Annotated in this window: 93 protein-coding genes and 3 pseudogenes (1 of these 96 only partly in view); 51 read left to right on the top strand and 45 right to left on the bottom strand. The window is 52.8% G+C overall.

Annotated features, from left to right (window positions below; translation table 11 throughout):
* The 11 genes from Dvar_RS00545 to Dvar_RS00595 form a co-directional block, all read left to right on the top strand.
* Positions 1–1,911 carry the 3' portion of a TIGR03960 family B12-binding radical SAM protein gene (locus tag Dvar_RS00545; RefSeq protein ID WP_419659779.1) on the top strand. The gene continues 609 nt to the left of window position 1, outside the view, so the window shows 1,911 of its 2,520 coding nt (coding positions 610–2,520); the start codon falls outside the window, past its left edge; the stop codon is at positions 1,909–1,911.
* Entirely contained in the window at positions 1,904–3,469 is a 1,566-nt protein-coding gene (locus tag Dvar_RS00550) for an Rne/Rng family ribonuclease (protein WP_419659780.1), read from the top strand. Before Dvar_RS00545 ends, Dvar_RS00550 begins: the two co-directional genes overlap by 8 nt.
* Before the next feature lie 166 nt (positions 3,470–3,635).
* Positions 3,636–3,770, top strand: coding sequence for a 50S ribosomal protein L34 (gene rpmH / locus Dvar_RS00555; protein WP_419659781.1), 135 nt, complete (start codon positions 3,636–3,638; stop codon positions 3,768–3,770).
* Between the two features lie 54 nt (positions 3,771–3,824).
* Entirely contained in the window at positions 3,825–4,208 is a 384-nt protein-coding gene (gene rnpA / locus Dvar_RS00560; protein ID WP_419659782.1) for a ribonuclease P protein component, read from the top strand.
* Between the two features lie 7 nt (positions 4,209–4,215).
* On the top strand, positions 4,216–4,425 hold the full coding sequence (gene yidD, locus Dvar_RS00565) for a membrane protein insertion efficiency factor YidD (RefSeq protein ID WP_419659783.1): 210 nt from the start codon (positions 4,216–4,218) through the stop codon (positions 4,423–4,425).
* A gap of 141 nt (positions 4,426–4,566) precedes the next feature.
* Positions 4,567–6,225, top strand: coding sequence for a membrane protein insertase YidC (gene yidC, locus Dvar_RS00570; protein ID WP_419659784.1), 1,659 nt, complete (start codon positions 4,567–4,569; stop codon positions 6,223–6,225).
* Between the two features lie 15 nt (positions 6,226–6,240).
* The gene (gene jag / locus Dvar_RS00575; protein WP_419659785.1) at positions 6,241–7,047 is read left to right on the top strand and encodes an RNA-binding cell elongation regulator Jag/EloR; all 807 of its coding nucleotides are present in this window, start codon (positions 6,241–6,243) and stop codon (positions 7,045–7,047) included.
* Between the two features lie 32 nt (positions 7,048–7,079).
* Positions 7,080–8,489, top strand: a complete 1,410-nt coding sequence (gene mnmE / locus Dvar_RS00580) for a tRNA uridine-5-carboxymethylaminomethyl(34) synthesis GTPase MnmE (RefSeq protein WP_419659786.1) — start codon at positions 7,080–7,082, stop codon at positions 8,487–8,489.
* A gap of 38 nt (positions 8,490–8,527) precedes the next feature.
* Positions 8,528–9,202 (top strand): YkgJ family cysteine cluster protein, encoded by a 675-nt coding sequence (locus Dvar_RS00585; protein ID WP_419659787.1) that lies wholly within the window; start codon positions 8,528–8,530, stop codon positions 9,200–9,202.
* Positions 9,203–9,219: 17 nt separating this feature from the next.
* On the top strand, positions 9,220–9,564 hold the full coding sequence (locus Dvar_RS00590) for a hypothetical protein (RefSeq protein ID WP_419659788.1): 345 nt from the start codon (positions 9,220–9,222) through the stop codon (positions 9,562–9,564).
* A gap of 50 nt (positions 9,565–9,614) precedes the next feature.
* A complete protein-coding gene (locus tag Dvar_RS00595) occupies positions 9,615–10,421 on the top strand; it encodes a 50S ribosomal protein L11 methyltransferase (RefSeq protein ID WP_419659789.1) in 807 nt (268 codons plus the stop codon).
* A gap of 161 nt (positions 10,422–10,582) precedes the next feature.
* Here Dvar_RS00595 and Dvar_RS00600 read toward each other — a convergent pair whose 3' ends face one another.
* The 3 genes from Dvar_RS00600 to Dvar_RS00610 form a co-directional block, all read right to left on the bottom strand.
* The gene (locus Dvar_RS00600; protein WP_419659790.1) at positions 10,583–10,891 is read right to left on the bottom strand and encodes an antibiotic biosynthesis monooxygenase family protein; all 309 of its coding nucleotides are present in this window, start codon (positions 10,889–10,891) and stop codon (positions 10,583–10,585) included.
* Between the two features lie 381 nt (positions 10,892–11,272).
* Complete coding sequence (locus tag Dvar_RS00605) at positions 11,273–12,400, bottom strand: sodium ion-translocating decarboxylase subunit beta (protein WP_419659791.1); 1,128 nt, start codon at positions 12,398–12,400, stop codon at positions 11,273–11,275.
* Positions 12,401–12,418: 18 nt separating this feature from the next.
* The gene (locus tag Dvar_RS00610) at positions 12,419–12,832 is read right to left on the bottom strand and encodes an OadG family transporter subunit (RefSeq protein WP_419659792.1); all 414 of its coding nucleotides are present in this window, start codon (positions 12,830–12,832) and stop codon (positions 12,419–12,421) included.
* Positions 12,833–13,168: 336 nt separating this feature from the next.
* Between Dvar_RS00610 and Dvar_RS00615 the strand changes: the two genes are divergently transcribed.
* From Dvar_RS00615 to Dvar_RS00630, 4 genes are all read left to right on the top strand, one after another.
* Positions 13,169–14,467, top strand: a complete 1,299-nt coding sequence (locus Dvar_RS00615; RefSeq protein ID WP_419659793.1) for a BMP family ABC transporter substrate-binding protein — start codon at positions 13,169–13,171, stop codon at positions 14,465–14,467.
* An 87-nt stretch (positions 14,468–14,554) separates the two neighbouring features.
* Positions 14,555–16,102, top strand: a complete 1,548-nt coding sequence (locus Dvar_RS00620; protein WP_419659794.1) for an ABC transporter ATP-binding protein — start codon at positions 14,555–14,557, stop codon at positions 16,100–16,102.
* Positions 16,089–17,171 (top strand): ABC transporter permease, encoded by a 1,083-nt coding sequence (locus Dvar_RS00625; protein WP_419659795.1) that lies wholly within the window; start codon positions 16,089–16,091, stop codon positions 17,169–17,171. Before Dvar_RS00620 ends, Dvar_RS00625 begins: the two co-directional genes overlap by 14 nt.
* Before the next feature lie 3 nt (positions 17,172–17,174).
* Positions 17,175–18,095: an ABC transporter permease gene (locus Dvar_RS00630; RefSeq protein WP_419659796.1), complete on the top strand. Its 921-nt coding sequence runs from the start codon at positions 17,175–17,177 to the stop codon at positions 18,093–18,095.
* A gap of 10 nt (positions 18,096–18,105) precedes the next feature.
* On the opposite strand, the gene Dvar_RS00635 is transcribed toward Dvar_RS00630, so the two are convergent.
* Positions 18,106–19,470 (bottom strand): sigma-54-dependent transcriptional regulator, encoded by a 1,365-nt coding sequence (locus Dvar_RS00635; RefSeq protein WP_419659797.1) that lies wholly within the window; start codon positions 19,468–19,470, stop codon positions 18,106–18,108.
* A 400-nt stretch (positions 19,471–19,870) separates the two neighbouring features.
* On the opposite strand from Dvar_RS00635, the gene Dvar_RS00640 reads away from it, so the two are divergent.
* The 7 genes from Dvar_RS00640 (at position 19,871) to Dvar_RS00670 (ending at position 29,306) form a co-directional block, all read left to right on the top strand.
* Positions 19,871–20,737 (top strand): methylenetetrahydrofolate reductase, encoded by an 867-nt coding sequence (locus Dvar_RS00640; protein ID WP_419659798.1) that lies wholly within the window; start codon positions 19,871–19,873, stop codon positions 20,735–20,737.
* Between the two features lie 56 nt (positions 20,738–20,793).
* Positions 20,794–25,266, top strand: coding sequence for an FAD-dependent oxidoreductase (locus Dvar_RS00645; protein WP_419659799.1), 4,473 nt, complete (start codon positions 20,794–20,796; stop codon positions 25,264–25,266).
* Between the two features lie 94 nt (positions 25,267–25,360).
* Positions 25,361–25,774, top strand: a complete 414-nt coding sequence (locus Dvar_RS00650; RefSeq protein WP_419659800.1) for a hydrogenase iron-sulfur subunit — start codon at positions 25,361–25,363, stop codon at positions 25,772–25,774.
* A gap of 96 nt (positions 25,775–25,870) precedes the next feature.
* Entirely contained in the window at positions 25,871–26,497 is a 627-nt protein-coding gene (locus Dvar_RS00655) for a methylenetetrahydrofolate reductase C-terminal domain-containing protein (protein WP_419659801.1), read from the top strand.
* Positions 26,494–27,435 carry a methylenetetrahydrofolate reductase gene (locus Dvar_RS00660; RefSeq protein WP_419659802.1) on the top strand — a complete coding sequence of 314 codons (942 nt, stop codon included), beginning with the start codon at positions 26,494–26,496 and terminating at the stop codon, positions 27,433–27,435. Before Dvar_RS00655 ends, Dvar_RS00660 begins: the two co-directional genes overlap by 4 nt.
* A 104-nt stretch (positions 27,436–27,539) precedes the next feature.
* Entirely contained in the window at positions 27,540–27,929 is a 390-nt protein-coding gene (locus Dvar_RS00665) for a response regulator transcription factor (protein ID WP_419659803.1), read from the top strand.
* A 513-nt stretch (positions 27,930–28,442) separates the two neighbouring features.
* Entirely contained in the window at positions 28,443–29,306 is an 864-nt protein-coding gene (locus Dvar_RS00670) for a shikimate dehydrogenase family protein (protein ID WP_419659804.1), read from the top strand.
* A gap of 170 nt (positions 29,307–29,476) precedes the next feature.
* Here the strand turns inward: Dvar_RS00670 and Dvar_RS00675 are convergent, their stop codons facing one another.
* On the bottom strand, positions 29,477–30,364 hold the full coding sequence (locus tag Dvar_RS00675; protein WP_419659805.1) for a transposase: 888 nt from the start codon (positions 30,362–30,364) through the stop codon (positions 29,477–29,479).
* 197 nt (positions 30,365–30,561) lie between these two features.
* Here Dvar_RS00675 and Dvar_RS00680 point away from each other — a divergent pair, with 197 nt between their 5' ends.
* On the top strand, positions 30,562–30,885 hold the full coding sequence (locus Dvar_RS00680; protein WP_419659806.1) for a hypothetical protein: 324 nt from the start codon (positions 30,562–30,564) through the stop codon (positions 30,883–30,885).
* Positions 30,886–30,890: 5 nt separating this feature from the next.
* Positions 30,891–31,346, top strand: a complete 456-nt coding sequence (locus tag Dvar_RS00685; RefSeq protein WP_419659807.1) for a transposase — start codon at positions 30,891–30,893, stop codon at positions 31,344–31,346.
* A 49-nt stretch (positions 31,347–31,395) separates the two neighbouring features.
* On the opposite strand, the gene Dvar_RS00690 is transcribed toward Dvar_RS00685, so the two are convergent.
* The 13 genes and pseudogenes from Dvar_RS00690 to Dvar_RS00750 all read right to left on the bottom strand — a co-directional run.
* Positions 31,396–32,082: a hypothetical protein gene (locus Dvar_RS00690; RefSeq protein WP_419659808.1), complete on the bottom strand. Its 687-nt coding sequence runs from the start codon at positions 32,080–32,082 to the stop codon at positions 31,396–31,398.
* A gap of 198 nt (positions 32,083–32,280) precedes the next feature.
* A complete protein-coding gene (locus tag Dvar_RS00695; protein ID WP_419659809.1) occupies positions 32,281–33,489 on the bottom strand; it encodes a type II toxin-antitoxin system HipA family toxin in 1,209 nt (402 codons plus the stop codon).
* Complete coding sequence (locus Dvar_RS00700) at positions 33,486–33,791, bottom strand: helix-turn-helix domain-containing protein (protein WP_419659810.1); 306 nt, start codon at positions 33,789–33,791, stop codon at positions 33,486–33,488. Before Dvar_RS00700 ends, Dvar_RS00695 begins: the two co-directional genes overlap by 4 nt.
* A gap of 129 nt (positions 33,792–33,920) precedes the next feature.
* Entirely contained in the window at positions 33,921–36,068 is a 2,148-nt protein-coding gene (gene ldhH, locus Dvar_RS00705) for an L-lactate dehydrogenase (quinone) large subunit LdhH (protein ID WP_419659811.1), read from the bottom strand.
* Positions 36,068–36,232, bottom strand: coding sequence for an LUD domain-containing protein (locus Dvar_RS00710; protein WP_419659812.1), 165 nt, complete (start codon positions 36,230–36,232; stop codon positions 36,068–36,070). The genes ldhH and Dvar_RS00710 overlap by 1 nt, the downstream gene beginning before the upstream one ends.
* A gap of 57 nt (positions 36,233–36,289) precedes the next feature.
* Positions 36,290–37,582, bottom strand: coding sequence for a (Fe-S)-binding protein (locus Dvar_RS00715; protein ID WP_419659813.1), 1,293 nt, complete (start codon positions 37,580–37,582; stop codon positions 36,290–36,292).
* A gap of 4 nt (positions 37,583–37,586) precedes the next feature.
* Positions 37,587–38,720, bottom strand: coding sequence for an FAD-linked oxidase C-terminal domain-containing protein (locus Dvar_RS00720; protein ID WP_419659814.1), 1,134 nt, complete (start codon positions 38,718–38,720; stop codon positions 37,587–37,589).
* A 19-nt stretch (positions 38,721–38,739) separates the two neighbouring features.
* Positions 38,740–40,452, bottom strand: a complete 1,713-nt coding sequence (locus Dvar_RS00725) for an L-lactate permease (RefSeq protein ID WP_419659815.1) — start codon at positions 40,450–40,452, stop codon at positions 38,740–38,742.
* A gap of 269 nt (positions 40,453–40,721) precedes the next feature.
* Entirely contained in the window at positions 40,722–42,191 is a 1,470-nt protein-coding gene (locus tag Dvar_RS00730; protein ID WP_419659816.1) for a sigma-54-dependent transcriptional regulator, read from the bottom strand.
* Positions 42,184–43,665, bottom strand: a complete 1,482-nt coding sequence (locus tag Dvar_RS00735) for an ATP-binding protein (protein ID WP_419664051.1) — start codon at positions 43,663–43,665, stop codon at positions 42,184–42,186. The genes Dvar_RS00730 and Dvar_RS00735 overlap by 8 nt, the downstream gene beginning before the upstream one ends.
* Complete coding sequence (locus Dvar_RS00740; RefSeq protein WP_419659817.1) at positions 43,628–44,281, bottom strand: hypothetical protein; 654 nt, start codon at positions 44,279–44,281, stop codon at positions 43,628–43,630. The genes Dvar_RS00735 and Dvar_RS00740 overlap by 38 nt, the downstream gene beginning before the upstream one ends.
* Before the next feature lie 48 nt (positions 44,282–44,329).
* The gene (locus Dvar_RS00745; protein WP_419664252.1) at positions 44,330–44,662 is read right to left on the bottom strand and encodes a hypothetical protein; all 333 of its coding nucleotides are present in this window, start codon (positions 44,660–44,662) and stop codon (positions 44,330–44,332) included.
* Positions 44,663–44,808: 146 nt separating this feature from the next.
* Positions 44,809–45,186: pseudogene (locus tag Dvar_RS00750) on the bottom strand (radical SAM protein); the annotation flags it as partial.
* Positions 45,187–45,314: 128 nt separating this feature from the next.
* Here Dvar_RS00750 and Dvar_RS00755 point away from each other — a divergent pair.
* Positions 45,315–45,983: an MBL fold metallo-hydrolase gene (locus Dvar_RS00755; protein ID WP_419659818.1), complete on the top strand. Its 669-nt coding sequence runs from the start codon at positions 45,315–45,317 to the stop codon at positions 45,981–45,983.
* Here the strand turns inward: Dvar_RS00755 and Dvar_RS00760 are convergent.
* Entirely contained in the window at positions 45,970–46,491 is a 522-nt protein-coding gene (locus Dvar_RS00760) for a hypothetical protein (protein WP_419659819.1), read from the bottom strand. The genes Dvar_RS00755 and Dvar_RS00760 overlap by 14 nt on opposite strands.
* A 348-nt stretch (positions 46,492–46,839) precedes the next feature.
* Between Dvar_RS00760 and Dvar_RS00765 the strand changes: the two genes are divergently transcribed.
* Positions 46,840–48,762 (top strand): FAD-dependent oxidoreductase, encoded by a 1,923-nt coding sequence (locus Dvar_RS00765; protein WP_419659820.1) that lies wholly within the window; start codon positions 46,840–46,842, stop codon positions 48,760–48,762.
* Between the two features lie 90 nt (positions 48,763–48,852).
* On the opposite strand, the gene Dvar_RS00770 is transcribed toward Dvar_RS00765, so the two are convergent.
* From Dvar_RS00770 to Dvar_RS00790, 5 genes are all read right to left on the bottom strand, one after another.
* Entirely contained in the window at positions 48,853–49,149 is a 297-nt protein-coding gene (locus tag Dvar_RS00770; RefSeq protein ID WP_419659821.1) for a hypothetical protein, read from the bottom strand.
* Positions 49,146–49,448: a hypothetical protein gene (locus tag Dvar_RS00775; RefSeq protein WP_419659822.1), complete on the bottom strand. Its 303-nt coding sequence runs from the start codon at positions 49,446–49,448 to the stop codon at positions 49,146–49,148. Before Dvar_RS00775 ends, Dvar_RS00770 begins: the two co-directional genes overlap by 4 nt.
* A 104-nt stretch (positions 49,449–49,552) precedes the next feature.
* On the bottom strand, positions 49,553–52,027 hold the full coding sequence (locus Dvar_RS00780) for a response regulator (protein WP_419659823.1): 2,475 nt from the start codon (positions 52,025–52,027) through the stop codon (positions 49,553–49,555).
* 78 nt (positions 52,028–52,105) lie between these two features.
* Positions 52,106–56,461, bottom strand: a complete 4,356-nt coding sequence (locus tag Dvar_RS00785; RefSeq protein ID WP_419659824.1) for a PAS domain S-box protein — start codon at positions 56,459–56,461, stop codon at positions 52,106–52,108.
* A gap of 159 nt (positions 56,462–56,620) precedes the next feature.
* Entirely contained in the window at positions 56,621–57,757 is a 1,137-nt protein-coding gene (locus Dvar_RS00790; RefSeq protein WP_419659825.1) for an MFS transporter, read from the bottom strand.
* A 343-nt stretch (positions 57,758–58,100) separates the two neighbouring features.
* Here Dvar_RS00790 and Dvar_RS00795 point away from each other — a divergent pair, with 343 nt between their 5' ends.
* The 10 genes from Dvar_RS00795 to Dvar_RS00840 all read left to right on the top strand — a co-directional run bounded on the left by Dvar_RS00795 (position 58,101) and on the right by Dvar_RS00840 (position 66,543).
* The gene (locus Dvar_RS00795) at positions 58,101–58,442 is read left to right on the top strand and encodes a hypothetical protein (protein ID WP_419659826.1); all 342 of its coding nucleotides are present in this window, start codon (positions 58,101–58,103) and stop codon (positions 58,440–58,442) included.
* Positions 58,442–59,584, top strand: a complete 1,143-nt coding sequence (locus Dvar_RS00800; RefSeq protein WP_419659827.1) for a beta-ketoacyl-ACP synthase III — start codon at positions 58,442–58,444, stop codon at positions 59,582–59,584. Before Dvar_RS00795 ends, Dvar_RS00800 begins: the two co-directional genes overlap by 1 nt.
* Positions 59,585–59,609: 25 nt before the next feature.
* Positions 59,610–60,035: a hypothetical protein gene (locus Dvar_RS00805; RefSeq protein WP_419659828.1), complete on the top strand. Its 426-nt coding sequence runs from the start codon at positions 59,610–59,612 to the stop codon at positions 60,033–60,035.
* Positions 60,036–60,059: 24 nt separating this feature from the next.
* Positions 60,060–61,085 carry a BtrH N-terminal domain-containing protein gene (locus Dvar_RS00810; RefSeq protein ID WP_419659829.1) on the top strand — a complete coding sequence of 342 codons (1,026 nt, stop codon included), beginning with the start codon at positions 60,060–60,062 and terminating at the stop codon, positions 61,083–61,085.
* Positions 61,086–61,150: 65 nt separating this feature from the next.
* The gene (locus Dvar_RS00815; protein WP_419659830.1) at positions 61,151–61,405 is read left to right on the top strand and encodes a phosphopantetheine-binding protein; all 255 of its coding nucleotides are present in this window, start codon (positions 61,151–61,153) and stop codon (positions 61,403–61,405) included.
* Positions 61,406–61,408: 3 nt separating this feature from the next.
* A complete protein-coding gene (locus Dvar_RS00820) occupies positions 61,409–62,596 on the top strand; it encodes a beta-ketoacyl-[acyl-carrier-protein] synthase family protein (RefSeq protein ID WP_419659831.1) in 1,188 nt (395 codons plus the stop codon).
* A complete protein-coding gene (locus tag Dvar_RS00825) occupies positions 62,587–63,651 on the top strand; it encodes a beta-ketoacyl synthase N-terminal-like domain-containing protein (protein WP_419659832.1) in 1,065 nt (354 codons plus the stop codon). The genes Dvar_RS00820 and Dvar_RS00825 overlap by 10 nt, the downstream gene beginning before the upstream one ends.
* Positions 63,652–63,704: 53 nt before the next feature.
* Positions 63,705–64,466: an ABC transporter ATP-binding protein gene (locus Dvar_RS00830; RefSeq protein WP_419659833.1), complete on the top strand. Its 762-nt coding sequence runs from the start codon at positions 63,705–63,707 to the stop codon at positions 64,464–64,466.
* Positions 64,467–64,472: 6 nt separating this feature from the next.
* On the top strand, positions 64,473–65,822 hold the full coding sequence (locus Dvar_RS00835; RefSeq protein WP_419659834.1) for an ABC transporter permease: 1,350 nt from the start codon (positions 64,473–64,475) through the stop codon (positions 65,820–65,822).
* Positions 65,823–65,961: 139 nt separating this feature from the next.
* Positions 65,962–66,543: a hypothetical protein gene (locus Dvar_RS00840; protein WP_419659835.1), complete on the top strand. Its 582-nt coding sequence runs from the start codon at positions 65,962–65,964 to the stop codon at positions 66,541–66,543.
* Positions 66,544–66,701: 158 nt separating this feature from the next.
* Here Dvar_RS00840 and Dvar_RS00845 read toward each other — a convergent pair whose 3' ends face one another.
* The 9 genes from Dvar_RS00845 to Dvar_RS00885 form a co-directional block, all read right to left on the bottom strand.
* The gene (locus tag Dvar_RS00845) at positions 66,702–66,992 is read right to left on the bottom strand and encodes a PG0541 family transporter-associated protein (protein WP_419659836.1); all 291 of its coding nucleotides are present in this window, start codon (positions 66,990–66,992) and stop codon (positions 66,702–66,704) included.
* A gap of 14 nt (positions 66,993–67,006) precedes the next feature.
* The gene (locus Dvar_RS00850; RefSeq protein ID WP_419659837.1) at positions 67,007–70,120 is read right to left on the bottom strand and encodes an efflux RND transporter permease subunit; all 3,114 of its coding nucleotides are present in this window, start codon (positions 70,118–70,120) and stop codon (positions 67,007–67,009) included.
* A 13-nt stretch (positions 70,121–70,133) separates the two neighbouring features.
* Positions 70,134–71,318 (bottom strand): efflux RND transporter periplasmic adaptor subunit, encoded by a 1,185-nt coding sequence (locus Dvar_RS00855; protein WP_419659838.1) that lies wholly within the window; start codon positions 71,316–71,318, stop codon positions 70,134–70,136.
* Positions 71,319–71,373: 55 nt separating this feature from the next.
* Entirely contained in the window at positions 71,374–72,765 is a 1,392-nt protein-coding gene (locus Dvar_RS00860) for a TolC family protein (RefSeq protein WP_419659839.1), read from the bottom strand.
* A complete protein-coding gene (locus tag Dvar_RS00865) occupies positions 72,758–73,375 on the bottom strand; it encodes a TetR/AcrR family transcriptional regulator (protein ID WP_419659840.1) in 618 nt (205 codons plus the stop codon). The genes Dvar_RS00860 and Dvar_RS00865 overlap by 8 nt, the downstream gene beginning before the upstream one ends.
* 311 nt (positions 73,376–73,686) lie before the next feature.
* Complete coding sequence (locus tag Dvar_RS00870; protein WP_419659841.1) at positions 73,687–75,123, bottom strand: TolC family protein; 1,437 nt, start codon at positions 75,121–75,123, stop codon at positions 73,687–73,689.
* A 132-nt stretch (positions 75,124–75,255) separates the two neighbouring features.
* Entirely contained in the window at positions 75,256–78,495 is a 3,240-nt protein-coding gene (locus Dvar_RS00875) for an efflux RND transporter permease subunit (RefSeq protein ID WP_419659842.1), read from the bottom strand.
* Positions 78,492–79,880 carry an efflux RND transporter periplasmic adaptor subunit gene (locus tag Dvar_RS00880; RefSeq protein ID WP_419659843.1) on the bottom strand — a complete coding sequence of 463 codons (1,389 nt, stop codon included), beginning with the start codon at positions 79,878–79,880 and terminating at the stop codon, positions 78,492–78,494. Before Dvar_RS00880 ends, Dvar_RS00875 begins: the two co-directional genes overlap by 4 nt.
* A gap of 13 nt (positions 79,881–79,893) precedes the next feature.
* On the bottom strand, positions 79,894–80,373 hold the full coding sequence (locus Dvar_RS00885; RefSeq protein WP_419659844.1) for a MarR family winged helix-turn-helix transcriptional regulator: 480 nt from the start codon (positions 80,371–80,373) through the stop codon (positions 79,894–79,896).
* Positions 80,374–80,773: 400 nt separating this feature from the next.
* Here Dvar_RS00885 and Dvar_RS00890 point away from each other — a divergent pair, with 400 nt between their 5' ends.
* Genes Dvar_RS00890 through Dvar_RS00900 form a run of 3 tightly spaced genes read left to right on the top strand, consistent with a single transcriptional unit; the run spans position 80,774 to position 83,134 of the window.
* On the top strand, positions 80,774–81,532 hold the full coding sequence (locus tag Dvar_RS00890) for a MinD/ParA family protein (protein ID WP_419659845.1): 759 nt from the start codon (positions 80,774–80,776) through the stop codon (positions 81,530–81,532).
* Positions 81,532–82,464 carry a sensor histidine kinase gene (locus Dvar_RS00895; RefSeq protein ID WP_419659846.1) on the top strand — a complete coding sequence of 311 codons (933 nt, stop codon included), beginning with the start codon at positions 81,532–81,534 and terminating at the stop codon, positions 82,462–82,464. The genes Dvar_RS00890 and Dvar_RS00895 overlap by 1 nt, the downstream gene beginning before the upstream one ends.
* A gap of 1 nt (position 82,465) precedes the next feature.
* Positions 82,466–83,134, top strand: coding sequence for a response regulator (locus tag Dvar_RS00900; RefSeq protein ID WP_419659847.1), 669 nt, complete (start codon positions 82,466–82,468; stop codon positions 83,132–83,134).
* Here the strand turns inward: Dvar_RS00900 and Dvar_RS00905 are convergent.
* Both Dvar_RS00905 and Dvar_RS00910 read right to left on the bottom strand, forming a co-directional pair.
* Positions 83,131–83,640 carry a hypothetical protein gene (locus tag Dvar_RS00905; protein WP_419659848.1) on the bottom strand — a complete coding sequence of 170 codons (510 nt, stop codon included), beginning with the start codon at positions 83,638–83,640 and terminating at the stop codon, positions 83,131–83,133. The genes Dvar_RS00900 and Dvar_RS00905 overlap by 4 nt on opposite strands.
* A gap of 22 nt (positions 83,641–83,662) precedes the next feature.
* Positions 83,663–84,421 (bottom strand): YdcF family protein, encoded by a 759-nt coding sequence (locus tag Dvar_RS00910; protein ID WP_419659849.1) that lies wholly within the window; start codon positions 84,419–84,421, stop codon positions 83,663–83,665.
* Between the two features lie 304 nt (positions 84,422–84,725).
* Between Dvar_RS00910 and Dvar_RS00915 the strand changes: the two genes are divergently transcribed.
* On the top strand, positions 84,726–85,925 hold the full coding sequence (locus Dvar_RS00915) for an aminotransferase class I/II-fold pyridoxal phosphate-dependent enzyme (protein ID WP_419659850.1): 1,200 nt from the start codon (positions 84,726–84,728) through the stop codon (positions 85,923–85,925).
* A 116-nt stretch (positions 85,926–86,041) separates the two neighbouring features.
* On the opposite strand, the gene Dvar_RS00920 is transcribed toward Dvar_RS00915, so the two are convergent.
* The 4 genes from Dvar_RS00920 to fdhF all read right to left on the bottom strand — a co-directional run bounded on the left by Dvar_RS00920 (position 86,042) and on the right by fdhF (position 95,006).
* On the bottom strand, positions 86,042–88,240 hold the full coding sequence (locus Dvar_RS00920) for a hypothetical protein (protein ID WP_419659851.1): 2,199 nt from the start codon (positions 88,238–88,240) through the stop codon (positions 86,042–86,044).
* A 511-nt stretch (positions 88,241–88,751) separates the two neighbouring features.
* Positions 88,752–90,959 carry a molybdopterin-containing oxidoreductase family protein gene (locus Dvar_RS00925; RefSeq protein WP_419659852.1) on the bottom strand — a complete coding sequence of 736 codons (2,208 nt, stop codon included), beginning with the start codon at positions 90,957–90,959 and terminating at the stop codon, positions 88,752–88,754.
* Positions 90,960–91,068: 109 nt separating this feature from the next.
* Positions 91,069–92,013, bottom strand: coding sequence for a methyltransferase domain-containing protein (locus Dvar_RS00930; protein ID WP_419659853.1), 945 nt, complete (start codon positions 92,011–92,013; stop codon positions 91,069–91,071).
* 239 nt (positions 92,014–92,252) lie between these two features.
* Positions 92,253–95,006 (bottom strand): formate dehydrogenase subunit alpha, encoded by a 2,754-nt coding sequence (gene fdhF, locus Dvar_RS00935; RefSeq protein WP_419659854.1) that lies wholly within the window; start codon positions 95,004–95,006, stop codon positions 92,253–92,255.
* A gap of 714 nt (positions 95,007–95,720) precedes the next feature.
* On the opposite strand from fdhF, the gene Dvar_RS00940 reads away from it, so the two are divergent.
* Positions 95,721–96,059: a DUF6951 family protein gene (locus Dvar_RS00940; RefSeq protein WP_419659855.1), complete on the top strand. Its 339-nt coding sequence runs from the start codon at positions 95,721–95,723 to the stop codon at positions 96,057–96,059.
* Here Dvar_RS00940 and Dvar_RS00945 read toward each other — a convergent pair.
* Complete coding sequence (locus Dvar_RS00945) at positions 96,056–98,332, bottom strand: ATP-binding protein (protein WP_419659856.1); 2,277 nt, start codon at positions 98,330–98,332, stop codon at positions 96,056–96,058. The two genes, Dvar_RS00940 and Dvar_RS00945, sit on opposite strands and share 4 nt — an antisense overlap.
* A gap of 297 nt (positions 98,333–98,629) precedes the next feature.
* Between Dvar_RS00945 and Dvar_RS00950 the strand changes: the two genes are divergently transcribed.
* Complete coding sequence (locus tag Dvar_RS00950) at positions 98,630–101,125, top strand: M1 family metallopeptidase (protein WP_419659857.1); 2,496 nt, start codon at positions 98,630–98,632, stop codon at positions 101,123–101,125.
* Positions 101,126–101,228: 103 nt separating this feature from the next.
* Here the strand turns inward: Dvar_RS00950 and Dvar_RS00955 are convergent, their stop codons facing one another.
* From Dvar_RS00955 to Dvar_RS00965, 3 genes are all read right to left on the bottom strand, one after another.
* Positions 101,229–101,918 (bottom strand): arylesterase, encoded by a 690-nt coding sequence (locus Dvar_RS00955; RefSeq protein WP_419659858.1) that lies wholly within the window; start codon positions 101,916–101,918, stop codon positions 101,229–101,231.
* Positions 101,919–102,120: 202 nt separating this feature from the next.
* Positions 102,121–104,625 (bottom strand): ABC transporter permease, encoded by a 2,505-nt coding sequence (locus Dvar_RS00960; RefSeq protein ID WP_419659859.1) that lies wholly within the window; start codon positions 104,623–104,625, stop codon positions 102,121–102,123.
* Between the two features lie 6 nt (positions 104,626–104,631).
* Entirely contained in the window at positions 104,632–105,333 is a 702-nt protein-coding gene (locus Dvar_RS00965; protein WP_419659860.1) for an ABC transporter ATP-binding protein, read from the bottom strand.
* 855 nt (positions 105,334–106,188) lie between these two features.
* Between Dvar_RS00965 and Dvar_RS00970 the strand changes: the two genes are divergently transcribed.
* The 9 genes and pseudogenes from Dvar_RS00970 to Dvar_RS01010 all read left to right on the top strand — a co-directional run bounded on the left by Dvar_RS00970 (position 106,189) and on the right by Dvar_RS01010 (position 112,971).
* Entirely contained in the window at positions 106,189–106,626 is a 438-nt protein-coding gene (locus tag Dvar_RS00970) for a YqaA family protein (protein ID WP_419659861.1), read from the top strand.
* Between the two features lie 439 nt (positions 106,627–107,065).
* Entirely contained in the window at positions 107,066–107,617 is a 552-nt protein-coding gene (locus Dvar_RS00975) for an SUMF1/EgtB/PvdO family nonheme iron enzyme (RefSeq protein ID WP_419659862.1), read from the top strand.
* A 35-nt stretch (positions 107,618–107,652) separates the two neighbouring features.
* Positions 107,653–107,874: a type II toxin-antitoxin system Phd/YefM family antitoxin gene (locus Dvar_RS00980; protein ID WP_419659863.1), complete on the top strand. Its 222-nt coding sequence runs from the start codon at positions 107,653–107,655 to the stop codon at positions 107,872–107,874.
* Positions 107,865–108,260 carry a type II toxin-antitoxin system VapC family toxin gene (locus tag Dvar_RS00985; RefSeq protein ID WP_419659864.1) on the top strand — a complete coding sequence of 132 codons (396 nt, stop codon included), beginning with the start codon at positions 107,865–107,867 and terminating at the stop codon, positions 108,258–108,260. Before Dvar_RS00980 ends, Dvar_RS00985 begins: the two co-directional genes overlap by 10 nt.
* A gap of 142 nt (positions 108,261–108,402) precedes the next feature.
* Positions 108,403–108,885, top strand: a pseudogene (locus tag Dvar_RS00990) (N-6 DNA methylase); the annotation flags it as partial.
* 336 nt (positions 108,886–109,221) lie between these two features.
* Entirely contained in the window at positions 109,222–110,223 is a 1,002-nt protein-coding gene (locus Dvar_RS00995; RefSeq protein ID WP_419659865.1) for a hypothetical protein, read from the top strand.
* Positions 110,224–110,272: 49 nt separating this feature from the next.
* A pseudogene (locus Dvar_RS01000) lies at positions 110,273–110,851 on the top strand (transposase).
* 416 nt (positions 110,852–111,267) lie between these two features.
* Positions 111,268–112,566 carry a vWA domain-containing protein gene (locus Dvar_RS01005; RefSeq protein WP_419659866.1) on the top strand — a complete coding sequence of 433 codons (1,299 nt, stop codon included), beginning with the start codon at positions 111,268–111,270 and terminating at the stop codon, positions 112,564–112,566.
* Positions 112,567–112,725: 159 nt separating this feature from the next.
* Positions 112,726–112,971 carry a hypothetical protein gene (locus tag Dvar_RS01010; protein ID WP_419659867.1) on the top strand — a complete coding sequence of 82 codons (246 nt, stop codon included), beginning with the start codon at positions 112,726–112,728 and terminating at the stop codon, positions 112,969–112,971.
* 127 nt (positions 112,972–113,098) lie between these two features.
* Here Dvar_RS01010 and mads4 read toward each other — a convergent pair whose 3' ends face one another.
* Positions 113,099–113,740, bottom strand: coding sequence for a methylation-associated defense system protein MAD4 (mads4, locus tag Dvar_RS01015; RefSeq protein ID WP_419659868.1), 642 nt, complete (start codon positions 113,738–113,740; stop codon positions 113,099–113,101).
* Positions 113,737–114,996 (bottom strand): methylation-associated defense system AAA family ATPase MAD3, encoded by a 1,260-nt coding sequence (gene mads3, locus Dvar_RS01020; protein WP_419659869.1) that lies wholly within the window; start codon positions 114,994–114,996, stop codon positions 113,737–113,739. The genes mads4 and mads3 overlap by 4 nt, the downstream gene beginning before the upstream one ends.
* Positions 114,997–115,343 lie beyond the last annotated feature (347 nt).

The following is a 115,343-nucleotide window of genomic DNA, read 5'->3' on the forward strand; positions in this document are numbered from 1 at the left end:
ATTCCCTCCTTTTTTGAGGTGACCACCGATAGTGGGGGAAAACAGCGACTGATTGCCAGGCAATCCGATTACCAGTATGTCGACAGAGCGGTTGTCTCCAGCCTTGATGATCTACCGGTTCCCCCTTCGCCGATCATCCCATTCGGTAAACCCATCCATGATCGGTTGAGAATGGAAATTGCGAGAGGTTGCACCCGTGGATGTCGTTTTTGTCAGGCGGGCATGATTTATCGCCCTGTGCGCGAGCGTCATCCGCAACATATTGTATCAGCGGTTGAAAAAGCGCTCACGCAAACCGGGTATGAAGATCTGTCCCTGCTATCTTTAAGCACTGGTGACTATTCTTGTATCGCGCCACTGATGAAAGCCATCATGGCCTTTGGCGAACGGGATCATGTGGCCATCTCCCTGCCGTCACTGCGAGCCGGTTCACTGACGCCGGAATTGATGGAACTGATAAAAAAGGTGAGGAAAACGGGGTTCACCATTGCCCCTGAAGCCGGCAGTCAACGATTAAGAGATGTGATCAATAAAAACATCACCGAGCAAGACATCGTTGAAACCGTTGAGAATGCATTTTCCATGGGGTGGCAGGTGATCAAACTGTATTTCATGATTGGTTTGCCCACGGAAACGCAGGATGACATCCAAGCCATTGTGGACTTGGTCATACGCATCCAACGACTGGCCAAACAGAAAACCCGGCGCGGGAAAATCAATGTCAGCATTGCCACCTTTGTGCCCAAGCCCCATACACCGTTTCAATGGGAACCCCAAATCCCCCTTGAAGAAGCCATGCAGAAGCTCAATTGGTTGAAGGATCGTTTAAGTGCTTCGAATATCCACGTCAAATGGCAGGATCCACGGGTCAGTATTGTTGAAGGGGTGTGGGCGCGGGGTGACCGACGATTGAATCAGGTGCTTGTGGATGCATGGCAAAGTGGGTGTCGTTTCGATGGTTGGACTGAATTTTTTAACTATGAGCGGTGGATGTCCATTTTCAAAAGGGCCGCTATCGATCCACGCACCTATGCCGATGGTTTCTTGGATATTGGGGACAAACTGCCCTGGGACCATATTCGAATCGGTGTGGATCGACAATTTCTTGAACAGGAGCGTACAAACGCCCTCGATGAGGTGATTACCCTGGATTGCCGCCACGGAAAGTGCAGCGGTTGTGGGGTGTGTGATTTTAAGGTGCTAAAACCCATATCCTTTCACAACCTTGAAAATCCAATTGTTACCGATCAACCGATGGCCGAAGCAGCCCCCTTAGAAACGACCACTAAATACAGGGTCCGTTTCAGCAAAATGGGATTGGCTCGGTACATCGGGCATCTCGAGATGATAAAAATTTTTACGCGCAGCTTAAGGCGGGCGAAAATTCCGGTAAAATACTCACGCGGCTTTCATCCCATGCCAAAGATATCATTCATGGACACCCTGCCCACAGGCATGCAAAGTGAGGCGGAGCAAATGATCCTTTCCTTGACCACCGCCATGGACCCAGCCGACATTGTTCGTAAGCTAGGCCCACAAATGCCCGATGGAATCGATATTTATGGGTGTGAGCGTTATACGCGAAGAGACCAATCGGACTTGCGGGATCATGTTCATTACCGTGTGGAACTAAAAGATGGATTTTTTGCCCAAAACGATTTAGACTACTTTTTTACACAATCACCCGGAACTATCGAAAGATCCACGAAAAAGGGAAAAATCGTTCAGATTGATCTTAAAAAGGCAATTAAACACATTGATATTATCGATTCACAACACGCTCGGATGACGCTTGAAATGGTTGACAAGCGTGTCGTGAGACCCGCTCATATTATGCGTTTCATCTTCAGGTTAAACGATCCGCAAATCAATACCGCCATTATAACAAAAAGAAAAGCGGACTATGTATAAAAAAATAATCATTAATGTTTTCGACCACGAAACTCGCGTTGCACTCGTGGAAGATGAAACCATCGCGGAATTGTTCATTGAAAGGAAAGGAAGCAGGGATAGTACCGGAAATATCTACAAGGGCCGGGTTCAGCGGGTGCTTCCGGGAATGCAAGCGGCTTTTGTCGATATTGGACTCAATCAGGCGGCCTTCATTTATGTGGATGATGTAATACGAAATGATTACAAAGACATAGAAGAACACTTCAGTTGTAACGATATCGATGAAGAAAACAGCATCAATGAAGATCAGGAGGCCGCCGATGTATCCTTTTCCATCGACACCAAGAGCAATGACACCCAGCATGACAACATTGAGGATCTGATTACCGAGGGACAGGAAATCCTGGTTCAGGTCTCCAAATCACCGATTGGAACCAAGGGTGCCAGAATCACATCCAATATATCATTGCCTGGTCGATTTTTGGTGTTGATGCCCACCTCTTCACACATTGGTATTTCAAGGCGAATCGAGGATGAGGGCGAGCGCCAACGGCTTAAAGATATTGTTACCGAACTGGCGCAGAACAGTTCCATGGGCTATATTGTCAGAACGGCGGGAGAAGGTGTTCAGAAGGAAAAAATTGCCTACGAAATGGGGTTTTTAAAAAACCTGTGGGGCAACATTCAAAAAAAGTATCAGACCGCCGGCACGCCGTCTTTATTGCACCAGGAATTAAATCTCAGTCTCAGAGCGGTCAGGGATCTTCTAATTCAGGAGGCCGAAAAATTGGTCATTGATTCCCGAAAAGACTATGAATCCGTACTCAATTTTTTGGATACGTTCAACCCCTCCTTAAAAGAGTCTGTTGAGCTATATGATGGAAAAGAACCCATTTTTGATGCCTATAACCTAGAAGGGGATATTTCACGGGCACTGAAAAGAAAGGTGTGGCTTAAATCAGGCGGGTATATTGTTATTGAACACACCGAAGCCTTGGTGGCGATCGACGTGAATACAGGGCGTTATGTGGGAAAGCACAATCTTGAAGAAACCATATTAAAAACCAACTTGGAAGCGGTTAAAGAAATCGCCTACCAGATCCGATTAAGGGATATCGGAGGAATCATTATCATTGATTTCATCGATATGGAGAAAAAATCGAATCAGGAAAAAGTATTTTCGGCGCTTAATGAAGCGTTTACCAAAGACCGCAGTAAAACCCATATACTTCCCATTTCTGAAATGGGGCTGATTCAGATGACACGCAAACGAACTCGCAAGCCGCTTACCCGACTATTGTGTGATCCCTGCCCCTATTGTGATGGGGAAGGTTATATAATATCAATAAAAACAATATGTTATGGTATTTTTAGGGAGATATTGAGGTACGCGGCGGATATGGTGGGGTCAAAACTGACGGTTCGGGTCAATCCAGAAGTTGCTGAATTTCTTCATGGTGAAGAAAACAGACTGATACCCGGATTGGAAAAAACCATTACCAAACAGATCATCATCTATCCCGACAATCGGTACCATATGGAAGCGTTTGAAATTATTGAGTCATCAACAAATTGAAATTTTTAAATATTCATTTTTCGGACGGGCGGGCACATATCATCCATTGACCGAATGAATTGCACCTTGACACTTATAATATCATGTGGTTAAGATACTCGATTCAACCGATGATTATTTGCAAAGTATGGGAACACTATTTTTTGATGAGAAGGACAGATAAAAAATGAAACGAACCTTTCAACCCAGTAGAATTAAACGCGCCAGAACCCACGGTTTCAGAAAAAGAATGTCAACAAAGGCTGGAAGAAGAATTATCAACCGTCGCAGAGCCCGAGGAAGAAAAAGACTGGCATTATAAATGGTAAATCAATACAGACCCCTTCATATAAAATCTTTGAAAACAGCCAAATGAGTGCAGTGCTGTAACAAGGGGTCTGCATTGTTGAAACCTTTTTCGTTTACCAAGACGGAACGTATTAGAAAATCATCGGAATACAGAATTCTATCGAAATACGGGACTCGCTATTACAGCGATTATTTTATCATTATTTCCCGAAAAAACCAGTTTTCAAGCTCACGTCTTGGTATAACCGTCTCAAAAAAGGTCGGGAAGGCCGTAATAAGAAATAGGATCAAGCGAATCATTCGCGAATATTTTCGATTGAACAGAAGCATGTTGCCGGTCCATTTGGACATGAATGTAATCGTCAGGCAGCCGTCTGCAAAATTAGAGAATGCGCAACTTAGAGAAAAGTTTGGGTATTTAATAAAAAAAGTATCTCAACGTCACAACTAAGCGCACGATGACTCGACTGGCATTAATAACGATTCAATTTTACAGAATTTTTATATCGCCTCTATTGGGGCCGGCATGCCGATTTGTACCGACCTGTTCAGAATACGCGTATCAGGCGATCTCTACTTATGGTTTGATGAAGGGGAGCCTGCTTGCGATAAAAAGAATTTTACGGTGCCATCCATTCAATCCCGGTGGTTTTGACCCGGTTCCGTGATTTTTTTATTCCGTTCGAAAATAGATCCATATCGTTTTAAGCCCACCACGACCACCTGCAAAGAAATGCCTACATTGTTCAAGAGCAGACAATAACTATTCTTTTCATGATTTGGCCCAGTTTGGTGTCAAGGAGAACAAAATGGAACAAGCTAGATTGCTGCTAGCCATTGGTCTATCATTTTTGGTTTTATTTGTTTGGAGCATGTTTTTTACTGACCAACAGCCGGTAAACAATCAGGATCCGGAAAAGCCTCAAGCTCAGGTTGTTGAAACGCCGACGCCTGATCAACCCGCTCAGCAAGCCGCCACGACGATCAGTCAAAGTGATCTTGATGAAATCCAAAACGAGGCGGTCCCAGAAAACCCGGCCCGTGAAATTACCATTGAAACACCGTATTACGTTTCCCGTATTTCTGCCAAAGGCGCTGCATTTACCAGTTTCATCCTAAAAAAATATCGCGAAAGCGTAAACGTTGATTCTCCCAATAAAGAGCTCATTCAACCTGATTTTAAAAATGGAATCATCCGCACAACGCTATTGGATAAATCCGTCCATGGGTTGGAAAATGCGGTTTTCTCCATAGATCAGACCGGTGATAATCTGAGCGTCAGCGGTGAGAAAAAGGAGATTGCTTTTAAATGGGTTGCAGCAGATGGGACGATTATCATTAAAACATATACCTTTGATCCTGGTTCTTATCTAATCGGGCTCAAGGTCGCCATTCAAAACGCATCTCAAAACGCAATCAACGATCAGCTGGTATTGTCACTCAGAAAGCCAGTAGAGAAAGAAAAAGGTTACGGGTTTGTCGGGCCTAGTGCCTTGATCAACGATAGCCTCGAACAGATAAAACCCAAAAATATCGAAGATAAAGATCGATACGAAGGAAAAATCAAATGGATCGGTATCGAAGATCGCTATTTTATTTCCAGTATCATTCCCGCAGAGGAGTTTGAGGGGAGCATAAAATTAGGACTTAATGACAAGATTGTAAGCAATCAGTTGATTAATCCTACATTTGAACTTTCTCCAGGCAAACAGATTGAGTCCCAATTTTACATTTTTATGGGGCCAAAAAGCATGGAATTGTTGAATAGTCTTGGACACGATCTAGGCAAAGCGCTCAATTTCGGTTTTTTTGATATAATCGCAAAACCTTGCCTATGGTTCATGAATCAAATCCATAGTGTCATTCCCAATTATGGAATCGCCATTATCTTGCTCACCATTTTTACTAAAATTTTATTATGGCCACTGGGTAATAAAAGCTACAAATCCATGAGTGAGATGAAAAAACTTCAGCCGCTGATGGCTGAAATTCGTGAAAAACATAAAGATGACAAACAAAAAATGAACCAGGAATTAATGGCCTTGTATCGGACATACAAGGTCAATCCGGTTGGCGGATGTCTGCCAATGGTTCTGCAAATACCTGTTTTTTTTGCACTTTATCGAATGTTGTATCAGGCTATTGAACTGCGACACGCGCCCTTTTTTCTGTGGATCAATGATTTGTCCGCGCCTGATCGACTCTTTGATTTTGGTTTTTCCATACCATTTATGGAACCCCCTTATGGAATACCCGTCTTAACGATTATAATGGGTGCCACTATGCTGTTGCAGCAAAAGATGTCACCTCCCCCAGGCGATCCCACCCAAGCGAAGATGATGATGCTGATGCCCGTGGTTTTCACTTTCATATTTATCAATTTCTCCTCTGGACTGGTCCTTTACTGGCTTGTCAACAACATCTTATCCATTAGCCAGCAGTACTATGTCCAAAAGAAAACCATATAATATCCGGAGGCAATCATGTCCAAGTTCTTTGAATTTCAGGGAAAGAATGTAGAAAAAGCAATTGAAAGGGCCAGTGACGAACTCAACATTTCTGCAGATAAAATTAAGTATGAAGTGCTTACCTATGGATCAACCGGAATTTTTGGTCTCGTGGGGATTAAAAGAGCCAAAATAAAAGTATTTGTTGACGAAAAAAATAATTCTCAGCGTCCGTCCCAACCACCGGTTAAAAGTGCTCCGTCAAAAACCTCAAAAACTGCGAAAACAACGATCGATGAATTTCTGGAGCGTTTACCGGACAGCGATGAAGCCAAAGCGGAGAAAGAAACAAATGAAGAAATAATTGACTATGGTATTAAAGCGCTCCAGAAAATCTTAGATGGCATCAGTGACGGGGCAACGATTAAAACAAAAAACAGTAAAGAAAAGCTCTTTTTTGCGGTGACCGGGGGGGATAGCGGCGTTCTAATCGGAAAACGCGGCCAAACACTGGAGGCCATTCAATATCTTCTCGAAAAAATGATCAATAAACGAACCACCAAAAAATTGCGCGTGATGGTTGATGTTGAGGGGTATCTGGAAAAGCGTAAAAATAATCTTAAACAACTGGCCTCCAGAATGGCTGAAAAAGCCAAGAAAATAAGAAAACCCGTTACCATTGGGCAAATGAACGCCCATGACCGGAGAATCGTTCATATCCATTTAAAAGATGAAAGCGGTATTCGAACCCAGAGCATCGGTGATGGCTACTATCGGAAATTGATGATTTTTCCCAAAAAGCGAGGGGCATCAAAAGGGCGGAGTAGCCATTCAAAAATATAAATAACTAATCACTTGATCGAATAAAAAAATCCATGGACAACCGAACGATTGCCGCAATTTCAACTCCGCTGGGACCCGGCGGCATTGGTATTATACGGATTTCCGGTCCGGAAGCATTTGTTATTTTAAAAAAACTCTTCGTGTTCAAGAGAAAAAAATCAGCTCAAAAAAATGATAGTGACCGATCTTTTTCCTCTCACCGCGTTTATTATGGATACCTTCACGAAGCACACAGCGATACGGTTATCGATGAAGTGCTTGTTTTTTTCATGAAGGCCCCCAATAGTTACACCCGTGAAGATGTTGTCGAAATTCAGTCACACTCTGGGTATATTGTCCTTGAGAGAATCATGGGTGCCATCTTGGATGCCGGTGCCGACCTGGCCAAACCCGGTGAATTTACCCAAAGAGCTTTCTTAAATGGCAGAATTGATCTAACGCAGGCAGAAGCTGTGATTGATCTGATTAATGCGCCCTGCGAAATCGCAGCCAAAAATGCGGTAAAACAGGCTTCTGGCGGCATAAAGGACAAAATCGAAACACTGCTTCACCTGGTGAATGAATTATACGGTAAATGTGAAGCGGTCATTGAGTTTGCGGAAAGCGATAATTTATCGATTGAAGAGACTCTACTGGAAATACGCCAGGGCATTTTCGATACACTTTTAGTTCAAGTTCGTCATCTGATTCAAGCCCAAAAATCAAGTGCTATTTTTTACGATGGGGTATTAATGACCATTGCCGGGGTTCCGAATGTAGGCAAATCCAGCTTGTTAAACCAGTTGGTCGAAAAGGAAACCGCAATCGTCTCAGAGATGCCCGGTACGACCCGGGATGTGATCAGAGAATATCTATCGATCAAAGGGATACCCATTACGTTATGCGATACCGCTGGACTGCATGAAACACAGGATCCTGTCGAATGTATAGGCATTGACAAAGCGCGTGATCATATTGACCGAGCAGAACTATTGCTTTTCGTCGTTGAAGCCAACCGTGAGCTCAATGATTTTGAAAATCAATTTATAACGGACAATGCGGCCAAACGGATCATTGTTGTTGTAAATAAAGTCGACATCGCCGTTCCAGCGGCACTGGAGAAAATAAATAAACATATTGACGGTTTTATTTCTGCCGCGGTTTCTGCTAAAACTGGTTTGGGGATTGCTGACTTAAAAGAATTGATTTTCAATGGTTTGGTAAAAGATCAGATGCAACAACAATTACCGACGGCAACGCCAAATCTAAGGCAGCGCAAAATATTAGAGTGTATTGAGCAGATGATTTTTTCGGACATCGAAAATGCAAGAACCCAGTCTGAACCCGAGCTGATGGCAGATCTATTGGGTCGTATCCGCAAGGAACTGGAAAAAATTACCGGATCAACGAATGGGGAAGATCTTTACGATTTTATTTTTAGCCAATTTTGTGTTGGTAAATAATGTTTCACGTGAAACATGCTATTCAGGGAGTCTGATTTATGATGCAAGCGTTAGATGAAATTTTTGCTAAATATGAAGCATTGGTCAAACAGGTCGATGAAATTTTTGAAAATGTTCGAGAAAAATATCCAGATTGTGTAAAGTGCCAGCTGGAGTGTTCAGATTGTTGTCATGCGCTGTTTGATTTATCCTTGATTGAGGCTTTGTACATTAACCGCAAATTTATTGAAAATGGTCTTGAGCAGAAAAAAGCCCAGATTATCGAGGATGCGAACAAAATTGATAGAAAAATTCATCAAATAAAAAGGAAAGCGTTTAAAGCCGTTGAGTCGGGTGAAAAATCAGAGAAACAAGTCCTTTTTGAAATGGCCGCCGAACGGGTTCGATGTCCTTTGTTAAATAAGGATAATCAATGCGAGCTATACGATTTTCGTCCGATTACCTGCCGTCTTTACGGTATCCCTACCTCGATCGAAGGCAGGGGACATACCTGTGGATTGTCAGGATTTAAAGAGGGGGAGTCATATCCGACAGTAAATCTGGATGTCATTCATAATAAGCTATACGCGCTTTCCCAGGAAATTGTTGTGGCCTTAAAATCCAAGCATGTCAAAATGGGTGATGTTTTAATGCCGCTGTCAATGGCACTGATCACGGTATTTGATGAGACTTATTTGGGTATCGCCGATGAGCAGGCAGAGACGGAAAAATAAATCAAAAGAGGTGTGCAATGGCAGACAATATGACAGATGAAGAGAAAAAAAAGGCTGTTTTTGAGGCCATGTCGCCTCGCCGCCAAAAACATATACTTAAAAAAGTTGGCTATGAAAATTGGGATCCTTTTGAGAAGCCAAAGGACCCAATTGATATCCGTAAGGATCAAAGCAACCGCACATCACAAGCTTTGGTGCGGGAATTTTTACAATCCCGACCAATGGAAGGGTATTCCAACAGTTACGGCCGCGGGGTGCTGGAAATGGCCGTGGGGATTGTTAATGATGATGATCGCTTTATCGCAATGTATGAGTTCGCCCTGTGGTATAGAGCCTTATTGGAAAAAGAGCGTCTTGTATAGCGAGTAGCCGAAAAACCGGCTCCACAATAATCCGAAATTTGAAGGTGTTGATGAGTGATTTAGAATCAAAAATTATGCGCATCATAGACGAATCACCTTCAAAAGTAACTTTTCGGCTGATAAAAAACCGTCTTGATAACCCAACGATTTATGGTGTCAGAGCAATTAAAAAAGCTGTGGCCAATCTCGTTTCCTTGGGAACGCTGTGTTATACATTTCATTTTGGTCAATCTTTTATTGAGCGTTCCCTGGATAAGCCCGTCCAATTGTCCCCGCATGTTATTTTAAAGCCATTTAGATGTAAGCTGGATCGGTTCGATACTGGCGTGGTTATATCAATAGAAAAGGGGGTGTCGTTTGGATGTGGCGACCATCCCACAACACGTATGGCCGTCCAATTGATTGATCGTTGTTTACATCAGCCTTTATGGGTGAGAAGTAAAAAAGCGCTGAAAGCGATTGATATCGGAACCGGCTCAGGAATTTTGTCGATTGCAGCGGCTAAACTGGGTATTGGTTTTGTCAATGGCGTGGATACCGATCCCTGTTCTGTTTTCGAGGCAAAGGAAAATGTCAGAATTAACCAGCTAAACGATCGCATTCAAATCAGCAGTCAGTCACTCGACGATATTCACCAGCGGTTTGATTTCGTACTTGCCAATCTGAGGACACCGACGCTGATCAAACTGTGTGATCTGCTCAACACCAAACTAAATCAGAATAGCGTTTTGGTATTGTCTGGAATGAAAGCCGAAGAAACCCCATCTGTGAGTGAACCTTACAAAAAAATGGGATTTAGGGTGGTTGAAGTACGAGAAGAAAAAGGGTGGAGTGCCATATGCTTGTTGAGAGGCTGAATTTTAAATTGGGTTGTTGTACGCATGGCTTGGTATTGACTTGTGTGTGATCGTTTAAAAATCAGCCTCTCATGAATCCGCTTTTAACCCTTTGTTTTTTAGGGATTTTTGCAAAATTTTCATTCAAACAATAAAAATAGGGGAATTTGTAACCCATATTTTTATTGTTCTTGATGAAATGTTGTTCCCAATAAATATTCCTCATACTGAGTGGGTCTGGTTTGATAGATTTCTAACATCTCTTCATACTTTTTTCGTTCTTCACTGTTTTTCCACGCATGCCAATCCTCCATGTTTTGCCAACTGCAAATAACAGCCAAATTTTCAGGGTATTCACTTTGCATCAGTGTCTCACCTGAAATGTATCCGGGCTGGTTCATGGCGATCGAGCGGATTTTGTTGAGCAAAGAGAGAATTTGAGGAGCGTTTTCCTTGGCGAAGCGTCTTTTAATGATGATTTTAGCGATCATAAACCACCTCCTGAAAGATAGAGGGTGAGAAATCTGATCGGCACGGATGGGTTAGGGCTTAAAATGAAGTGAGGGAAAAAATTTCGAAATGGTGCCGATCCCTTTGGGTGACTAAATCAAGGATGGCATAGCCGGTAAAGGGGGTCAAGAAAAAAGCAGATCAACGGATGAGCAGGAAAAACTATAGTGTTTAAGATAATATTTCTGGCAAGGATAGAGGGAGGAAGCTGTATAGATAATACCGCGACGACCGATAACGCAGACCAAAAACATTATCTTGAATGCTATCGCTGCTCCACAAAAATATAACCGCTAAGGGTGAATGCCTTTAGCGGTTATATTTTTTTAGGTTTTAAATCTGATTGGATAGGAAACGAATCGCTATCCCACGTTGAAGCTCCACAAAATACCGGCGCAGATGGCGGAACCAATAACACCGGATGAGTTGCAGGCCATGGCATGCATCAATAGAAAGTTGGTCGGGTCTTCCTTTTGTCCCATTAAATGAACTTCTCTGGCGGAACCGGGGACTGCGGATACGCCTGATGCGCCCAAGAGGGGATTGATTTTTTCTTTCAAAAACAGGTTCATGATTTTAGCAAAAATCAACCCGGAGGCTGTGGCAATACTAAAGGCAACAGCCCCAAGTACAAAGATGCCAATGGATTTGGTGGTCAGAAAAACATCTGCCTGGGTACTGGCACCGACGGTAAATCCCAAAAAAATCGTGGCGGTATCGATAATGGCATTTCGGGCAGTGTTGGCCAGTCGTTCCACAACGCCACTGACCTTTAGAATGTTACCAAAAAAGAAGGTCCCCAACAGCGGAATCGACGCCGGCGCGAGAAAGCAGCAAAGGAACATACCAATGACGGGAAAGAACAATAATTCCTTACGGGAAACCGGACGTGGATCCGGCATGTGAATCAGCCGTTCCTTTTTGGTGGTCAACAATTTCATGATCGGTGGCTGAATGATCGGGATTAATGCCATATAAGAATAGGCGGCAATGGCGATAGGGCCGATCAGATGCGGGGCCAGTTTTGCCGTCAAAAAGATTGATGTCGGTCCGTCAGCACCACCGATAATGGCAATGGATGCGGCTTCTTTGGGAAGAAACCCCAAGGCCAGGGCACTTAACAAGGTAAAAAAGATACCCATTTGTGCGGCTGCACCAAGGAGCATGAGCTTTGGACGGGCCAGCAGTGAGGAAAAGTCGGTCATGGCGCCCAGGCCCAAAAACACGATCGATGGATAAACACCCGTGGTAACACCAAAATAAAGGTAATGAAGGACACTGTTGGGTTCATAGATGCCAAGACCGAACCCTTTGAAAAAAGGAACGTTTCCGACCAATACGCCAAAACCGATGGGCAACAGCAAAAGCGGCTCATACTTTTTGGCGATGGCAAGATAAACAAAGAATATACCCACGCCCCACATAAGAAAATGCCGATAGTCGGCAAGGTAATAACCAGTGTTAGTTAGAAATTGAAGCAATAATTCCATTTTTCATGTCCCTCTGCATTATTCTGAAACGGTTTGCCAGGAAAATTGTCCTTCACCTAAAGGTAATAATAGGCCAGCCTCACGAAAACACTTGATCGACATGTGAGGATTGGGAAGGCCGGCTTCCTTGCATTGGCAGTGAAGTTCCATCAACGTGAATGATTCTCCCAATTCCTCGGTCAATTCGGCCACAATCAGCGCGGCGTCATTTATATTGTCAGGCAACCGTTCCGGCGCTGTTTTTTTAGGCGCCGGTGGGGGAGGGGCAACAGGTTCCTTTGGTGGGGTCGGTTTTTGATCAGAAACGCCCGGTAAGTGACGAAGCATTGAAATTAAGAAAGAAAGCACCGTTAGACCGCACAAAACGATGCAGGCTCCAGCTAGTGCCATGGCCCAGCCATTGGCCTGTTCGATAGCCGCTAAACCATACATATTCCCTCCTGCTCGGGGTGCCGATAGAGCTCCACCCACTATTCGATGAAAGGTTAGTAATTATAAGCAATATTAAGCGCCAGCATAATATATAGGATGTTACCAGAATAGCTTAACGATCACACCCCGGACGAAAAGTCAATGGTAAAGGATAAATCAACGCTATAATCAGAATTATTCTTACACGATATGCCCCATCATGAAGAAATAAGTACCAATTTAACGGCAGCGGTATTGACTATCAGAAAAGGAGTATCGTACATATTTAAAGACGTTTATTGTATTTCGATACCCGCTTCGCAAATTAACCGGATTGGAAAAAAAGGAGCTTAAAAAATGGATAGCCTGTCGTGCAAGAACAACGCATTGATGTGGACCTTTGCCTTGTTATTTTTTTTGTTCACCTTTTCCTGTGGGGATCAGGGAATCGACAACGGCCTCGGTGAAAAAGTAGATCAACTGACCAAGCGAGTCGATGAACTGAGCAAACAGGTTGACCAACTGACAAAAAGCATGGCCGGTGCATCTGGCGAAACGGTCACGAAAGCAGAAGCAAAAGGGCTTAAAGCCGGCTTCGTCTATGTTGGGCCTGTCGGCGATTATGGATGGTCCCATGCTCATGATCTGGGAAGAAAATATGCCGAGCAGCAACTGCCCTGGCTGAGTACCGTATATATTGAATCGGTGGCAGAGGCAGACTCAGCGAGAATTATCGATCGACTTGTCCAGGAAGAAAACTGTGCAGTGGTTTTCACGACCAGTTTCGGTTACATGGATGATACGATTAAAGCTGGAAAAAAGTACCCGGATAAATATTTCATGCATTGTTCCGGTTTCAAACAAGCCAAGAATGTCGGAACATATTTTGCCGATTTATATCAGACCTATTATCTAAATGGGCTCATGGCCGGAGCGCTGACCAAAAGCAACAAGGTCGGCTACGTGGCAGCCTTTCCGATTCCCGAGCTGGTTCGTCACATCAATGCCTTTGCCCTGGGAATTAAAGCAGTCAATCCAAAGGCCAACGTGCATGTAAGATGGACGTACGCCTGGTATGGTCCGGACAAAGCCAGAGAGGCGGCGGAAGCATTGATTGCCGAAGGGTGTGACGCCCTGGCGTTTACCGAAGATACGCCGGCGGTGATTGAGGTCGGACAGGAGCATACGGAAAAAGGCAAACAGATCTATACGTTCAGCCATTACAGCCCAATGCAGGCGTATGGAAAAGATTCGGTTGTGTCCGGTCAGCTGGTGGATTGGGGCGTCATGTATGAAAAAATTTTAAAAGACTTACATGACGGCACCTGGAAACCCGACGATTTATGGTGGTTGATCGCCGAAAAAGCGGTGGTCCTGGGCGGTTCTTTTGATGCCCCGATTAACCCAAAATTTGTTGATGCCCTCAAAGCAGTCAAACTGACAACGCAAGACTTTGGGTCGATTTCTGCCCACGATCTGGTCTTTAAACGGTATGAACAGATGAAAAAGGGCACCGATCTTTTCGATCCTTACACCGGCCCCATTACGGATAACACCGGTAAGTTGCAGATCAAGGCTGATGAAAAGGCTTCCAAAGCGGATCTCTTGCGGATCATGTATTATGTCGACAATGTGGTGGGAACGATTCCGCAATAACAACGGATGAACGTCGCTTTAAACTTGAAGGGGAGGGCTTGAGAAAAGAATCCAGCCCTCCTTTCATATTTTTTTCTGGAACAGATAATGGCCAATAACATATCCACGCTTGAAATGATAAACATCACAAAATCATTTCATGGCGTTCGGGCGAACGACAAGATTAGCCTCAAGGTTTCATCCGGGGAGATCCTTGGCTTGCTAGGCGAAAATGGTGCCGGCAAAACAACCTTGATGAATATTTTGTATGGCATTTATCAGCCTGATGACGGAGAGATTCGCATCAATGGCAATCGGGTTGCCATTGATTCCCCACGTGCGTCTATCGGTTTGGGTATCGGTATGGTGCATCAGCATTTTATGTTGATTGCGAACCACACGGTCATTGAGAATATTGCTCTGGGATATATTCGATCCCCCACCGTGTTTCCGCAAAAAAAAATCAGACAAAATATTCTCGCATTTTCCAATAAATTCAATTTTGGTATTGATCCTGACAAAAAAATTTGGCAGTTGTCCGCCGGAGAACAGCAACGGGTTGAAATTATCAAAGCACTGGTCAATGGTGCCAGCCTGTTGATTCTTGATGAACCCACCTCGGTGCTTACCCCTCAGGAAACCCAGGATTTTTTCCAGATTCTGGAAAAGATGAGACAAGAAGGACAGATCATTATTCTGATCAGTCACAAATTAGACGAGATAAAAAAGCTTTGTGATCGGGTCACCGTGCTTCGCAAGGGAACAGTGGTCGGCAATGCCGATACGGCTCAGTTGGATAAGCGCGAGATGGCCCGCATGATGGTGGGGCGGGATGTGGTTTTTTCTTTTGTGAAAAAGAAAATGCCCAGGCAAGAAAAGGTGCTGGACGTTCAGTCGCTAACCGTTGAAGGGGATAAAGGCTATGATGTGATCGAGGATATTTCCTTTGACATTTATCGAAACGAGATTTTTGGTATTGCCGGTGTTTCCGGAAATGGCCAGCGAGAGTTGGTGGAGGCCATCACTGGCCTGCGAACGGCAAAACGCGGTCGGATATTAATCAATGGCATTGATATTACCAACCAATCTGCCAGAAAAATTCATAACAAAGGTGTCTCTCACGTACCGGAGGAGCGTATCCGATTTGGCATTGCACCCAACCTGTTTTTATACGAAAATGCGATTCTTAAAAAGCATCATCAGAAAAAATTTTCCAAGCATACTTTTCTCGCTTATGGAAAAATAAAATCATACACGAGGCAGTTGATTAAAAACTTTCAGGTGGCCACCCCTTCGATCAACGTGCAGACCAAAAATTTATCCGGTGGTAATATTCAAAAGCTCATTCTAGGACGCGAGATTTCCGATAAACCGGATCTTCTGGTGGCATCCCACCCGACCTATGGCCTTGATGTGGGCGCAACGGAATATTTACGCAACCAACTTCTCGAGCGCCGCGAAGAAGGTGGCGCCGTGCTGCTGGTATCGGAAGACCTGGATGAAATTTTTGAACTGTGTGATCGGATTGCGGTTATTTTTCAAGGCCGTTTTATGGGAATCCTTGAGGCCGAAGATCCAGGTGTCGCCGATATTGGTCTGCTCATGGCCGGTGCAAAAAATTTGATGGTAGGGGAGGCAATTGATGCTTCAGATTAAGGTGTCGGATCGGGATCGGATATCGGCCGTGGGGTCTTTTGGCACAATGGTGTTGGCGCTGGGCGCGGGAATGGTCTGTATTGGAATGATTTTTTTGTTTTGCGGGGCTAACCCATTATTTGCGTTCAAGAAAATATTCACCGGATCATTTGGCAGCGTCTACGGCGTTAAAGAAACAATCACCAAAGCCATCCCGCTGATTCTTATTGGCGGGGGATTGACCCTTGCTTTCAAGGCCAAGTTCTGGAACATCGGTGCCGAAAGCCAACTTCTCATGGGAGCCATATTGGGGACATGGGTCGGATTGAACTGGGGACCGGCACTGCCTCCGGTAATGATCGTTCCGTTGATGTTTATTGCGGGTTTTATCGGTGGCGCATTCTGGGGGCTGATTCCGGCCGTGCTTAAACTTCGTTTTTCCATTAACGAGGTGATTTCAACCTTGATGCTCAATTATATCTGTGCAGAATTTCTCACCTTGTTGATCGTCGGACCATGGAAAAGCAAAAAGAAATTCGGTTTCCCCTACACGGATGATTTGCCGGATTCGGCCATTCTTTCTCTTTTGCCTGGCACCCGCATTCACATCGTCACGCTGATGCTGGCGTTATTCACCGTTGTTTTACTGAGCCTTGTCATTTACAAAACCCGGTTTGGTTATGAGGTTCGTGTAATCGGAGAGAACCCGGACGCGGCAAAATATGCGGGCATTGATTTTACCCGAACCACCTTATTGATCATGACCATCAGCGGTGGCATGGCTGGCCTGGCCGGTGTTGGTGAGGTTGCCGGGATTCATCATTATTTAAGCTATCCGGATTCGATCTCATCCGGGTATGGATTTACCGCCATTATCGTGGCCTGGCTGGCCAAACTTAATCCTGTTTATGTGATTTTTTCGGGACTTTTTTTTGCCGGTGTACTGGTTGGCGGGGATGCGATTCAGATCTCGCTTGGGCTGCCGGCGGCAACGGTTGAAATTTTTAATGGCACCATGCTGATCTTTCTGATCATGGGCGATTTTTTTACCAAGAACAGGGTTCGTATACAATCAGGAGAAAAGGGATAGTCCATGGAAGAGATTGTCATTTCCGTTGCAGAGCGAACATTGGTTGCCGGCACGCCACTGCTGCTTGGCACGGTTGGCGAGATTATCTGTGAACGCTCCGGTATTCTCAATTTGGGAGTGGAAGGGGTTATGGCAGTGGGTGCCGTGAGCGCTTTTATCGTGACCCATCACACGGGCAATCCCTGGCTGGGGCTTTGTGTGGCGATTGCAGCGGGCATGTTGATCTCCCTTGTCCATGCGTTCACTTCCGTGAGCCTGCAATCCAATCAAGTGGTTTCGGGATTGGCCCTGACCATGCTGGGATTGGGCATCGCCGGATTGTTGGGAAAACCTTATGTGGGAAAACCGCTGGCCGTAAAGATCAATGCGCTGCCCGTTCCACTGCTTGCCGATATTCCGCTGGTGGGACCGGTACTGTTTAACCAGAGCCCTTTTTTTTACCTGGCCATCGCCTTAGCCATTGGTATGTGGTTTATATTGGAATATACGTTGATTGGAATTCGCATCCGCTCGGCGGGTGAGAATCCACAAGCCACGGAGACACAAGGGGTCAATATTGCGTTGATCCGTTATTGGTCGGTGATTGTCGGCGGTGGATTTTCCGCCATGGCAGGGGCCCACCTTTCCATTTCTTACAGCAAATCATGGATTGAGGGCATGACCGCCGGTCGTGGCTGGATCGTCATCGCCTTGACGATTTTCGCCCTGTGGAATCCCCTGCGGGCCATCATTGGTGCGTTTTTGTTTGGTGGTATCTTTGTTCTTCAGTACCTGCTACAGCCCCTCGGTATTTCGCCCAATTTTTTGGCCATGCTGCCTTATATCGCGACCCTGCTTGTTCTTCTGGTTGGCAGCCTGCGCGACCGTCGCCGGCTCAATGCGCCGGCCATGCTGGCCGAGCCCTACCGACGCGGTGAGCGCTAAAACCTGCCATCTACACCACTCCATAACTGTCCAGTTTACGCCTTAAGGTATTCAGGCCGATGCCAAGCAGCCTGGCAGTTTTGGATTTGTTTTCATTGGTTTGTTTATAGGCTTTTAGAATGTGCGCCTTTTCCACTTCTGACAAGGGTTTGATCGGCTCTACGGCAGGCTCCTCTGCACACGTTTTGAGCGACGCCATAATATGCGATGGAAGATGTGTTTCCCGGATGGCCTCTCCATGAGCAAGATTCACCGCTGATTGTAGAATGGATTTGAGTTCTCGGATATTGCCAGGGTAGGGGTAACGCATCAACAGTTCCAGTGCGCCTTTTTCGATAAACCCATTATTGTTGACATCATAGTATTTTTCGAGAAATTTGCGAGTCAATAAAAAGATGTCTTCCTTGCGCTCACGCAGCGGTGGCAGGTGAAGCCAGCCTCCGCGAATGCGGTAGTAGAGGTCTTTGCGAAAGCGCTTTTGGGCAATCATTTGTTCCAGGTTTTCATTGGTTGCAGCGATGAACCGCAGGTCTACCTGTTGCCGGCTGCTTGATCCCAGTTTAGAGTATTCTCCATCTTGAAGCACGCGTAACAATTTTCCTTGCAGGGGAAGGGGAAGGTCCCCGATTTCATCCAGAAAAAGTGTACCATGGTTGGTGTATTCCAGGTACCCGACGCGGCCGGTATCCGCGCCGGTGAAAGCGCCCTTGGTGTGACCAAAAAATTCGGCTTCGAATAATGAACTGGTCAGGGAGGCCATGTTAATCGGAGTGAATGGATGTTGGGCACGTGGACTGGCGCCGTGAATCGCTCGGGCCAATAGTTCCTTGCCTGTTCCACTCTCGCCGGTGATTAACACAGGCACTTGACTGGAAGCATGCAGTTCGGCTTCCTTGAGGATGCGAAGCACCTTCTTGGATTGGGTAACAATGGGTTTGAAAGGGGCCTCGTTTTCAAGAGTCGGCAATTCATCACGCTTTTCAAGGTCCAAGAGATCCAGAAGTCGCTTCCGTTCGAGCGTTCGTTTGATGGCCAGCGAAAGATCTTCTGTTGCCACTGGTTTGACAAGATAGTCATAGGCGCCCTTGTTCAGACATTCAACGGCAATACGGGCTTCATTGATGGCCGTGATCATGATGCATTCGGTGGATGGAGAATTGGATTTAATTGCCTCCAGAAGCGACACGCCATCCATTTCCGGCATAGTAATATCGATCAAGGCCAGATCAAACGATTGGCCATTTTCAAATTCTTCAGCGATTTTCAGGGAATTATCTTCCAGCCGTACACGCTTGAACCCAATCTCGGCCAGTTTTCTGCCCAGTATCTCCAAATAGTCTCGATCGTCATCAATAACCACTACGGTGTTGGTCATCTTCTTTCACCTGTTGATGATATTCCAAAATGGACTATTCCAAATTGGCATTAATCTCCTAACCTACTAATTTATCATTTGATAATTGGCTATATACTCCATTTTGGAACAGTTGTCGAGAGGGTTAATTCGCTGATAAATTTGATGCTATGGAATCTGATTTAAACTTAACTATCTGTAATAAAACATAATAATTTAAATATAACGAATGAATGCGATTTATGGCACAAGGATTGCTGTTCCATAATGGAAAGATTCGTTGCATTTTGGCCACTATTGGCTTTTTCCGGCACTTGGGGAGGGGGATCTCGCCTTCCTGTTTTATATAAAGTTTTGACTCGTCCTTATTTGATTAACGGTTACCACTTCTTTTTCGCACCAACCATAAGGGGATTGGCTTATGCATTTAAAAAACAAATTTGATGTCGGCAAATTCGCCATTCTTGCAGAGATGCAGCCGCCAAAAGGGGTGAATGTGTCGGCAATGGTAAACAGTGCAACGCGTGTCGGTAAAGCCGTGGATGCTTTTCTTGTGCCGGAAATGGGCAATGCCGTCATGCGCATGAGTGCACTTGGCGGCGCCATGATACTGCAAAGCAAAGGGTTGGAAACCATCATGCAGGTGAATGCCCGCGATCGTAACCGGATTGCGCTTCAGGCTGATTTATTGGCGGCATATGCTTGCGGGATTATCAACGTGATGGCTGTTTCCGGAGAAGATCCAAGCCTTGGCGATCACCACCAGACCAAAGCGGTGAATGACATTGATTTACTCACGCTTTTGAAAACGGTTGCTACCCTTCAGACGGGTAAGGATATGGCAGGCAGTGATCTTTCCGGCGCACCGGATTTTCTGGTGGGGGCCCGCGTCAATGCGAGGGCAACGGGAGAGGCGCTTGATCAGGAACTCGCCATCATGGAAGCAAAAAAAGAGGCTGGTGTCGATTTTTTCATCGCTCCGCCGGTGTTCGATTCCGAGGCTTTTGCAGCGTTCATGGAAAAGGTTGACATTAAACAAAACCGTATTCTGCCCACCGTTATGCTTCTCAAGTCTGTCGGCATGGCGCGCTATCTGAACCGGCATCTGAATGTGACCGTTTCTCAAGAACTGATTAAACGCATGATGCACGCACCGGACAAAGCCATCGAAAGTCTCACCATCGCATCGGAAACCATTAATGCATTAAAGGAAGCAGGGTTTGCCGGTGTTCTCATATCAGCCATGGGATGGGAGGATAAACTGCAAAAGCTGATGGATATGGTTTGAACCGTGGCGGTAAAACGACAACCCTTCAACCATCAATTTTTCACGAGGAACGCATAATGGCAGAAAAAATAAATTCCCAAAACAAAGACGTCGTCGGTAGTGTGTTAGTGGTCGGCGGCGGTATTGCCGGCATACAGGCGGCACTTGATCTGGCGGATTCCGGCTATTTTGTTCATATGACGGAGGCCAAGTCCGCCATCGGTGGGGTGATGGCGCAGCTGGACAAAACATTTCCCACCAATGACTGCTCCATGTGTATTATTTCTCCTAAGCTGGTCGAGTGCGGGCGGCATTTGAACATTGACCTGATGACTCTGACCGACATCGAAGAAGTTAGCGGTGATGTTGGCAACTTTACGGTCAAACTGCGTCAGAATGCCCGCTACATTGAGATGGATAAATGCACGGCCTGCGGTGAGTGTGCCAAAGCCTGTCCCATCGAAACCCCCAACATGTTCGATGAAGGCTTGCGGGATCGCAAAGCGGCCTTCAAACTCTATCCCCAGGGGATGCCCAGTGCATATGCGATTGATAAACGTGGCACTGCTCCCTGTAAGGCCACCTGTCCGGCGCATGTGAGTATTCAAGGCTATATCGCCCTGATCAATGACGGTCGTTACAAGGAAGCCTTGGCACTCTTCAAAAAAGACCATCCTTTTCCAGCGGTTTGTGGACGTGTTTGTCATCACCCCTGTGAAAGCCAGTGCTCACGCAACGATGTGGATGAGCCTTTGGCAATTAGAGAACTTCACCGCTTTCTGGCAGACTATGAGAAGCAAAGTGGTGAGACGTTCATTCCCGAAATAACAGCTGAAAAACGTGACGAAAAAGTGGCCATTATCGGTTCCGGACCGGCGGGTATCACGGCCGCCTACTTTTTGCTGCAGCAAGGCTACGCCGTGACCATTTTTGAGAAGATGCCTGAACCGGGAGGCATGATGCGCTACGGTATTCCGGAGTACCGTCTGCCGCGTGATATTCTGGCCGAAGAAATTGATGTGGTTCGCCAGATGGGGGCTGACATTCAATGCGGTGTTGCCTTTGGGTCGGATGTCACCCTGGAAAGCCTGAAAAAAGATGGGTACAGCGCCTGTTTTATGGCCATCGGTCTGCATGGAGGTCGCCGCCTGGGGGTGGACAATGAAGATGTTGCCGGTGTGCTTCAAGGCGTAGATTTTCTGCGTGAGGCGGCCATGGGCAAGGACTTCGATCTGGGCGAGGATGTCATTGTGGTCGGTGGCGGAAACGTGGCCATCGACGTGGCCCTGACCGCCAAACGCAAAGGTGCCAAAAACGTCACACTCATCTGTCTGGAAAAGCGCGAAGAGATGCCGGCCTGGGAGCACGAAATCGAAGAAGCCCTTGAGAGCGATATCAACATCGTCAACAGCTTTGGACCCAAGTCGTTTTTTATCGATAAAAATCTGCGTGTTTCGGGGATAGAATTCAAGACCTGTACAGCGGTTTTTGATGGCGATGGTCGGTTCAATCCGAGCTACAATGATGATGCGTGCCAGCCGTTTTTTGGCGACACGGTGATCGTCGCCATTGGGCAGAGCACCAATCTGGACGGCATCAAAGAGCAGGGCATCGCCATTTCACGTCCCGGCGGTCTGGAGGCCGATCCGGTCACGCTGCAGACCCCCATTGATTGGGTCTTTGCCGGTGGAGACGCCTTTTATGGTCCCAAATCCGTGGTTGACGCGGTTTCTTGTGGCAAGGAAGCCGCTGAAAGCATTCACCGCTTCATTAACGGGTTGGATCTTACCGAAGGTCGTGAGAAAGAGTGGGACTTTTATAAACCCGATGTGAGCCAGGAACCCAAAATACCGCGTACCACCGTTCGCTGTCTGGATCCGGAGGCGCGGGAATGCAATTTCCTCGAAGTGTCTTTTGGCTTCAATGAGGAGGAGGCCAAAGCTGAAGCCCAGCGCTGCCTCAAATGCGGACTTTGCTCGGAATGTTATCAGTGCGTGGACGCCTGTCTTGCCAATGCCGTCAATCACGACATGATTGCCGAGGAAAAAACCATTAACGTGGGCGCCATCATTCTCGCGCCCGGATTTACCCCGTTTGATCCCTCGGCGCATAAGACCTATGCTTATGCATCCCATCCCAATGTCGTCACCAGTCTTGAGTTTGAGAGAATTCTCAGTGCATCGGGTCCGTTTGAAGGACATCTGGTACGGCCATCGGATCACAAGGAGCCGGACAAGATTGCCTGGCTGCAGTGTGTCGGCTCGCGAGATATCAATTGTTCGGATCATAGCTATTGCTCCTCGGTATGCTGCATGTACACCAACAAACAGACCGTCATCGCCAAAGAGCACAGCGATAAGCCGCTGGATACGGCGGTTTTTTTCATGGATATGCGCACCTACGGCAAGGACTTTGAAAAGTACTACATGCGTACCAAAGAAGAAAAAGGGGTGCGCTTCATCCGGTCCAAGGTGCACACCATTGATCCGGCGGAAGATGATAACCTGCGGCTGCGCTATGTGACCGAAGAAGGAGAAATCAAGGAAGAAGATTTCGATATGGTCGTGCTGGCCGTCGGCCTGGCGCCCAACAAGGAGTCTGTCAAGCTGGCCAAAATCATGGACATCGATCTGAACCAGCACCTGCATGCCGCCACCAAGACGCTCGAACCGGTGGCGTCCAGCCGCCCGGGTGTGTTTGTCTGTGGGGCCTTCCAGGAGCCCAAGGATATCCCGCAATCGGTCATGGAAGCCTCGGCCGCGGCATCCACGGCGACCGGACCGCTGGCCGCGGCACGTGGATCATTGATTCGGACCAAGGAATTGCCGCCGGAAATCGATGTTTCCGGCCAGGAGCCGCGCATCGGTGTGTTTGTGTGCAACTGTGGGATCAACATCGGTGGTGTGGCCGATGTGCCCGCAGTCAGAGAATATGCGCGGGGCCTGCCCAACGTGGTGCATGTGGAGGATAACCTTTTTACCTGCAGCCAGGATACGCAGGACAAGATGAAAGAAGTGATCAAGGAGAACAACATCAATCGCGTGATTGTGGCTTCCTGTTCGCCGCGTACCCACGAGCCGCTGTTCCAGGAAACCATCCGCGATGCCGGCCTGAACAAGTACCTGTTTGAAATGGCCAACATCCGCGACCAGAACACCTGGGTGCATATGAACAATCCCGAACGGGCCACGGCCAAAGCCAAGGATCTGGTGCGTATGGCGGTGGCCAAGGCCGCATACATTGAGCCTTTGCATCAGGTTCGTTTGGAGGTGGTGCAGAAGGTCCTGGTGGTGGGCGGCGGTGTCGCCGGAATGGAAGCGGCCCTGGGCGTTGCCGACCAGGGGATACCGGTATTTCTCGTAGAGCGCAGCGAAGTACTCGGCGGTGTGGCGCACAAGCTACTGACGACCTGGCAGGGTGAGGCCGTGAAGCCTTACCTGGAAACGCTGATCGAAAAAGTACGTGAGCACGAGAACATCCGGGTCTTCATTAAAACCGAACCTGTGGAGACCACCGGCATCATGGGCAATTTTACTTCAACCCTGATGACTTCCGGTGAAACCCTGACCCAGACGGTGGTGGAGCATGGCGCCACGATCATCGCCACCGGTGGGAAGGAGTATAGACCGACCGAGTATTTGTACGGACAGAATCCCAATGTACTGACCCATTTTGACATGGATGCGGCGATGGCGTCCGATGACGAACGAATCGCCAAGGCCGAAAGCATTGCCTTCATCCAGTGCGTCGGTTCACGAACGCACGAGCGGCCCTACTGCAGCCGGCTGTGCTGTACCCATTCGCTGAAAAGCGCACTGAACCTGAAGGAGCGCAATCCGGATATGAACGTTTATATCATTTACCGGGATATCCGCTCTTACGGGTTCCGTGAAGAGCTTTACAAGACAGCCCGGGAAAAAGGCGTGATCTTCATGCGCTACAATCTGGAAGACAACATGCCGGATGTCAGTACTGCCGTAAACGGCAGGCTCAGCGTGAAGTTGCGCGACCATGTCCTGCAGATGCCTGTAGAACTGAATCTGGATCTTCTGGTGCTGGCCACTGCCATTTTGCCCAATGAGAACAAAGATCTGTTTGAACTGTTCAAGGTGCCGACCAATGCCGATGGTTTCCTGGTGGAGGCCCATGCCAAGCTGAGACCCGTGGATTTTGGCAGCGAGGGTATCTTTATGGCTGGGTTGGCCCATTACCCCAAACCCCTTGAAGAAAGTATCGCCCAGGCCAGGGCATCGGTATCCAGGGCCATGACCATCCTTTCCCGTGATGCCATCATGGTTGGTGGTGTGGTGGCTGTCGTGGACCCGGATAAATGCGCGGTCTGCAACACCTGTGTGCGGACCTGCCCCTATCATATTCCTTACATTGGTGAGGAAGGACATGCGGTGATCGAAGCGGCGGAATGCCATGGCTGCGGATGCTGTGTCTCAGAATGTCCGGGCAAGGCCATCGAGCTCAAGCATTTTACCGATGAACAGCTTATCGCCAAAACGGCCGCCCTTTTCCAGAAAAACAAAGTAGAAGCGGCCTGATAAAAAGATTGGGAACAGGGCGCCAACACAACCGGCAGCCTGAGAACTCCGGGCGCCCTTTTCCAAAACCCCTTAACATCATTGGAGAAAGATCATGAATGAAACCTTTGAACCCCAGATCTTGGCCTACTGTTGTAAGTATTGCGCCTATGCTGCGGCAGACTTGGCTGGTTCCATGCGCTTGAATTATCCAAGCAACGTAAAGGTGATTCAGGTGCCGTGCAGCGGCCGTGTAGATATTGTTCATCTGTTAACGGCGATAGAGCGCGGCGCCGACGGCGTCTATGTGGCTGGCTGACTGGAAGGTGAATGTCATTTCCTGGAAGGAAATCTCAAAACCAGAAGGAAAGTCGAGTACGTTCAGCGAACCCTTAAGGAGCTGGGCATCGAGCCGGAGCGGGTGCAAATGTACAATCTTTCTTCAGCCGAAGGTCCCCGGTTTGCCGAAATCGCAACCGAGATGACTGAAAAAATAAGGAAGCTTGGACCCACTCCGATTCAATCCTAAACCACGGTCAGGCGGCTTGGCGTAGCCGCAAGGGGACCCAAAAGAGGTGAAGCTATGATAGTTGCTGATCGAAAATCTCTAGAAGAGATAACAGACATGATCAAACCGTACAACAAAATTCTTCTCATCGGTTGTAAGGGATGTGTCACCGTATGCAACGTGGGGGGGGCCAAAGAGGTTGGCGTTTTAGCGGCGACACTCAAAATTGCCCGCAAAAAAGAGGGCAATCCAATCGAAATTGATGAGAAGACGATAGAACGGCAGTGCGACCCAGAGTACATTGAGCAAATTCGAGATGTTTACGATCAATATGATGCCGTTCTCTCCATGGCGTGCGGTGTGGGCCCGCAATTCCTTTCCGAAGCCTATCCCGGACAAACGTTTTTACCGGCGGTGAACACCAAATTTTTCGGCGGCGCTGTTCAACACGGCATTTGGGAAGAGCGCTGCGCTGGTTGTGGAAACTGCATCATTCATAACTACGATGGACTGTGTCCGATCGCGCGTTGTTCAAAAAGTCTTCAGCACGGACCATGCGGCGGTAGTGCCCATGGTAAGTGCGAAATTTCCAAGGATGTGGAGTGTATCTGGGACACCATCGTGAAAAAAAAGATGGAACAGGGGCGCCTGGAGGATTTGCGTAAAATCCGACCGGCTAAGGATTGGCAGACGGCAAGAGACGGCGGTCCCCGTAAAAGCATAAGGGAGGAGTTGGTGCAATGAGCAATAACGGTCTCAAATCAGGAAGCAACCTAGAGAAGGTGCTCAAGGCTGGCCACTTTGCATTTACCGGTGAATGCGGACCACCCAAGGGTGCCAATGTCGAACACCTTAAAGAAAAGTTCGAACATTTGCGGGGCAAGGTGGATGCGGTGAATGTCACCGACAACCAGACCGCCGTGGTACGCATGTCCAGCGCGGCAGCATCGGCGATCATGGTGTCCAACGGCATCGAGCCCAATTTCCAGATGGTCTGCCGGGATCGTAACCGATTGGCCATGATGGCCGATATTCTCGGTGTTTACTCACTTGGCGTGAGAAATATGCTATGCCTTTCCGGCGACCACCAGAAATTTGGTAATCATCCGCAATCCAAAAATGTCTACGATATCGACTCCATGCAACTTATCGCCATGGTCAAAAAAATGCGCGATGAAGGCAAATTTCTCAATGAGGAAGATATCGACGAACCGCCAAAAATGTTTATCGGCGCAGCGGCCAATCCCTTTGCCGATCCTTATGAGTTCCGGATTTATCGCCTGGCCAACAAAATCGATGCCGGGGCAGATTTCATCCAGACCCAGTGTATCTATAACATGCCGCGTTTTCGCGATTTCATGAAAAAGGCGGTGGATATGGGGCTGACCGAGAAATCCTATATTCTTGCCGGGGTAACGCCCATGAAGAGTGCCCGCATGGCCCAGTACATGGCCAAGATGGTACCGGGGATGGACGTTCCCGAAGAGTTGATCAAGCGTCTGCAGGATGCAGGCAAGGGGAAACAGGCCGAGGAAGGCATCAAGTTTGCCATCGAACAGATTGAAGAGTTCAAGGATATGGAAGGCGTGGCCGGTGTTCACCTGATGGCCATTGAATGGGAGCATAAGGTGCCGGAAATCGCCGAACGGGCGGGTGTGCTGCCCAGGCCGACTGTTGACTAAATCGCCGGTTCGATCAGACATACCCTGTTTCTGACCGGTAAAATAAAAAAGAAGCTCAGGCTGCTGATGAATTAACAATCAGCTTGGAATAAAGGAGAACTCTTATGAGCGAAAAAAAGCGTATTTTAGTGGTGGATGACGAGCCCGATTTCTGTTCTATCGTTCAAGGTAATTTGGAAAAAGAGGGTTTCGAGGTTGAGGTTGCGTACGACGGCATCCAAGGATTAGAGAAAGTCAAAGCCAACCCACCGGATGCGATCGTGCTGGATGTCATGATGCCGGAAAAAGACGGCTACGAGGTATGCAAGGAGTTGAAGAGCGACAAGGCCTATGCCGATATTCCCATCGTCATGCTCACGGCCGTGGCATCCCACGTTTCTTCTACCCGCTACTCCCATTACGATGGAATGAGTATGGAAGCCGATGATTATCTTCCGAAGCCAGCCTCTGCTGAGGAAATTACGGAAAGCCTGAAGGGGCTTTTAAACCTTTAATCTGACCACTAACCAACCGGGCCGATCGATAGCCGCGGCGAAAGTACGGACCTTCCGCTCAATGCCGTCAAATGGCCCGCAACCGGTGCACGATCCAAGATGATCCGAAAGGGGCGGGTTTCGATCTTGCACCGGCTGCTTCCGAATCCAGGCGCTTTCAACGCATTCAGTTTTAAGCACGAGCTTTCCGCAACGCGCTCGATATCAAAAAAACACGGGGTAGTTGTGTCTGGATTCGGAAGCTTTTTCTTGGAGCCTGTTTGAGAAGTCTGGATCAGGCCCGATAACAAGGCGGAAAGTGGCTCGAAAGCGGAGCATATCTGTAATATGTGAGCATTTTGAGACAGTTTCCAACACCGTTAGCGGGCCTTAGACGGATTTATAAAACAGGCTCTTAGAGCCTGTTTAACACTGTTGAGCTTGACTAATCGCCCGAGCAATATAAACCGCGATCGATGCAGCGCCATTAGCTTTTTGCCTGTGTATTGATCATCAGCAATCGGACTCGAACGGATGGAGCATGTTTCGAAAATTCTGGACTCGACCTACGAGTACCAGACCAAGGTTTTTTGTATCATCAGCGATCATCGGGTGTTTCGGTCGAAATCGCCCGATATGTTCAACGCGGTGATTGGGCGCACAGGTATCAAAGGGGCGTATGTTCCCTTCATGATCAGCATGGAAGATCTTGGCAAGGCCCTGGAGAGCCTGCGTGTACTCAATATTGCAGGGGCCAACATTACCGCACCGTTCAAGGAAAAAGTGCTTCCCTTTATGGACGTGCTTTCCGAAGGGGCCAACATTATCGGTGCGGTCAATACCATTGTCTGCAAAAACGACCAGCTCAAGGGGTACAATACCAACGCCATCGGCATCATGGATGCGCTCAATGAAGTCAAGTTTGATATTTCAGGTAAAAAAGCGCTGGTGATCGGTACGGGCGGCGCCGCCCGGGCAGTCTTGTTTATCCTCAACTGGCTGCGCGCCGAATCGGTGGTCGTGGCCGGACGCAACCATGCCACTACCCAGCGCCTGGCCGATGATTTCAGTTGTACCCCACGATCGCTGAAGGATCTGGCCGACTTTCCCGTCTCGGTGGATATCATTATCAACGCTACTTCGATTTCCGGCAAGGATGAATGCCAAGCCTTGAGTGAGATCATTGCCCATATGCAGATCCATGGTTGCCAACTGATTTTTGATCTTAATTATGGTCATCGAGACAACCTTTGGCAGTCCCTGGCCGATGCCCACAAGATTCCATTCATGGACGGACTCTCCACATTGGCCTATCAGGCCCGGCGAACGTTTTTGCTGTGGACTGGTCAGGAAGTCCCTCATGAAGAATTTCTTAGACCGCTTATCACTTCTCAATAACTCATGGCAGAAAAATGATACAACAGGCTTAACTCTGCTGAGTTATATCTATATTCACTTGCTTTTTGTTCCCGGCATTAAAACCGAAAGCACCGCGCTGACCATCTCCATGAGCTGCGGCGCTTTTGACACCCTTGCGATAGCGCGGGTGATAGATGAACGGTCCACATTCATCCGGCGCGCAACCGCAGCACCGCGCTCATGCGCAGCTCCGGAACAGCCACATAGCTAACGATACTACGCGCATGAGAAATCGGCATTTGGCGGCTGGGGCTGCTCAGGTCTTCGGGCATGACGTCCAAACGGGCGCATACGGTGTCAATAACCGCATCAAGATCGATTCCAGCAGCTTTGAGTTTGAAGCCTCGTTCGAAATCCTCACCCGCCTTTGAAAATGCATGTTCGACAAACTCGCTGCTGCCGAGGATGCGCTCGTCACTGGTCAGACGAATCACTTCATTATAGGCCGCCCTTACTGCCCGCCATCCACCGGCGGATCGGACCAGCCCACCCCCTGTCAACGCCGAACGATTTCCTTGCAAGGCACACGTTGAAACGTAAGCTGCGTATTGGTGTCTGGCCTCGGCGATGGTCCTTCCGAAAATCCCTAACACATAATCGCTATCCTGCCACTGCGCACTTTTATAAGCCATGAGCACGCAGTGACCGGTGAACGGGTAGGTTTGAAGCGCGGCTAAAGTCTCGGTGATCCCAGCTCGAAAAGGGTTTAAGTGGATATAGGCCACCAGCTGATTCAAGTAGTCCGATTCCTCGCAGAGAATCGATTTGTAGCGGTTTTGAAACAAATGTCCATGACGGCGATGGCGGTGATTGAAGTAGATCGCATGGCCGGTAAGCAACCGGCGCATCACCGCAGACAAGGGTGTGGCGCCCGTACGTAACAATAGGTGGGTGTGATTGGTCAACAAGGCCCACGCATAGCATGTAGTTTCCGTATCAAGGAGCAATTTTCCAAGACGATCGATGAAATTTTCTCGATCGGCGTCATCTTTGAAAATAGCCTTCCTTTCGATTCCACGAAGGATGATATGCTGCAACGCACCGGGCGTATTGATTCGAGATTAACGAGGCATGGGATATAGCTATCGCAATGATGAGCATTAGTCAACAATTCAAAAACGTCATATATTAAAATTATTACAAAATACACTTCCACAAGTAGTATAAAAATAGAAAACTTCCTGATAGATAATGAGAAGTAATTGGGCTTATAGGATTATAGGAGGTCACAGAAATGGACGACATTGCCCGCTTTGAAATGTTTTGTAAACTTCGTACTGAAATTCGCGGCTCGGACAACCAACTGATCGTCGGAATCGATATTGCCAAGGACAAGCACCATGCTTTTTTCGGCACCCCAAAAGGCCAGTCACTGTGGCGGCGCCTGATTTTTACCAACGATCTGACAGGATTTAACCGGCTCATCGAAGGGGATCGTGCATTACTGAAAATCTGGCCATCGTCCGGTGGTACCCGGACCCACGTCAGATTGCCGCAACCGAGTTCGACGTTTTTGTCCTCCATGTCACGACAACAGACCGGGGGGGACGTCAGGTGAGCCGTTTGAGAAAAATCTACGATGCGGCTGAACATTCCATCGGTCTTCCCTTGGATGATGCTGCACGATATGAAGCGACAATGCTGGTGGAGCGTTTCAAGTCTGTCGAGGAACAACTTGCCAGTGTCATGGATCAGGTAAAGGCCGTATGTAATCGCTTGTCAGTGTACAAGCTGTTAATGACCATCCCTGGGTTCGGCCCTTACATTGCCCCCCTGGTGCTTTCCGCCCTGGCTAATCCCATGCGGTTTAAAAGCCGCAAGCAGGTGATCCGTCTGGCTGGTCTGGATCTCAACGCCAGTCGCAGTGGCAAGAAAAGCAAGGAGAAGGTTCCGGTATTTTCAAAAAGAGATGATGCCGAGCTGCGCTACGGCCTGTATCAAGCCGCCCTGATCGCCTGGACTATACTGAAAAAGAACGAACCCTTCAATCCTGGTTATCTGCTGGCAGAGCCCATTTAACAACCTATAAACATAGATTTAGGAATGGACAATCCTGGGTCTGCCAGCTTCATATAAGAAGTAATATATCTCGATGAAGTGAGGAAAGATTTAACAACTGATTTGTTAAAATCAACAGGAGAGGTGCGTATTTTGAACCAGCCCATTTATAACCAATTGTTTTTACGATATTAATTATTTCGTTGACATAAGGAATATAGAATGTCCCGCTGATTGGGATCCCATCGGGCACTTGTTCGATAGCCTCGGCAATGACATGCTGCAGTGGTGATTCCGGAGAAATCTCTTGATGGTTATCAAGGACAAACCAGAACGGTGGCGATACCAGTTGAAAAAGGATTTTAAAAAACCGGCGGCTGAATGTTGCCAGGCCGAGTCGATATTCAGGGGTAAATAAGGGTAACTCAGGATCAGCTGGGTCGAAAATAGGTTCGGCGGCCTGTCTTATATGATAAAAAAAGCCAGCCGGGTCACTTTCCTCGGCGTTGAACGGATACCAAAGGCAAGGCATTTTATTGGTTGTCAGATAGCTGGCGATAGTGATGGATTTGCCTGATCCGCCGGGTCCAGAGAGCCAAACGGAAGATGTCGGCGGCATTAAACACAAAAGATCAAAGAGACGTTCTCGTGAGACAATGCGCCCGAGCAGCGGTGGTGACCGTTTGCTATCAATTTGGCTTTGTTTGTCGATGTTACACTTTCCCAGTGAATATGGCCGGTTAGAAGATGGTGCCATCCCTAATCAAATCAATGGATCAGTTGGTTGCTAAAAAAGAGAGGTAACGTTGTCAGGAACAGGACAGAGGGGGACTTTTTAAGAATCCGATACGAACAATATGCCAAACCGGTAGGTGGGTGTCAATACGGCTTTTACTCAGAGCCTGTTTGATAAATCCGTGTTATCGGACCTGATCCAGACTTCTCAAACAGCCTCTCAGGGTCTCAGCTTTCCCAAACAAAGGGAAATCGAAGCATCCAGCCGTTTGATATCTTTTCGGGTGACGCCGTGGGTGATGAACACCGATTGCCAGGCGGACACAGCGTCAATCACCCGGTCAATGATTTCACCAGCCTCCCGGATTCGCCATCGGCCGGCCATGCGCAGAAGGGTTTCACGATCCGGTGGCACGTGATCGACTTGAAAAAAAAGGACGTGTTCCCGCCGCTGAGCCGTATCCGGGAGCAAATCATAGGCCGGGGAGAGAAAAAAACCGCTGTTGTCGTGTAGAACCGTAAAATTCTTGAGATGATCATCGGTATTGCCCACGGCGGCGTTGAATACCATCTGGCGAAACAATGCCGGCAGATCTTCAGAAGGCTGGCTGGTTATCTTGCGCATGGCCTGAAAAAGGTCGCCATACCCCAACACATAGTAGCCTTCGGCATGCAGCAGCGTCTGGGCACTGATCATATGCCGCCGACCGTCACCGTTGACAACATCGAAGCGTTTGACAAAAAGCACGGATCGTCTGCCTATTTTTTCTACGAAGAAATCAGGCACGGTCAAACCGCAAGCTCTGGCGAGATCCATGGTCCCCGCCTCGATGGCAATCATGTCCAACTGGTCCCGGGAACTCGGGAATTTGGCGACCCACTGATCACCATTTTCATCCCGTATCAATGCCTTGGGCCGTGCCCCGCCGGGAGAACTGGCCGCCCGAAAAAGCAGGGACATGGCGCTGGGCGCAACAATTTCACCGGCATCATAGCGATAGGCCGCCTCCATCAGCTGGTCAAGCTCCGGCATCTGCGCATAGGGCTGTTCTTGGGACGGACCTTTGGAGGGAAAAAATGAAAGCGCCCCCAGCCCGTCAGTGCCCATTACCTGGAGCATCCGCGGTACGGTCTGCTCGCCGCGTTTTAGATTGCCTTTGCGAATCAGCAGCCGTCTTCCCCAGTCGTCGGGCAGTGCGTCTTCGAACACGGCATGCACGCCACTGGGTCGTTGGGTGGCAAACTCTTCATCGGAAAGGGGGAGGCGGTCGGGGTCCAGGGCAAACGCTTGGGGATGATTCAGGTAGTCACTGACATAGCGAAACGCGCCTTGCATCACCCCGCGGGAATCCGGCTCGCTGGTGACCATCTCCCCACAGGGCAGGGTACTGCCGTCTGGCATGCGCAACCGAACAGCAATATGATTCACAATCCCTTCCTTTTGGACGCCCGTTGGCGTGTCTTTGCTTTCTTTGCGTCGTATTGCTCAAAAAGCGATTGACGAGGCGCTAGCAGGTGATCGATATCCCCAAGATGGCCCAACAATTCCAGAGCGTCAATCCACAGCCCGATGGAAACGGAAGCATCGCCTGTCTCCATTTTGCGCAAGGTCGGGATGGATACCCCCAACCGAACGGCGAATTCGCGTTGCGGTTCGTTTCGCTTCAAACGGGCATCACGCAACCGCCGCCCCAACTGGGCCAGTTTCTCTTCTATCTCAACAGAAATCATAATTTGCTTTTATCATCATATAACGTTTCAAGGCAAAATATTTTTTCTTTTAATAAAAAAGATGGCCTGCCGTGTGGCAGGCCATCTGTTGGTTTGGGTGCGACGAAGATCGTCTGTATTAAAATGCTGTTATTTTCTTTCCACCAGCGCTTCGGCGATATGCTTCACCTCGATCTTGAGACCTTTTTTCTCCACGCCGCCACGAAGCTGCATCAGGCACCCCGGGCATTCGGTGACCAGCAGCTTGGCGCCGGTGGCCTCGACATCGGCCAGCTTGTTCTCCAAAATCTGGGACGATATCTGCGGGAATTTTCCGGAAAACGAGCCGCCGAATCCGCAGCAGGTCTCCTCCTCTTTCCCCGGCACAAAGTTCAGCCCGGCCTTGCGGATCAGTTCATGTGGGGCATTGCGCTCACCCATCCCCCGGCACAGATGGCACGGGGCATGGTAGGTGGTCGTGGGTCCTGTCTCCTCTGCCCCGGCTTCCGGCATCTGCAGTTTCTCGTTCATGAAGGTGCTGAAGGCGATCACTTTGTCGGCGAATTGCTGGACCGTTTTCTTCATCGATGGATCGTCTTCAAAAAGCTTGGGGTAGTTGTGCTTCAGGTGGGAGGCACACGATGCGCAAAGGGTCACGATGTAATCCACTCCTTTGTCCCCCATGGCCGCCATGTTCATTCGGGCCACATCCCGGGCCGCGGCCTTCTCCCCCATCATCATGGCCGGCAGGCTGCAGCAGGACTGCTGCATGGGAAAATCCACCGCCGCGCTGTGGCGGGCCATGAGCCGGACCCCGGCCTCGAGCTGCTCGGGGTAGACAAAATCCTGGACGCAGCCGGCAAACAGGGCAACCCGGTATTTGGGGCTGGCCGCGCTTTCTTTGACCCTGTCCCAGCGGTCACGGAACGGGGTCTTGGCAATGGCGGGCAGGGCCCGGAAATTGTGTTCCTTGGAGAGAATCATGGGCAGGTGGCGGATAAACCCGTTTTTCTTGACCACCGGGGCCTGGGCCCTCTGGGCGGTGCGCAGCAGCCGGTGGAACAGGGTGCGGTTGCCCAAGAGTTTGCCCAGCAAAACACTGGACCGGGGGTGGTCGGTCTCGTCCTGGATGCGGGCATGGATTTCCTTGATCAGCCCGGGCAGGTCGATGCCGGCGGCACACACCGCCTTGCAGGCACCGCAGTTGATGCAGTTCTGAACCAGGTTTTTGGCCTTGTCGCGGCCGTGGAAAAAGTAGGTGGCGATCAGGCCGATGGCGCCGATGTAGATGTGGCCCAGCTGATGCCCACCCACCATGCGGTAGACCGGGCAGACATTGGCGCAGGCCCCGCAGCGCACGCAGCGCAGCACCTGGGAAAAGACCGGATCCTTGGCCAGGGCCCGGCGGCCGTTGTCCAGAAAGACGATATGCATCTCCTTCTTGCGGGCCTCACCAGCCGCGCAAGGGTTGGGACCGGTAATCCAGGTCACATAGGAGGTGATCGCCTGGCCCGTGGCATTTCTGGGCAGCACCCGGTTGACGTGCAGGGCATCCGCCAGGGTGGGCAGCAGTTTGTCCAGGCCCACCAGGGCCACATGGATGCGCGGCAGGGTCGTGACCAGACGGGCGTTGCCCTCGTTGGAGGTCAGTCCGATGGTGGCCGTGTCGGCCAGGGCGAAATTGGCGCCGCTGACGCCCATGTCCGCCTCCACGAACTTCTGGCGCAGTTCCCGGCGCGCCACCTTGACCAGCCGCTCGATCTCGGACGCCTGCTTGCTGCCGGTTACATCACTGAAAAGGTCCGCCACCTGGTAGCGGGACAGATGGATGGCCGGCATGACCATGTGGGTGGGGCCTTCGTGGCGCAGCTGGATAATCCACTCGCCAAGGTCGGTCTCGGTCACTTCAAGGCCCTGGGCCTCGAGGTGATGATTGAGCAGGGTCTCCTCGGCGGTCATGGACTTGGACTTGACCACTTTTTTGGCCTGGCCGTTTTTGGCGATGGCGGCGATGATCCGATTGGCCTCATCGGCATCGGCAGCCAGGTGCACATGAATGCCCTTTTGCTCGGCGTTGGCCTTGAACTGCGCGTACAGCTGGTCGAGACGGCTCAGGGCCTGGCCTTTGATATCGGCCACTTTCTGAATCAACTGGTCGATATTCATGCCGGCGAAGGCGTTGGCCCGGGCCACCGGATAGGCCCGGGCAAAGTTATCCAGCGCCTTTCGCTGGAATTTGTTTTTAAGGGCCTTGTCAACTTCGGACTTGTATTCTTTCAGGGTCGTGGCGGTTTGCATCAGTTGTCCTCCAGGAGCAGGATGTGAAGTTCCAAGGGCCCGTGGACGCCCAGGGCCAGCACCCGTTCGATATCCGCCGTGCGGCTGGCGCCGGTAATAAAGGCCGTGTAATTGGCCGGGTCGCTCATCCAGGCGCCAAGCTGCTCGGTAAGATATGTGAGCATTTTGAGACACTTTTCAACGCGGTTAGCGGGCCTTAGACGGATTTATCAAACAGGCTCTTAATTCAGGCCCTGGGCGTATATTTCAACCGGATGCTGCACACGAATGCGGTCGCCGTGCCGCGAGAGCACATCGGTCAGTTGCATCATGCAGGCCGGGCATCCGGCGGTGACCACATCCGCGCCGCTGGCAAGGATATTCTCCCGCTTGCGGTCGCCGATCTTCTTGGAGACATCGTAATGATGCAGATTGAAGGTTCCGCCGTTTCCGCAGCACTGGTCGGCCTCGTTCATCTCGACGAAGTTGCAGGCCGGGTTGGCCTTGAGCAAGGTACGCGGCTGGTCGGTGACCCCCAGGGATTTTTTCAGGTGGCAGGAATCGTGATAGGTCACGCGGGTGCCGCCTGTTGCCGCCGGCTGGGTGTCGATGCCCACCTTGTCCACCAGAAACTGGTTGATGTCCATGGCCTTGTCGGCCATCTGGCGCACCTGGGACTGAATGTCGCTGGGAAACCGGTCCAGGAACTTGGGCCAGATTTCTTTGATGGTGGCCGTACAGGTGCCGCAGGCGGTGACCAGATAGTCGTAATCGCCCTTGGCAAAGGCCTTGACGTTGAGCTCGACCAGTTTGGCGAACGATTCGCCGTCACCGGACGAGATCGCCGGGATGCCGCAGCAGGCCTGGCCGGACGGCAGGAAAATACCGACATTGTGGTGCATCAGCACCTCCAGAACCGCCACCCCCACGCGGGGCAGCATCTTGTCGATGACGCAGCCCGGAAAAAAGGCCACTTTCAGTCCGGATTTACCCGCGCAGGTGTCCACCGTGGAGACCATTTTACGAAAGGGCTTTTTGGCCAGGGGCAGAAAATGGCGGTCGCCGATCAACGGCGACATGATCTTGGAGCAGGATGACCCCAACAGCTCGTCCGCCGGGCTGGTGAAAATGCCCTGAAATTTCTGACCCATGGACAAAAGGCCATTGAACAGGCCCGGCTTGGTGAGCATACCCTTGAAGATCACCTTCTTGGCTGCCGGCAGGCCCATGTACGTGTTGACGATGATTCTGGCATTCAGAAAAATATCGATAATCCTCACACCCGAGGGACAGTTGGCCTGGCATGATCCGCACAGCAGGCATTTGTTGAGCTTTTCCTTGACGCCGGCCGCATCGGCGACCATTTCGTGGGCCAGATTTTCCAACAAGGCGATTTTGCCGCGGGTCACATCGGCTTCCCGCAATGTTTCCCTGAACACCGGACAGACCGCCTGGCACATGCCGCATTTCATGCAGGTGACCATCTGGTCGTCAAGCTGTTTGAGCATGACTGCTAATTGATGAAGGTCTGTCATGGCATCACCCTCCTATGATCTTGCCGGGATTGAGGATCCCCTTGGGATCCACGGCCGCTTTCAGTGCGCGGGCGTAGGCCAGGGTCGCCGGCGAGGTCTCTTTTTCCAGCCACTTGGACTTGGCCAGCCCGATGCCATGCTCGCCGGACAGGGTCCCTTTGAGGGAAAGGGCCACATCGAAAATCTCGTCCACAGCCTGCTCCACCCGTTCGAACTCCTTGGTGTCGCGTTTGTCGCACAGGATCGTGGGATGCAGGTTGCCGTCGCCGGCATGACCGAAGGTGCCCACATCCAGTTGGTGTTTTTTGGCGATGTCATTGATGGCGCGAATCATGGCCGGGATCTGGGAGCGTGGCACAGTGGCGTCTTCCAGCACCGTGGTGGGACGGGCCCTAGCCAGGGCCGGCAGCGCGGCCCGACGGGCTTCCCACAATTTGTTGCGCTGGGCTTCGTCTTTGGCGGCCTGAACAGTGACCGCACCCACCTTCTTGCAGATGGCGACCACTTTTTCGGCTTCCTTGGCCACTTGACCCGCATGGCCGTCCACCTCGATCAGCAGGATCGCCTGGGCCTCGGTGGGCAGACCGGCCTTGGTGAAATCCTCCACATACTTGATGGTGCTGTTGTCCAGAATTTCCAGGGTACAGGGCACGATGTGCGCGGCAATGATGGCGGCCACGGTTTCCGAGGCCTTGTCGATATCGTCGAAGACCGCCATCATGGCTTTGTTGGCCGCCGGCGGCGGAACCAGTTTGAGCACGATCTCGTTGAACACGCCCAGGGTGCCTTCACTGGCCACCTGCAGACCGGACAGATTCAGGCCGGTCACGCATTTGACGGTGCGCGAGCCGGACTTGACGAGCCCGCCGGTCACGTCAAAAAAGTCCACGCCCATCACGTAATCCTTGGTCACACCGTACTTGAGGCCGCGCAGGCCGCCGGCGTTTTCAGCCACGTTGCCGCCGATCGTAGACACGGCCATGGAGCCCGGATCCGGGGGATAGAAAAGCCCTTGTTTGGCCACTTCGGCGGCAAACTTGGCCGTTACCACGCGGGGCTGAACCACGGCGTAAAGGTCCTGGGTGTTGATTTCGATGATTTTGTTGAGCGCGTTGATGACTGGTTTTCCCGTCTGCATGTCTTAAATCAACCTTTTCCTATAACAGCCCCGGGAAGAAGACAAAACTCATCATGGTCGCCATGATTCCGACGACCGTGCCGTAAAGCAGAAACGGCCACACAGTCTTTTTCAGGATCTGCCCTTCCATGCCGGACAGGCCCACTACGGCGCAGGCGGCCACGATGTTGTGAATGCAGATCATGTTGCCCATGGCACCACCGGTGGCCTGGGCGGCAACGATGATCTGACGCGGCAGGTCGAGCTGGGTGGCCACGCCCCACTGGAATTCGGCGAACAGCAGGTCGGATACCGTGTTGGAGCCGGTGATGAAGGATCCCAGGCCGCCCACAAAAGAGGCGAACAGCGGCCATGTTTGGCCTGAAATACCGGCCACGGCGTTGGCCATGGCAAGTGGCATGGAGGGATAGGCATTTGGATTCAGGATCGTGTCCGTGATACCGGAGCCGCGGAAAATCGAGACCAGGGCCACCGCCGCGAACAGGGCGATGGTGGGGTTTTTCATTGTGGCGATGGACTGGCGCCAAGCGGTAGCGACCTTTGTAGCGGGCATGCCGTGAAGAAAAACGGTCAGGATCGCCACCAGCATGAAGGGGATGGTGCCGGGCAGGTAGAGGTAGGCAATGCTGGCACTCACCGATTCATAGCCCAGGATATGGTTGAATTCCAGTTTCTGGGCCGCCAGAAATCCCTTGAGGCCCAGCTCGGGGATCCGCGTGACCACAAGCAGCAGCCCGATCAGAATATAGGGCAGCCAGGCCTTGAACTGTGACATGTGCGGTTTGAATTCGGTTTTTCCATCATACTTGACCTCGCCGCTCCATTCGGCGGCCCATTTTTCGTGGGGGCCGAAATCCCAGGTTTCCTCAGGCATGCAGAAACCAGCCTTGGCACCGGCGATGATCACGCCCAGCCCGACCAAACCACCGATCAGGGAGGGGAATTCCGGGCCGACGAACCAGGCGAACCCAAGATAGGGGACGCAAAACGCGGAGGCGGCGAATACGCAGAATTTCCAGGCTTTGAGTCCGTCGCGCCAACTGCGGTTGGGGCCGAAAACACGGGTGATGAAACCGAGCATGAAGATGGGCAGAATATAAATCATCAGGGCGTGCAGAAGCGACGACCATTTGCCGATGGCCATGTTGAATTCACCCATGTTGGTGAAGTTGAGTCCGCTGGCCCCCTGGCTGACAGCTTCGCCCACCAGCGGTTGCAGGAACTTGAGGCCCAGGATGACCAGGGTGCCCACGGCTCCGAAGGTGACCGGGAAGGCATTGAAAACCAGACAGACCACGGCGGCGGCCAGCGGCGGGAATCCCAGCGAGAGCAGCAGGGGCGCGGCCAGGGCGGCCGGCGTGCCGAAACCGGCGGCGCCTTCGATAAAGGCGGCGAACATGTAGCCGATGATGATCGCCTGGATGCGGCGATCCGGCGTGATATTCTGCATGCCGTATTGGATGGTCTCCATGCCGCCGGACTGCTGCAGGGTGCGCAGGATCAGGATGGCGCCGAAGACAATAATCAGAATACCAATGGCGGTGACGAACCCCTGAAGAGTCAGGGCGGTGACATAGCCCACGGGCAGGCCCCAGGCCAGGACCGCCCCCAGGGCGGCGGTCAACCATGCCACGGGCATGGCTTTGATGGCCGGCCAGCGCAGGCCGACCATGAGAACTAGGGCCAAGAGAATCGGAATCGCGGCAATCAGCGCAAGCACACAAACGGACAATATAAAGCAGCTCCTTTGTTAAGCGGTTAACGTGAATATCTGCCAACGCTTCAACAAAATTTATGCCATACCTGTTGATATATCTGTTTCTCGATTGATTACAGTATTTTGTATTGTTTATAGAAGATTTCGGAAAAGTCTTATGCGTGGAAAGTCTGAAAAATCAGACGGCCTAGCAGCGCCTTCTGTCCGAAAAATCGGACTGGCGTCGAAATTACCGTGTGGGGAAATCCGGACAAGGAATATCTGCGCCCAACTTATCATTGATGCTATTTGAAGCTCACCCTGTTTTTTTTGAGCAGTGCGTAAAAATGGGACCGGGACAACCCCGAGATGTCGAGGATGGATTTCAAATCTCCCCCGGTCGTGGCGATCACCTGCTCCAGATAGCGCTTTTCCATGATGGCTTTGAACTGTTTCAGGGAGGGGGGCGCATCGGCCAGCAGGGTCTCGATTTCACCAGCCAGCGCAGCAGTGCCTTCTGGCCGCGTGGCCTGTGGCGGTGGTTGTTCGGCTGGCTGCGGGCAAGGGGGCATCTTGCCGATGATATTGGCCCTGGCCGCACTGATGCGCATCGCCTTGGGCAGATGCATGGCGTATAAGGTGCGTTCTTCACCCGCGTTCACGAAGGCCTGCTCCAGCACATTGAACAGTTCACGGACATTGCTGGGCCAGTGATAGCTTTCCAGGACTTCCAGAAAATCCGAGCCAACCCCTTTTTCGGGCATCTCGTAGCGTTGGGAGAGTTTTTGGACCTGATACAGGGTCAGATTGCGAATATCCTCTTTGCGGCAGCGTAAAGGGGGCAGGACGATGTTCATCGTCTTCAGGCGAAAAAGCAGATCTTCCCTAAAATGTCCCTGCTGCACCGCTTCTTCCAGATTTTTGTTGGTGGCGGCGATGATGCGGAAATCACTTTTTTCTTCCCGGTTTCCGCCCACCGGCCGAAACCGTTTTTCCTGAAGCACGCGCAGGAAGCTCTTCTGAATTCCCAGCGGCATCTCGGCGACCTCGTCCAGAAACAGGGTGCCGCCGTCGGCCAGCTTGATCAGCCCCATGCGGTTCATGTCGGCACCGGTGAACGCGCCCTTGCGATGGCCGAACAGGGTCGATTCCACCAGGTTTTCGGTCAGGGCGGCGCAGTCGACCACCACAAAGCCCTGATTTGCGCGGGGGCTGTTTTCGTGGATGATGCGGGCTGTGAGTTCCTTGCCGGTTCCGGTTTCACCATTGATCAGCACGCTGGCCTGGCTGCGTGCGGCCCGGGCGATAACGCTTTGGATTTGGTGCAGTTGGGGGCTGCGGCCCACCAGTTCGGAAAGATCCAGGGCTACCACCGGGGTGGCCTGTTTTTCCTTACGGTATTTGAGGGCCCGCTGGGTGCTGAGCATGGTCTCTTTGACCGGTGATGGTTTGACCAGGTAGTCCCACACTCCTTGCTGGATGGCCAGTTCGGCGCCGTCCGGATCACCTTGCGCGGTCAGGATGATCACCTCGGGGGCGCCGGGCATCAGCCTGATTCGCTCCAGGGCATCCAATCCGTTTCCATCGGGCAGACGCACATCCAGAAACACCAGATCAAAATCCCCGGATTCGAGTTTTTCCAGCCCATCTTTAAGCAGGGTGGCCGATTCACCGGTGATCTGCATGCGGTTGAACAGGCTGAGCATCGTGTCGCACACTTCGGGATCATCATCGATAATCAGCACTTTTCCAGGATTTTTTTCCGCTTCAGTCATCGCTCGTCAATACCTCCTTTATGGCCAGGGCAATGGCCTTGCGATCATAGGGTTTAAGGACCACACGACTGACGTTGTCCAGCGGTCCGGCCTTTTCCAGGGCCGTCTTGCGGCCCGTGACGACGATGACCGGCACTTCGGGTATTTTTTCACCAAGCTTGCGGGCCAGCGTGATGCCATCCATGACCGGCATGTCGAAGTCGGTGATGACCAGGTCGAATGGATCGGGACTGTCGTCCACAAGGGAAAGGGCTAACCCTGGGTCCTGGGTGGCGGTCACGGTGTACCCGATGCTCTCCAGCAAGCGCGGCACCGTGTTGTACTGATCGTCGTCATCTTCAACGAAAAGCAGATGTCCCGAGCCGTGGGGAGTATCACCGGTCTTTTCATCCAGTACCTCAAAGGCGCCGGTGTGCTCGGGGATCAGAACGCTGAATGCGGTGTGCCCGGGCCGGCTCCGGGCCTCGATGGCGCCCTGATGACCGCGAACGATCCCCATGACCATGGAAAGGCCCAGGCCGGTACCTTCGGTCACCCCTTTGGTGGTAAAAAAGGGGTCGAATATTTTATCCATGATTTCAGATGCAATGCCGGGACCGTCGTCGGCGACCACCAGCTCCGCGTATCTGCCGGGTGCAATGCCTTTCAGCTCGGCCTGTTCTTGCTGGACGATCGCTTCGCCGAGGTTGATGGTGTTGGTGCCCCCGGTGTTGCGCAGCGCATGAAAGGCGTTGGTGGTCAGATTCATTACGATCTGGTTGATTTGGTTCGGATCGGCGACACACATGGGCAGGCGCTGGCTGATGCACTCGTTGACGGAAATATTGCGCGGCAGTGAGGCGCGCAACAGGCCGACCGCTTCATGGACCACACCCTGAATGCGCGTGGGCACCATTCCCTCCTTGGACGGCCGCGAAAAGGTGAGGATCTGCTTGACCAGGGCGCTGCCGCGCCGGGCGGCCTTGAGCGCGCGGTTGAGGTCCTTGCCCGCGGGGCTGTCGCCGTCCGCGTCCATCAGGGACAGCTCGACGGAATTGATGATGGAGGTCAGGATATTGTTGAAGTCGTGGGCGATGCCGCCGGATAGGTTGCCGATGGCCTCCATTTTCTGAGACTGCCGGATTTGGTTTTCAAGGTTGACCGCCCGGGTTACATCCTCGGACATGGTCAGGGTGCCCACCACCCGCGATGCCTTGTCGCGCAATGGAACCTTTTTGACTTCCAGTTGCCGGACATCGCCGGTGGCATTGGCCACGCTGCGTTTGATGCCCGGCATGGGGGTCTCGGACTGCATGACTTCATTGTTGAGGCGGTTGGCCCACCTGGCATGCGCGGCATAGTCTTGTTGGGCCTGGCCGGTGAGGCTATCCAGCCCTTTGGCATCGTCGGCACCGAAAAAATTTACGTAATAGCGGTTGGCGCCCAGGATGGTGTTGTTACGGTCTTTCCAGCAGATCAGCTGGGGGGATGGTATCCAGCAGAAGCTCCTGAAAGGAAAGCTGGTTTTGCATGCGCCGCTCCACCGCCCGTCGTTGCATGATGTTACGGATGAGCAGCCCGGAAAACATCAGCAACGTGGCGATGGAAACAATGAAGGTCCAGAAAAGCTGTTTGTTCAGCCGGTAAAAGGCCTTGGGGCGGTTGACGATGATGCTGCCTTCGGGAAGATTCTCCAACCGGATTCCCTGTTCCACGAGCACCGTATAGTCGAATTCAAAGGGCGCGTCGGTAAAATCATTGAGCGGCAGCTGATCCGCCTTGGCACCGGCTATGATTTTCAGGGCATAATCAGCGGCAAGGCGCCCATGGACGCGGCCGGAGAGCATCTTGCCGCCCACGGCACCGTGGCCGAGAAGAAATTCCCAGTTGGTGTAGATCGGGGCCGATGTGCTGTGGTGAACAAATTCGAGAACTTCCGTGGCCGAATAGAACTGTCCTTCGAGCTGGGTGTAAAAGGGAATAAAATAAAAAATGGTGTTGTCCGACACCTCGTCCATGAGGGCGCCGAGTTCGTTGAGACTCGACAGCTTGTAGGGGACGAATTCGAGGCGGCCGGCAAACCGGTCCTTGACCGACAACACCTGGTTCATGATGTGAACGCCGGTAATGGATGAATCGCCGATGATGACCAGCCGATTTTAATTGGGGTGCAGGGAGAGAGCTACATTCAGGGTGGCGTCGACATCGAAATTTTCAATTACGCCGGTCATGTTGCGGCCTTCAAAGGCTGTTGACGCGATGTCGTTGACGCCGCAAAAGATCACAGGCAGGCCGGGGTAGAGCTGGTCGCCATAATTCTGCCAAAATTCGAAAGCGAAGTTGTCCGATACCACCACCAGATCGAAGGATTTGCCCTGAAATTTGCGTTTGTACAGATCGACCAGAAGCGGGGTGATGTGAACGCGAGGATAGCGTTTGAGGTCCATGTACTCCACCTGCAGCTCGACGGCCGGATAGGGTCGCAATCGCATGCGCAGCCCCTCCAGAATCTCGTCGGACCAGGCATACCCGTCGTGATAGGAGTCCAGGTAAAGGATATTGGCGCGAATGGTGGTCTCGCCTGGCGGCAGGCATCGATCACCCCTTTCACATGGGCATAGGGAATATGCGCATTGTGAAACGGGCTGATGGAAACCAGAAGGGTGTGGACCCCACTGGCTTTCAGTTCTTTCAAAAGGGTGATTGCCTGCGCCGTATCAACAAACCAGGCCGAGTTGGTTTCAATATAGTCGATACCCATGCCCGCGTCCCGGGCGGCGGTTGCCACGCGGATCAATCCCTCGGGATCCAGGAAGGACTCGCCGCCGCCGATATGCACAGAGCGGCATCCGTGCGCAGCAATCTGGCGGAAAATGGTTTCGGCCAGATCTGGGTCAAGATACGCCTTGTCGCGACGGGGACTTGAGTTGTACAGGCAGTGAGCGCAGCGCGAGACACAATAATAGTTGGTGATCACACCGCCCGAAGCCAGGCGCCGGATAGACAAGTGGGACATGATAGCGCTCCGTTTTGAATATGATAGTGGAACGCCTTGACAGATTTTTTGTTTCTGGCATGCTATCGTCTTTAGGTCGCCCAGCCCGTTTGCGATTCAACAATAACCTATCCGATGGAGTCGATCCCATGGAACTGACGCCGCACTTGCATGCCTTTTTATGGACCTCTATGCAGGCCAATAACTGCAACACCTATCTGCTTCGGTCGTCCGAAAAACTCATTCTCATCGATCCGGGGCATGTGGCCTATTTCGGTCATGTACGAAACGGGCTGCAACAGCTGTCGCTGACCATTGAAGACATCGATCTGGTCATCTGCACCCACGCCCACCCGGACCATATCGAGGCGGCCGGGGTGTTCGCACAAACCAAGGCCCTGTTTACCCTTCACGAGAAGGAATGGCAGCTGATCGAGAAAATGGCGCCTTACGTCAAGGCGTCCATGAATATCGACATGGAGCGCTTTACGCCGGATTTTTTTCTCACCGAGGGAGATTTAACGGTCGGTGATATCACGCTTCGCGTTTACCATACGCCCGGTCATTCACCGGGCAGCGCAACCCTTTACTGGCCGGCGGAAAAGGCTTTGTTTACCGGTGACCTGATATTCAAGGACGGTTTGGGCCGCACCGATCTTCCGGGTGGGAACGGTGGCCAGCTAAAGGACAGTATCCGCCGTATGGGCCAGGTGGATGCGGCATGGCTGTTGTCCGGCCATGGAGATGTCGTTTCCGGCAGCGATGCGGTCAAAACCAATTTCACGCAGGTTGAAAAGACTTGGTTCAGGTACGTGTAGACGCCTTCAACCGGGCACGCGTTATCTGCCGAAGCTGGGCCAGTTGTTCCACATAATCGGAGTCCGTGGCCGGGTTGGGCACCACCGCAGATCCGCTGATGCCATGCCGCCGCGCGATGGCCTCGCCCAGCCGCTGCCCACTCACCTGCACTAATGCGGCTTTTTCTTTTTGGAACGTTTCAATCACTTTTTCCAGGGCCTGGCCGATGGCCGGTGCCAGGTCGGCCAATAGAGCCAGCCAGGATTGATTGTCCTTTTCAGGATCGATACGCTCGATAATCGCCGTCAGCACCGGCTCCCGGTCGGTCATGGAGAACTCGGCCTGAAGCGCGTTTATCCGGTCACGCAGCCTGTTTACGGCCATTGCCCCGTCCGCATATTGCTGCAATAGACCCTGAAGCCGCTTGGCAAAATTTGCTTGCCGCTGCTGCAATTTTTCTTTTGTGGACATGGACAGGTGGCGTGTTCGCTCCATCACCAGGTCCAACGTGCTTTTAATTTCACCCATGACGAAAAAACGATCCTTCATTTATTGCCGATGGATTCGTAAAAACGGCAATTTTTTACGAATTCATCAGTGTTGTGTGGGGTGATTCCCTTTGCTTTATAGAACACCAACATCCATAAAACAGCCTTTGGTTTCGGTCAAGTGTCCCTTTACTCATAAGCCAATGAACTGAATAGTCTGAATAGTCGTTTTGTAGGGTTGTTTTTTGTCGGAGGGGCCCTTTTTTGACCGAAGATCAATCAACAAATCGCCCATAAAGCGTCTCATGGATTGACCCCGAGCCCGATCCTGTAGTATGGGAAATCTTTCCTGTCTATAATACCCAATCACACAGAAAGGTGATGTCTCATGAAAGAGCCGTTGCTATGCACCTGGGACGGTTGGTCCGACCAACTTGTCGGTCTAATAGGCAAATACGCAGAAACTGGAGATGAATTTCCTCCATTTAAAGCCTTGCTGGGTTGGAAAGGCGTAATCGTGTGGGACTCCGCAGTGGATCCCGTGGACCTTTTACGCGCCTACCTGGAAAAGGTGGCCAAGGAATCCTGCGGCCAATGCACCCCCTGTCGGGAGGGGACTCAACGGCTGTGCACCATCATGGAACGGATTTGTGCCGGTCAGGCCCAGCTTTCCGACCTGGATGAGATTCGTCAGATGGCAAGCTTTATTTCTGAATCCGCCCGCTGTGATGTGGGACGGTGCCTGGAGCAACCAACCCTGGAAATCCTGGATCGTTATGCAGACGAATTTGCTGCCACCGTAAAGGAAAAACGGGTGGTCAGCAAACAATCGTACGACGCTGTGGTAACAGCGCCGTGTATCAGCGCCTGTCCTTCCAATGTGGATATTCCGGCCTATGTCGAAGGTATCCGCATGGGCAATTTTGATCAGGCCCTGGCCCGCGTGCGGGAAGACTGTCCCATGCCGGGTACCATCGGGCGCGTTTGCGTCCGCCCTTGTGAAGAAAGCTGTCGGCGTGGACGTGTGGATGAACCCATCAGTATTCGGGCACTGAAACGGTTTCTGGCCGATAACGAGATGCGCACCGGCGCCCAGCCGCTCAAAGCACCGCCAGCGGAATACAAATCCGACCGGGTGGCCATTGTCGGGGCGGGACCGGCCGGCCTGTCGTGTGCCTATTATCTGGGCACCATGGGATACAAGACCACCATTTTCGAGGCCCAGGAGAGGGCCGGCGGCATGGCCACCTACGGGATCCCATCTTACCGGCTGCCTCCTGATATCATGGATTACGAAGTAGCCCAGGTAGAGCGCATGGGGGCGGAAATTCGCTACGGCGTGAACATCGGCGAAGACATCACCGTTGAAGATCTGGGCAAAGAAGGCTATCGTGCCGTTTTCCTGGCCGTGGGTGCCCCGGAATCCTCAAAGATGCGCTGTGAAGGCGAGGATGCGGGCTATGAATGTTTTCTCACCGGTATTCATTTTTTGGCCGAAGTCTCCCGTGGCCGGCAGCCTGTAGAGGGCAAAAAGCTGGTGGTCGTGGGCGGCGGAAACGTGGCCATGGACTGCGTTCGTTCGGCCCTGCGCACCGGTTTCACGGATGTGAACCTGCTCTATCGGCGCACCGAGGCCGAAATGCCGGCCGATCCCCAGGAAATCGAGGAAGCCAAGGAAGAGGGCGTTAAATTTCATTATCTGATAGCCCCGGTCAGTATCGTGCATACCGACGGCAAGGTTTCCGGTCTGGAATGCCGCCGCATGGAGCTGGGTGAACCGGATGCCAGTGGACGCCGGCGGCCGGTTCCGATCGAAGGCTCGGAATTCGTTATTGAATGCGATGCCATTATTCCGGCGGTTGGACAAATCTGCGTAGTCGACTGTGTGCTTCCCGATGAGGATAGTCTGACGGCTTGGAAAACCCTGATTGTCGACCAGATGACCTTCCAGTCCCATGCGCCAAGTGTGTTCGGTGGCGGAGATTGTATCACCGGGCCGGCGACGCTCATTGCCGCCCTGGCCGCAGGAAAGAAGGCTGCCCGTCATATCGCCCAATTCATCGAAAAGGGCGACTGTCAGCCGACAGTACCCGAGATCCTGCAGACCCTGGTCAACGGCAGCGGGGTTTACGATGCCAGCGAGGCGTTTCCGTTTGACGGCATTACCCACCGTGCCCATCCGGCCGTTCTTGCTCCGGAAACGCGTATCAATGATTTCAATGAAGTGGAAGGCGTCTTAAGTCTGAGCCAGGCCGTTGCCGAGGCGGATCGTTGCCTGCGCTGTTATCGTATTGCGGTGGCAACGCGCTAGACGCATTATTTTCATGTTGACTGTTCTTCTACATCCAGGGTCTTGCCAATGGCGGCGGCCCTGGATGTTTAATATTGCTCGCTTTTGCGCCTATTCAGCCTGCCCGAAAGCCAGGCTAAAGAGATGCAGATCGTCTGAATCAACAACGCTGTCCGTGTTGAAATCAGCGGAACAGCCTTCATTGCAGGTATTTTCGAAATCCTGAGCCAGTTGAGCCAGATCGCCGCCATCGATATCGGTGTCCGCGTTGGTGTCCGTGGCAGGGGTGAGCAAAAAGGCGTGCTTGACTCCACCGATCAAGCCGATACCGGTAATCTGGCCCAAATCATTGATGTCAACCGCCGTTTGCAATTCCCATGCGCCGGAAGCATTGATACATGCGTTCAAGTCAACCACCCCATTGGTGCTATCGAAAATAAAAGCGTGATCCTGATCCTCATCGTTGAACATCCCCCCCCCATCTGTCCGTTGGCATTGATTCCGTAAATTTTGCCGTAGGGATAGATCTCGGGCATTTCCAAAGCGATCGGATCATTGTTTTCGGTTGGCCAGTAATAAGGATAGCAGTAGTCGACGGTATCGTTGCCGTCGTCGATCACATTGCCGCCGATCAGCCCGTTGTCATTGATAACTCCGGCATACCACTCACCCCCCTCACGACTGCTATCGATAGTAAGGGCGTTCATCCCGTTTGCTTCGCTCCAGACAAAAGGCCGAAACAGCCACTCCACGTTATGCGCGATTCCCACCACCGTGCCGCTATTTCAGTTGTTGAAGTGAAAATAAATCGTCAATCCGAGGACAGTACTTCGCGTACCGCATGGGCCATGGCTTCCATGGTTACGGGCTTCATCAGTATTTTGCGGATACCCATAGCCTGGGCGCGCTCTTTATCAAACACTTCGGAAAACCCGGTGCAAACGATGATAGGGATCTTCCGGCGGATGCCCATCATCGTTTTGGCCATCTGGTCGCCGGTCATTTCCGGCATGTTGTAGTCGGTAATGACCACATCAAACCGGAATGGATCCGCTTTGTAGGCGTCAAGGGCCGCTTTACTGCCAATGACGGCGGTTACCCGGTAACCCAGGCGTTGGAGTATCTGATTGCCGATTTCCACGATATCCTTTTCATCGTCCACCAACAGAACATGTTCGGTGCCCATGGGCAAACTGCTTGAGTGGGGCCCTTTTTCGGATGTCTCGGCTTGTGAAATCGGCAGGTACACGGTAAAGCAGGTTCCCTCGCCCTCCTGGCTTTCAACCTTGATTTCACCACCATGGCCCTTGACAATGCCATGGACGACAGCCAATCCCAGACCCGTTCCCTTACTTTTGTCCTTGGTGGTGAAGTAAGGCTCGAAGATGCGATCAATAATGGCCGGATTGATGCCCGAGCCGGTATCTGAAATCGCCAGACGCAGGTATTGGCCTGATTCCAGTGTCAAACCGGCGGGGGCTTGCGATGCATCAATGAAGACCTCCTCCAAGGTTACACCCAGCTGGCCGCCGGATATCTGCATGGCATGATACGCATTGGTGCATAGGTTCATGATGATTTGATGGATTTGAGTGGGGTCGCCCAGCACCGGCCGATCGGCTTTGATCACGGACTTGATTTTTATGTTGGCCGGCAGGGAGGATTGGAGCAGTTTAATGGCTTCTTTGACGATCGGGGAAACTTTTACCGGCGCATGCATTTGTTCCTGCATACGGGAAAAAGCCAGGATCTGTTCGACCAGATCCCTCGCCCGCAGCCCCGCATTGTTGATGGCCTTTAATTTTGGATACAGCGGATCAGACGTGTCACCCAGATCCTGCAGACCCAACTCTGAATACCCGATCACGGCACTGAGAATATTATTGAAGTCATGGGCAATGCCGCCGGCCAGGGTGCCCAGCGCCTCCATCTTTTGAACCTGGCGCAACTGGGTTTCCAGTTTTTCCTTGTCTTCCTCGGCGCGGATTCGTTCCGACAGATCAATAAATGTTGCCATGAAGCATTCCCGTCCCTCCAATGTGGTTCGGGAAACGGTTTTCAGTACCGGCCTTTCCTTTCCAAATACGGTGCGCAGCGTTCGTTGAGCCTGAATCGTCTGGCTGCCCGAATCCATGGGGCATTGCTCACATGACGATTCATCGAACAATTCATGACAGGCTTTCCCGGTGACTTGTTGGGGTTCGGTACCCACCATGCTGGCGGCGGCGGGATTGGTATAGACAATCTGGCGGTTTTCAATATCGACGATAATGATGCCGGTGGGAATGGTATCCAAAATTTTGCGAAACCGGGATGCACTTTCCCGAAGTTCCTGCGTGGCGCGAACCGCCCGCAGCGCCTCACAGCTATAAGAGGCTAAAATCGTACCGATTTCACGATCCTGATCCAGAAACGGCGGGGGGGTTTTGCTGTGCAGGGTCATAATACCGGCAATGCCGCCGAATTCATCCGGCAGGGGAAAAACAAGCGCTGAACCATCCGTGTAACCCTGCCAGCCGCTGGGGGCAATGGTCTCTTGATTGGATATATTGTGAACGAGGACGGGTTGCTTGGCGTCGATGGCCTGTTGGAAGAGTGATTTTTTCGGAAGCGGGAAGGGGATGAAATCGGTGGCATGCCCCTTGTCCAAGGAATGAACCAGCCGCAAGCCTTTTTCCTCCTTTAAGTAGATGCTGCCGCCGGTCGCCAGCATGTGCTGGCCAAATTCTTCAAGCAGCAATGATCCAAAGGATTGAACTTCGCTACAAAAGGACAGGGAGCGGGTGGTGTCTACAATATGCCGCAGGCGTGTGTTGATCTGAGAAAGATGTTTGTTGGCGTGTTCCAATTCCGCCGTCCGTTCTTCGACCAATTGTTCAAGATGCTTGCGATAGTCCTGGTTTTCTTTTCTGAGTTGCGCCTTCTCCATGGCGGCTTCCACGGCATGGGTGAGAATGGAGAGGTCTTCGATCGGCTTGAGCAGGTAATCCCAGGCGCCGCAGTGAAGCGCTTCAATGGCATCGGTGATGATACCGGTTCCCGAGGCCACGATCATTGGCGTCGACGGTGATGATTCACTGATGGTTTCAAGCACCTGAATGCCGTCAACCTCAGGCATTCGAAGATCAACGATAATCAAGTCTGGCCGATGCGCTTCAAAAGTGCTGATTCCTTCACGGCCGTTAACCGCGGTAAGGATGTCATAGCCGCAATCTTCCAAATGGGCGCCAAAGCTGTCGCGAACAGCTTTCTCATCGTCAATGATAAGGATTAGAGGCGGTTCCATGAGCGTTTCCTTCTGGTTATGTAATTTCCATGTCGGCCATGGTGATTCCTCCCTGATTCGGAAAACGACTCTTAACGATCACGAGCTTCCAGCTTTCGGCAGTTGAATGATGAACCGGGTGCCACCGTCATCAACAACATGCGCATCCATTTTTCCACCATGATTTTCCGTAATGATGAAGTACGACACCGAGAGCCCAAGCCCCGTGCCCTTGCCGACCGGCTTGGTGGTAAAAAACGGTTCAAAAATGCGTCGGCGGGTAGGTTCATCCATTCCCGGACCATTGTCTTCGATTTCAACCCGGACCCATGCATCGTCGTCTTTGACCCTCAGGACAAACATCGGCGACGTTTTTTCGTCGGCATTGTCGGCCATGGCTTCGGCACCGTTTTTCAGGATATTCAAAAACACCTGTTGAATTTTACTGGACTCGCAAGGCACGGGTGGCACCGTTTGATCATACTCGCGGATAATTTGAATCTGCTTGAAGTCGTAGTGCTTTTTCATATCATAGTCGGTTTGGGCAAGTTCGATGGTTTGATCCAACAAGGTCCCAAGGTCATGGCTCGAAACCACCCGGTCACTTTTTCGGGCAAAGCTGAGCATGTTTTTTACAATGGCGGCGGCACGATTGCCGGAACTACGAATGTTTTCGAGCATGGTGGGCAGGCTGCGCATGTCCAGGTACTGCCGCAGTGCCGCCAAATCGATGCCGACCTTTTCCGCCGCCTTGTGGTTGGCCGGCAGATCACCGAACAGCCGGTTTTCCAAAACAGCGGTATTTTGCAGGATGCCGGCCAGTGGATTGTTGATTTCATGGGCCATGCCGGCTGCCAGACCGCCCACGGAAAGCATTTTTTCGCTCTGGATCATCATTTCTTCCATACGAACCTGTTCGGTCACATTATCCAGACGAATGACCGCGCCTTCCGCACCGTCAGCCTCCAGCGGGAAAATGGTGATGTCCTCAAATTGGGTGCCACCCTGGTGCTGACGCGGAATTTTAAGATTCCTGTTCACCTTGCGATCTTTGATGGCTGTCTTGATCTGGCCGAGTTCATCGGCCAGGCGGGGATATGCGCTTTCAAGGGGCTGGTTATGGGCCTTTTTAAATGGCAGGCCGGTCTGTTTTTCCGCCTGCTTGTTCCACTGGGTTACCCGCATCTGGTTGTCCACACCGATCAGCACCGAGGGCATGGAATCAATGATGTTGGACAGATAATTGCGCAGGCGCTGAAGTTCTTCACGGGCGCGTTTATTTTCCGTAATATCCTGAAACGTGCCCAAAAGGCCGATGATGTTATCCTGTCCGTCCCGCATGGGAACCTTGCTGGTCTGCACCCAGACGGTTTTACCCGTGGCCGTGGTTTGTTTTTCTTCGAAGTTGAGCCGTGCCTGTCCCGTGGTCATCACGGCCCGGTCGTCACGGCGGTATGCCGGTGCATGCTTGTACCAGACCAGTTCATAGTCATCCAGACCGATCAACGCCTCAGGGTCGGAAAACCCGGCGTTTTCGGCAAACGGCTGGTTGCACCCCAGATACCGGCAGTTGGTGTCCTTCCAGAACACATAGACCGGTATGGTATCCAGAACCAGCCGCAGCATGCGATTGGCCACCACCAGGGCTTCTTCGGTCTGCTTTCGATCGCTGATATCCAAAAAGGCACCGATGCTGGTCTGGGTCCCGGGAATCAGGCGCGCTCTGAGCAGCATGGGTTTTAGCCGACCGGCGCGGTCGACCAGTTTGCACTCATACTGATTGGGCGTATTGAAAGGATCCTTGCGCCGGGCGAAATGGTAGGCTTTTAGTTGCTCAACATCGTCGGGGGCAATGAAATCGGTCCATTTCATCTTTCCTTCGATCTCTTTCCTAGCGTACCCGACCATTTGGGCAAATTCCCGGTTGACCATGCTCAGGGTCATGTCCGCTTCACTGAGCACCGTTCCTGTACCTGTGTTTTCAAAGATCATGCGGTAGCGCGTTTCACTTTCCTGGATGCGCGCCTCTGTTTCCCGGCGCTTGGTAACATCCGTAGCCAATACAACAAGGGCCGGTTCGCCGAAGTCGCTCAGGTCACAAGGCAGTTTGGATACCTCGAGCCAGCGTATGGCGCCGGTGTGATCCATAAACGGCTCTTCATTTTTCAGCAGGGCCTGTCCGCTCTGGATGGTCTGCCAGTCATCGGCCATGTAACGGGCAACCTGTTCCGGATCCGGGTGAACGTCGCGTTGAAGTTTGCCGACCAGTGAATCAACAGGTATACCATAGCTGTCCGCCACCGCCTGATTGGCCATCAGAAAACGCCCCTGGGCGTTTTTAACAAAAATCATGGAGGGGACCATATCCATGATCCGGCGCAACATGCGCTCGTTTCGTTTAACTTCGGCCTCGGCCTTTTTTAGTGCCGTGATATCGGTGTACATGGCCACCGCCCCGACCATTTGGTCACCGAGAACAATAGGTGATCCGGCGACAAGGACGTGGATCGGCGTCCCGTCTTTGCGATAGCGCACCGCATCGAAGGTCTCAAGGTGCTGGCCAGAATTGACGGTGCGGATATTGTTTATTACTTCGGCTTGGCTTTTATTGTTGGCAACGACTTCACTTAGAACTTTTCCCAATATTTCCGATCGTTTGTATCCAAAAATCTTTTCGGCGCCGGGATTCCAGTCTGTGACCCGATGGTCTGCATCCATAACGATAATGGCGTCCGGCGCCTGATAGAGGACGGCCTCCAAAAACAGCTGTCGTTTGTGAATTTCATCCTGGGCCTCTTTGGCGATCTGCTCGGCCCGCTTTTTTGCTGTCGTCAGCTCCACCAGGATAATGATACCGCCAATTTTATCCTCGTGGGTCCGCCAGGGGTACAGGGTGCGGCGCACCCATTCCACCGAGCCGTCTGCCCGGGTAAAGGTTTCTTCTTCCTTTTGGATGCTCTCGCCTTGCAGGCAGCGGTGATGCTCTTCTTTCCAGTGCTCGGGGATGGGGCCCATCACATCATAGTGACAGCGGCCGGTCAGGTCCTCGTCGGGTAAGTTGAAGTCGGTAATCCAGCGCTGGCTGTAGTGCAGATAGTTCATTTTCAGATCGAACATGGCCACGGCTGCCGGCGTGTACGTCACAAAAAAAACCAGCAGTTCCTCGCGTGCGCGAAGCGCGTTAAGCGCCTTGCGGCGGCTGGTGATGTCGTGGATGCTTTCGATGGCGCCAATCAGATTGCCGGCCTCATCGTACAGCGGTCCGGCCACATTTCGAAACAGCCCCTTGTTCAATAGGGGATAGTGGTCTTTTGTTTCTGAAAAGAGGATGTCGCCTTTGCGTTCGATGTTAATGTACTTTTCGGCAATCTCGCTGCTCCAACCACGCACCAGATCGATCGTGATCGGACGCCGCTGGCCGTAAAATGGAAGGGCGTATTCGTAATTGCCCTTGCCGAGGATGGTTTCGGCGCTGACCTCGGTCAGTTCTTCCATAGCGCGGTTCCAGGCAATCACCTTGCTGTCCGAATCGATAACAAAGGTCGGGTCAGGCAAGAAGTTGATGATTTGGGACATCCGCTGTTCGGAGGTGCGCAGCTTTTCCTCCACCCATTTGCGCTTTGTGACGTCCATGATCACCCCGTTGAACTGCGTCTGGCCACCGTTTTGATGTGGGGCGGCATCGCCTGAAAACCACATCTGTGATCCTGAGGGCTTGACAAAGCGGCCTTCAAAATGCCAGGGGGTTTTGTTTTTTCCCGCATTTTCGATGGATTCAAAAAACCGGGCTTTATCGTCCGGGTGAATACACTCCGTGAAGGCGGTGAAAAACGATGTCAGGGGCACATCCAGTTCAAGAATGTCAGCTGCTTTCTGATTGACGTAATTAAGGCCGTATGTCCCGTCAGCGTTAACATAAAATTGATACACCACGGCGGGCAGATTCCCGGTAATGTCCTCCAGCAATTGCCGTTGTTTTAACAGAAGCCGTTGGGTGCTGCGCCCCCTGGTGAGCAATAAAAACAGCAACAGCCCCATTGAGAGCAGGAAGAAAAAGAACGCCAGGGACCCCAAAATCAGTGACCGATTCCGTGAAAGAACGGATTCGGGCTGAAGCGGGGATGCGCATTGATCCGGAAGCGGGGAGACCTCCGGGGCGAAACGGGGGGGCGCCGTTTGGTCTGCTGCCGCCCCTTGCAAAAAAAGATTCTTGGTAACCAAGACGCTGCGACGACCATCAATGACATGATTGCTCCGACAGCATCCAGAAAAATCGCTGTCCATCAAAGGAAGCGTTTTCGAGGTGGTCGCACAACTATCCATTGCCGCTGAAAAACAGCCAATCTGGATGGTGACTACCATCAACAGCATTGATAGCAGACGGCGGCTGGTGAGACACCTACCCGGAAACAAAAGACAGTATCGACACCACCAGCTATTCTGGTCATTGATCATGCGAATCCATCGGTTCCTTGATCAAAAGTGGAGAGGAGACATGCATGGTTCCATGGACGATCAACACTGCTTTAGAAAAAATGATTGTGAAAAACAAGGCCTTACTAAAGGTATAGCGTTATTAGCAGTTTAGGTCAAAATGTTTAAGGGCGGAAGGGCTTATTGGGATATGGGACGGATTAGTTGAACGGCGGACAATGATATCAGTGCCATCACAGCGCCGGCGATAAAAGGGATGCGATAATCGATGATCCAGAAATAGCCACCAATGGCTGGTAAAAACACCGCGGCGATGTGATTGATGGTGAACCCGACGGCCATGGTTGGTGCCACATCGCCGGGATCACCGATTTTCTGGAAAAATGTGTTGATGGCCATGGCAAAGTTAAAGAAGATATGGTCGAGAATGTAAAGCCCGCCGGCGAGCCATTTGGATTCGGTGAAGGCGTAAGCCATGAAAATACCAATCAGAAAAGAGTATTCAAGGGTAAGGACACGGCGCTCTCCAAAGCGAATAATGGCCCGACCGATGGCCGGACTGAGAAAATAGTTGATTGTGTTGTTGATAACAAACAGAATCGTTACCGCTTGAACGGAATAGCCAAACTTTTGCACGAGCAGCAGCACGGCAAAGGCAATGAAAATTTGCCGCCTGGCACCGGCCATGAATGTCAGAAAATAAAAAAGCCAGTATCGCCCACGGACAATCATCCGTTTACGCTGCACCACCGTTTCGGTTGTGGTTGGTCTGCGAGTAAAGCCCCATATGGCCGTCAGACCAATCAATGTGCCGATGATCACGTAAATGGCTTTGAAATCGAGCACCGAGGCCATGCAAAAGATAAACACGCCTACAACTATGCTCGAAGCAGCAGAAATGCTGCGTAGTTTTCCAAAGACCCATGGTGACGCCTGTTTGTCGAAATACTGCAACGTGAGCGACATGTTGGTGGTTTCATAATAATGAAACCCGAAACTCATCATCACGGTGGTTAAAATCAGGCCGGTGAGCGATGGCAGCCAGCCGGTCATGGCAATGCCAATGCCAAGAATGAGGATGGATAGGGCGGATAGTCGGTGCTCTGGAATCAATCGGATGACAAAGATGGCCAGAAGGGCCAGAAATCCGGGAATTTCCCGTATAGACTGAATAATGCCGATGTCATCACCGTGCAAATGGGCCACTTCCACGGCAAAGTTGTTGAACAGGGTTGTCCATGCTTGAAGTCCCACGGTCGACGCAACGGTGAGAACCGACAGATAGATGAACATGGGATTCTTTTTGATTGGGTCCATCACCAACGTCTTTCAATGATATTAATCCGTTCGCCTGACAAAGACAAGGGCGCACAATCATCGGTGGAATGTGGAAACAGGGCTGTTTTCTGAAGGCCTGGCAAACCGCTTTGTTTTCCCATGAATCGCAAATGACTCGTTTCAGGGTAATTCCCTTTCATTCATATACAAGGGGATTGGTATTGATTTTTAGTAAAAATGTTCGATATTATAATATGTTTAAAGATTAACTTATTTATGGATCGTCGATCCCCACTTCACGGCTTTGATCGCATAAAGGCCTAAACGCCAGTAATTAAAGGTGTTGGAAGTGGGGTTGTAATTGTCAGGTGAAACGCTTCTGATGAACATACTATTGATTAACCCGCCCAATTGCGGACACAGTATTCCCGAAGAAAATTATAGGATCAAATCGATCAAGATGATTTTTCGGGGTGAGCCGTTGTCTTTTGAAACATTGGCACTGAACAAACGCAATACGGTAAAGACCAACATCGCGGCCACACGCATCCTAAAAGACCTTGGGATTCGTATCGACAATCTGGACTATTACACCTTCACCAATGCAGTTACGTCCACGCGCATGGCGGAAGCGCAGTTTTACCAATCCTACGCCGCACTTCTGGAACACTGCCTGTCCCGCGTACATTCGAGTGGCGCTCACGCTGGAAAGGAAATTGCGTAATGAGTGTTTACATCAACCGCCTGTCGGCGTTTTTCCCCAACGCACCGGTGTCCAATGAGGACATTGAAACGGTGCTTGGACAGGTGGACAACCTTCCCTCCCGGGCCAGACGGATTGTTCTGAAGAACAACGGCATTAAAAAGCGCTACTACGCTTTGGATCGTGACACCCAGGCCCTGACCCATACCAATGCCCAGCTGGCGGCTGAGGCGGTAAGGGGGCTTACCCATGACAATGGATTTAGCCTTGCCGATATCCAATGCCTTTGTTGCGGAACCACCAGCCCGGATCTGCTTTTTCCAGGCCACGGCCTCATGGTTTTAGGAGAACTGGGACTGCCGCCGGTGGAAGCCGTGACCACTGCGGGTATCTGTATTTCCGGCATGACGGCGTTCAAGTACGCCTATATGAATGTGGCCATGGGAATGAGCGACAATGCCGTCAGTGTCGGATCGGAACTGTCGGCTTCATTTATGCGGTCCAAATTTTTCAAACCCTCGGCCAATAAAGACAAAGATCCGGAACGCCGTCCCAGCCTGGCCTTTGACACCGATTTTTTGCGTTGGATGCTGTCCGATGGTGCCGGTGCGGCCCTGCTGGCAAGCAGCCCCAATGCGTCGGGCATTTCCCTGAAGGTCGATTGGATCGATTACCTCTCCTATGCCGGGGAACTGGATACCTGCATGTACGGGGGCGGGATCAAGGGGGAGGACGGACGGGTGTCCGGCTGGAGAGTGGTGGAGAACATTACTCCAGCGGATGAAAAATGCCTGATGGCGGTCAAGCAGGACATTCGCCATCTTGAAAAAAATATCGTTTCCACCATGCAGCGCGCACTCAAGGCCAGCATGGACAAACACGGGTTTCAGGCAGCCGATGTGGACTGGTTTCTGCCCCACTACTCTTCGGCCTATTTTCGGAGCAAGTTTTACGACGGCATGGCCGCCATTGGCTGTGAAATCCCCTATGACCGATGGTTCACCAACCTGCCCGAAACCGGCAATACCGGCAGTGCGTCCATTTATATTATCCTGGAGGAGCTTTTCCGCTCGGGCCGTTTAACGCCCGGTCAGCGGCTCTTGTGCTTCATCCCGGAGAGCGGACGCTTTTCCCACTGTTTCATGCAATTGACGGTGGTCTGATACCTTTAGGAGCGTAGCCCAAAGCATGAAAATCGATGATGTCCCCCAGGATCGCGGTATGATCAATGACCACCGCCAGGAAGTGTGCTACGCGGTGGATGACGAGGGTCGTTACGTTATGGCCGGCAGTGCCGGCTGGGAGCCCAAGAATATCGCCAATCGTCAGGCGTGGGATCTGATTGACACTGCCGCGCAAAAGGCCCTTGAAAGGGTGCATGCGGGCAAGGCGAGCCCGCTGGCTTACCATATGGCCAATCACCAGATGAGTGTGGGCTTGCTATCAAAATATGCAGGGACCAACCGTTTGAAGGTCTGGCTGCATCTCAAACCCGGCCCCTTCGCACGGATGACGCCTGAAGTTTTGCAGCGTTATGCCGATGTGTTCGGTATGCCGGCCAGTGAATTGAAATCGGTTCCCGATGCACATGTGTCGCGATCCGGTAAGGATTAATCCCTTATAGAGAGGTTGGAGCCTTTGCTTTACGCTGCCCAGGAAACCATCCAAATTGATTTTGCTCATCGGCAATCGGCCCACTGTGAAAGTGGCGTCTGCTCGAATCTGCTTTACCACTATGGCCTGAGCATCAGTGAAGCCTTGGCCTTTGGCATCGGCTCGGGCATGTTTTTCGGCTATTTACCGTTTATCCGCATCAACAAGCTTCCGCTGACCACCTATCGTTGCGAGGTCGGAGGCATCTTTAAACGGGTGGCCAAACGGCTCGGCTGCCGGGTTCACTGGCAGACATTCAGGAATCCGGACAAAGCCATGGACGCGCTGGATCGACAGCTATCTCTGGGGATTCCGGTGGCCTGCCGCACCGGCGGGTACTGGCTGCCCTATTTTCCTCCGGCGTTTCGGTTCCATTTCAACATGCACAATCTTGTGGTGATCGGAAAAGAAGGCGATGACTACCTGATCAGTGATCCGGTGTTCCCGGATCCCGAGCGCTGTTCCCGGTTTGACCTGATGAAGGCACGGTTTGCCAAAGGGGCTTTGGCGCCCAAAGGGACCATGTATTACATGGAAGAGGCTCCCCAGGAGGTGGACCTGGTCCCGGCAGCGCGCAAAGGCATTCGTGAAGTGTGCCGGCGCATGCTCAGTACGCCGGGTCCCTTGATGGGCATCCGCGGGATTCGATATCTTTCCGGGCAGGTACGTAAATGGCCCAAGAAGCTTGGCCAGGACAGAGCCTTGCTCTATGTGGGGCAACTGATCCGCATGCAGGAGGAATTGGGGACCGGCGGGGCCGGGTTCCGGTTCATGTATGGTGCCTTTCTTCAGGAGGCCGCCGGTGTCCTGTCGATTCCCCGGCTGGTTGATCTCTCCAAAGTGATGACGGGGGTGGGTGACCGTTGGCGTAAATTTGCCGTGCTGGGTGGCCGTCTGTGCAAGGGCCGGGCCTCGGCCGATGACACCTATGATGCCATGGCCGCACTCCTTTTAGAATGTGCCGATGGAGAAACCGAAGTTTATCAGGAACTTTTGGAATTAACCCGGTAGCGGTCCGGTGCGCTGACTGTTGACGGATTGATTTGTCCGCTATCCGACAAAAGAAAAACAAGTTCATGACAATACAAGACAGGCTTAAACAGATCTTGGTGGTCGAGCTCAACCTTGAAGATTTCACGCCTGAAGAAATTGACAATGATGAGCTGATTTTTGGCGGGCGATTCGATCTGGACTCCATTGACGCGCTTGAGATCGTCTATCAGGTGGAGCAGAATTTCGGCATTCCCATGAAGGAAATGAATGAAGCCCGTGCGGCCTTTCAGTCCATCAATACCCTGGCGGCTTTTATCGAAGCCCGTCTGCAAGGATAGGCGATGACACCGGTTGCCATCGTTGGCCTCGGCTGTATCTGCGCCCTCGGTGCTGATTATCAGCAGTGCCTGCAGACCCTGTTTGCCGGACAGCGCCGTTTTGGCCTGCCCAGCCGGTTTCCCGCCGCTTGTGAGGTCTCCCAGCCGGTTTTTGAAGTTCCTGACTCCTTTTTGCAACACGACAGCGTTCCCGGTAACCTGTCGCGCACCTGCCGGATGGCCATGGTCGCCACCTGGGAGGCCCTGGACCATGGAAATCTCGATGCGCGCACACTCGCCAGGCACCGGGTGGGGGTCTGTTTAGGGTCCAACATTGGCGTCACGTCGGGATATGCCGTCGCCCAAAACGATACCGATGCGTTTTTGTTGCCGCGCGATCGTTTTCTGGCCACCAATCCCACCCACTTGCTGGCCGACACCCTGGATCTTTCCGGTCCCCAACAGACCGTGGCCAACGCCTGCACAGCGGGCAGCGACGCCATCGGTGTTGCCGCTGCATGGATCGACCAGGGGATCTGTGATGCCGTGATTGCCGGCGGCACCGATGAACTCACCCCCCGGGTGTATTTTGGATTCAAATCGCTTTTTATCAATGATGAAAAGCCCTGCCGGCCTTTTGACCGGGATCGCCGGGGATTGAATCTGGGTGAAGGAGCGGCTGTGTTTGTTCTGGCCTCAACCGATTTTTGCCAGGCCCATGGGATTGTGCCCAAAGGGTATATTCTGGGCTACGGCTCCACTGCCGATGCCGATCATTTTACCCAACCCCGGGCCGACGGCAAGGGCCTGCGCCTGGCTATTGACGAATCCCTGACCAGCGCCGGACTGGCCCCGGATGCGATCTGTTTCATCAATGCCCATGGAACCGGAACACCCGACAATGACCGGGTCGAGAGCCACGTTCTGAACAAGATGTTTCCAGGGCGGCCTTTTCTTTCCACCAAAGGGTACACCGGCCACACCCTGGGGGCTGCCGGCCCCATTGAGGCGGCACTGACCCTGGGATGTCTGGATCGCGGACGCCTGCCCGTCACAGCGGGCTTTGAGACACCGGATGCCGACTTGCCGGCCCAACCGGTGGCCGAGCCGACGATGATTCAAGGAACCGTTGCCCTGTCCCAGAACCTGGCTTTTGGAGGGAGCAACGCGGTGCTGGTCATCGGCAAGCAGGAGGAGCCAGGATGCGTGTGACCATCTGCGGCATTGGTGTGGTCGGCGGTTTTGGCCGTGGGATGTCCGCCCTGGAGCGCGCCTTAAGCGGCGGCCCGGTTGACCCGGCCATCGTTTCCATTCCGACCCGGGAGGGGGACATCCAGGTGCCGTGTCTTACGGCCGACACAACGCATCTGGCCGAGTTTATGCCCACACGAACCTTGCGCCGCATGAGCCATTACATTCGCCTGGGGCTGCTGGCTGCCGTTGATGCCATGACCGATGCCGGGCTGCTGGAAACAGATCGCCGGGGCCGGTTGGGTATCATCGTTGCTACGGGACATGGGGCGACGGGCAATAATTATGCATTTCAGTATCCGTTCGAGGACCAGGAGGAAATTTGCGGATCGCCCACCCGCTTTTCCAATTCGGTTCATAACGCCGCTGCAGCGTATATTTCCATCGCCTTGAAGGAGATGGGACCCAACCATTCTATCACCCATGAGGATCTTTCCTTTCCATCCGCGCTTTTGACCGCTGTGGCCTGGCTCCGTCAAGGGCGGGTGGATGCCGTGCTGGTGGGCGGGGTGGACGAACTGAGCCATGCCTATGCCTATGCCTGGCATGTCCATCAGCAGCAACACGGCCAGACAGGGGGGCCAGGCGGGGGTAAGATTCCCCCGGCCGGTGAGGGCGCTTGTTTTTTCTTGCTCAAGGCAGATGATAATCGGTCCGCTGCCTATGCAAGCATCTCGGACGTTAGGGTGGGACGCCACCGCGGCGGACCGCCGGACCGACCCGCGGCATCTTGTTATATCCTGGGCACCGGCGGTGTGGCGGCCACACCGGCGGATTACCATCCCTGGCAGGCAGCGGATGTCCGCTGGGCCAGTTATGCCTCGGTGTATGGCGACCTGCCCGTGGACAGTGCTTTCGATACCGCCATTGCCGCGTTGAGTTGCCAAAAAAGCGTTATTTTTCCCGATGACCGCATGGCGCCGGGGACCCGGGGACCTGAACCGTTGCAGGGCCGGCCCATTGCCTGCCTGAAGCTTGGCGTAGGCCACACCTATGGCTGGACCCTATTGGAATAACAAGATCATTACCGTGAACCCCACCGTCGCAACCTTGGGGCAAAGGCGAGATTATGTCTGATTCACCATCGCATGCCCTGGTAGCCAACGGGCTAGTTCATTACTATCCGGGAAATGATTTGCCGGCGGTGGATGGACTGGATTTGACGCTGGAAAAAGGCGAGATTTTCGGTTTGCTGGGACCCAATGGGGCCGGCAAGACCACCGCGATTTCCATCCTGAGCACGATTTTGCGTCCCAAGGCCGGCTCCGTGATGGTCGGCGGGCTTGATCTTTACCGCAAAAAGCTGGCAGTGCGCCGGATTATCGGTCTGGTGCCCCAGGAAATCGCCCTTTATCCCATGCTGACGACTCGCGAGAACCTGCGTTTTTTCGGTAAACTGCAGGGGCTAAAAGGGGACCGACTGCGTGAGCGCATCGATGAAACCCTTGCCTCAGTCGGTTTGACGAATCGGGCCGACCAACCGGTGGGCACCTTTTCCGGCGGCATGAAGCGCCGGGCCAATCTGGCCGCCGGCATGCTTCACCAGCCTCAGCTTCTCTTTCTGGATGAACCCACGGTGGGCATTGATGCCCAGTCCCGCCAATTGATCATGGAACAGATTGAAACTTTGCGTGATGGCGGTACAACGATTCTTTATACCACCCACTATATGGAGGAAGCCCAGCGGTTGTGTTCACGGGTGGCCATCATGGATCAGGGCCGGATTCTGATCCAGGGCACGGTGGATCAATTGCTGGCCCATGGAAACGGGGGCAATGATCTGGGCGAATTGTTTTTGCACCTGACCGGCAAGGCGCTCAGGGACGGGTAATAGAAGATGATAACCGCACTGTTTGCCGTTATTCAAAAAGAGTTTTTACTGCTCCTGCGTGACAAGGCGGGGCTGCTGGTGCTGTTCGTCATGCCGGCCGTGCTGGTGGTGGTGATTACGCTTGTTCAGGAAAACGCGATGAAAACCATCGGCGAGAGCGACACGCGTATTCTGCTCATCGATGAGGATGGCGAGGCCCTGGGCCGGCAGATTACCGAGGCCCTGGAAGAGGCCGAGGGCGTGGTGGTGACCCGAACCCTGGAGGGCCACAAGCCAGGCCGCGATGAAGCCTTGGCGATGGTGGCCAAGGGCGCGTACCAGCTATGTCTGATCATCCCTGCCGATATGACCGAACAGGTCCGGGCAAGTGCCCGCCAGAGTGCCCTGCAGAGCATCTCCGATAAAGCCGCCACGGTCCAGGACAAAGGCGATACAACGCCGACCATTGAGGTGCACTTTGATCCGACTGTATTGGGTGGGTTCCGGTCGGCCGTGCGCAATATGCTGGCGTTGATGGTTTTCAGAATACAAGTCAGTGAAAAAATGGCCGCCCTGGCCGACGTTCTACCTGCCCATATTGATCAAACCCTGGCCGAGGCCCTGAAACCGGCGGCCGACTTTCTTCCCGAGATGCCCCAAACCGATTTGAAGCTGGAGTGGTCAGAGGCCGCCCTGCTGAACATTGAAAGCCAGGACGCGCTGGCCGGCAATCGCCTAAAGCTTCCCACCTCGGTTCAACAAAATGTACCGGCATGGTCGTTGTTCGGTATTTTTTTTATTGTATTGCCCATGGCCGGCGCGTTCATCCAGGAACGCATCAACGGCACTTACCTGCGTCTTTTGGCCATGCCCGTCGGCTATTTGACCCTGGTGTCCGGTCGTATCATTGCCTACATGGGGGTTTGCCTGGCGCAGTGTGTGTTGATCGGTTGCATCGGCAAATGGATTCTGCCCTTGTGGGGCACCCCGCCCCTGGAGATCGGGGGCGACCCTGTGGCCCTCGGCGTCATGGCGGCCAGCGCTATTTTTGCCGCCACGGGCTATGGGATCCTTTTGGGGACCGTGGTCAACTCTTTTGAACAAGCCGCCATGTTCGGTCCTATTTCTATCGTCATTGCCGCGGCGCTGGGCGGCGTCATGGTGCCTGTTTATGCCATGCCGACCTTTATGCAGACGATCAGTGTCATTTCCCCGCTGGCATGGGGTCTCAACGGCACCCTGGACGTGTTTGTCAGAGGGGGAGGGGCCCGCGATGTACTGCCCGAGGCCGCTGCGCTCGGTACATTTTTTGTTGCCTGTGTCCTTCTTGCATGGGTGTGGCAGCGTCAGCGCCGATCCGGTGCTGTATTGGCGTGACTCCGTTTGAATGAAATGGGTTGAGTGATCGTCGCGCCTGCCGATAAAAAGGGTAAGTCTCACCCCCAAGTTTCACCAATGTCCTCGGCAGCCCAAGGTTGCCGGATTTAACGCTAATTTTTATCACAGAGGAGGATCCATGAAACAGTTTCGTTTTCGTGCACTTGTTGGTCCCGTTCTATTGGCTATGCTACTGATGCTAGTCGCCTGCGCCGGTCAGGAATCCCAACCCGAACCTGAGGAAGATCCTTTTGCCAATGAAACCCCGCTGGCAAAAAGCTACGCCAATCTGGTCATCACCGATTTTACGGCAACGGACGATATTTTGCGTGACTATCCCGAGGATCTCAAGGCCAGCCGGGATGCTGCGGTAACGGCATTGACCCAGGGCGGTAAATATCGATCGGTAGGCGTCAGCGAATCGGTGGTTGAAAGCGGGCCGACGTTGATCGTCAAAACCCACGTACCGCAAATGCGTATCGTTGGCTTTGGTGCCCGGTTCTGGGGCGGCGCCTTTGCCGGTAATTCAGAGATGCTGCTGGAGATGAGCTTCGTTGATAAAGACACCGGTCAGGAAGTGGGGCACAAAACCCTGACCAGCAACGTCAATGTCATGGGCGCCACCTGGTCCTTCGGTGCCAGTGACCGCAGCCTGCCCACGGATATGGGAAATATTATGGCGATTTATCTACAGACGGTAGTGCCGGCCGTTACCCCTTAGCGGCTTCTTAAAATCCCGTCTAAGACCCGCTAACGGCGTTGGAAAACGGCTCAAAATGGTTACATATTACATATATGCTCCGCTTTCGAGCCGTTTTCCGCCTTGTTATCGGGCCTGATCCAGAATTTTTAAAAAGCCGCTAAAAGCGTATTTAGAATTTACAGCTGCTGGGTGATTGCCCAGGTGAAAACCTTCAGCGATTTTTTTCCCATCTTTCGGTGCAGCTTATCAAGGGCTGCATCGACGGATGGGAACAACACATCCTCCACGGCCATCATGATCGAACAGTTGAATCCCGGCCAGACGCTGTTATCGAATTTGGGATCCGAGCGTTCCCCCTTGCCCAGCACGCGGGTCCATTTGGTGTACCCGGTGATGCAGCAGCCGTCGAGCACTTCGGTCACCTCGTCGTCAAAAGTGACATCGTAAACCAGAAAATACATTTTCATTTTGCACCTTCCATCTAGTGCGATCCGGTTTTCCTTTTTTCAAACAGATAATAAATGGTCGGCACCAGCACCAGGGTCACGCCGGTGGAGACGGACAATCCGCCCAGCATGGTGATACCCAGGGGATTCCAGGCCTCGGCGCCCACCGCACTGGAGACCGCCATGGGCAGCATGCCGAAAAAGGTGGTCAGGGTCGTCATCAGCACCGGACGCAGCCGGTCGTGGCCGGCCTGGACCACGGCCTCGCGCAAAGGGCGACTGCGTTTTTGCAGCAGATGAATGTAGTCTAAAAGCACGATGGCGTTGTTGACCACGATGCCCATGAGCATCACCACGCCCATGAAGGAGATGATGCCCAGGGTCGTCCCGGTCAGGTAAAAGGCATAGATCACGCCGGTGAAGGCAAAAGGCACCGCGAACATGATAATAAACGGATCCCGCAGGTTGCCGAACAGGGATGCCATGAGCATGTAAACCAGAAGAATGCCGATAATCAAAAGGGCGGTCAGGTCGGCAAAGGCCTTGCCCTGTTCCTCGGCATCGCCGCCAAAGGCCACGCTGATGCCCGGTGGAATGGCCATGGTGGCCAGCACGGATCGGATGCGGGCATTGGCCTGACCCAGGGCCAGGCCATAGAGGTCCGCCTCCACCTTGACGATGCGCTGCCGGTTTTTATGCTGGATCTCGATGGGACCGAACCCCCGCTCGATGCGGGCCACATTGCCCAGCGGCACCAGGCGGCCGTCAACCGTGAAGATCGGCAGGTGGGCCACCTGGTCCAGCCGGTTTTTGTCCGCTTCGCTGAATCGGGTATAAAGATCGTAGCCTTCTCCGGCATCCCGGACCTGGGTGGCTTCCACACCGTAAAGATAGTTGCGCAGGGTCAGGCCGATGGTGGCAGTGGCAAGCCCCAGGGCCGCAGCTTTCTGACGGTCCACCTGGACCCAGATTTCCGGGCGTGGCGATTTCTGGCTCAGATTGACATCCTCTAATCCGCGGATTTTCTCCAATTCAGTTTTAACCGCTTCTGCAAAACTGATATTTTCCTTTAAATCAGATCCTTGTATTTCCAGTGACACGGGTTTGGTCCCGCCGGTCAAGGCCTGGTCCACGGTGCTTTCAATGGAGACCTCGATTTTATCCAGCCCTGGAATTCCAGCCACCGCCTGCCTCAGGGCCGCAGCCACATCGGCTACACTGCGCCCGCGCCGGTCGCGGTCCACCAGTTTGAGGCCGATGGTGCCTACATTGGGTCCCTGGTCAAACCCTAATGCAATGCCGAATCCCATTTTGTCCTCACCGTCATAGGCATAGTTGTGACGCATCTCTTCAGGTTGAACCACCTTGTCAACAGCCCCCAGGAGGGCCTCAACCATGGCATCGGTTTCCTCGATGCGCGAGCCTTCGGGCAGCCGGAAGCGCACACTCACATCGCCGTTGTCGATTTTGGGCAGAAACGATGTGGACAGGAAAGGAACCAGGCTGATGCCGCTGGCAAAGACTACCACGGCAAGGATGATGACGGTCATACTGTGGGTCAGGGACCAATCCAGAATACGGGCATAGGCGTCGTCGATTTTTTTGAAGGCTGCCTCCGAGGCGTGGAAAAAGCGGCCTGCCAGACCGGGAGGCACGGTGTCTGCGTTGTCTGGGCCAGGGGTCTTGATCCACTTTGAGACCAGCATGGGGGTCAGCATCAATGACACCAGCAAAGAGGCCATGAGGGTGGCCGTGAGCACGAACCCCAACGGCTTGAACACGATTCCGGCCAGCCCGGTAAGAAACATCAGGGGCACGAAGATCACCACCGTCGTCAGGGTGGAGGCGGTGATGGCCAGGCCCATCTCGCTGGCCCCAAACATGGCGGCGGTACTGACTTTGCTGCCTTTTTCGATGTGCCGCACAATGTTTTCCAGTACCACGATACCGTTGTCCACCACCATGCCCGAGGCAATGGCCAGGGACATGAGGGTGACCAGATTGATGGTGTAGCCAAAGGCGTAAATCAGGAAAAAGGAGATGATCAGGGATGCGGGAATAATCAGGACGATGATGAAGACCGTGCGCAGGCGCCGTAAAAAGATCAGGCTGACCATGACGATCAGGCCGATCCCGTAATACAGGGAGGCGCGCAGGTTGGCAATCGAATTGATGATGCTTTCCGATGTGTCGGAGACGATGTTGATTTCAAGATCCGGTGGCAGGGTGGCCGACAACTCGGCCAGCCGTTTTTTGACCGCTTGGATGACCGTGACCGTATTGCGGCCGGCCTGCTTTTGCAGGATCATCACCAGCCCTTTTTTACCGTCGCCCCAGGCGTTTTGATCCAGGGGGGCGAAGCCGTCGGTGACCTGGGCTACGTCGCGCAGGTAGATCGGCCGGCCATCCACGTTGCCCACCACGGTTTCGCGGATCTCTTGCACGGTTTGGTAGCGGGCGGGAATGCGCACGAAGTAGTCCATGTCGCCGGTCTTGATATTGCCGGCCGGAATATTGCGGTTCTCGGCGTCCAGGATGGCGTTGATGTGGGCCAGGGAAAGATGAAAGCCTTCGATTTTATGGCGGTCGAAATACACGTTGAAGCGCCGGCGCAATCCACCGTTGATAATCACCGCCCCGACGCCGGGAACCCGTTTCAGGCTGTCCCCGATCTCCTTGTCGGCGTAGTGAAAAAGCCGGCTCCAGTTTTTATCGGCGGTTACGGTGATGAACAGGACCGGCGCCGTGGCGCTGCTGAATTTGAAGGGAATGGGTGGGTCGGCATCATCGGGCAGCTCCCGTTTGGCGATTTCAAGCTTGTCGCGGATGTCGGCGGCGGCCACATCCAGGTCCGCGCCCCAGGCAAACCGACAGGCCACCACCGACAGGTTGTCCAGGGATTTGGAGGTGAGTGTTTCCAGGTTGTTGACGCTGTTGACATGATCCTCGATGACTTCGGTGATCTCGGTTTCCACGTCCGAGGCGCTGGCACCGGGCCACATGGTGATGATGGACACCACCGGCGGTTCCATGTCCGGATACATGTCAACGGAAAGCTTGACAGCCGAGTAGGCGCCGATCAGTCCCAGGGCCAAAAAGAGCATCATGGCGGCGACCGGGTACTTGACGGAAAATTCGGGCAGTCTCATGCAAGGCTCCTGGTTACGATGTGGGGGACGCCACGGTGTCGATGATGCGCACCGGCGTTCCATCCTTGAGCCGTCCCTGGCCCTTGACGACCACCGAGTCGCCGGCACTCACACCGCTGATGATTTCGACCCGGGTGCCGGCACTCAGGCCAGTGGTCACGTTGCGCTGGACGGCTTGGCCCTTTTCGATCACGAAAACGAACCGCTCGCTGGTGCCCGGCACACGAACGATTCCATCCGCCGGCATCACCGGGCAGGTGCGGGTTTGCATGAGGATCGATACCCGGGCGTACATGCCCGGCGTCAGCCGGCCTTGCGGGTTGGCGATGCGCACCTCCACGTCGGCCGAGCGGGTGGCCGGATCTACCGTGGGACTGACCAGATCCACGCTGCCATCGAATACCGTGTCGGCAAAAGCATCCAGTCGAACCTGAACCACCATCCCCTTGCGGATCCGGGGCAGGTCTTTTTCGGTCACCGGGAAAACCACCTTGACGGTCGACTCGTCGGTAATGCTCACGATGGGCATGCCTGGTGCGGCCAACGTTCCGGGGTCCACATGGCGAACGGCAACCACCCCGCCGGCCGGTGCCCGGATCGTGTGGTTTTCGCTTTGCACCATCAACTGGTTGATCACTGCCCGGGCACGCTTGACCTGGGCGTCGGCCAGCCGGAGGGCCTGCTGGGTGGTAGTGAATTCAGCCTGGACATGATCCACCTGCTGGCGGGCCACAGCTTTTTCGGCCAACAGGTTTTCAAGGCGCTGGCGATCCTTTTTCAATACGTCCAGCTTGGCCCGGGCCTGGGCCCGGCCAGCCGCGGCCGCCGCCCGTCCGGCCCGGGCTTCGGCCAGCCGGGCATCGATCACATCGCGCTGGAGCGTGGCGACGATATCGTCCTTTTGGACGCGATCGCCTTTTTCCACGGTGATGGTCTCGATGATCTGGCCAGGGACCTTGGAAAACACATGCACCGATACCGCCGGCTGAATGTTGCCGATAAGCGCCAGCCGATCGGCCAGCGTTTGCTCGTGAACCTGAATTACCGCCACGGGGACGGCAGTCGCCTCCTGGGGCGCTGTTTTTCGGGGATTCAGCAGCTTAAATGCATTGAAGCCGGTGAAGGCGGTGAATCCAATGATCACGACAATGGCCCATACCCGCCCTGTTTTTCGTTTTGCGGTTGGTGATGATTGCATGATTAGGTATTCCTCATAAACAATAATGGAAACAAAAATCGGACAACCGGGTCATTTATGGGGCAACCGGCTCCAACCGTCGGCCCACGGCCCGCTCTAGTTCAGCCATGGCCGAGTGGCAGCCATAACCGGCAACGAAATAGTTCGTCTTCGCTTGGGTCAATCGTGTGGTTGCATCCAGCACATCCGTGGAGGTCGCCATCTGCTGAGTATAGCGAAGGTTGACGATACGTAAGTTCTCTTGGGCCTGGACCAGGGCGGCATCCGCCGTGCCGACATTTTGCCGGGCCACCTGCAGGCGGGTGTAGGCATCCTTGACCTCCAGTTGCATGGCCTTGCCAACCGACTTGATCTTTTCTTCCAAGGCGCGTTGATCGTGGCGGACCCGGGCCTCCTCGGCGCGGGTTTTGCCCCATTCAAAAAAGGTCCACTGGGCTTGAAGCCCCACGATAGCGTTGTGCTGATTATCGTAATTGTTTTGGGTGGCCGCCCAGTCGTCTCCCCGCTGCCGGTATTGCCCGACCAGGGCAACGGTCGGATAATTGCCGCTGCGGGCCAGCACACGTCCCAGTTCCAACTGCTGCCGGGCCAGGTCCAGGGCTTTTAGTTCCGGTCGATCCTCAAGTACCGCATCGAGCAGAGCAGTCAGATCGGGCGTCGGCCCACTGGCGTGCGGATCGATTTCCGCCACCTGCGTGGCATGGTCAATATCCAGATCGAGAACGGTGTTGAGGGCCGAAATGGCCATCTGACACTGCGCCGCCTGGGCCACGCGCTGCTGTGCGGCATCGGCCAGGGCCACGTTGGCCTGGAGTTGATCGTGGTAAGGAATCATGCCCTGTTGATAAAGATGACCGGCATTGTGGGCATGGGCACGGATGCTCTTTTCCGCCTGCTGGGCCACGGTGAGTATCTTTTGGGCCAGCAGAACATGGATATAGGCCAGCTTGGCCAGCTTGGTCACATCCTGTACGGCAATGATACTTTCTATCTGGCGGGTTCTGACACCCAGTGCGGCCATTTTCAAACGGGTGGACAGGGCAAAGCCGGTGAAAAGCGGTTGGGTGAGGGTCAGGTTCCAGGTGGTCAGGTTTTTGTCGGATATGGTTTTTTGATGGCTTTGGGTGCCGGTGATGATACCCAAATTGGGATCCACGGTGTAGGCATCCACCCACATAAAGGGTTGGTCCTTGAACCGGGTGTACGTGTATTCAGCCGCTGCTTTGGGTAACAGGTCGGCTCTGGCACTGTCGCGGCCGGCTTCGGCGGCCCAGGATTTCTGCAAGGCCGATTTGATCAGGCGATTGTTGGCGATGGCCAGCGTCACGGCCTGGTCCATGGTCAATGGATCAGGTGGCGGCGGTTGGGCGCTGCCTGGGGAAAAGGCCAACAGGCAGACGAGCAAAGCGAGAGTCGATAAGCAGGGCCGTGTGATCAACTTAGCCATCGCTTTCACCCTTTTTGATTAAAATACCATTAAAAAACCGGCGGTATGTCGCCTGAAGATCCTCCGGCTGCCGGTCGGGGTCTTCCAGGGCCGCCATCACCAGGGCGTTGGTCATGCCGTCCAGGGCCACGGCATACAAATAGGGGTCCCCATCCACGAAAATTCCCTTTGACATCCCCCCAGCGAACAGACGGCCGGCGATCTGAAGCAACCCATCATACTGGGCGCGAATCTCCTGGGTCAGGCTGGCGCGCAGGGAGAACCCGGCGGTGGTGGTTTCAGAGAGGTACAGGCGAATGATCGCGCTGTTTTTCAGAAACAATTCGAATTTTTTGGCGTGGGCCTGTTGCAGCAGGGTCAACTCATCGGCATCCTGATTGAGCACGCCCAGGATTTCATTGTGCAGCTCGTCGGCCTTTTCGCGGATCAGGGCCTGGTAAAGGTCCTCTTTGTTGGCAAAAAAAGTGTAGAGCTTGCCCACCGAGAATTCAGCGGCCTGGGCGATCTGCTGCATGGTCACATGGTGGAACCCGTTTTCAGCAAACAGATGCAAGGCCGCCTCCAAAATTTCCTCTCGATGGCGGGCGTAACGTCTTTCTTTACGTGTCATTTCAGAATTTTGCATGCTTTTCTTAAAAAATTTGAATATAACGTCGAAATTTGAATATATCTTCATATTTAGAAGTAACACTCGTATTTCGGATTTGTCAATTCAAAACAAAAGGGCGGCGATGGAGGCGCAATAGCTAGCGCATCACAGGCGGATCAGGAATTTTGGTGAAGGGGAAAAAAAGAGACCGGGAGGCTAAGGATGGAGCATGAAATCAACCCTCATGAAAATCGGAATAGCTATGGGCATCGGAGAAGGCCGCCATTGCGGCGGCAATCGATACCCATAGCGATTCCCACAAGAAAGAACGATCAGGGGGCGGCGTAGGTGGCCAGGATGCTGCCCGTGCGGGTTTCCAGCTCGATCCAGGCCTGGCGAAGCGCCACCAGGGCCTGGGCCAGATTGCCCTGAGCGGTGGTCAGATCCTTTTGCGCTTCGTTGAGGCGAACCAGGGACCCCTGGCCGGCGTTGTATTCCTTTTCCACCAGATCGCGGGTACGCTGCACCAGATCCACATTTTCACGCTGCAGGGTCACCTGGGTCTGGGCCGTGGCTACAAGGGCTGCCGAACTGCGAATATCCGAAGCGGTTGATAGAATCAATTCTTCCAGATTTTTTTCCAGCTCCACCTTTTGATGGCGGGCCTCGCTGACCTTGGCCTTGGTGTATCCGCCGGAAAACAGATTGTAGGAAAGGCCCAGCGCAACGCGGTTGCCGAAGTCATCCTGGCCAAAATGGATGTCGCCGCTGCGTTCACCCTCCACGCTGCCCGACACCACCACCGAGGGGTAATAGTCAGCCTGGGCCACCTTGATCTGGGCCTCGGTCTGCTTGATGCCCCACTGGACCTGCTTAATATCGGGCCGGCGATCCATGGCATTGGTGATCAATTGGTTCACCTGTGGGGTGGACAATTCAGTGGCGGTTTCAGGGGCAAGGCGGGCCAGTTCGACGTGATCGGGCAGCCGGGCTTCGGAAAGCCCCATCAGGGCGGCCAAGCCGAACAGCGTAATTTTGTACTGGTATTCTTCATTGATCCGTTTGGTCTTGGCCTGATTTCCCCGTACCTGAAAGTTGAGCACATCGCTGAGCGACCCGGTGCCCACCCGCTGGCGGGCCTTTGCATCGTTCAGCTGGCGCTGGTTGAAGGCTTCGTCGGCCTTGGCGATGGCGATGTTCTCCAGGGCCAGTTGGGCGGAAAAATAGGATTGGGCCACGGAGGATATCAAAAGCCGCTGGGCGTCCTTCAATGCCGCCGTACTGTTTTTCTCTCCATAGCGGGCGGCCAGATTGGAGAATTTGCGTTCAAACCCGTTAAACAGAATCCAGGACGCCGTCAAATCCGCATTATAGTAGTCATCCGGGTTGTCGATGGTGGCATTGGGATTAAAATAGCGGACGGTGGCCATATTTTCTTCGTAGGTATTTGTCGACATTTCCACCCGCGCCGCAGAGGCGTTGGCATCCAGGCTTGGCCAATAGGTGGACCGGGCCTGGTCCACCTGGGCCTTGGCCTGATTGACCCGGGCCACGGCGGCCATGAGACCGGGATTGCCGGAAAGGGCGATGGCCACGGTGGTGTCCAGATCCAGGGTTTCAATGGTTGCCCAATCAACGGCCGAACCGCTTTCCATGCTGTCTTTTACGGAAGACGCCTTTGTTTGGGTCTCCTGGGCAAGGATTGCCGGGGGGCAAGCCATGCTCAACCAAAAAAAAGAAACGACCAACCATGCACTGCATCTTTTCATATTTTCACTTACTCCTCACATCGTATTGTTGAAGATAGGCACTTTGACTGTTTAGGATGAAAATACGCCACATGCAACCCCGACAAGGGCTTTCCCAATTCAAAAAAATCGACAAGCTTACAGCAAGGGGCATCAATTACAGACATCCACGGACGGCAGTGCCGGCCGGTCGCCAGGCTCCTCCGCCAATGGATGATTGTACCGGCTGCGGGCCGGTTCGACATCCAGGCGTTTGGGCCAGTTGCCGTAACGGATGCGATACACCAAAAGGCGCAGATCACTGAGAATGGCCAGCAAGCTGGGGATCAGGACCAGGGTGAGCATGGTGGCGAAGACCACCCCGGCGGCAATGGAAAGGGCCATGGGAATCAGAAACTTGGCCTGAAAGTCGGTTTCCAGGATCAATGGCGCCAGGCCACCCACGGTACTCAAGGTGGTCAGGAAAATGGCCCTGAAGCGTCGCATGCCACCGTGTAAAATAGCGTCGAAGAATGGCATTCCGCAAGCCATGTTTTCGTTGATGCGTTCAATGAGCACGATGGCGTCATTGACCACCACCCCGGTCAGGGCCACCATGCCGAACATGCTCATCATGGACAGGTCATACCCCAGCACCAGGTGGCCGATGATTGCACCGATAATTCCAAAGGGCACGGTAAACAGGATGATAAACGGCTGGGCGTAGGATCGGAATATGGTGGCGATGATGATAAAGATGCCGAGCACGGCCAGGGGAAAACCGATCTCAAGACTGCCCAGGGATTCGCGCATTTTTTTCTGTTCGCCCTGAAGGGCGACGAACAGACTGGGATATTGTTTTTTCAGCTCCGGAAAATAGCTGGCCGACAGCTCGGCGAAAATTTCGTTGGCGTTGGCCCGCTTGGTGTCCACGCCGGCACTCACCGCCACCCGGCGCATGCCGTCGGTGCGGGTGATGGTTGAGTAACCGGGCGCAAAGGTGACGTCGGCCACGGACATGAGCGGGACTTCGAAACCGCGGGCGTTGCGAATGCGCACCTGTTCCAGGTCCGAGATCCGGCTGCGCTCGTCGGCGGTGTAACGTACTTTTACCCGTACATCATCGCGGCCGCGTTGCAAACGTAAGGCTTCATCGCCATAGTAACCGGCATAGACCTGCCGGGCCAGGTCCTCCACGGTCAGTCCCAGGGGGCGGGCTTCGGGTTTCAAACGCAGGCGCATCTCGTTTTTTCCCGGTGAAAAGTCGCTGCGAATCTGATAAACGCCGTCAAATTGCCGGAGCCGGTCCATCAGATCATCAGCCGCAGCCAGAATCACGTTCATGTCCTGGCCCTGGAGCCATACTTCGATGGGATCACCCGGCGGACCGGCTTCCATGCCGGCAAAGGTCAGGGATTTGATTCCCGGCAAAGTCCCGATTTCTTTTTCCCATTGCACCATCAGGTCCTCGGAATGGATGCCGCGCAATTCGGAATCGAGCAGAATCGCCTGCACCGACCCGTAATTGGGACCGATATCAGGTATATCGCCAAGGGTCTGGCCCACTAAGGTGAGACGATCCTTGACCAGCGGGTCGCCGCTGCGGGTCGGGTTGTTTTTTTCCAGGCGCAGCAGGGCGGCTTCGATCTGGGCGATGGCGCGCCGGGTAACATCCGGCGGCGTACCGCTGGGAAATTCCACTGTGGCGGTCATGATAAAGCCGTCCATTTTGGAAAAAACCTCGAACTTGATGATACCGCTTCGCACCAGTCCAATGGTGAGCAGCAGGACAGCTATGGCGGTGGCCAGTGAAATGTAGCGCCAGTGCAGTGCCTGGCTCAAAAAGGGTAGATAAACGCGGGCGACGAATTGCTCCATCCACCGGGCGGTGGTGATCTGGACCTGGGACAGTCGCTTAAACAGTCGATGCCCTTTGGCCGTGGACTGGTTGGGATCAGGCAGGTGGCTCAAATGGGCCGGAAGCAGGAACAGGCACTCCACCAATGAAACCACCAGGCAGGCGATGACCACGGCCGGCAGGATGGAAATAAATTTACCCATGATCCCACCCACATAAAACAGGGGCACGAATGCCACAACGGTGGTCAATACCGCAGCCACCACCGGCATGCCCACTTCGCTGACCCCATCGATGGCAGCCTTTAAGGCGGGCTTGCCCTGCTTGCGATGCACATAGATGGCTTCTCCCACCACGATGGCGTCGTCCACCACAATCCCTAAGACCATGATCAGTCCGAAAAGGGAGATCATGTTGATGGTACCGCCCATTGCCCAGAGAATCACCAGTGCGCCGGCAATGGAAATGGGAATTCCCATGCCCGCCCAAAAAGAGAGGCGGGTGTTGAGAAAACACCATAGCAGCAAAAAAACGATGCAAAGACCGATGATGCCGTTTTTCATGAGCAGATCGATGCGTGAGCGCAGCATTTCGGTATTGTCATATAGCATTCGGATATTGGCGCCGTCGGGGACTTGCTCCTGTTTGGCTGTAATATATGCGTTGACGGTTTTGGAAATTTCCAGGGCATCCTCTTCGGGCGTTTTATAGACCAGCAGCAGCACCGCGGGTTCACCGTTGATGCTGGCTTTGATGGGATCCTCGGCAAAACCGTCGTTGATTCTGGCCAGCCGGTCCAGCGTGATCACGTCGCCTTCCGGCGTGGCCAGGACAATGATGGAGGCCAGTTCCTCACCGGTGTATTTCCTGCCCATGGTGCGTACCCGGATTTCCTCCTCACGGGTACGGATGGTTCCACCGGCCAGGTTCAGGCTGCTGCGGCGCACGGAGGACGCCACTTCGTCGAAAGAAATCCCGTACTGGCGCAGCCGTTCTTCAGACACTTCGATAGCAATCTCGTAATCGCGGGCACCGAACGTGGCTACCTGGGAGATGTTGGGCAGTTGCTGGATTTCATCTTTTATGGTTTCAGACCACTCCTTGATGCGCCGTTCGGACATATCGCCGGACAGATAAAGCAGGGTCACCAGATCCTTGAGCAAAAGCTCGCTGATGACCGGTTTTTCCGCATCCACCGGAAAGGTGGAGATGGCGTTGATCTTGGTGCGTACCCGATCGAGCACCTCGTCTATATCGTAATCTTCCTGGACTTCGATATTGGCCGTGCCCAGGCTCTCGGCGGACTGGGTGGTGTATTGCTTGATCCCCTCAAGGCCCTCGATGGCCTCTTCGATCTTACGGCTGATTCCTTCTTCTACCTCCTCCGGATCGGCTCCTGGATAGGGTACCGAAATGGTGATCATGTCCAGGGAAAACTCCGGAAATGTCTCACGGATCATGTTGGCCGTGGCGATGTAGCCGGCAATGAAGACCAGCACCAGCACGATATTGGCGAACACGGTGTTGCGGGCAAAGGCGGCAAGTGTCTGTTTCATGAGGCAGACTCCTTTTTAGCGACGGGCGGTTTTCCAGCAGGTTGTTTTCCAATGGCGTCGACGAATTTCAGCAGGCTGTTTTCCAACGGATCGATGAGCCGGGTGACAATCACCGTATCGCCCGATTTGATGCCCCATCCCACATACACATACTCGCCTTGGCTGCGTACCACGTCGACCATGACGGTTTTGAGCCGCTTGTCGGCATCGGCCAGGTAGACCTTGTTTTCAAAGGTGACCGCCTGGCGGGGCAGACGGACGACCTGCGTTAAGGTCCGCCCGGGAATCTCCACCGCACAGAACATGCCTTCGACCAAGGGCAGCGTCTGGTCACCGCCGGTGGCTGCGTCCGCTGTGATCCGCACGGCCACGGTAAGGGTACGGGTCTGCTGGTTGAATTCGACCACCCGGTTCAATGTGCCGGTCCATACGGATCCGGCCTTGTCCTCGGTCCAGCGTATCGTGCATGCAACCGGTTTCAGCCGGCCAAACCAGGCCGTGGTCTGCGGTTCATTCAGGGTTTTATCAAATTGCAGCCATTTGCGGGCATCACGGCTATCCAGGGGAACCTGAATTTCCAGCAGCGTGTCATCGGCCAGGGTCAGTACCTGCTGGCCGGGGGTGACATATTGACCGGTTTCCAGGCTGACGGATTTGATGCGGGCATCAAACGGTGACCTGACCTCGCAGCGGGCCAGATTGGCCTCGGCCATGGAAAGGCGTGCCTGGGCAGATTGCAGACTGCTTTGCGCCTCGCGAATTTGCAGGGGGTAGAGACTGACCGCCTGGGCCATCCCATCGGCCTGATCTGTGGCGCTGTTGTAGGCCCGCTCCGCCTGGTCCACACCAGAACGGGTGCCCACCCGATCCGATTCGAAAAGCCGGTGTACGCGTTCAAACTCGGTTTTGGCCAGTTGGGCGCTGCGTTCGAGGGTTTTCAGCCGCCGGGTATCGATGGCCAGCTGCTTTTTCAGGCGGGCCACGGTATTTTGCCACTGGGCCACACCGGCCTTGGCCTCCTGAAGGCCGGCGATGTAGTCAGCGGGATCGATGCGAAATAAAATGTCTCCTTTGGAAATGATCCGACCGGTTTTAAGGGTGGGATGGGTGGCGACCACCCGGCCGGACACTTCCGGGGAAATGGTAACCTCGGTCAGGGCCCGGACCTGACCATATCCGGTGATTGTCACCGGGTAGTCCTGGGGCATGGCCGTGGTGGTCTGTACCGAAATCGCCCGCTCCTTTTTTTTCGCCTCGGCCGGGGGCTGTTTCAAACTGGCCAACCCGTTCATCCCCGCCCAGCCAAAAGCGATAATCAACGTGCAGATCACAACGCGAAGAATCACATGCTTTTTAGATTTCTTGTCTTTTGATTGGATTTCCATTTGTCCACCTTAATTATTTAGCGGAAAGATGTTTTTTTTCTAAAACCTGTTTAATGTGCTGGAGCACCTCGCACCACTTTTGGGTGGTTTCCGGCCCGACCGCTTCGACCAGCTCTACAAACGATCCCAGAATCATTTCCTCCACGTGGGCAATTATCTCAATGGCTTCCGGGGCCACGCGGATTTCCACCTTGCGGCGGTCTCGCTCACACGGGGTGCGGGTCAGCAGTCCGCGTTCCACCAGTCGGTCGACCATGGCCGATACGGATGGGGGGGAGACGCCAAGGAGTTTGGCCAGTTCCGATACGGATACCTCCTCCCGGACCCGTACCATCAGAATCATGTTTATCTGCTGGGCACTGAGCTCTCCAAATGCGGTTGCCTTGCCTTCTTCCATACAGGCCGCTGTATACGTCCGCATGACCATGTCGTGAACCATTCTGCCGGTGGTGAAAATGGTGCGCGCACTGGCTAATGTCTCGTTGTTTTTCATAGAACCTCCAAACGTGGAAACGTGTGAAAGCCTGAAAATACGATTTCCTAATTTTTTGTCAACAAAATAATTAGTTATTCTAATTAATAGGATCTTGAACTATCTTAGTTCACTATATAAACGATACACGGATTACCCCGCATTGGCTTGTCGCGGGCGTAACAAATTGTAACCAATTGTTTCGGTAAACCCAATCCACGTCGTTCTGGATGATAGTGGCACGCTAATCCGCTAAACCGTTATTTTGTTAGAAAACGATGTGTCCACCCATTTTTGCCGTCCGTGTTGCTAACGGTTAAAGTAAGTCCGGCGAAAGCCGATATTGAGCTCAATAGAGGGATTTAACCTTTCTTTTCGTAAACTTGGAACAAATCGCGAGTATCGCGATGCGGATAAAAATATGGCCCAGAAGAAGAAAAAACCGCTGATTCTTTGCGTGACCAGCGGTAAAGGCGGTGTGGGCAAGACCAGCTTCACCGTAAATTTCGCCATCGCCCTGACCCGTAATGACAACCGGGTGCTGATTGTTGATGGTGACATGGGACTGGCCAATGTGGATGTGCTGCTAAGGCTGTCGGTAAAGCAAAATATTCGGGACATCCTTGAAAGCGGGGCCGACCCCAGGCAGGCGCTTATTTTTGTCCGTCCGGACCTGGCCGTGCTGCCGGGCAGTTCGGGGGTGCCGGAGATGGTCGCCCTGGGGGATCACCAGCAAAACCGTCTGGCAGCGTTTATTCTCGAGGTTGCCCAAGATTTTGACTACGTGATTATCGATACGGCCGCCGGCATCGGTTCGTCGGTGCTCTGGTACAACCGTTTTTGCGATCGGAACATCTTTATTCTCAGTCCGGATCCGACCTCCATGACCGATGCCTACGCCCTGATCAAGCTCCTTTCCAGGGATCACGGCATCAACCGGTTCAACCTGGTGCTCAATTTTGTGCAGGGCGCGCGGGAAGGCGAGCACACCGTGGAGACGATCAAACGGGTTACGAAGCGCTTTTTAAAGCTGGAATTGGCTCACCTGGGAAGCATTCCGGAAGACAAATCCGTCAAACGGGCGGTTCTCGATCAGGTTCCGTTTATCGAACAAACACCGGGCAGCAAGGCGTCCCGGGCGATTCATGACCTGGCCCAACGGGTCGATATGTTGATTTGATGGTGTTTTGGCGCATACGTTCGAATCGATTTGTCCGCCGCCTGATCCTTGCCGGCGCAATCGCCGGTGTATTGTCCGTGGCCGGCTGGGTTGGGGCTGCCGACGGTAATTCCATGGTCCTTGAGCACAGCCATTGGCTGGTGGTGGGGGCCGTGGTTTTCATTTCGGCTATTTTTTTCGGCTATCTGCAGCAAAACCGCATGGTCAGACGAAAAACCAATGAATTGCGGCGTGAGCTGTTTGAGCGCCAGATGGCAGAAAAAGAGCTGTTGGCCTCGGACCAGCGGCTGCGGCAGTCATTGTCGGAAAAAGAGGCGCTGCTCAAGGAGATCCACCATCGCGTGAAAAACAATCTACAGATCGTTTCCAGCCTGCTTTATCTGCAGGAAGACGCCATGCAGGATCCCAAGGGGGTGGAAATTTTACGGGAAAGTCAAAACCGCGTGAAATCCATGGCGCTGATCCATGAACAGCTATACGGCACGGACAATCTGGCGAAAATCGATTTCGGGCGCTACGTGTACAGCCTGACGGCCAATTTGTTCGATGCCTATGGAATCGATCCGGCATGTTTGCGTTTAAAGATCAATGCCGACGATATTTCCCTGGGGGTAGATATGGCCGTGCCCTGCGGATTGATCGTCAATGAGCTGGTGTCCAATGCCATCAAGCATGCCTTCCCGAACGACACAGGCGGAACCATTGAAATCATGATTCGAATGGTCAGCACCGGCCAGATGGAAATCGTGGTGGCCGATGACGGCGTCGGTCTTGAAACGCCGTCCCCTAGTCCGCATTCGACCTCGCTGGGGTTGCGTCTGATCGATACGTTGACCACCCAACTGGATGGAAAACTAAGTGTTGAAACCGACAACGGAACGCGGTTTGGCATTCTCATCAATATCCCTGAACCAAATAAAAAGGACCATTGACATGACAAAGGCGACCATACTGGTGGTGGAGGATGAAGGCATCGTTGCCCAGGAGATCAAAAGCCGCCTTGAAAAAGCAGGGTATTCGGTATGTGGCGTGGCCCACGAAGGTGAGCGGGCGGTTGCCGATGCCGAAATGATGACACCCGATCTGGTGCTGATGGACATCCGTCTCAAAGGAGACATGGACGGCATCGAAGCGGCCGGCTTAATTCGGGAGCGGTGCAACATCCCGGTGGTCTATCTTACCGCCTATACCGATTCGGCTACGCTGGAACGTGCCAAAGTCAAAGAACCGTTTGGGTATGTGGTCAAACCCTTTGAAACCCGCAGTCTGATGGTTTCCATCGAGATTGCCTTGCACCGCCACCGCAGCGAAACCGAACGAATCTACCGTGAAAAACTCGAAGCGGTGCTCGAAACCGCCGGCGCCGTCTGTCACGAGCTCAATCAACCCATGATGGCCATTTCCGGTAATGCGGAATTGCTGATGGGCATGATTGAACCCAGTGATCCCCATTACGAAAGAATTTCCAAAATCAGATCCCAGGTCGAACGGATGGGCGCCATCACCCAGAAGCTCATGGGCATTACCCGCTATGAAACCCGCCGATACACCAGCGGCGAGCGAATCGTGGACCTGGAAAAATCATCTACCACATTTGATTAACCGTCATGGCCATAGGGCCTTCGCCGGCGATAGACGATTCGTCCCATCCGGATTAAATGGCGATAATAATGAAAACTGCCCAGAACCAACGCGCCGCCGATGGCGGTGTAGACAACCGCCAAATAGTGACGCGCAAAGGGAAGATGGCGCAGGGTGCTTCCCAGGGCGATCATGAACACAATGATCAGATAACTTTTCCAGGCCTGGAAGGCAAACAAGCAGCCTCGTTCCGGCAGGGCCTGCAATCGATGGATATTTTGTTGCGCCAGGCGGCCGAAGCGTTGGCGCAACACCCCGACGGTCAGCAACAGTCCAGCCACCCCATATCCCATGCCCCGCAGCCATCCTTCCGGTACCAGCCAGCCGATGGCAGTGATCCCCAGCATCAGGCCCACCACGCTCCACATGGCCGCGCTAGCGGCGAATAGCCAGCATTTGGGCACCGCTGGTTTGAAATGTCCGATCCTTATCAATGCCAGTTCCATCTTTTTTTGTTTATTGTCCATTCAGATTCTGGATGGACAATCGTTATTTTGTGAGCTGGTAGTACCATATCCCCAAGTATTCGTGAAGGGCGCAGGTGGTCAGGTACAGCGTTGACGCACGCGGTAGCAGACGGTGCCAGCGGCCCGATTGATGGTTGTTTCCAAAAAAGTTGGCGGGAAACGGTATGCCCGGTATTCCCACGCTGTTGAAGGCGATCAACACCCGTTTCAGGTGATAGGCGGTGGTCAGTACAATGGGCCGGGTAAAGCCTTCTTGGCGACAGATGGCGGCAGTGAAGCGCGCGTTTTCAAATGTATCGCGTGCCATTTCCTCCTTGATGATCGCCGTTTCCGGAACCCCCAAATCCATCATAAACCGTGCGGCCACAGTGGCTTCGCTGATATCCGCATCAGACCAACGTCCACCGGTAATAATGATGGGCAGCCCCGTTTGCCGATACAGCCTTACGGCGGTGACGATCCGCCCCATCATGATCGGGGTTGGCGTGGCGATTCCGGTCAGATCCGGGACCCCCTGGATGGTCCCGCCGCCCAATACAACAATCACATCTCCGGTGACAGGGACCTCGAAGGAAAAATCCGCTTCAAGCCCTTGAACCAGCCGGTTGGCCACCAAAGAAATGGACAGGGCGTACAGAGCAATACCAAGCAACAGATTCAATAAGCCCAGGCGAAAGTGGCGGCGTTTCAGGCTGACCAGACCGATAATCAGTAAAAACAGGATAAAAATTCCCGGTGGCAGGATAAACGGCGTAACAAGCTTTTTGAATGTGAACAGCATCGGTTACATCACCGTCAGCAAAATGTTGACAGTGCCTCCAGAGGTTTGCTATTTGGATTCTATCTTAATTTATATTTGCCAGCATGAAAGGCCAATTGCTGTGATACTGTATATCATCATTGCCGCGGCCGCCGCAACGGACTCGGTCCCTTGACAGATCGGCGGCAGTAGCAACGAAAAACGTTAAACCACCGAACATCATTGGGCCGGACCCGACACCGGCCCGTTTCGTTTCAACCCCCGGGCCGCTGAGGATCGGGGGTTTTTATTTCCCGGCCCTTGAGAACCCGTGAAGGAGAAAAAAATGGAAGAGAAACCCATAGTCCGTTTTTCAGACCGTATGTCTCACTTGCCACCGTATATTTTTGGCATGATTAATAAAATGAAGATGCAGCGGCGCTGGAACGGCGAGGATGTCATCGACCTGGGCATGGGCAACCCCGTGGACCCGGCCCCGGAAACGGTAATCGGCAAGCTGTGTGAAGTGGCCCAGGATCCCAAAACCCACCGCTATCCGGTTGCCGGTGGCATGCGCAATCTTCGCCGGGAAATCGCCCACTACTACAGGCGCAATTATGCGGTGGATCTGGCCTCGGAAACGGAAGTGATCTGCACCATCGGCTCCAAGGAGGGAATTTCTCACCTGTGCCTGGCCCTGGTGGGACCGGGAGATACCGTACTGGTGGCGGCCCCGGCCTTTCCCATCCACGTTTATGCGGCCGTGATTGCTGGTGCCAATGTGATCCGGGTCCCCATTGCCTCGGAAGACGAATTTTTAAAACGCATTACGACCATGTGCGAGAGCCTGACTCCCGGACCGCGACTGCTTTTGCTCAATTATCCCCACAACCCCACCGGTACGCTGGCCTCCAAGGAATTTTTTGCTGATATCGTGGTTCTGGCCAAGCGTTACGGATTTATGGTGGTCAATGATTTCGCCTATGCCCGCATCACTTTTGACGGCTATACGGCCCCCAGTTTTATGGAAGTCGATGGCGCCATGGATGTGGGGGTGGAGTTCGGTTCCTTTTCCAAATCTTACAATATGGCCGGCTGGCGGGTAGGCTATTGCGTGGGCAACCCGAAAATCATCGAGGGACTGGGACGCATCAAGGGGTATTATGACTATGGCATTTTTTCTCCCATCCAGATTGCCGGCATCGTGGCCATGCGCGATTGTGAAGATGATATTGCCGTTCAGGCCCAGCTTTATCAAAACCGGCGCGACGTGATGTGTGAGGGATTGGAGCGTATGGGCTGGCCCGTGGAGAAACCCAAGGCCGGCATGTTCGTCTGGGTCAAGATTCCCGAGCCGTGGTGCCGGATGGGATCGGTGAAATTCGCCGTCGAGATGATGGAGCGGGCCAACGTGGCTGTGACTCCTGGTGCCGGCTTCGGTGAAGAGGGAGACGATTATCTGCGTCTGGCCCTGGTGGAAAACGAAAACCGCATCCGTCAGGGACTCCGTCAGATGCGGCGGGCATTATCGGAAATGGAAAAGTGATTCGGTTCTTAACACTTAACACTGGTCCATAAACAAAAAGCGGGACCGGAAGGTCCCGCTTTGATGTTGCCTGATGGTGTCAGGCCGTTTTATTTAGAGTCTTTAGAAACAGGCATTTAATCGACCAGTTCGCCCTTGATGACCTTCAATTCAGCGGACGGTTTATCCCCCACCAGATCGGTTTTGCTTGAATCAAACGTCAGTGTTGGCGGTGCGATGGTTTCGTCGATGACCAGATCCGAAGCGTCATCCGGGTTTGTCGCTTCCCGCATGACCACGCCGACTTCGGCACCCTTGACCACATAAGTGTTACTCTCACTGTCGGTCAATACGACACCGTCTTTCAGGCTGAACATCGGCTGCCATTCATCCAGGTCGGCGTCATAGGTCCATGGAATATGAAGCTCGGACCCATCGTAATCCAGGCTGAAGGTCTTGCCATCAAAGGTGGTGCTGCCGTTCAGATCGTTGTCGGTGCTGTGTACATAGGTAAACTGCAGCGGCGCCGTGAATGAAACAAATTCGTTGCTGGCGTTTTTAAGCGCGGTGTACTGATCCCACTGGTTTGGCCCCGTGCTCCAGGAATAATAGATGTCGGCATCGTAAGCCTGCCACTGATTCTCCTGGGTATATTCTTCCGTCGTCAGCGGGCTCATCCAGGAACCATTCGTCGTGTCCACCAGGGGGGTGCCATTCTCTTCAAGCACCAGATCGGCAGCATTGAAAGTGAGCATGGTGGCGGCGGTTGGATTGGACATCCAATACTCTTCGTGATTCTCACCGACCACTGGACCCCAGTAGTAAAACGTCCAATCCTCGGCGGTCGACGGGTCGATGGTTTCTTCGGTATGGAAGGAAAAATTGGTTGCGTCGGTCGGTGTGGCGTCGTTGGCATAAAGTCGTCCCAGGCCCATATAGGCGTTGAAGGCTTCACACCACGCCCCGTCCCATTCATATGCAAACGTCACGGCACCATACTCACCGTACTCGACCTGACCCGTTTCGTTGTTGCGGTAACCAATTTTCTTGAACTCGGTGCCGTCCCAGGCAATGATATAGTCCACGCCCTCGGTGCTATCCCACATGGACATCTCCACGTCGGTGAGCTGTGCCAGGGTCACCTGGGTCCTGGTGTGTTTGCGCAGTTTTCCGCCAATGGTAAACACCGTGTATGCGTTGCCGTCCATGTCAGTGACCGTGTCGCCGTTTTCGACCGTCACACCGTCGTTGACCCACAATCCCCAATAGCCGATGTAACCGTATTCACCGGTTTCCAGGGTGATCGGAAAACCGCCGCTCATGGAAACTTTGTCGCCGCTGTCCGCGTCGAACAGTTTGTAGCGGTAAACCTTTCTATGCAGGCTGTTTTTATCATAAACAGTCGGCTGCGCTGCATCTGCCTCTTTTTCTTTGAAATAATTTTCATTGTAGGCGATGTAGCCGACATAGTCTTCTTCTCCGGATCCGCCAGGATGCTCATAAGCCTCATAGGCATTGACATAGGCATGGCCTTCACTCAAATCAGAATTGGAAACCAGCCGAAAACGATTGTTCCACTCGTAAGCCTCGCTGCCATTGTCCTCATCGCCCTGGTCCACACACTGAACGACAACGTTTCCATCGTCGTCGGCATCCACTTTGATCGCCATGTGCATGGTTTCGGTGTCTGTTTCTGCGCCGTTTGCATCAAGTTTTACGCCCACAAAATGGGCTTCCAGCTGACCGTAGGGATAGTCGTCGCTGACTCCTTCGGAAACGGTAAAATGGCCGCGGATGAGCATTGCCGCACCTCCAGGGCCGTCGGTTTCGATGACCCAGACCTTGACGATCATCGGCGCGGTATTGCTGGCCCGGGTCACCTGAACGGTAATTTCCATCAGCTCTTCGGTGGTTGTAGCGGTGGTGCTCGTTCCGCCACCGCTTTGTTCGCTGTCACCGACTTTTTTTACCAAGGCTTTGTAGGGATCTTCATTGACAAAATGCTCATAGCCGGTATCTTGAACCACAGCGAGGATATCGTTGACCATATCCAGGGCATCGGTGTCTTCAACCCACACATCTTTGCGCTGGTTCTCATAATCCGTGCCGGGATCATCAAAAGCACGGAACAATCCTGCCTTGCTTGCCGAAAATGACCGGGCGGATCGGCTGGAGTCCGAATCGTCGACACTGGTGATTGAAATCCGATCAGGCATGGACAAGGCACTGACCGTTGATGTCGAGCTGTCAGTACTACCACTACTGCTAGTACTGCTATCATCGCCACCGCCGCCACAGGCAATTAAAAAACCGGTGGTCAGAATCATCGTAATCATCAGTCTTACGAGTCTGAACCGGTTTTTAACAGCGTTGTTTGCTTTTGGCCGATTTGCTTTCGAATCTGTCCTTTTTTTTCTCATGCTTGCAACTCCGATATGGTTGAACGTTCGATACTGCGTTAAATCAAAAGGGATAATTATCCCGCCAGCACTAATTCAATTCATATGACCGTTGTCGGACAATCGGAACCTGGTATCGGGCCATTGTAACTATAACTTTACAAAATCAGTTGTGGACCCGCCCCCGAAAGCAATCTTAGGGGTTGTTATTTTTGGAAATTTTTTTTTGCATGAAAATGCAAGATGTTGGCGTTATCAACGCGCGCGAGAAAGATCGGTGATCGTTATATAAAACAGTGTTTACAGCAATGGATGGCGGTTACTGTCAGTTGGCCACCAAGGGACCGGTGAGGCTGGACATGGGGCGTTGCAGGCGGAAAGCGACTACGATTTGTAGCCGCTTTGCAGCACTGCTCTCAGGGGGTAAACAGGGGGTGGATCGAAAAAGTTAGCCGCCGCATCCCAGCGTCGGGTCGGCCGAGGCTGCTCCCCGCCGTACCCGTTTCTTTTTTTTTACCTGGCACAGGAGCGTTTTATACACCGGAAAACCGGAGATCTCGTCATATTGCGCATCGTCGGTGAGCTGGTTGACATTGGCCTGTTGCCACGATTCAGTGCCTAAAGGCCCGCCGCCGCCCACCGGTGCATAGACAAAGCCGGGCATGATTTTATCGGTGACAAAGGCCCGCATGGGCACCTGGCCGCGGGCTGTTTTGATCATCACCAGATCGCCGGTGTTTATCTTGCGCTGCTCGGCATCTGCCGGATTCATCTGCACCATGGGATCCGGATACTTCTTGATGAAACTGGGAATGGCGCGCAGACACGATTTCATGTCCGGTTTGAACGGGCCGGTGCCCAGGATCAGGGGGAAGCGCCGGAAAAGATCCGGATTGCTCACCGGGGTTTCGTCGGATTCGTCATAAACAGGCAGGCCGTTATAACCGTATTGCTCCAGGATACTCGACTTTATTTCGAATTTGCCTGACGGGGTTTCGAAGCCGGGCTTTCCGTCGGCGCGCAAGAGGCCCTTTTCCCATTTTCGATAGACCATGGGCGTCTTGGGCAGGGCGAAGGTCTTCCTGTCGGCCACCATCAGGTCGGCCAGCGTGGTATCGGACTTGGCCAGGGTATCGGCCAGCAGCTGGTCCGGATGCTGCGGAAACTGGTCGCCATAGCCAAGGCGTTCGGCCAGTTCCACAAGAATCTGATAGGCAGGCTTGGATTGCCCCACCGGCTCGATCATCTGTTCCCGATAACGGATGGCGTTGCCGTAATAGCAATAGGAGGCCTGCTCAAAGGCGGTGGTGGCCGGCAGCACCAGATCGGCATAGGCGGCATCGCGGGTCAACTGCAGGTCGATGCTCACCAGAAAATCGAGCTTTTCCAGGGCCTGTTGCCAAAGCGACGGGTTTGGCCAGGCCGTGAGCAGGGACGCGCCCAGTACGATCAACCCTTTGACCGGATAGGGATCCTCGTCGATGATCGCCCGCGGCAGGAGGATCGCATGGGGTTCATCGCCGCAGTAGTGGGCGTAAACCGGGAATTTGCCGGCGCCGATGGAACGGTCTAGGCCGGGGGAGGCCAGTTGTCCCTCGGTGGCCAGAGGCAGGGTGCGGCCGAGTCCCAGAAAACAGCGTCCCCCCTCCACGTCCAGTTGGCCGGCCAGGGCCCACAGCACCATCACGGCGCGGATATTCTGTACGCCGCTTTTGGTATATTCCAGGCCCGTGTACATGACGTAACTGGCGCCTTCGGCATCCACAATGCGCTCGGCCAGATCTTCGATGGTATCCTGGTCGATGCCGGTCAGCTCAGCCACGCGCTCGGGCGGGAATTGTTTGACATACTCGGCCAGCTCTTCGAACCCGACGGTCCAATCTTCCACGAAGGGTTTATCGTAAATCCCGTCGCGGATCAGGATATGGCAAAGGCCCAAGGCCAGAGCGCCGTCAGAGCCGGCCCGGATGGGGATCCACTCGGCATCGGGAAGCTCGGCGGCTGCGGTCTTGCGCGGGTCGATGACAATGATTTCGGCGCCCTCGTCGGCCGCGGTCTTAAGCTGTTCAAACAGCGCCGGTGGGGTCGACGTGGACGGATCGGTGCCCCAGACGATGATCAGATCGCTATTGTCCACATCGGAGAACATATCGATATGCAAACACCCCATGGTCAGCTTGGGGGCCAAAACGCCCAATGACGTATAACAGGGTGCGCCCACCCCGAAGGTGTTGGGCGATCCGTAGGGAAAAAGAATGCTGGTGGCCAGATAGATTTCGGCCCCTTTGAGTTTGAAGGCATCCTTGAAGGCCCGTTCATAGGAACCGGTTCCCGCATAAAAGGCCGCCGCTTGCGGGCCATGCGTGGATTTAATTTCGCTCAGCTTGTCGACGATGATCGTGTAGGCCTCGTCCCAGGTGATGGGTTCAAAATCATAGCCGCCATTGGGACCGACCCGTTTCATGGGCTGGGTGAGGCGTTTTTCCGAGTAAATTACCTCTTCGACGCTGCCCGCGATGGGGCAAAGGACCTTGCCCAGGGGGGCATCGGGATCAGGGGTAAGTCGCACGATCCGATCGTTCTCATCAAAATGGACATTGACGCCGCATCCCGGGCTGTGAAAACAGAGCCCGCAGATACCGTGTTTGGTTTTCAAAACAAGTCCTCCTTTAAATTTCAGCGACTATTGGATTTGCTGAAATTTAAAACTTTTTTCGTGCAATGCAACATTGGGCATATAATTGGTGGTAATGTTCAGGAAGTTGTTACTCGCGGCGGCCGATCAGATACTGCGAGGTAATATGCTCCCAAAGATTTTCGGTCTTGCGGATTTTCCAGGCCACATTGCCGTCTTCGGCGATACCCAAGGGGGGATCGAACACACCGAATTCACCGGCAAACAGGCGCCGCATGGTGTCGATGCCACGGGCGCTGTACTGGGCGTTGCCGTTGCCGCTGAGCCAGCGCTCAGGCGGAGAGACCGCCTCGTCCCAGGAAAAGGGATCGGAAAACAAAAACATGGCCGAATGATCCCGCATTACCCGGTTGATTTCCCTGAGATGTTTCAAGGGGTCGGGCACTTTTTCGAGCAGGTTGATGGCTGCTGTTGTGGCAAATGCACGTTCCCGGAATGGCAGGGCCAGGGCATCGGCGACGATAAAGTCGACGTTGGTGAAATCCTGGCTCTCATCGAAACAATAGGTTCGCGGCTCGGTGATATGGCCTTCCACGATCAGGTCGAATGAGATCTCTTTTTGTGTGAGAATCTCACGGGCTTTGCGGATAAAGGCAATTGAGGTGTCCAGGCCGATCACGTGATCGTGGGTCGCGGCCAGATCGAAAGAAAGTCGTCCCACGGCGCAGCCGACATCCAGGGCATCCCCGTGTGTGGGGGTGAAGCCCGCCGACCAGACCTGGTAGGCCTGTGTGGCCTTAGGGTCGTCAAGCAGATCGCCGAAATGGCTCCACAGATAGGCCGAGAGCATTCCGGGCGCGTTGTATCCGCCATGGTCGCTCAGAATATCGCGCGTTTTTTCAGGCAGAAGCACGGCAACACCCTGCTCAATCGGATAAATGGCCTTGCATTGAGGACACGTCATTTCGCCATCGATGATATCATCGCCCTGCGTCTCGCGAGCGGTCAGGTCCAGTGGTATTTCGGCGTCCAGACATTGTGGACAAATCAGTTTGTCGGTCATCCATTTTTTCATGGTTGATCACCTATTTGGAAGATTATCAATAAACAAGGAGGCAGTATACATGCGCAGTGGATGGGATTCAAGTGGGCAGGGCGATTAATGCGGTTAACTCACATTTATCTCACGGTTTTTTTGTCATATGGTCATTACCATTGCTGGTTAGGCGTGAGATGTCAACGGTCAACATCAAGCATGGAAAAGGGTAAACCATCGGCACGGGGGAGGGGGTGCCGATGGTTTACTTTGTGTGCCTACAATTTCTCCAGCCGGACCGCACAGGCCTTGAATTCGGCGGTTTTGGAAATCGGATCAAAGGCCGGATTGGTCAGCCAGTTGGCGCAGCCTTCCCGGAAATGAAAGGCCATCCACACCAGTCCGGGCGGTACCTGTTTCGTGATCCGGGCCGGCACCTCCACCGAGCCGCGCCTGGAGACGACGCGGATTTTTTCTCCCTGACCGATACCCAGCGCCTCGGCGTCCGCCGCGGAAATATCGGCGGTTTCCGATCCGAGCAGGGTGTTGAGCCCTTCGCAGCGGCCGGTCTGGGTGCGGGTATGATAGTGGTAGAGGCGCCTGCCGGTACTGAGCACAAATGGATATTCCGCATCAGGCACCTCAGCCGGCGGGGCCCACTCCAGGGCACTCAGATTGCCCTTGCCGCAGGTGAATTTTCCGTCCCTGTGCATGATGGTGGTTCCAGGGTGGGTTTCATCAAACACCGGCCACTGCAGACCGTCGGTTTCAATGCGGTGGTATTTAATGCCGCTGAAAATCGGCGACAGGGGCGCCACTTCATCGTCCCATATCTCCTGGCCGCTGGACGATGACCACACCTGTCCCATACGGCGGGCGATCTCTCTGAAAATCCACCAGTTGGGTTTGGCTTCCCCTGGCGGCTCGACCGCCTTGCGCACCCGGCTGACCCGCCGTTCGGCGTTGGTAAAGGTGCCGTCATCCTCGCTCCAGGCCGCGGCCGGCAGGACCACATGGGCAAAGCGGGTGGTCTCGGTTTCAAAGATATCGTTACACACGACGAATTCGGCCTCGAGCAGACAATGTTCCACATGGCCTATATCCGGTTCGGTGTTGGCGATATTTTCACCGAACACATAAAGGGCCTTGATGCTTCCATTTTCCAGCCCGTCGATCATATCGGGGATCATCAGCCCGGGCGTATCGGGCAACTCCACCCCCCAGGCCTGGCTGAACTTGGCCCGCGCTGCCGGATCGGTGACTTTCTGGTATCCGGGATAGTCGGCGGGCAGGGCTCCCATGTCGCAGGCACCCTGGACATTGTTCTGGCCCCGCAAGGGGTTGACTCCGCCGTACTCGACCCCCACATTGCCCAGCAGCATCTGCAGGTTGGCGCAGCTGAGCACGTTGTTGACCCCACAGGTGTGCTCGGTGATGCCCAAGGTGTACATCAGCATGGACGGTCTGACGGCGGCCATTTTGCGGGCCACCGCACGGATGGTGTCGGCCGGCACGCCGCTGATCTCAGAGGCCCGCTCCGGCGGGTACTGCATGACAACCTCCCGCAGCTCATCGAATCCCACGGTGTTGGCCATCACATAGTCCCGATCATACAGCTCCTCGGTGATCAGCACATGCATCATGCCGTTGATCAGGGCCACGTCCGACCCGACCTTGATCTGCATATAAGTTTGGGCATGCTCGGCAATGCCGTTGAAGCGTGGGTCGGCCACGATCAGCTCGGCACCGTTTCGAACGGCCTGCTTGACGAAGGTGGCTGCCACCGGATGGGCCTCGGTCATGTTGGAACCGATCACGAAAAAGAGCTTGGCGCCCAGGACCTCGGCAAAGGAGTTGGTCATGGCGCCCGAGCCGAAGGCCCGCGCCAGGCCGGCCACGGTGGGCGCGTGACAGGTACGGGCGCAGTGGTCGATGTTGTTGGTACCGATGGTGGCCCGGAAAAGTTTCTGCATATTGTAGGAGTCTTCGTTGATGCTTCGGGCGCAGCTGATGCCGGCCAGGGCGTCGGGACCGTGAAGCTGTTTGATCTGTTTGAACTTTTCGGCCACCAGGTCCAGGGCCTCGTCCCAGGAGGCTTTGCGAAACGATTCGCCTTCGCGGATCAGCGGATGGGTGAGACGTTCGGGTGAGTGGATGAAATCATACCCGAAGCGCCCCTTGACGCACAGCCGGCCCAGGTTGGGCGCGCCTTCCTCCACGGCGGTGACCTTGATCACCCGGTCGTTCCGTACATGCAGCCACTGCTGGCATCCCACACCGCAGTAGGGACAGGTGGTGCGCACCTTCTCTGCCTCACTGCCGGTGGCCAGGCCAAAGGCCTTTTTTTCGAATAGGGCGCCGGTGGGACAGGCCTGCAGACACTGGCCGCAGTGGGTGCAGTTTTCATAATCCACCAACGGATACCATCCGTTGGGATGGTCTTCGCGGCGGCCATAGGGCGAGGGGATGGCCGCATTGACCTGAACCTCGTTGCAGGCCTGGATGCAGCGGCCGCAGCCGATGCAGCGGCTGTAGTCACGCACGATCATGGGCGTGGCGTCGTCCAGCGGATGGCCGTCGATTTTCTGGTCGATGCCGGCCACGCTGACTTCGTACTCGATGGCCAGGTCCTGTAGCCGGCAGTCGCCATGGGCGGGACAGATCTTGTCATGCCAGGGTTGCTCCATGATCGCAAGCTGGCTTTCACTCCAGCTGGACTGGGGATGATCCATGAGCAGGCAGTTGTGAGCGCCGGCGGCCAGCATCATCTCTATGATCGCCTTGCGTGCGGTTCTGACGGCCGGGCTGTCGGTAAGAATGCGCATGTCGGCGCCGGCCGGTGTGGCGCAGGCCGGCAAGAGCTGGTCGCTGCCCGCCACCTCCACCACACAGATGCGGCAGCCTCCGGTGGCGTGGGCCTCTTTCAGATGGCATAGCGTGGGGATGACCACGTCGTTTTGCTGAGCCACCTCCAGGATGGTTTGTCTGGTTTCAAAGGAAACGGTTCGGTCATTCAGACTGAGCGTAGGCATGGGAGAAATCCTTTCTATTGAGTGTTGATGCCCGGCAAAACGCAACGGGGCTATGGACCCGTTATGCAACCAGACCGGACGGCAAGCCGGTCTGTCGCGGCGCGGTTTCCGTTTTCAGGCGATTGGGACCCTTGGCTGGTCAATGTTCCTTGGTCTGGAACGATCGGGTTGCCATCACGGGCAACGGTTGTCGGGCACTCAATTGAAGCTGCTGGTGCGACCACAGGCGGGCGGTGATAAAGGGAGAACACATGATGGTTGATGGGCTAAGATCATCAATCGTAATCCTGCTGTTGATATTCCGAGGATTAAATTTTTCGCGCAACGCCGATATCGGGCAAATTGGCCATTTCTGGATGGACACTAATTAGATTCTGTAGGGCACCGGATAGGGACGGGTGCCGTCAGCAACAGACCCAGCGGGTTGCCATCCCGGGCAACATCATTGCGGGCGTGCTCAAGTGAAGCCTGTGCTGCGGTAGATGGGGGACATGGGGTCTTTCGAGTTCGGGTGAATAAACAATTATGTCAAAACGAGCATTATGCTACTAGGAATATGCAAAAATGTCAATCCATGGTAGCGCCAAATCACGGGCTGTTACATATCGAAATGAGAAAAATTATGCTATACAAAGATTCTCGAAAATTCGGAGGGCTGAACAATGCGTGCCCCATCGCTATTTTATGATTGCCGATGGGCGTTGAAAGGGGATCATGAAAGCACACACAATGGTGGATGCCGGGGTTTGCGGATTCAAGACCAAAATTACAGCCGTTTCCAAAGACGGCAGATCTGTTGAGCTGCGCATGGGCAGCAATTGTGAAACGATCAAGGCGCTGGGGCGGACGCTTTGCTCGAAAAATCCATTTGACGCCCTTTTGGAGCTGATGCCAACCAGTGAGAGTGTGGTGTTGGCCACCTGCCGGCCGGTATTGCAGAAAAAGGGCGGCTGTGAGGCGTGTGTGATTCCCGCGGCTGTGTGTAAAACCCTGCAGGTGGCGGCCGGTTTGGCATTGCCCAGGGATGTGAGCATCAAAATGAGCAAAGATTAAATGTCTTCCAGAACGGATTTTACGGCTTTGGCCAGGGTCTCGAAGCGGTAGGGTTTTTTCACATAGGCACCGGCGCCAAGCCGCCTGGTTTCCTGGACGCGTTCTGATTCGGAAAATCCACTGGTGATCACAGCCCGCTGACCGGGGCAAAAGTCAATGATGCGACGATAGGTTTCAAGGCCGTCAATGCCGGGCTCCATGATCATGTCCAGCAACAGAAGATCCACGGATTGCCGGCGTACATGACCAACGGCGGCCTCGCCGCTTTCCACACTTTCCACCTGATAGCCCAGTCGCGTGAGCATGTCGGTGGCGATTTGCCGCTGCTCTTGGATATCGTCGATAACCAGGATCCGCTGGCCATCGCCCATCAAGTCATCAATGGTTTCCGGATCACTGGACTGAATCCGGCAGGCTGTGGTGGCGGGTAGAAGAATCGTCACCGTCGTGCCTTGTTGGGGCGTGCTGCTGACATCGATGGCGCCATTGTGATCCTTTACCGTTCCCCACACCACTGCCATCCCCAGGCCGGTGCCACTGCGCCCCATCACTTTTTTGGTATAAAAGGGCTCGAAAATACGGTTAATATCCTCATCCGAGATGCCAATGCCGTTGTCCGCCACCGTCAGCACCACATAATCACCCTCCTGGATATCCTCATAGCCTTTTATCGGTGTGTCGATGTAGCGGTTTTCTGTTTTAATACGGATGATTCCCTGGTCCACAGAGGCTTCAGCGGCATTTGAAACCAGATTCATCACGGTTTTGGTCAAATGGATCGGGGAGCCACTGATGTCCAGTAGATCGTCGACTATATTCAATTGCAAATCGATGCCCGGATAATGGTCACGCAAGGCTTTGTATTCAGGACTTTTCAGGTAATCCTGGATAATTTGGTTCAGATTGACTATCTCGGCTACAGACACGCCGCGTCTGGCCAGCGTCAACAGATCCTGAACAATGTTGGCGGCGCGTTCTCCGGAGCGTTGGATCGTGCGGATGGGTTTTTTCAGCGGGCTTTTGGGTGGAAGGTCCATCAGAATCAGTTCGGGATAACTGACCAGGCCTGACAGGATATTGTTCAGGTCATGGGCCACACCGCCGGCCAGCATCCCCAGCGCCTCCATTTTCTGAGCGCGCTGCAACTGGTCGATCAGCCGCCGGTTTTCTTCTGCCGCGCTGACCTGCCTGGTGATGTCTCTGACAATACCGATCGCCAATTGGTCCGATACGGCAACCAGCCGGCATTCATAATGCCGGATGCCGTTGTTGAAAGACAGCTGGTACTCGAATACCTTCACACACCGGATGTCAAACGCGGCTTTGAGCTGCCTATGGAAAACGTGGCTGATTTCACTAGGCATGACGCGGTCGATCCTGTAACCGACGATCTTTTCAGCAGGCGTATGGAGTTCTTCCGCTTCTCCGCGTACATCAAGAAAACGGCCTTCGTGATCGAACTGGAAGATGACATCGGGAATGGCATCCAATATCGCCTTTGTCCTGGCTTCGCTTTCCCTGCTTTTTTGCTCTGCCTGCTTTCGATCCCGCACCTCCTTTTGCAGTGACTGCTCGCGTTTGCGAATTCTATCGGCCATACTGCTGAACCGGCGGGCAATATTGATCATTTCCTCATGATGAACCTCATCGAAGCGGTAGTCATAATCTCCCCGGGCGACCCGATCCATTCCCTGGTACAGGAGTGCCATGGGTTTACGCATCAGTACGCGCAGAAGGATGCCGGTGGCCGTGGTGATGACCACAAAGCAAACCACCAGCACGACGATGGCGATGTTGCGAAGCCAGATCTGATCGCTGTGGTAGGTGTCCAGGGAAAGGGCCAGACGGATTTGGCCGATCGGTTTTCCACCATGTTTGATCGGTTGCTCACGGCGGATCTGATGGGTCCCCGTATCGAGTTGGTATTGATACAAAATGGTTCCATCACCATCCTGAATAATAAGGGTGGTGACAATATTATTGCGGGTGTATCCTTCTCCGATGCGCTGGATCTGCTCGTCATCAAAGTCCCACATGGGTACCGCCAGCGTTTCGGAGAGGTTGACGGCGTATTCGTCCGCCTTGGTCTGCAATTGCCTGTACCAAAGATCGGATTGTCGATTATAGAGCAAAAAGAGAATGGCGCCGACCACCAATACCACCACAGTCACCAGACTGATGGCCAGTTCGGTGGACAAGCTTCTGCGTTTAAACTTAAACAAACCGGCGTGCCGTTTTTTTGCAGCGGGCGTTTTGTTTTCGAGATGGGTCACGTGAACACAAGCTCCTGGGACTTTTTTCCTATTCAGGTCCAACGCCTTATTTCAGGCAAATTCGCTGATTGCTGTCATTTGCCTTTATTTTTTTGTTTACCGGTTCTCAAAAACGGATGACACGGGGCATGGTTGCGTGGCTCTGTTGATCATCCTTTAGATTGTGATGGTTTGTCAAATTAAAACCCAAAAAACGGCTTTCGTCCAGGTCGTGCCGGTGTTACATTCACCCAGAAAAGGTTTTGAAAGCAGACACCAAGGCAAGCCGCTTGTCATTTCTCATCAATGGAGGTAACCGTGACCGCAGCCATCAGGCCGACAGCCTACACATTGGTCATCGAGCCGGATCTGGAACGATTCCAGTTTGCCGGCCGAATGACGCTGACCGCAACAATCGAACAGCCCACCGAAACCATCACCCTGGATTGCGCTGAACTGGCCGTCTGGAAATGCCGGGTCAACGCTGAAGGGGCCGACGATGATCCGGCAGATTGTTCCTTTACGCTGGAACCGAAAAAAGAGAAATTGACCATCCATCTGCCCGAGGCCATTTCGGGCACCGTTGCCATGACCATCGACTACATGGGTCAAATCAACAACCGCATGGCCGGTTTTTATCGCAGCCGGATCAACGGTGGTGGCGCATACGATCATATCGCCGTGACCCAGTTTCAGGAGAGCGATGCCCGCCGAGCCTTCCCCTGTCTGGATCATCCGGCCCAAAAAGCGGTTTTCACGATTACCATGATCATCCCCGAGGCGCTTACGGCCATTGCCAACACTGGCGTCGACCGTCTCCGGGTCCTTGACGATGGCCGCAAAGCGGTCGTCTTCCATCCGACTCCCAAAATGTCCACATACCTGCTTTTCTTCGGTGTGGGGCCCTTTGAGATTCACAAGGACGACCAGGATGCGCGGGTGCGGGGGGTATGTTTGCCGGGCATGGGGGATCAGACCGAATTCGGCCGCCGGTTTGGTCGCAAGGCCCTGTCCTATGGTGAGGAGTATTACGCCATTGATTATCCCCTTGATAAAATGGATCTGATCGCCGTCCCGGATTTTGCCTTCGGTGCCATGGAAAACTGGGGGGCCATCACCTTTCGGGAGAATCTGCTTCTGCATGTGCCCGGCGTGACCTCGCGTGAAGGCGAATCAAGGATTTGCGAGGTCATTGCCCACGAGATCGCCCACCAGTGGTTCGGCAATCTGGTGACTCCCGAGGATTGGAAGTACCTTTGGCTGAATGAAAGTTTTGCCACCTACTTCGGATACGGGATGGTGGATCACCACCATCCGGATTGGGAGGTCTGGCATCAGTTTGTCCGTAACCAGACCGAAACTGCCCTGACTCGTGACGCCCTTGTCGAAACCTTTGCCATTGAAATGCCCGGGGACGTTCAGGTGGCCATTACCACCAGCACGGCACCGATTATTTACAGCAAAGGGGGCAGCATTCTGCGGCAGCTGGAGGCCTGGATCGGTCCGGATCATTTTAAGTCGGGATTAAGGCGTTACCTGACGGAGTTTGCCTACGGCTGCGCCGCCAGTCAGCACCTGTGGGAGTCGCTTGCCGCTGTATCCGGTATGCCGGTGGACGTGTTGATGAAAAACTGGGTTACTCAGCCGGGGTTTCCCGTGATCACCGGCAGAAGAGATGGTGACACGCTTTCCTTAACGCAGCGCCGGTTCACTTTCCAGGCGCATGACAGCGCACAGACCTGGATGGTGCCGGTGACGGTTATCGCCTATGCCGCCGACGGCAGTGCCAGCACCCAGACGCTGTTCCTGGACCGGGCGGAAGGAGAACTGACCCTGCCGCCGGACACGGCCGCATACAAGATCAATCCCGATCAGACGGGTTTTTACCATACCACTTATGCAGAAACCGAAAACCTGACCCGCCTTGGTTGCCTGGTCAAGGCGCAGAAGCTATCGGCGATGGATCGTTGGGGCATCCAGAATGACCTGTTTGCGTTGGTCAAGGCGGGAATTGCGCCCATGGCTCACTTCCTGGACATGGCCGACAACTATCTTACGGAAAAGGCGTATTTGCCTTTGACCAGTCTGGACAGCCACCTGTTCGAGGCCTTCCTGGTCCTGAGCGGTGATGTCCAAAGCCGCATTGCCCAGACCGCAACCATGGTGACCAATGCGGCCCTGAAAACCCTGGGGCATCTTCCGGTGGCCGACGAAGCGCCCACCACGGCCATGCTGCGCGACCAGCTGTTGGTACACGGTGCGCTTTTGGGCAATACCGAGGTTCTTGATTTTCTGACCGATCAGTTCAAGGCGTTTATGGGGGGCGGCATTGTTCCGGCTGATATTTTTCGCGGTGTCATGACCGCCGGTGCTGTGATGGGGGACACGGAAGCGCTGGACGGTCTTATCAAGCGCTTTGAAGAAAGCACGGTCGAGCATGAACGCATGACCCTGGCCACCGCGCTGGGGGCGTTCGGTCAGCGCCAGGTGTTGGACCGCGCATTGGATTATGTACTGGACAACGTCCCCGATCGCATCCGGTTTCTTCCGTTGGTGGCGGCCGCCGGGAATCCTGCGGCCAGCGAGTCCCTGTGGCCGTGGTTTGAAACCCATCTGCCGCGCATGGAGGCGATGCATCCCATGCTGTTCGAACGGGTGGTGGCCGCTTTCGTGCCCGGTCCCGGACTGAGCGATGCCCAGCGCACGCGAACCTTTTGTGATGCGCTGCAGGACAAGCATCCGCGGCTCAAGGATGTACTGGCCCTTTCACTGGAGCGTCTGGCGGTGAATCAGGCATGGCGTGAGCGATCGTAGTGCCCCTTTCTGATTCAGAAAGGGCACAAGCACAGTGTTGCCCATCCGTTTTCGCCCAAAAGCGCAGTTGACAATCGGATTGAACGGCACCGTTTTCTTGCGTTCAATTTAGCGTCTGGTGGCGTTCAATGGCTTTGCGCACATCGGGATAGATCGTTTCCACGATGCGGGTGTAGCCCTCGGCTGTGGGATGCAGTTTGTCCGGCTGGTTGAGCGTGTCACTTCCAGCCACGCCCTCGAGGAAGAAGGGGATAAAAATGACGTCATGCTTTTCGGCAAGCCTTGGATAGATTTGCGAAAAGGCGCGTGTGTACTCGGGCCCCAGGTTGGGCAGCATCTGCATCCCGGCCAGCACCACCTCGATGCCGCGTGTTTTTAAATAATTCAGCAGATAATCCAGGTTGGTTTCAAGCAGTTCAGGTTCCAGCCCGCGCAGTCCGTCATTGGCCCCGGTTTCCAGGATAATGATGTCCGGCGCGAGGCTGGTGACCACCCACTCGACGCGCGAGCGGGCACCACTGCTGGTCTCACCGCTGACGCCGGCGTTAATCACCTGCCAGTTGTATCCGCTGGTCTGCAGTTGCCGTTCTAACTGAGCGGGATAAGCCTGATCTTCGTCAACGCCCAGGCCGGCGGTGAGACTGTCGCCCAGGGCCACAATGGTGCCCGAATAGGAAGGGGCCGGCGCTTGGATTTCGGAAGCCGTTTTCTCTTCTGCCTGCTCTTGACTGCAGGCGGGAAAAAACAGACTGAAACCAATGACCAGCAGGGTAAACCACGCGAGAAGACGCATCTTATCATTCAAGCCCAAAAGATGGTTTTTCTTACAGGGCCTACCTTTAAAAAGTGCATTTGGATTCAAGATCAAGGCGAATGGGCGTTTCCAACCGCAGACGCCCCGAAGGAAGTGCCCTTGGGGTGCATACTGCAGTATGTTGAGGATTGGAACCGCACATTCAACGCCGATATTGAATTCAAAGGTGCTTTTTAAACGTCTATTCATTTTGCTGCTCCCTTAGATACACAACCGGTTTCTTACTCACAATGGACCGTGACGCGACCATGCCCACGCCCACAGTCAGGAGCACCGTCAATCCAATCATGACCAGCGAGGCGGGAATAAATGGGTGATAGCTGATGTCCAGCCTGACCGTACACACATACCAGGCGCCGGCCTGGGCCATGACCAGGGCCAGGCCGCTGCTGAACATACCGATGAGCAGATTTTCCACGGCAAAAACACCCAGTACAAACCGACGGCCTGCGCCTAATATTTTGTAGTACACCGATTCCACCATCCGTTCGGCACGCGTGGCCAACACCGCACTCACCAGAATCAGAATGCCGGCAGCGATACTGAAGACACTGAACGAGCGTAAAATTCTCGCCAGACGTCCCATGAGCCGGACGAAGGTGGCGATTGTCTGGGACAGATCAATGACACTGATGTTGGGAAATTGAGAAGCGATTTTCAGTTGGACGGCCCCCATCTGATCTTGCGGTACGCTCAGAGCGGTAAAAAAAGTCTGGGGGGCTTTTCCCAGTACGGCCGTCGGAAATACAAAGTAGAAAAACGGACTTAAAGACCGGCTGTCCCGGATGCGGATGCTGGAGATGCGCGCGGTTAACGGCACACCCTGGATTTTAAAATGCAGCCGGTCACCGATTTGCATGGGATGCATGTCCACCACGGTGTCCATGACCGATACCTGGGGCTCGGTCCAGTCCTCACGAAAAAGGCTTTTGCCATCGATCAAGCGTTCGTCGTCCAACAGGGTTTCGCGATAGGTCAGGTTGAACACTCGTGAGAGGTTATCGCGCCTTTTTTTTCTCCTCTCCTGGCGGCGGTCGATGGCCTGATCATTGACGGCGGTGAGCTGGGCGCGGATGATCGGAAAAAATTGAACTGGCCGTCCCATGGCGGTAGCAAAGTCTTCGGTCTGGTCGGGCTGGACATCCACAAAAAATGCGTTGGATGAATTGGCGGGAAAGGAACGCACAAATGTGGCGTTGAGATTTTTCTCAATCAGACTATCACCAAAAATCACGGCCAAGGCCACGGTCAGGGTAATCATGATGGCACGGGTGGCATTGCCTCGCCGGAACAAGCCGCGGATGGCCTGGCGCAGGATCAGATGACGGATCGGCAGCCGGCGAATGACGGCCAGTATGGTTTGGGCCAACAGGGCGGCGACCAGGATCATCGCGGTGATCGCGCCCACAAAATAGATGCCGAAGCGAATGTCTTGCATGTGCCAGAGTACCAGGCCGAGAAAAAAGAGCAGCACCAGCAGGCCGGATAGAACATCGGGCCAGCGGCTGGCGGTGGAGCTGGATTGCCGGTTGAAGATGGCCAATGGCCGCATTTGCCTGGTTCGGTACAAGGGCAAAAGGGAGAACAGAACCACCACGGTAAAGCCTAAGGCAATGGCTTCGGCAATGCCGACCCAGGAGAGTGTGAGGACGAGATGATCCGGCAAAAACGGGTCCAGTAATCGCACCAGGCCAGACTGGGCGGCCACGCCGGCCAGGATGCCCACCGTGGTTCCCACACCGCCCAGAAGCAGCACCAGCAGCATGAAGTGAATGGTGATAAAGCGTCCGGTGGCACCCACGGTTTTGATGATCGCAATGGTACGCTGTTTCTCATCCAGAAAAGCTTTCAGGGTGCTTTGAATGCCCAGCCCGGAGACAATCAGGATAAAAAGCCCCACCAGCTTCAGGAAGAAGAGAAAATTATCCAGAAAACGTTTGATGGCCGAGCGCCCGCTGAGAAAGGTATGGATGCGTACCGTATCATCATCAAAAGAAATCGCCTGTTTGAACTGCTCGGCCACGGCATCGACCCGGGGCGTATCTAAAACCTTGACCTGCACGATGCGGCGGATGCGGCTGCCCGTACCCATCAAACCAAGGGCGTCCAGATCCGCAGCGTTGATAAACACCCGCGGGCCAAGTGAAAACAGTTCCAGGGGCCGATCCGGTTCGGCGGTCACCACATCCACAATCCGCAAGGTCGTGTAACCCACCTTGAGATCCGCTCCCACCGACAGTTCCGTGCGGTCCAACAGCGTTTGTTCAACAATGCAGGTGCCGGGGGAAAGTACGCTTTTAAATTCCCGGCCTGAACGTAATCTCACCCGACCGTAAAAGGGATAGCCGGGTTCCACCACCTTCAGGCTTGATAAGACGGAGGTGGATTTCTCAGGTGCGCGAACCACAGTGTAGAATTCATGAATAGCAGCGCTTAAGATACGCCCCTGATCGGTCAACTGGTCGATGGTGCGGGTTAAGGCAAGCGGAATGGGATCATATGATCGAATGATGACATCGGCGGCCTGAAGTGTCCGGGCATCTTCCCGCAAGGCTTTTTGCATGCTACGAGAAAAACCCGAGAAGGCGGTCAGCGTGGCCAGTGACAGGGCCACACACAAAACGAACAGGCCGGCCTGTTGGGAAGAGTGCCGGACCTGGCGCAGGATCATGGACATGTGGCGCATGGTCGGCTATCCTTCTTTCCTGGTATTTGATTGAGAATTCAGCATTTTCGTCAAATGCCCGTCCTTTAGGGTCAACACCAGTTCGGCGGCATTGGCGATGTCCGGGTTGTGCGTCACCATGATAAGGGTGGCGCCGTGTTCGTTTTTTAAATCAATGAGCTGCTCCAGCACCACCGCACCGTTTTCCGAATCCAAGTTGCCGGTGGGCTCGTCGGCAAAAATCAGCTTGGGCCGGTTGATCAGCGCCCGGCACAAGGCGATGCGCTGTTTTTCTCCCCCGGAGAGCTGACTTGGCAGATTTCCGGCTCGTTCTGTAAGCCCCACGCGTTTCAACAGCGCATCGGCCCGTTGGCCGGCATCACGATCTCCTTTTAGCTCGGCCGGAAACATGATGTTTTCCCTGGCGGTCATGGACGGCACCAGGTGAAAGGCCTGGAACACGAACCCGATATCCCGGTTGCGCAAGGGGGCGAGCTGCTGTTCAGTGGCATGGGTGATTTCCAGGCCGTCGATGAACAGCCGGCCTGCCGTGGGATGATCCAGGCCGGAAAGCAGGGTCAGCAGAGTGGTTTTGCCGCTGCCGCTGCTGCCTTTGATAACGATGAACGCGCCCTTTTCCACAGACAGGGACACATCTTCCAGTACGGTGATGGTGCGGTTGCCCAGTTGGTAGGCTTTGGTGATGTGGCGTGCTTCTAATATCGGCATGGGGCTCCTGTTTTGTTTTCATCCAGAAAAGGTGTTGATTCTGTTTATTAAACACCGGGGTGATCTGTAGGAACGGGATAGGCCCGCGATCTGATCATTGTGCAAAGGGTTTTTAAGCTTTTAAACCGTTGCTTTTTTTGGTTGTCATCCAGACACTGTTTTTGAAATTGTAACAAATTCTTACGTTTTATCAGTCATTGATCAAGAGAAAAATGAACCGCATTATGCCCAGGCGTGTTGGCTTGTCACCTCGAAATTGTTACTGATATAATCCTTAATTTCCTGCCATAAGTATGAATAACACTATTTTATTAAGATTGGCGAACACAAATCCGGCGCCATCTGGAGGAATTATTTTTTGCCTGCACCCTTAGATTGAACCAACCGGCGTACCCAGTAAGAATGTTTCACTTTTTATCATAGACAGTTTCCCACAAGTGTTCCATATTTACAGAAAATTATTTTACACAATTCGATGATACAAAAGGAAAAGAGATATATGTATCTATCGAAGAAATAAAGGAAGAAGATGCTGCCGGTGGTTGGTCTTTGTGGGCCTGTGTTAAATTGAAAATTACAATACCGGAAATAAACTATAGTCGCATTTATAGTGGCGAAGGTGGCAGCGGAATGGCCTATAATCCAGTTGCCTATGGGGTACACCATGCTGTTCAAGAATTTTTAGAAGATAAAGTTGTTCAGGACTTTATACAATGTCATTGAAGGGACGTCCATGATGACTCACCATCATGAAATCAAATTTAATTCTCCACCATCGAAACTGAAAAATATTACTTACGGCTTTGATAAGATTTTGTATCATCTTCTCACGCAACATCTCCGGCTTCCATCCAAGTGATTCTTTCCGCCTACTTCGGGTTGTTTTTTGCGGCATTCGGTGCGGCGACCCTTCTGCCCCTGCAATCTGAAGCATTGCTGACCGGCCTGCTGATGTTTGGCAAACATCCTGTCTGGGCCTTGGTGACGGTGGCATCCGCAGGTAATGTACTGGGAGCGGTGGTGAACTGGTTATTTGGACGGTATATTGAGCATTGGCGTCACAAGCCCTGGTTCCCGGTCAGTGAGGACAAACTGGAGCGTGCGCAAAGAGGCTACCATCGCTACGGTCGCTGGTCGCTGCTGCTGAGCTGGATGCCGGTGATCGGCGACCCCCTCACCATGATCGCCGGGGTGATGCGCGAGCCTTTGTTGAGCTTTGTACTGGTAGTGACAATTGCCAAATTGGGGCGATATCTGACCATTACGGTCATCACGCTTGGTCTGGTCTCATAGCATCAAAAGGGCCGGTATATTCGCCTGTTGACAGCCGACTCGTAAGCTTATTCGCATCGGTCGGTGACAATATATGTGAAGCGGTCCATTACATGAGTCATGCCGTTTTTGTAAGCAGTACGAGCCAATCCGGTTTCATTTCAGATCAAGTTTATGTCTGGTCGGAATCGGATTTAACCATGGATTTCGATTCTGACGGCGATGTTGACGGACGTGATCTTTATGAATATATCGGGGTCTTCCAATATGAGAGTCTGGAAAATTTTGCAGACGAGTTTGGCCGGAATCCTTAGTACAGCCATCAAGAAAAAGTAAGAGCCTGGGCGATTTCATTTTTTCTATAGGCAATTCCAAGCCTGTCATTAGCACGCCGGCACCTGAACCCAGCGCTTCTTACCGCATCGGACGCTTATACGTAGGCGCCGCCCCTGCTGACGCCATGATCCGCATTCTGAACGTCGCCACCCCATTTCATCAGGGAATGGAACTTGCCCCCGGCGATTATGAAATAGAAGTCTCGGCTGCCGGACATGAAACGCAGACCCGCCGGGTGAAGGTCGCCAGCGGCGAAGATACGCGCATTGATTTGCGCTTGTCGGCGAACAAGATGGATCATAAGCCTACAGCTCCGGTTCAAAGGCCATCGATCAAGCAGAATGATCGTTTTGTCAATCGTCTCGGCATGGCGTTTGTTCGCATCAAACCGGGCACATTCACAATGGGGCAGGGGGATAGCATCGACGGCGCCCATCAGGTGACCTTGACGCGGGAATACTTTCTTCAGACAACGGAGGTGACCCAGGGGCAATGGAAATCAGTGATGGGGCGCAACCCGTCCCAATTCAAGACTTGCGGGGCCATCCTGGATGGGGGGAGATCGTATTACCCGTTGTGTTTTCCGCCACCGATATCAACGATATCCAGATCGACAAATCTGTCGAAGTTGGTGTGTATAGATAAGCGCCTTGACATTCCTGTAAACACAAAGTAGACTAACAAAAACAGACTAAGTTTGTGAGGTGCCGTATGGAAACAGTAAATATTCACTATGCGAAAACCCACTTTTCAAAATTGTTGCTCCGGGTAAATGCCGGCGAAGAAATTATTATTGCCAAATCAGGAAAGCCTTTCGCCAAACTGGTGCCTCTCGAGCCTGTTTCCCGGCGAACACCAGGTATTGTTGATGGATCTGTATCAGACGCTTTTTTTGAACCATTGCCGGAAGAAGAGCTTAAACAATGGGAATGATATTGGACACACATATCTTTCTCTGGTGGCTTTTCGATGACCCAAAGCTGCCAAGGCAAATCGAATCACACATTGCAGATGTCAAAAACCCTATCTATATCAGTGCCGCTTCTGTCTGGGAAATTGCTACGAAATACCGCTTGGGAAAGTTGCCTGGCGCTTCTAAAGTTGCCGAAAATGTTCCTGAATGGATATTGAAGGCAGGATTTCAGCCGTTGGCGGTGACTCCCGAGCATGCCCAGCTGGCGGGCAGCTGGAAAAACGCTCACAGAGATCCTTTCGATCGTATGCTGGCAGCTCAAGCAAAGTTAGAGAAAATGTCTTTGGCTAGTGTTGACAAGGCACTGACCCGCTTCTCGATTGATATTTTTGGCGTGAACGGTTGATCATTATCTTTCAGGGTGATACCGAATTAACCAATTGACGTGTTAAAAAGTCGATAAGTGAGTGAACAGCTAATGCGATCGATTTTAAATGGGGAATAACTTCCGCTCGTCTGTTGTCGGGTATCCACCATTTGTTTTTTAACATACTTGCAAGTGGACCCTGAAAAAACTCTATGCCACAGCCACCAACAACCAGCAGATCCTGCTGGCCAACGTGGAGGAATACCTGGCCGGCTTCAGCGCCAATGTCAGGGAGATCATCGAGAAATTCAATCTGAAGGCACAGATCCGCCATATGGCCGGCAAGGACGTGCTGCTTGCCGTTCTGGAAAAATTCATCTCTCCCTATATCAACCTCACCCCTGAGGATCGCGAGGACCCAGACGGCAACCACCTGCCCGGCCTGTCGAACCTGAGCATGGGCTATGGGTTCGAGGAGCTGATCCGCAAATTCAACGAAGAGAACAACGAGGAGGCCGGTGAGCATTTTACCCCGCGGGAGGTGATCGAGCTGATGACCCATCTGGTGTTCGATCCGGTCAGGGACCGTCTGCCGCCGGTCATGACCATTTACGACCCGGCCTGCGGCTCCGGCGGCAGGCTCACCGAATCCCAGAATTTCATCTTTGACGCGAATGCCTGCTTTGTGAAAGTTCTTGAGCCCTGTCCAGCCGCCTATATTTCTCAATAGTCCGCCGCCTGTTAAATCCTGGCGCTTCCCTTCGGAAATACCATTTTCCACAAATTTTCGGTAGCTTTTACGGGCTTCCCTTTTTCGCCTGGAAAACAGGCGGTAGACGTATTCGATATTCTGCCACTTTAATTTGATAGGCTGTTGTGTCGGTATCGTAAATCTCAATGGAGGGATGCAAAGATTTGATAGCATGCCTTGATTGTGATAACCCAAAATGCTTGCCAATCAGAATCAATAACCATTCAACCCATGAACCAGGTAAAACCGATGAAAAAACAAGCCGTTATTTGCTTTTGCCTGATACTGTCGTTTTTATTTTCAGCAGAGCAGTTTTCATTTGCCGGAAAGCTACAGGATTTTGAAAAAGACGCTTCCGTCAAACGTAAAGATACGATAGCGGAACGCATTGTCGGAGCTTGTATTGTCGGCATCTTTTCGGGATGTCTATCTATATTCGTTTCCAGTATTTTTACAAAAACCAACGAAAACGAAGATGAATGGGCGTCCGAGGATTTACCCCGACCCGCTCCGGAATTAAACAAAAAAGACGTTGAAACACTTCTGGTTTCACCGAAAATCGAACATGAAAGGAAACCGACTGCGGAAACTGTTCCGCCGTCTATTCGCAAGGACGAAGAAACGGGGGAAATGAAAAAGCCGATGGATGAAGGGGAAAAGAAACCGGAATGCGAGGAAAAAGAAGAATTGGCTTTTGAATCGGCAAAAAAAAATTCCGATCTGAATCAGGAACGGGAAAAAAATAACGAGGATGATTCGACATACTTTCATTTTCGAGCGGACGCGGCCTATCGATTCGTGGATAAAAACATTTACGCCTGGGATTTTCATGTTGAAATGTGTTACTCCGTATTCGGAATTTCCATCTCAGACTCAGAGTATTATGAAGATGAACCTGCCAATGAACTGAGACTCACATATGTCCACGGATTTTTGCATTTGCCGCCAATCACAGATTCTGTCGATCTTAATGTGGCGGCTGGAAGTGTGACGATGAAAGGGGATGAGAGCAACTCTGGTTACTCGATTTCCCTGCCGGTCCGGATTAATCTGAGAAAATACCTATTTTTAGAAGTCAGGCCGGTCTGGTCATGGATCCATCACAGTCCGATAAAGGATTGCGAAGTCTGTATTACCGCAGGCCATGAAAATATATCGGCAAAGGTCGGCTACAGATTTGTTGCGAGCGAAAACGAATCCTTGGACGGTCCGTTTATCGGTTTGACATTTAAATTCGGACGGTGCCGGTAAGTTTATTAAATCGTTTGCCCCGTTCGATGATGCCGCGCCCGGGGCGGTCATCGCCGTACACACCTTCGGTGATTTCTTGCAATTCAACCCCCACATTCACATCATCGCCACTGACGGTTGCTTTTCAAGCAGCGGTGCCTTCACGGTAGGCCCCGGCTCGGTAGGTAAGGATTTGGAGGAACTGTTTCGGCATGAAGTCTTAAAGATGCTCAAGGCAGAGGGAACAATTACTGATGCGGTTATCTAAAACATGTTCTCGCCCGCCAATGGTGCGGCGGGATGCAAGTACTTGCATCATAGCGGCTTCAACGTGTATTGCCGTCCGACCATCTGGCCCAACGACGAAAACGCCCTGGAGAACCTGGCGCGTTATATCATCCGTGTCTGTTCCTCCCAAGAGCGCATGACCTGCATCCCGTCCAATGCGGGTTCGTCCGGCGATGATCCGCCGGCGATAAAAGATGCCCATATTTCTTGTGAGGAATATGAATTAACTTATGATTTCAGCTGCTCACAGCTACCTCCGGTTGATTACCGGGTTGAATACGGATCGGTTGGACAAACCCGATCTACAGTTCAGCTACGCCTGAAAATGGCCAACTTTGGCATTCCGGAAAGCTCAGAGTGATGTTTTTCGAATCCATGTGATAAGGGTGAGACGGTTGTTGCCTGTTCGATTTTGCATGAAAGTTCTCAATAATTCATGGCAGAGAACAACTTTTTTCCAGACAAATTTAGGTTGGTATGCTATGAGAAGATCTCATCACACAACCAAAATGTTGTATATATATTGCTCTTGACTTACAAGGGGCGGCTCACTATACTTCGTTGCGGAAAAAGCGAGTTCCTATCCCTCTCTCCAGTGGGACCACAATAGAATTTCTGAGAAAAATATCTTGTGCAAATGGATCAAGGCTTGATAAATGATACTGATTATTTAGGGTTTTTCTCATTCAGATTCTGCCCTGTCGAGTTATTTAAATTCATCAATTTTTTTCATTGTTCAGATAAAACACCAAATTCATTCAGAAGGATAAGTCTATCATGCGCAAAAGGATATTACTCGCCCTGATGCTTTCGGTCATCATCGCTACAAATACTTCGGCTCAGGATCAGCAAGTGTTCCGTCGCGTTAACGTAAAAGAAGTCACCCAGGGGCTGCACGTCATAATCAATGAAATTAACGCAGAAAATTACCCAAAGATTCGGATCTTCACCACTGTATTAAAAGATGGCAAGCCGCTGAAAGGACTCGGAGTAGCAGATTTTAAGGTGGACGAAGATGAAGTGGCGCAGGAGCCACTTGCTGTTGAGCCAAAGCTACCAACGCTTTCTGTTGTTCTCACGCTGGATATAAGCGGTTCAATGTTCAAACGCATGAAGCAAACACAAGATGCTGCCATGAGTTTTCTGAACACACTTAGCTGTAACGATAGCATTCAGGTTGTGACCTTCGCGGGTAAAGTCAAACCGGTTACTATTATGTCGACCGATCGCAAAGCAGCGCGTGAGGCCATCAGTAGTACCTTGGCCCGCGGTAATACCGCACTCTACAGTGCCCTCTATCAGTCTGTAAAATTACTGAAGAATCGTATCGGACGCAAGGCAGTGGTGGTGCTCAGCGACGGTGTCGATGATGACGGAACAGGCAAACCGCTGAGCAAGCAAACTATAAAAGATGTGATAAGCTTGGCGAGTGAGGTCAATGTACCTATATACGTTTTAGCCCTCGGCACTGAAATCGACAAAGACGGTTTGATGGCTGTGGCAGATGAAACAGGAGCTCTTTACTTTGAGGCGCCGCAGGCCAGTGAATTAGAATCGCTTTATGGGCAAATCGGCGCTCAACTGGCCGAGCAGTATGCAATCAGTTATTCTTCCAACCTGCCGGCAGATGGCACAGAACGTCGGGTGACAATGATAGCTCAAGATGTAACAGGTAGCAAGGTTTACAAAGCACCGGGTGCACCAGATAATGAAACTCCTTTGCCTATTCACCATGTTAGAGTGCATGCTGATAATTCTATCGGTGTAGGATCTTGGTTAGATACTGGCATTGATTTAAAGGAAGGCCATACATTGACAATAGAGGCCGTTGGCAAGTGGAGGCTCGGTTCCGGAGCAAGGCTGAGTGATGCAAATGGGCTATGCAATTTCCTTCCTTTCCAGAGATTTTTATATGGAACGTTAGTGGGGAGAATTGGCTCAAACAGCCCAAATTTTAAAGTTGGAACCTACTTTAGTGAAGTTATGCATACTGATGGTCGTTTGTACTTTGGAAATAACGACTCGAACACCGCTGATAATTCAGTTGCGATAGATGTAATGATCAGGGTTGAGTGAAACAAGATGAGAACGTTGCCTAATCTAAACATCGAGAGATGGAAAAAAAGGGATTAAAAGTAGTAAGAATTGATCTTGATATTGAAGCGTTAATTGCGGGGTGTCTTCCAGAAGATATGATAGGGACATTTTATAGTTAAAAAGGTGCGGCTGAAAGGAATGGACCGTATCAAAGGTGCTGAAGGGATTCCCGGTGATTCGGATTTCGTCCTTTCTGTTCTTTCACAAGCCAATGAGCGGTTTGAACGTCGCTTTGAACTCAAGCAGCGCGGCTACGATATGAACCGTGTTGCCGCAAGGGGCGTCGAGCTAATTGGGATTGATAAGGAAGAGATATTTCAAAAGGGGCGCCCCAAAAAACGCTCGGATGCCAGAGGTTTCTTTTGTTACTGGTGTGCCAACTAATTTGGCCTGTCCCAGACTGACCTTGCCCGGAAACTGGATATGACGGTGTCAGGCATCGGCTATGCCGTTATTTAGATATTGAGAGAAGGTCCCCAAGTAACCCTGTGTTGTCGTAGTAATTGTGCACTCAGTGCGTGCACTGAAGAGGAAACCATTCGTGAAGCGTTGTCTTCAGTTTCTGAAAAGCATCGTCCGTGCATCGCCCGACACTGACACGTCGGGCGATGTTTCCATAAATGGAAGAAGATCGCGGCATGCGGATGTATCGAAGCGCCTCTTCCATGGCTTCCTTGGGATGGGCTGGCTTTATTTGGCCAGCCAAGAGATACTCTTTCTTTTCCAGCCATTTACGAAGTGGTGGGGCGTTCCCCTTCCATCCCAAAGCGGCTTCCACTTCTGGAGAATCACTGAAAACCCAGTTTTCCAGCTCCGGATCAATAACGATGACGGCTGCCCGCTCGGACCAGCCGGATCGCGAAAGCTCGGTTGTGACCTGCTTCTCCAATTCGTCTCTGGATTTCTCTTCTTGTCCACAGCCTTCACGATCAAACATGACGATAGCATGGGCAAATTGCTTGGTAAAAGAACGCAAAAATGAATGGGCATGCAACAGACACCCGGGATCGCTTTCCGGATGGATATAAAAAACCGCGGATATGGGACGAACAGCCAATGCCTGTGGGCGGCTAAGCAACCCTTCCAGGGCAAATTTCATGTTTTTGTCCGCTGTGAGGACAGCTAAATCTGATTCATATGCACATGGATTCATCCTAACACCCCGCCTGCAAACAGAACCCCAAGACTTGCCTCCCCTTTCCAATCCCTCAGGGCCGGATGTTCATCACCTTTAACAATGTCGACGGCGCCTTGATTGGTCTTGGCAAAACACAAGACATTTCTGGGTTCTAATAGGCTAAGGACAACCGGTGAATGTGTTGCCACGAGAATTTGGGCATCATAAACTGATGAAAGGGATTGGAACATCGTATCAACTGCTCGTGGATGAATGCCGTTTTCCGGCTCTTCGATAAGATAGATACCTGAAAAGTTGGGAAGGTAAGCCGGAATGGAGAGTGCCATTAGTCGCAAAGTACCATCTGAGGCCATCCAGGAAGGCACTTTGAGGCCACCGGAATATTCAAGCATCAAATAGCGATGTCTGTCGTCTTCACGTTCGATGGTGCGTATATTTTCGAGATCCGGCAAGGCTGTGCGCAAATGGGATATCCAATGCGTAAAGCGATTCTCATCGGTATTTTTTAAACGATCGATCACCCAGGGTAAATTTGATCCGTCGGCCTTGAAGTTACGTCCCTGCCCAGGTGGGCTTGCCTTGCGAATCAACAAACTATTAAGTATCAGCTGGGTGACATTTTCTGTCAATATATTTTTTAGCCAGGATGTCGCCGGAAAATTGGCCTCATCCGCTGGAAGGTTGGCCAATGCGGATTTTTGAGGTCCGAGTTTGAAAGAAGGCGCCCAGCCTTTCCCTTTTTCACGGTAAATTTCAGAGTAGTAATTATCATTCCCGTCCGGGACTTTGTTTACAATGACCGATGTTCCTTTAAGCCTTGACGGTGTTATTATTGTTTCGGGAGGTGTCAAAGCCGATGGGAAAAGGGACCGCTGGCAGACCGCCGATTTGCTCTCCATATTTAAGAGCACTTTTTCTGCACGGATCGATATTTCCTGGCTGGTTTGATCGAATTGTAAAGCGATTTCATACCGGATAGCTTTAAATTCAGGGTCGCGCAGCAAATCACGAATTTTTTCCGGGATTGTCGCTTCAATCGCCACTTCAAAACCGTCGCCTTTTCGCCAATAAAGCAGATCCTCAAAATTTTTTGTTCTTTTGCCGATCGCAGATATCGGTCCCTCCGAGACAAAATCACCTAAAAAAGATACGACGTCCAGAAAGGTTGTTTTGCCACTAGCATTTGGCCCAACCAGCACTTGAAAAGGTTCAAGATTTTGTCTGATGTAATGCAGACAGCGGTAGTTTTTGGCTTCGATGAGGGTAATCATGGTAGAGTCCCTGTCGTTATTTGATTCCGTATGCCTGTTGTCTTTTGGGTGTTTCCGTCGAAAAACGTATAGAAAGGTTCTTTGACCTCGTCAATGACTGTATCATCGGTTTTGATTGTTTTCAAAAGCTTGATGAGTTTGGTAAAAGGAGCCTGATTCGTCATACCAAATTTGACCCAAATCAAGAAAACAAATTGAAATAAAAGGATATCGCTACTTTCTGCCGATTGTGCGCCGGAATGTCACGAGCCTAGCTTTTACAAGCTTATTCCTTTTGTTTGGTTTTTTTAAAGCGGTCAACTTCGTAGCGACAATTGTAACAGCAATAAATTGGTTTGTGGAGCCTA

Origin of the sequence: Desulfosarcina variabilis str. Montpellier (assembly GCF_048565275.1) — a bacterium.
GTDB classification, from domain to species: Bacteria; Desulfobacterota; Desulfobacteria; order Desulfobacterales; family Desulfosarcinaceae; genus Desulfosarcina; species Desulfosarcina variabilis.

What these genes read in the sequence shown, in the direction of transcription:
- Dvar_RS00550 (WP_419659780.1), top strand. Translation starts at nt 1,904, where the DNA reads ATGTATAAAAAAATAATCATTAATGTTTTCGACCACGAAACTCGCGTT.
- rpmH (WP_419659781.1), top strand. Translation starts at nt 3,636, where the DNA reads ATGAAACGAACCTTTCAACCCAGTAGAATTAAACGCGCCAGAACCCAC.
- yidD (WP_419659783.1), top strand. Translation starts at nt 4,216, where the DNA reads ATGACTCGACTGGCATTAATAACGATTCAATTTTACAGAATTTTTATA.
- yidC (WP_419659784.1), top strand. Translation starts at nt 4,567, where the DNA reads ATGGAACAAGCTAGATTGCTGCTAGCCATTGGTCTATCATTTTTGGTT.
- jag (WP_419659785.1), top strand. Translation starts at nt 6,241, where the DNA reads ATGTCCAAGTTCTTTGAATTTCAGGGAAAGAATGTAGAAAAAGCAATT.
- mnmE (WP_419659786.1), top strand. Translation starts at nt 7,080, where the DNA reads ATGGACAACCGAACGATTGCCGCAATTTCAACTCCGCTGGGACCCGGC.
- Dvar_RS00585 (WP_419659787.1), top strand. Translation starts at nt 8,528, where the DNA reads ATGATGCAAGCGTTAGATGAAATTTTTGCTAAATATGAAGCATTGGTC.
- Dvar_RS00590 (WP_419659788.1), top strand. Translation starts at nt 9,220, where the DNA reads ATGGCAGACAATATGACAGATGAAGAGAAAAAAAAGGCTGTTTTTGAG.
- Dvar_RS00595 (WP_419659789.1), top strand. Translation starts at nt 9,615, where the DNA reads ATGAGTGATTTAGAATCAAAAATTATGCGCATCATAGACGAATCACCT.
- Dvar_RS00600 (WP_419659790.1), bottom strand. Translation starts at nt 10,891, where the DNA reads ATGATCGCTAAAATCATCATTAAAAGACGCTTCGCCAAGGAAAACGCT.
- Dvar_RS00605 (WP_419659791.1), bottom strand. Translation starts at nt 12,400, where the DNA reads ATGGAATTATTGCTTCAATTTCTAACTAACACTGGTTATTACCTTGCC.
- Dvar_RS00610 (WP_419659792.1), bottom strand. Translation starts at nt 12,832, where the DNA reads ATGTATGGTTTAGCGGCTATCGAACAGGCCAATGGCTGGGCCATGGCA.
- Dvar_RS00615 (WP_419659793.1), top strand. Translation starts at nt 13,169, where the DNA reads ATGGATAGCCTGTCGTGCAAGAACAACGCATTGATGTGGACCTTTGCC.
- Dvar_RS00620 (WP_419659794.1), top strand. Translation starts at nt 14,555, where the DNA reads ATGGCCAATAACATATCCACGCTTGAAATGATAAACATCACAAAATCA.
- Dvar_RS00625 (WP_419659795.1), top strand. Translation starts at nt 16,089, where the DNA reads ATGCTTCAGATTAAGGTGTCGGATCGGGATCGGATATCGGCCGTGGGG.
- Dvar_RS00630 (WP_419659796.1), top strand. Translation starts at nt 17,175, where the DNA reads ATGGAAGAGATTGTCATTTCCGTTGCAGAGCGAACATTGGTTGCCGGC.
- Dvar_RS00635 (WP_419659797.1), bottom strand. Translation starts at nt 19,470, where the DNA reads ATGACCAACACCGTAGTGGTTATTGATGACGATCGAGACTATTTGGAG.
- Dvar_RS00640 (WP_419659798.1), top strand. Translation starts at nt 19,871, where the DNA reads ATGCATTTAAAAAACAAATTTGATGTCGGCAAATTCGCCATTCTTGCA.
- Dvar_RS00645 (WP_419659799.1), top strand. Translation starts at nt 20,794, where the DNA reads ATGGCAGAAAAAATAAATTCCCAAAACAAAGACGTCGTCGGTAGTGTG.
- Dvar_RS00655 (WP_419659801.1), top strand. Translation starts at nt 25,871, where the DNA reads ATGATCAAACCGTACAACAAAATTCTTCTCATCGGTTGTAAGGGATGT.
- Dvar_RS00660 (WP_419659802.1), top strand. Translation starts at nt 26,494, where the DNA reads ATGAGCAATAACGGTCTCAAATCAGGAAGCAACCTAGAGAAGGTGCTC.
- Dvar_RS00665 (WP_419659803.1), top strand. Translation starts at nt 27,540, where the DNA reads ATGAGCGAAAAAAAGCGTATTTTAGTGGTGGATGACGAGCCCGATTTC.
- Dvar_RS00670 (WP_419659804.1), top strand. Translation starts at nt 28,443, where the DNA reads ATGGAGCATGTTTCGAAAATTCTGGACTCGACCTACGAGTACCAGACC.
- Dvar_RS00680 (WP_419659806.1), top strand. Translation starts at nt 30,562, where the DNA reads ATGGACGACATTGCCCGCTTTGAAATGTTTTGTAAACTTCGTACTGAA.
- Dvar_RS00690 (WP_419659808.1), bottom strand. Translation starts at nt 32,082, where the DNA reads ATGGCACCATCTTCTAACCGGCCATATTCACTGGGAAAGTGTAACATC.
- Dvar_RS00700 (WP_419659810.1), bottom strand. Translation starts at nt 33,791, where the DNA reads ATGATTTCTGTTGAGATAGAAGAGAAACTGGCCCAGTTGGGGCGGCGG.
- ldhH (WP_419659811.1), bottom strand. Translation starts at nt 36,068, where the DNA reads ATGCAAACCGCCACGACCCTGAAAGAATACAAGTCCGAAGTTGACAAG.
- Dvar_RS00710 (WP_419659812.1), bottom strand. Translation starts at nt 36,232, where the DNA reads ATGCTCACATATCTTACCGAGCAGCTTGGCGCCTGGATGAGCGACCCG.
- Dvar_RS00715 (WP_419659813.1), bottom strand. Translation starts at nt 37,582, where the DNA reads ATGACAGACCTTCATCAATTAGCAGTCATGCTCAAACAGCTTGACGAC.
- Dvar_RS00720 (WP_419659814.1), bottom strand. Translation starts at nt 38,720, where the DNA reads ATGCAGACGGGAAAACCAGTCATCAACGCGCTCAACAAAATCATCGAA.
- Dvar_RS00730 (WP_419659816.1), bottom strand. Translation starts at nt 42,191, where the DNA reads ATGACTGAAGCGGAAAAAAATCCTGGAAAAGTGCTGATTATCGATGAT.
- Dvar_RS00740 (WP_419659817.1), bottom strand. Translation starts at nt 44,281, where the DNA reads ATGAACCAGGTGTTGTCGGTCAAGGACCGGTTTGCCGGCCGCCTCGAA.
- Dvar_RS00745 (WP_419664252.1), bottom strand. Translation starts at nt 44,662, where the DNA reads ATGCGATTGCGACCCTATCCGGCCGTCGAGCTGCAGGTGGAGTACATG.
- Dvar_RS00755 (WP_419659818.1), top strand. Translation starts at nt 45,315, where the DNA reads ATGGAACTGACGCCGCACTTGCATGCCTTTTTATGGACCTCTATGCAG.
- Dvar_RS00760 (WP_419659819.1), bottom strand. Translation starts at nt 46,491, where the DNA reads ATGGGTGAAATTAAAAGCACGTTGGACCTGGTGATGGAGCGAACACGC.
- Dvar_RS00765 (WP_419659820.1), top strand. Translation starts at nt 46,840, where the DNA reads ATGAAAGAGCCGTTGCTATGCACCTGGGACGGTTGGTCCGACCAACTT.
- Dvar_RS00775 (WP_419659822.1), bottom strand. Translation starts at nt 49,448, where the DNA reads ATGAACGCCCTTACTATCGATAGCAGTCGTGAGGGGGGTGAGTGGTAT.
- Dvar_RS00780 (WP_419659823.1), bottom strand. Translation starts at nt 52,027, where the DNA reads ATGGAACCGCCTCTAATCCTTATCATTGACGATGAGAAAGCTGTTCGC.
- Dvar_RS00785 (WP_419659824.1), bottom strand. Translation starts at nt 56,461, where the DNA reads ATGATCAATGACCAGAATAGCTGGTGGTGTCGATACTGTCTTTTGTTT.
- Dvar_RS00790 (WP_419659825.1), bottom strand. Translation starts at nt 57,757, where the DNA reads ATGGACCCAATCAAAAAGAATCCCATGTTCATCTATCTGTCGGTTCTC.
- Dvar_RS00795 (WP_419659826.1), top strand. Translation starts at nt 58,101, where the DNA reads ATGAACATACTATTGATTAACCCGCCCAATTGCGGACACAGTATTCCC.
- Dvar_RS00800 (WP_419659827.1), top strand. Translation starts at nt 58,442, where the DNA reads ATGAGTGTTTACATCAACCGCCTGTCGGCGTTTTTCCCCAACGCACCG.
- Dvar_RS00805 (WP_419659828.1), top strand. Translation starts at nt 59,610, where the DNA reads ATGAAAATCGATGATGTCCCCCAGGATCGCGGTATGATCAATGACCAC.
- Dvar_RS00815 (WP_419659830.1), top strand. Translation starts at nt 61,151, where the DNA reads ATGACAATACAAGACAGGCTTAAACAGATCTTGGTGGTCGAGCTCAAC.
- Dvar_RS00820 (WP_419659831.1), top strand. Translation starts at nt 61,409, where the DNA reads ATGACACCGGTTGCCATCGTTGGCCTCGGCTGTATCTGCGCCCTCGGT.
- Dvar_RS00825 (WP_419659832.1), top strand. Translation starts at nt 62,587, where the DNA reads ATGCGTGTGACCATCTGCGGCATTGGTGTGGTCGGCGGTTTTGGCCGT.
- Dvar_RS00830 (WP_419659833.1), top strand. Translation starts at nt 63,705, where the DNA reads ATGTCTGATTCACCATCGCATGCCCTGGTAGCCAACGGGCTAGTTCAT.
- Dvar_RS00835 (WP_419659834.1), top strand. Translation starts at nt 64,473, where the DNA reads ATGATAACCGCACTGTTTGCCGTTATTCAAAAAGAGTTTTTACTGCTC.
- Dvar_RS00840 (WP_419659835.1), top strand. Translation starts at nt 65,962, where the DNA reads ATGAAACAGTTTCGTTTTCGTGCACTTGTTGGTCCCGTTCTATTGGCT.
- Dvar_RS00845 (WP_419659836.1), bottom strand. Translation starts at nt 66,992, where the DNA reads ATGAAAATGTATTTTCTGGTTTACGATGTCACTTTTGACGACGAGGTG.
- Dvar_RS00850 (WP_419659837.1), bottom strand. Translation starts at nt 70,120, where the DNA reads ATGAGACTGCCCGAATTTTCCGTCAAGTACCCGGTCGCCGCCATGATG.
- Dvar_RS00855 (WP_419659838.1), bottom strand. Translation starts at nt 71,318, where the DNA reads ATGCAATCATCACCAACCGCAAAACGAAAAACAGGGCGGGTATGGGCC.
- Dvar_RS00860 (WP_419659839.1), bottom strand. Translation starts at nt 72,765, where the DNA reads ATGGCTAAGTTGATCACACGGCCCTGCTTATCGACTCTCGCTTTGCTC.
- Dvar_RS00865 (WP_419659840.1), bottom strand. Translation starts at nt 73,375, where the DNA reads ATGACACGTAAAGAAAGACGTTACGCCCGCCATCGAGAGGAAATTTTG.
- Dvar_RS00870 (WP_419659841.1), bottom strand. Translation starts at nt 75,123, where the DNA reads ATGAAAAGATGCAGTGCATGGTTGGTCGTTTCTTTTTTTTGGTTGAGC.
- Dvar_RS00875 (WP_419659842.1), bottom strand. Translation starts at nt 78,495, where the DNA reads ATGAAACAGACACTTGCCGCCTTTGCCCGCAACACCGTGTTCGCCAAT.
- Dvar_RS00880 (WP_419659843.1), bottom strand. Translation starts at nt 79,880, where the DNA reads ATGGAAATCCAATCAAAAGACAAGAAATCTAAAAAGCATGTGATTCTT.
- Dvar_RS00885 (WP_419659844.1), bottom strand. Translation starts at nt 80,373, where the DNA reads ATGAAAAACAACGAGACATTAGCCAGTGCGCGCACCATTTTCACCACC.
- Dvar_RS00890 (WP_419659845.1), top strand. Translation starts at nt 80,774, where the DNA reads ATGGCCCAGAAGAAGAAAAAACCGCTGATTCTTTGCGTGACCAGCGGT.
- Dvar_RS00895 (WP_419659846.1), top strand. Translation starts at nt 81,532, where the DNA reads ATGGTGTTTTGGCGCATACGTTCGAATCGATTTGTCCGCCGCCTGATC.
- Dvar_RS00900 (WP_419659847.1), top strand. Translation starts at nt 82,466, where the DNA reads ATGACAAAGGCGACCATACTGGTGGTGGAGGATGAAGGCATCGTTGCC.
- Dvar_RS00905 (WP_419659848.1), bottom strand. Translation starts at nt 83,640, where the DNA reads ATGGACAATAAACAAAAAAAGATGGAACTGGCATTGATAAGGATCGGA.
- Dvar_RS00910 (WP_419659849.1), bottom strand. Translation starts at nt 84,421, where the DNA reads ATGCTGTTCACATTCAAAAAGCTTGTTACGCCGTTTATCCTGCCACCG.
- Dvar_RS00915 (WP_419659850.1), top strand. Translation starts at nt 84,726, where the DNA reads ATGGAAGAGAAACCCATAGTCCGTTTTTCAGACCGTATGTCTCACTTG.
- Dvar_RS00920 (WP_419659851.1), bottom strand. Translation starts at nt 88,240, where the DNA reads ATGATTACGATGATTCTGACCACCGGTTTTTTAATTGCCTGTGGCGGC.
- Dvar_RS00930 (WP_419659853.1), bottom strand. Translation starts at nt 92,013, where the DNA reads ATGAAAAAATGGATGACCGACAAACTGATTTGTCCACAATGTCTGGAC.
- fdhF (WP_419659854.1), bottom strand. Translation starts at nt 95,006, where the DNA reads ATGCCTACGCTCAGTCTGAATGACCGAACCGTTTCCTTTGAAACCAGA.
- Dvar_RS00940 (WP_419659855.1), top strand. Translation starts at nt 95,721, where the DNA reads ATGAAAGCACACACAATGGTGGATGCCGGGGTTTGCGGATTCAAGACC.
- Dvar_RS00955 (WP_419659858.1), bottom strand. Translation starts at nt 101,918, where the DNA reads ATGCGTCTTCTCGCGTGGTTTACCCTGCTGGTCATTGGTTTCAGTCTG.
- Dvar_RS00960 (WP_419659859.1), bottom strand. Translation starts at nt 104,625, where the DNA reads ATGCGCCACATGTCCATGATCCTGCGCCAGGTCCGGCACTCTTCCCAA.
- Dvar_RS00965 (WP_419659860.1), bottom strand. Translation starts at nt 105,333, where the DNA reads ATGCCGATATTAGAAGCACGCCACATCACCAAAGCCTACCAACTGGGC.
- Dvar_RS00975 (WP_419659862.1), top strand. Translation starts at nt 107,066, where the DNA reads ATGATCCGCATTCTGAACGTCGCCACCCCATTTCATCAGGGAATGGAA.
- Dvar_RS00980 (WP_419659863.1), top strand. Translation starts at nt 107,653, where the DNA reads ATGGAAACAGTAAATATTCACTATGCGAAAACCCACTTTTCAAAATTG.
- Dvar_RS00985 (WP_419659864.1), top strand. Translation starts at nt 107,865, where the DNA reads ATGGGAATGATATTGGACACACATATCTTTCTCTGGTGGCTTTTCGAT.
- Dvar_RS00995 (WP_419659865.1), top strand. Translation starts at nt 109,222, where the DNA reads ATGAAAAAACAAGCCGTTATTTGCTTTTGCCTGATACTGTCGTTTTTA.
- Dvar_RS01005 (WP_419659866.1), top strand. Translation starts at nt 111,268, where the DNA reads ATGCGCAAAAGGATATTACTCGCCCTGATGCTTTCGGTCATCATCGCT.
- Dvar_RS01010 (WP_419659867.1), top strand. Translation starts at nt 112,726, where the DNA reads ATGGACCGTATCAAAGGTGCTGAAGGGATTCCCGGTGATTCGGATTTC.
- mads4 (WP_419659868.1), bottom strand. Translation starts at nt 113,740, where the DNA reads ATGAATCCATGTGCATATGAATCAGATTTAGCTGTCCTCACAGCGGAC.
- mads3 (WP_419659869.1), bottom strand. Translation starts at nt 114,996, where the DNA reads ATGATTACCCTCATCGAAGCCAAAAACTACCGCTGTCTGCATTACATC.